This window comes from uncultured Clostridium sp., from assembly GCF_910588715.1.
GTDB lineage: Bacteria > Bacillota > Clostridia > Clostridiales > Clostridiaceae > Clostridium.
In genome coordinates, this window is the sequence record NZ_CAJURG010000001.1 from 694,787 (window position 1) to 810,129 (window position 115,343).

At 26.1% G+C, this 115,343-nt stretch carries 120 protein-coding genes, 1 pseudogene and 2 riboswitches (2 of these 123 running past the window's edge); of the genes and pseudogenes, 25 read left to right on the plus strand and 96 right to left on the minus strand.

Annotated elements, in window-relative coordinates; genetic code table 11:
* On the minus strand, positions 1–5 hold the start of the coding sequence (gene nifJ / locus QZ321_RS03425; RefSeq protein WP_291749568.1) for a pyruvate:ferredoxin (flavodoxin) oxidoreductase. The gene continues 3,535 nt to the left of window position 1, outside the view; the window shows 5 of its 3,540 coding nt (coding positions 1–5); the start codon lies at positions 3–5; its stop codon lies beyond the left edge, outside the window.
* A gap of 435 nt (positions 6–440) precedes the next feature.
* Between nifJ (QZ321_RS03425) and QZ321_RS03430 the strand changes: the two genes are divergently transcribed.
* Positions 441–1,652 (plus strand): FprA family A-type flavoprotein, encoded by a 1,212-nt coding sequence (locus QZ321_RS03430; protein WP_291749571.1) that lies wholly within the window; start codon positions 441–443, stop codon positions 1,650–1,652.
* 38 nt (positions 1,653–1,690) lie between these two features.
* On the opposite strand, the gene QZ321_RS03435 is transcribed toward QZ321_RS03430, so the two are convergent.
* The 4 genes from QZ321_RS03435 to QZ321_RS03450 form a co-directional block, all read right to left on the minus strand.
* Positions 1,691–3,295, minus strand: a complete 1,605-nt coding sequence (locus tag QZ321_RS03435; protein ID WP_291749574.1) for an AarF/ABC1/UbiB kinase family protein — start codon at positions 3,293–3,295, stop codon at positions 1,691–1,693.
* Positions 3,296–3,316: 21 nt separating this feature from the next.
* Complete coding sequence (locus tag QZ321_RS03440; protein WP_291749577.1) at positions 3,317–3,604, minus strand: hypothetical protein; 288 nt, start codon at positions 3,602–3,604, stop codon at positions 3,317–3,319.
* Positions 3,605–3,778: 174 nt separating this feature from the next.
* Positions 3,779–4,417 carry a hypothetical protein gene (locus QZ321_RS03445; protein ID WP_291749580.1) on the minus strand — a complete coding sequence of 213 codons (639 nt, stop codon included), beginning with the start codon at positions 4,415–4,417 and terminating at the stop codon, positions 3,779–3,781.
* Positions 4,418–4,564: 147 nt separating this feature from the next.
* On the minus strand, positions 4,565–5,761 hold the full coding sequence (locus QZ321_RS03450; protein ID WP_291749583.1) for a DHHA1 domain-containing protein: 1,197 nt from the start codon (positions 5,759–5,761) through the stop codon (positions 4,565–4,567).
* A 258-nt stretch (positions 5,762–6,019) separates the two neighbouring features.
* Here QZ321_RS03450 and QZ321_RS03455 point away from each other — a divergent pair, with 258 nt between their 5' ends.
* Both QZ321_RS03455 and QZ321_RS03460 read left to right on the plus strand, forming a co-directional pair.
* Complete coding sequence (locus QZ321_RS03455; RefSeq protein ID WP_291749586.1) at positions 6,020–7,171, plus strand: 3D domain-containing protein; 1,152 nt, start codon at positions 6,020–6,022, stop codon at positions 7,169–7,171.
* Positions 7,172–7,333: 162 nt separating this feature from the next.
* Positions 7,334–7,900, plus strand: a complete 567-nt coding sequence (locus QZ321_RS03460) for an NUDIX hydrolase (protein ID WP_291749589.1) — start codon at positions 7,334–7,336, stop codon at positions 7,898–7,900.
* Between the two features lie 26 nt (positions 7,901–7,926).
* Here the strand turns inward: QZ321_RS03460 and nifJ (QZ321_RS03465) are convergent, their stop codons facing one another.
* Together nifJ (QZ321_RS03465) and QZ321_RS03470 are read right to left on the minus strand one after the other, a co-directional pair.
* Positions 7,927–11,445, minus strand: coding sequence for a pyruvate:ferredoxin (flavodoxin) oxidoreductase (gene nifJ, locus QZ321_RS03465; protein WP_291749592.1), 3,519 nt, complete (start codon positions 11,443–11,445; stop codon positions 7,927–7,929).
* 182 nt (positions 11,446–11,627) lie between these two features.
* Entirely contained in the window at positions 11,628–12,176 is a 549-nt protein-coding gene (locus tag QZ321_RS03470; protein WP_291749596.1) for an isochorismatase family cysteine hydrolase, read from the minus strand.
* Between the two features lie 216 nt (positions 12,177–12,392).
* Here QZ321_RS03470 and QZ321_RS03475 point away from each other — a divergent pair, with 216 nt between their 5' ends.
* Positions 12,393–13,232, plus strand: a complete 840-nt coding sequence (locus QZ321_RS03475; RefSeq protein WP_291749599.1) for an undecaprenyl-diphosphate phosphatase — start codon at positions 12,393–12,395, stop codon at positions 13,230–13,232.
* Between the two features lie 120 nt (positions 13,233–13,352).
* Here QZ321_RS03475 and QZ321_RS03480 read toward each other — a convergent pair whose 3' ends face one another.
* The 20 genes from QZ321_RS03480 to QZ321_RS03575 all read right to left on the minus strand — a co-directional run bounded on the left by QZ321_RS03480 (position 13,353) and on the right by QZ321_RS03575 (position 31,521).
* Positions 13,353–15,002: a HAMP domain-containing sensor histidine kinase gene (locus tag QZ321_RS03480; protein ID WP_291749602.1), complete on the minus strand. Its 1,650-nt coding sequence runs from the start codon at positions 15,000–15,002 to the stop codon at positions 13,353–13,355.
* Positions 15,003–15,284: 282 nt separating this feature from the next.
* Positions 15,285–15,545, minus strand: coding sequence for a metal-sensing transcriptional repressor (locus QZ321_RS03485; protein WP_291741126.1), 261 nt, complete (start codon positions 15,543–15,545; stop codon positions 15,285–15,287).
* A 205-nt stretch (positions 15,546–15,750) separates the two neighbouring features.
* Positions 15,751–16,701, minus strand: a complete 951-nt coding sequence (locus tag QZ321_RS03490; protein WP_291749605.1) for a TDT family transporter — start codon at positions 16,699–16,701, stop codon at positions 15,751–15,753.
* 249 nt (positions 16,702–16,950) lie between these two features.
* A complete protein-coding gene (locus tag QZ321_RS03495) occupies positions 16,951–17,409 on the minus strand; it encodes an MOSC domain-containing protein (protein WP_291741130.1) in 459 nt (152 codons plus the stop codon).
* Positions 17,410–17,413: 4 nt separating this feature from the next.
* Entirely contained in the window at positions 17,414–18,385 is a 972-nt protein-coding gene (gene moaA / locus QZ321_RS03500) for a GTP 3',8-cyclase MoaA (protein ID WP_291749608.1), read from the minus strand.
* A 17-nt stretch (positions 18,386–18,402) separates the two neighbouring features.
* The gene (gene moaC / locus QZ321_RS03505; protein WP_291749611.1) at positions 18,403–18,879 is read right to left on the minus strand and encodes a cyclic pyranopterin monophosphate synthase MoaC; all 477 of its coding nucleotides are present in this window, start codon (positions 18,877–18,879) and stop codon (positions 18,403–18,405) included.
* 20 nt (positions 18,880–18,899) lie between these two features.
* On the minus strand, positions 18,900–19,916 hold the full coding sequence (locus tag QZ321_RS03510; RefSeq protein ID WP_291749613.1) for a molybdopterin-binding protein: 1,017 nt from the start codon (positions 19,914–19,916) through the stop codon (positions 18,900–18,902).
* Between the two features lie 20 nt (positions 19,917–19,936).
* Positions 19,937–20,428 (minus strand): MogA/MoaB family molybdenum cofactor biosynthesis protein, encoded by a 492-nt coding sequence (locus QZ321_RS03515; protein ID WP_291741139.1) that lies wholly within the window; start codon positions 20,426–20,428, stop codon positions 19,937–19,939.
* Entirely contained in the window at positions 20,428–21,003 is a 576-nt protein-coding gene (locus QZ321_RS03520) for a molybdenum cofactor guanylyltransferase (RefSeq protein ID WP_291749616.1), read from the minus strand. The genes QZ321_RS03515 and QZ321_RS03520 overlap by 1 nt, the downstream gene beginning before the upstream one ends.
* A 12-nt stretch (positions 21,004–21,015) precedes the next feature.
* A complete protein-coding gene (locus tag QZ321_RS03525) occupies positions 21,016–22,221 on the minus strand; it encodes a molybdopterin molybdotransferase MoeA (protein WP_291749619.1) in 1,206 nt (401 codons plus the stop codon).
* A gap of 123 nt (positions 22,222–22,344) precedes the next feature.
* A riboswitch (molybdenum cofactor riboswitch) is annotated at positions 22,345–22,480 on the minus strand.
* Complete coding sequence (gene mobB / locus QZ321_RS03530) at positions 22,475–22,984, minus strand: molybdopterin-guanine dinucleotide biosynthesis protein B (protein WP_291741142.1); 510 nt, start codon at positions 22,982–22,984, stop codon at positions 22,475–22,477. (Overlaps the previous riboswitch by 6 nt.)
* A gap of 134 nt (positions 22,985–23,118) precedes the next feature.
* Complete coding sequence (locus QZ321_RS03535; RefSeq protein WP_291749623.1) at positions 23,119–24,345, minus strand: FAD-dependent oxidoreductase; 1,227 nt, start codon at positions 24,343–24,345, stop codon at positions 23,119–23,121.
* Positions 24,345–24,752 carry a 4Fe-4S dicluster domain-containing protein gene (locus tag QZ321_RS03540; protein WP_291749627.1) on the minus strand — a complete coding sequence of 136 codons (408 nt, stop codon included), beginning with the start codon at positions 24,750–24,752 and terminating at the stop codon, positions 24,345–24,347. The genes QZ321_RS03535 and QZ321_RS03540 overlap by 1 nt, the downstream gene beginning before the upstream one ends.
* 13 nt (positions 24,753–24,765) lie before the next feature.
* Positions 24,766–26,853: a molybdopterin oxidoreductase family protein gene (locus QZ321_RS03545; protein WP_294196221.1), complete on the minus strand. Its 2,088-nt coding sequence runs from the start codon at positions 26,851–26,853 to the stop codon at positions 24,766–24,768.
* Positions 26,854–27,056: 203 nt separating this feature from the next.
* A complete protein-coding gene (locus QZ321_RS03550) occupies positions 27,057–27,923 on the minus strand; it encodes an SDR family oxidoreductase (RefSeq protein WP_294196224.1) in 867 nt (288 codons plus the stop codon).
* A 192-nt stretch (positions 27,924–28,115) separates the two neighbouring features.
* Complete coding sequence (locus QZ321_RS03555; RefSeq protein WP_291746584.1) at positions 28,116–28,802, minus strand: hypothetical protein; 687 nt, start codon at positions 28,800–28,802, stop codon at positions 28,116–28,118.
* Positions 28,803–28,910: 108 nt separating this feature from the next.
* On the minus strand, positions 28,911–29,093 hold the full coding sequence (locus QZ321_RS03560; protein WP_291746586.1) for a bacterioferritin-associated ferredoxin: 183 nt from the start codon (positions 29,091–29,093) through the stop codon (positions 28,911–28,913).
* Positions 29,094–29,194: 101 nt separating this feature from the next.
* Entirely contained in the window at positions 29,195–30,034 is an 840-nt protein-coding gene (gene nudC / locus QZ321_RS03565; RefSeq protein ID WP_291746588.1) for an NAD(+) diphosphatase, read from the minus strand.
* A gap of 304 nt (positions 30,035–30,338) precedes the next feature.
* A complete protein-coding gene (locus QZ321_RS03570; protein ID WP_291746591.1) occupies positions 30,339–30,905 on the minus strand; it encodes a zinc dependent phospholipase C family protein in 567 nt (188 codons plus the stop codon).
* Between the two features lie 478 nt (positions 30,906–31,383).
* Positions 31,384–31,521: a hypothetical protein gene (locus tag QZ321_RS03575; RefSeq protein WP_291746594.1), complete on the minus strand. Its 138-nt coding sequence runs from the start codon at positions 31,519–31,521 to the stop codon at positions 31,384–31,386.
* Positions 31,522–31,673: 152 nt separating this feature from the next.
* On the opposite strand from QZ321_RS03575, the gene QZ321_RS03580 reads away from it, so the two are divergent.
* Positions 31,674–33,053 (plus strand): GntP family permease, encoded by a 1,380-nt coding sequence (locus QZ321_RS03580; protein WP_291746597.1) that lies wholly within the window; start codon positions 31,674–31,676, stop codon positions 33,051–33,053.
* A 149-nt stretch (positions 33,054–33,202) separates the two neighbouring features.
* On the opposite strand, the gene QZ321_RS03585 is transcribed toward QZ321_RS03580, so the two are convergent.
* The 6 genes from QZ321_RS03585 to QZ321_RS03610 all read right to left on the minus strand — a co-directional run bounded on the left by QZ321_RS03585 (position 33,203) and on the right by QZ321_RS03610 (position 40,885).
* Positions 33,203–33,958 carry an ABC transporter ATP-binding protein gene (locus QZ321_RS03585; RefSeq protein ID WP_291746599.1) on the minus strand — a complete coding sequence of 252 codons (756 nt, stop codon included), beginning with the start codon at positions 33,956–33,958 and terminating at the stop codon, positions 33,203–33,205.
* Between the two features lie 10 nt (positions 33,959–33,968).
* Positions 33,969–35,000, minus strand: coding sequence for an iron ABC transporter permease (locus QZ321_RS03590; protein WP_291746602.1), 1,032 nt, complete (start codon positions 34,998–35,000; stop codon positions 33,969–33,971).
* Positions 34,981–35,910 carry an ABC transporter substrate-binding protein gene (locus QZ321_RS03595; protein ID WP_291746604.1) on the minus strand — a complete coding sequence of 310 codons (930 nt, stop codon included), beginning with the start codon at positions 35,908–35,910 and terminating at the stop codon, positions 34,981–34,983. The genes QZ321_RS03590 and QZ321_RS03595 overlap by 20 nt, the downstream gene beginning before the upstream one ends.
* A gap of 321 nt (positions 35,911–36,231) precedes the next feature.
* A riboswitch (cobalamin riboswitch) is annotated at positions 36,232–36,413 on the minus strand.
* Between the two features lie 178 nt (positions 36,414–36,591).
* Positions 36,592–37,938: an MATE family efflux transporter gene (locus tag QZ321_RS03600; RefSeq protein ID WP_291746606.1), complete on the minus strand. Its 1,347-nt coding sequence runs from the start codon at positions 37,936–37,938 to the stop codon at positions 36,592–36,594.
* Positions 37,939–38,072: 134 nt separating this feature from the next.
* Complete coding sequence (locus QZ321_RS03605; RefSeq protein WP_291746609.1) at positions 38,073–39,524, minus strand: PLP-dependent aminotransferase family protein; 1,452 nt, start codon at positions 39,522–39,524, stop codon at positions 38,073–38,075.
* Positions 39,525–39,547: 23 nt separating this feature from the next.
* Positions 39,548–40,885, minus strand: a complete 1,338-nt coding sequence (locus QZ321_RS03610; protein ID WP_291746612.1) for an MATE family efflux transporter — start codon at positions 40,883–40,885, stop codon at positions 39,548–39,550.
* Positions 40,886–41,066: 181 nt separating this feature from the next.
* Between QZ321_RS03610 and QZ321_RS03615 the strand changes: the two genes are divergently transcribed.
* Positions 41,067–41,804 (plus strand): FAD-binding oxidoreductase, encoded by a 738-nt coding sequence (locus QZ321_RS03615; RefSeq protein ID WP_291746615.1) that lies wholly within the window; start codon positions 41,067–41,069, stop codon positions 41,802–41,804.
* Positions 41,805–41,966: 162 nt separating this feature from the next.
* Here QZ321_RS03615 and QZ321_RS03620 read toward each other — a convergent pair whose 3' ends face one another.
* Positions 41,967–42,119: a hypothetical protein gene (locus QZ321_RS03620; RefSeq protein ID WP_291746618.1), complete on the minus strand. Its 153-nt coding sequence runs from the start codon at positions 42,117–42,119 to the stop codon at positions 41,967–41,969.
* Between the two features lie 362 nt (positions 42,120–42,481).
* Between QZ321_RS03620 and QZ321_RS03625 the strand changes: the two genes are divergently transcribed.
* A complete protein-coding gene (locus QZ321_RS03625; protein WP_291746621.1) occupies positions 42,482–43,396 on the plus strand; it encodes an ATP-binding cassette domain-containing protein in 915 nt (304 codons plus the stop codon).
* The gene (locus QZ321_RS03630; protein WP_291746624.1) at positions 43,396–44,649 is read left to right on the plus strand and encodes an ABC transporter permease; all 1,254 of its coding nucleotides are present in this window, start codon (positions 43,396–43,398) and stop codon (positions 44,647–44,649) included. Before QZ321_RS03625 ends, QZ321_RS03630 begins: the two co-directional genes overlap by 1 nt.
* 50 nt (positions 44,650–44,699) lie before the next feature.
* Here the strand turns inward: QZ321_RS03630 and QZ321_RS03635 are convergent, their stop codons facing one another.
* The 4 genes from QZ321_RS03635 to QZ321_RS03650 all read right to left on the minus strand — a co-directional run bounded on the left by QZ321_RS03635 (position 44,700) and on the right by QZ321_RS03650 (position 48,598).
* Positions 44,700–45,479 carry an endonuclease/exonuclease/phosphatase family protein gene (locus tag QZ321_RS03635; RefSeq protein ID WP_291746627.1) on the minus strand — a complete coding sequence of 260 codons (780 nt, stop codon included), beginning with the start codon at positions 45,477–45,479 and terminating at the stop codon, positions 44,700–44,702.
* 167 nt (positions 45,480–45,646) lie between these two features.
* Complete coding sequence (locus tag QZ321_RS03640; protein WP_133015847.1) at positions 45,647–45,802, minus strand: zinc-ribbon domain-containing protein; 156 nt, start codon at positions 45,800–45,802, stop codon at positions 45,647–45,649.
* 143 nt (positions 45,803–45,945) lie between these two features.
* Positions 45,946–47,109, minus strand: a complete 1,164-nt coding sequence (locus tag QZ321_RS03645) for an AI-2E family transporter (protein ID WP_291746629.1) — start codon at positions 47,107–47,109, stop codon at positions 45,946–45,948.
* Positions 47,110–47,284: 175 nt separating this feature from the next.
* On the minus strand, positions 47,285–48,598 hold the full coding sequence (locus tag QZ321_RS03650; RefSeq protein ID WP_291746631.1) for an amino acid permease: 1,314 nt from the start codon (positions 48,596–48,598) through the stop codon (positions 47,285–47,287).
* A gap of 208 nt (positions 48,599–48,806) precedes the next feature.
* On the opposite strand from QZ321_RS03650, the gene QZ321_RS03655 reads away from it, so the two are divergent.
* Positions 48,807–50,312, plus strand: a complete 1,506-nt coding sequence (locus QZ321_RS03655; RefSeq protein WP_291746633.1) for a hypothetical protein — start codon at positions 48,807–48,809, stop codon at positions 50,310–50,312.
* A 95-nt stretch (positions 50,313–50,407) separates the two neighbouring features.
* On the opposite strand, the gene QZ321_RS03660 is transcribed toward QZ321_RS03655, so the two are convergent.
* From QZ321_RS03660 to QZ321_RS03690, 7 genes are all read right to left on the minus strand, one after another.
* Entirely contained in the window at positions 50,408–51,283 is an 876-nt protein-coding gene (locus QZ321_RS03660; RefSeq protein WP_291746635.1) for a radical SAM/SPASM domain-containing protein, read from the minus strand.
* 52 nt (positions 51,284–51,335) lie between these two features.
* Positions 51,336–51,866, minus strand: a complete 531-nt coding sequence (locus QZ321_RS03665) for a thioredoxin family protein (RefSeq protein WP_291746638.1) — start codon at positions 51,864–51,866, stop codon at positions 51,336–51,338.
* Between the two features lie 175 nt (positions 51,867–52,041).
* Positions 52,042–53,316, minus strand: coding sequence for a hypothetical protein (locus QZ321_RS03670; protein ID WP_291741015.1), 1,275 nt, complete (start codon positions 53,314–53,316; stop codon positions 52,042–52,044).
* A gap of 188 nt (positions 53,317–53,504) precedes the next feature.
* A complete protein-coding gene (locus QZ321_RS03675; protein ID WP_291741013.1) occupies positions 53,505–54,128 on the minus strand; it encodes a cyclase family protein in 624 nt (207 codons plus the stop codon).
* Positions 54,129–54,265: 137 nt separating this feature from the next.
* The gene (locus tag QZ321_RS03680) at positions 54,266–54,706 is read right to left on the minus strand and encodes a deoxyuridine 5'-triphosphate nucleotidohydrolase (RefSeq protein WP_291741012.1); all 441 of its coding nucleotides are present in this window, start codon (positions 54,704–54,706) and stop codon (positions 54,266–54,268) included.
* Positions 54,707–54,834: 128 nt separating this feature from the next.
* Positions 54,835–55,536 carry a prealbumin-like fold domain-containing protein gene (locus QZ321_RS03685; RefSeq protein WP_291746641.1) on the minus strand — a complete coding sequence of 234 codons (702 nt, stop codon included), beginning with the start codon at positions 55,534–55,536 and terminating at the stop codon, positions 54,835–54,837.
* Between the two features lie 125 nt (positions 55,537–55,661).
* On the minus strand, positions 55,662–56,963 hold the full coding sequence (locus QZ321_RS03690) for a solute carrier family 23 protein (RefSeq protein ID WP_291746644.1): 1,302 nt from the start codon (positions 56,961–56,963) through the stop codon (positions 55,662–55,664).
* Positions 56,964–57,281: 318 nt separating this feature from the next.
* Here QZ321_RS03690 and QZ321_RS03695 point away from each other — a divergent pair, with 318 nt between their 5' ends.
* The gene (locus QZ321_RS03695; protein WP_291741005.1) at positions 57,282–58,001 is read left to right on the plus strand and encodes a polysaccharide deacetylase family protein; all 720 of its coding nucleotides are present in this window, start codon (positions 57,282–57,284) and stop codon (positions 57,999–58,001) included.
* 234 nt (positions 58,002–58,235) lie between these two features.
* Here the strand turns inward: QZ321_RS03695 and QZ321_RS03700 are convergent, their stop codons facing one another.
* From QZ321_RS03700 to QZ321_RS03720, 5 genes are all read right to left on the minus strand, one after another.
* On the minus strand, positions 58,236–58,424 hold the full coding sequence (locus QZ321_RS03700) for a DUF4250 domain-containing protein (protein ID WP_291741003.1): 189 nt from the start codon (positions 58,422–58,424) through the stop codon (positions 58,236–58,238).
* Between the two features lie 323 nt (positions 58,425–58,747).
* Positions 58,748–59,620, minus strand: a complete 873-nt coding sequence (locus QZ321_RS03705) for an ATP-binding protein (protein WP_291741000.1) — start codon at positions 59,618–59,620, stop codon at positions 58,748–58,750.
* Between the two features lie 211 nt (positions 59,621–59,831).
* Positions 59,832–60,587 (minus strand): hypothetical protein, encoded by a 756-nt coding sequence (locus tag QZ321_RS03710; protein ID WP_291746647.1) that lies wholly within the window; start codon positions 60,585–60,587, stop codon positions 59,832–59,834.
* 31 nt (positions 60,588–60,618) lie between these two features.
* A complete protein-coding gene (hisJ, locus tag QZ321_RS03715; RefSeq protein ID WP_363323295.1) occupies positions 60,619–61,413 on the minus strand; it encodes a histidinol-phosphatase HisJ in 795 nt (264 codons plus the stop codon).
* Between the two features lie 14 nt (positions 61,414–61,427).
* Entirely contained in the window at positions 61,428–62,021 is a 594-nt protein-coding gene (locus QZ321_RS03720) for a BRCT domain-containing protein (protein ID WP_291746650.1), read from the minus strand.
* 183 nt (positions 62,022–62,204) lie between these two features.
* Here QZ321_RS03720 and QZ321_RS03725 point away from each other — a divergent pair, with 183 nt between their 5' ends.
* Positions 62,205–63,332: a hypothetical protein gene (locus tag QZ321_RS03725; RefSeq protein ID WP_291746652.1), complete on the plus strand. Its 1,128-nt coding sequence runs from the start codon at positions 62,205–62,207 to the stop codon at positions 63,330–63,332.
* Between the two features lie 59 nt (positions 63,333–63,391).
* On the opposite strand, the gene QZ321_RS03730 is transcribed toward QZ321_RS03725, so the two are convergent.
* The 4 genes from QZ321_RS03730 to gltS all read right to left on the minus strand — a co-directional run bounded on the left by QZ321_RS03730 (position 63,392) and on the right by gltS (position 68,140).
* The gene (locus QZ321_RS03730; RefSeq protein ID WP_291746654.1) at positions 63,392–64,777 is read right to left on the minus strand and encodes an FAD-binding protein; all 1,386 of its coding nucleotides are present in this window, start codon (positions 64,775–64,777) and stop codon (positions 63,392–63,394) included.
* Between the two features lie 184 nt (positions 64,778–64,961).
* A complete protein-coding gene (locus QZ321_RS03735; RefSeq protein ID WP_291746656.1) occupies positions 64,962–65,465 on the minus strand; it encodes a DNA topology modulation protein in 504 nt (167 codons plus the stop codon).
* 87 nt (positions 65,466–65,552) lie between these two features.
* Positions 65,553–66,767, minus strand: coding sequence for a peptidase T (gene pepT, locus QZ321_RS03740; protein WP_291746658.1), 1,215 nt, complete (start codon positions 66,765–66,767; stop codon positions 65,553–65,555).
* A 176-nt stretch (positions 66,768–66,943) separates the two neighbouring features.
* Positions 66,944–68,140, minus strand: a complete 1,197-nt coding sequence (gene gltS, locus QZ321_RS03745) for a sodium/glutamate symporter (RefSeq protein ID WP_291744126.1) — start codon at positions 68,138–68,140, stop codon at positions 66,944–66,946.
* 181 nt (positions 68,141–68,321) lie between these two features.
* Here gltS and QZ321_RS03750 point away from each other — a divergent pair, with 181 nt between their 5' ends.
* The 4 genes from QZ321_RS03750 (at position 68,322) to QZ321_RS03765 (ending at position 69,667) form a co-directional block, all read left to right on the plus strand.
* The gene (locus tag QZ321_RS03750) at positions 68,322–68,474 is read left to right on the plus strand and encodes a hypothetical protein (RefSeq protein WP_291744124.1); all 153 of its coding nucleotides are present in this window, start codon (positions 68,322–68,324) and stop codon (positions 68,472–68,474) included.
* A 75-nt stretch (positions 68,475–68,549) separates the two neighbouring features.
* Positions 68,550–68,825 (plus strand): spore coat associated protein CotJA, encoded by a 276-nt coding sequence (locus QZ321_RS03755; RefSeq protein ID WP_291744122.1) that lies wholly within the window; start codon positions 68,550–68,552, stop codon positions 68,823–68,825.
* On the plus strand, positions 68,822–69,085 hold the full coding sequence (locus QZ321_RS03760) for a spore coat protein CotJB (protein ID WP_291746660.1): 264 nt from the start codon (positions 68,822–68,824) through the stop codon (positions 69,083–69,085). Before QZ321_RS03755 ends, QZ321_RS03760 begins: the two co-directional genes overlap by 4 nt.
* A gap of 3 nt (positions 69,086–69,088) precedes the next feature.
* Positions 69,089–69,667: a manganese catalase family protein gene (locus QZ321_RS03765; protein ID WP_291744119.1), complete on the plus strand. Its 579-nt coding sequence runs from the start codon at positions 69,089–69,091 to the stop codon at positions 69,665–69,667.
* 152 nt (positions 69,668–69,819) lie between these two features.
* On the opposite strand, the gene QZ321_RS03770 is transcribed toward QZ321_RS03765, so the two are convergent.
* The gene (locus tag QZ321_RS03770; protein ID WP_291743632.1) at positions 69,820–70,605 is read right to left on the minus strand and encodes an HAD family hydrolase; all 786 of its coding nucleotides are present in this window, start codon (positions 70,603–70,605) and stop codon (positions 69,820–69,822) included.
* A gap of 22 nt (positions 70,606–70,627) precedes the next feature.
* Positions 70,628–71,395 (minus strand): DeoR/GlpR family DNA-binding transcription regulator, encoded by a 768-nt coding sequence (locus QZ321_RS03775; protein ID WP_291743638.1) that lies wholly within the window; start codon positions 71,393–71,395, stop codon positions 70,628–70,630.
* Between the two features lie 301 nt (positions 71,396–71,696).
* Between QZ321_RS03775 and QZ321_RS03780 the strand changes: the two genes are divergently transcribed.
* From QZ321_RS03780 to QZ321_RS03790, 3 genes are read left to right on the plus strand one after another with little or no spacing between them, the layout of a single operon-like run.
* The gene (locus QZ321_RS03780; RefSeq protein WP_291746662.1) at positions 71,697–72,041 is read left to right on the plus strand and encodes a helix-turn-helix transcriptional regulator; all 345 of its coding nucleotides are present in this window, start codon (positions 71,697–71,699) and stop codon (positions 72,039–72,041) included.
* Positions 72,029–73,324, plus strand: coding sequence for an FtsW/RodA/SpoVE family cell cycle protein (locus tag QZ321_RS03785; RefSeq protein WP_291746664.1), 1,296 nt, complete (start codon positions 72,029–72,031; stop codon positions 73,322–73,324). Before QZ321_RS03780 ends, QZ321_RS03785 begins: the two co-directional genes overlap by 13 nt.
* Before the next feature lie 41 nt (positions 73,325–73,365).
* The gene (locus QZ321_RS03790; protein WP_291746667.1) at positions 73,366–74,022 is read left to right on the plus strand and encodes a VanZ family protein; all 657 of its coding nucleotides are present in this window, start codon (positions 73,366–73,368) and stop codon (positions 74,020–74,022) included.
* 144 nt (positions 74,023–74,166) lie between these two features.
* Here QZ321_RS03790 and QZ321_RS03795 read toward each other — a convergent pair whose 3' ends face one another.
* The 3 genes from QZ321_RS03795 to QZ321_RS03805 form a co-directional block, all read right to left on the minus strand.
* Positions 74,167–74,499, minus strand: a complete 333-nt coding sequence (locus QZ321_RS03795; protein ID WP_291746668.1) for a DUF3784 domain-containing protein — start codon at positions 74,497–74,499, stop codon at positions 74,167–74,169.
* Between the two features lie 48 nt (positions 74,500–74,547).
* Complete coding sequence (locus tag QZ321_RS03800) at positions 74,548–75,012, minus strand: DUF1648 domain-containing protein (RefSeq protein ID WP_291743643.1); 465 nt, start codon at positions 75,010–75,012, stop codon at positions 74,548–74,550.
* Between the two features lie 66 nt (positions 75,013–75,078).
* The gene (locus tag QZ321_RS03805; protein WP_291746670.1) at positions 75,079–75,525 is read right to left on the minus strand and encodes a GNAT family N-acetyltransferase; all 447 of its coding nucleotides are present in this window, start codon (positions 75,523–75,525) and stop codon (positions 75,079–75,081) included.
* A gap of 653 nt (positions 75,526–76,178) precedes the next feature.
* Here QZ321_RS03805 and QZ321_RS03810 point away from each other — a divergent pair.
* Both QZ321_RS03810 and QZ321_RS03815 read left to right on the plus strand, forming a co-directional pair.
* Positions 76,179–76,346 (plus strand): hypothetical protein, encoded by a 168-nt coding sequence (locus QZ321_RS03810; protein ID WP_291746673.1) that lies wholly within the window; start codon positions 76,179–76,181, stop codon positions 76,344–76,346.
* A gap of 32 nt (positions 76,347–76,378) precedes the next feature.
* Positions 76,379–76,585 carry a hypothetical protein gene (locus QZ321_RS03815; protein WP_291746676.1) on the plus strand — a complete coding sequence of 69 codons (207 nt, stop codon included), beginning with the start codon at positions 76,379–76,381 and terminating at the stop codon, positions 76,583–76,585.
* Between the two features lie 260 nt (positions 76,586–76,845).
* Here QZ321_RS03815 and QZ321_RS03820 read toward each other — a convergent pair whose 3' ends face one another.
* Positions 76,846–77,376, minus strand: coding sequence for an N-acetyltransferase (locus QZ321_RS03820; RefSeq protein ID WP_294196243.1), 531 nt, complete (start codon positions 77,374–77,376; stop codon positions 76,846–76,848).
* A gap of 392 nt (positions 77,377–77,768) precedes the next feature.
* Here QZ321_RS03820 and QZ321_RS03825 point away from each other — a divergent pair, with 392 nt between their 5' ends.
* Entirely contained in the window at positions 77,769–78,179 is a 411-nt protein-coding gene (locus tag QZ321_RS03825) for a GH36 C-terminal domain-containing protein (RefSeq protein WP_291746682.1), read from the plus strand.
* Positions 78,180–78,271: 92 nt separating this feature from the next.
* Here QZ321_RS03825 and QZ321_RS03830 read toward each other — a convergent pair whose 3' ends face one another.
* Positions 78,272–78,724 (minus strand): DMT family transporter, encoded by a 453-nt coding sequence (locus QZ321_RS03830; RefSeq protein WP_291746684.1) that lies wholly within the window; start codon positions 78,722–78,724, stop codon positions 78,272–78,274.
* A 16-nt stretch (positions 78,725–78,740) separates the two neighbouring features.
* Positions 78,741–79,163: a DMT family transporter gene (locus QZ321_RS03835; protein WP_291746686.1), complete on the minus strand. Its 423-nt coding sequence runs from the start codon at positions 79,161–79,163 to the stop codon at positions 78,741–78,743.
* A 285-nt stretch (positions 79,164–79,448) separates the two neighbouring features.
* Here QZ321_RS03835 and QZ321_RS03840 point away from each other — a divergent pair, with 285 nt between their 5' ends.
* A complete protein-coding gene (locus QZ321_RS03840; protein ID WP_291746689.1) occupies positions 79,449–80,861 on the plus strand; it encodes an MDR family MFS transporter in 1,413 nt (470 codons plus the stop codon).
* 132 nt (positions 80,862–80,993) lie between these two features.
* On the opposite strand, the gene QZ321_RS03845 is transcribed toward QZ321_RS03840, so the two are convergent.
* Together QZ321_RS03845 and QZ321_RS03850 are read right to left on the minus strand one after the other, a co-directional pair.
* The gene (locus tag QZ321_RS03845; protein ID WP_291746691.1) at positions 80,994–81,407 is read right to left on the minus strand and encodes a TM2 domain-containing protein; all 414 of its coding nucleotides are present in this window, start codon (positions 81,405–81,407) and stop codon (positions 80,994–80,996) included.
* A 106-nt stretch (positions 81,408–81,513) separates the two neighbouring features.
* Positions 81,514–82,530 (minus strand): D-alanyl-D-alanine carboxypeptidase family protein, encoded by a 1,017-nt coding sequence (locus tag QZ321_RS03850; protein WP_291746693.1) that lies wholly within the window; start codon positions 82,528–82,530, stop codon positions 81,514–81,516.
* Between the two features lie 187 nt (positions 82,531–82,717).
* Between QZ321_RS03850 and QZ321_RS03855 the strand changes: the two genes are divergently transcribed.
* Positions 82,718–83,554 carry a patatin family protein gene (locus tag QZ321_RS03855; protein ID WP_291742359.1) on the plus strand — a complete coding sequence of 279 codons (837 nt, stop codon included), beginning with the start codon at positions 82,718–82,720 and terminating at the stop codon, positions 83,552–83,554.
* Between the two features lie 128 nt (positions 83,555–83,682).
* Here the strand turns inward: QZ321_RS03855 and QZ321_RS03860 are convergent, their stop codons facing one another.
* The 8 genes from QZ321_RS03860 to QZ321_RS03895 all read right to left on the minus strand — a co-directional run bounded on the left by QZ321_RS03860 (position 83,683) and on the right by QZ321_RS03895 (position 91,852).
* Positions 83,683–84,246 carry a DUF6512 family protein gene (locus QZ321_RS03860; protein ID WP_291746696.1) on the minus strand — a complete coding sequence of 188 codons (564 nt, stop codon included), beginning with the start codon at positions 84,244–84,246 and terminating at the stop codon, positions 83,683–83,685.
* A gap of 237 nt (positions 84,247–84,483) precedes the next feature.
* Positions 84,484–84,729: a hypothetical protein gene (locus QZ321_RS03865; RefSeq protein WP_291742353.1), complete on the minus strand. Its 246-nt coding sequence runs from the start codon at positions 84,727–84,729 to the stop codon at positions 84,484–84,486.
* Between the two features lie 135 nt (positions 84,730–84,864).
* Positions 84,865–85,947, minus strand: a complete 1,083-nt coding sequence (gene ugpC, locus QZ321_RS03870) for a sn-glycerol-3-phosphate ABC transporter ATP-binding protein UgpC (protein WP_291746700.1) — start codon at positions 85,945–85,947, stop codon at positions 84,865–84,867.
* A gap of 17 nt (positions 85,948–85,964) precedes the next feature.
* Positions 85,965–86,861, minus strand: coding sequence for a sugar ABC transporter permease (locus tag QZ321_RS03875; protein WP_291742346.1), 897 nt, complete (start codon positions 86,859–86,861; stop codon positions 85,965–85,967).
* Positions 86,862–86,866: 5 nt separating this feature from the next.
* Complete coding sequence (locus tag QZ321_RS03880; RefSeq protein ID WP_291746704.1) at positions 86,867–88,954, minus strand: ABC transporter permease subunit; 2,088 nt, start codon at positions 88,952–88,954, stop codon at positions 86,867–86,869.
* 40 nt (positions 88,955–88,994) lie between these two features.
* Positions 88,995–89,456: a hypothetical protein gene (locus tag QZ321_RS03885; protein WP_291742341.1), complete on the minus strand. Its 462-nt coding sequence runs from the start codon at positions 89,454–89,456 to the stop codon at positions 88,995–88,997.
* Between the two features lie 97 nt (positions 89,457–89,553).
* Positions 89,554–90,858, minus strand: coding sequence for a hypothetical protein (locus QZ321_RS03890; protein ID WP_291746707.1), 1,305 nt, complete (start codon positions 90,856–90,858; stop codon positions 89,554–89,556).
* Between the two features lie 670 nt (positions 90,859–91,528).
* Complete coding sequence (locus QZ321_RS03895; protein ID WP_291746710.1) at positions 91,529–91,852, minus strand: hypothetical protein; 324 nt, start codon at positions 91,850–91,852, stop codon at positions 91,529–91,531.
* A 181-nt stretch (positions 91,853–92,033) separates the two neighbouring features.
* Between QZ321_RS03895 and QZ321_RS03900 the strand changes: the two genes are divergently transcribed.
* Positions 92,034–92,300, plus strand: a complete 267-nt coding sequence (locus QZ321_RS03900; RefSeq protein ID WP_291746713.1) for a hypothetical protein — start codon at positions 92,034–92,036, stop codon at positions 92,298–92,300.
* A 47-nt stretch (positions 92,301–92,347) separates the two neighbouring features.
* Here the strand turns inward: QZ321_RS03900 and QZ321_RS03905 are convergent, their stop codons facing one another.
* The 7 genes from QZ321_RS03905 to QZ321_RS03935 form a co-directional block, all read right to left on the minus strand.
* Positions 92,348–92,851 (minus strand): FUSC family protein, encoded by a 504-nt coding sequence (locus QZ321_RS03905; RefSeq protein ID WP_291746716.1) that lies wholly within the window; start codon positions 92,849–92,851, stop codon positions 92,348–92,350.
* Positions 92,852–92,883: 32 nt separating this feature from the next.
* Positions 92,884–93,504: a superoxide dismutase gene (locus QZ321_RS03910; RefSeq protein ID WP_291746717.1), complete on the minus strand. Its 621-nt coding sequence runs from the start codon at positions 93,502–93,504 to the stop codon at positions 92,884–92,886.
* Positions 93,505–93,609: 105 nt separating this feature from the next.
* Positions 93,610–94,206, minus strand: coding sequence for a zinc-ribbon domain containing protein (locus tag QZ321_RS03915; protein WP_291746720.1), 597 nt, complete (start codon positions 94,204–94,206; stop codon positions 93,610–93,612).
* Positions 94,207–94,374: 168 nt separating this feature from the next.
* Complete coding sequence (abc-f, locus tag QZ321_RS03920; protein ID WP_291746723.1) at positions 94,375–95,931, minus strand: ribosomal protection-like ABC-F family protein; 1,557 nt, start codon at positions 95,929–95,931, stop codon at positions 94,375–94,377.
* Positions 95,932–96,034: 103 nt separating this feature from the next.
* Positions 96,035–96,592, minus strand: coding sequence for a DUF3867 domain-containing protein (locus tag QZ321_RS03925; protein ID WP_291740672.1), 558 nt, complete (start codon positions 96,590–96,592; stop codon positions 96,035–96,037).
* Between the two features lie 120 nt (positions 96,593–96,712).
* On the minus strand, positions 96,713–97,765 hold the full coding sequence (locus QZ321_RS03930) for a spermidine/putrescine ABC transporter substrate-binding protein (RefSeq protein ID WP_291746727.1): 1,053 nt from the start codon (positions 97,763–97,765) through the stop codon (positions 96,713–96,715).
* Positions 97,766–97,938: 173 nt separating this feature from the next.
* Positions 97,939–98,316 carry a RidA family protein gene (locus QZ321_RS03935; protein WP_291746730.1) on the minus strand — a complete coding sequence of 126 codons (378 nt, stop codon included), beginning with the start codon at positions 98,314–98,316 and terminating at the stop codon, positions 97,939–97,941.
* A gap of 201 nt (positions 98,317–98,517) precedes the next feature.
* Here QZ321_RS03935 and QZ321_RS03940 point away from each other — a divergent pair, with 201 nt between their 5' ends.
* The gene (locus QZ321_RS03940; protein ID WP_291746733.1) at positions 98,518–99,543 is read left to right on the plus strand and encodes a branched-chain amino acid aminotransferase; all 1,026 of its coding nucleotides are present in this window, start codon (positions 98,518–98,520) and stop codon (positions 99,541–99,543) included.
* 60 nt (positions 99,544–99,603) lie between these two features.
* Here QZ321_RS03940 and QZ321_RS03945 read toward each other — a convergent pair whose 3' ends face one another.
* The 17 genes and pseudogenes from QZ321_RS03945 to yidA all read right to left on the minus strand — a co-directional run.
* Complete coding sequence (locus QZ321_RS03945) at positions 99,604–99,777, minus strand: (2Fe-2S)-binding protein (RefSeq protein WP_291740667.1); 174 nt, start codon at positions 99,775–99,777, stop codon at positions 99,604–99,606.
* A gap of 36 nt (positions 99,778–99,813) precedes the next feature.
* Positions 99,814–99,999 (minus strand): ferredoxin, encoded by a 186-nt coding sequence (locus QZ321_RS03950; RefSeq protein ID WP_291740666.1) that lies wholly within the window; start codon positions 99,997–99,999, stop codon positions 99,814–99,816.
* A 229-nt stretch (positions 100,000–100,228) separates the two neighbouring features.
* Entirely contained in the window at positions 100,229–101,014 is a 786-nt protein-coding gene (locus QZ321_RS03955; protein ID WP_291740664.1) for a formate/nitrite transporter family protein, read from the minus strand.
* Positions 101,015–101,219: 205 nt separating this feature from the next.
* Complete coding sequence (locus QZ321_RS03960; RefSeq protein ID WP_291746736.1) at positions 101,220–102,002, minus strand: sirohydrochlorin cobaltochelatase; 783 nt, start codon at positions 102,000–102,002, stop codon at positions 101,220–101,222.
* A 30-nt stretch (positions 102,003–102,032) separates the two neighbouring features.
* Positions 102,033–103,307 carry a glutamate-1-semialdehyde 2,1-aminomutase gene (gene hemL / locus QZ321_RS03965; protein WP_291746737.1) on the minus strand — a complete coding sequence of 425 codons (1,275 nt, stop codon included), beginning with the start codon at positions 103,305–103,307 and terminating at the stop codon, positions 102,033–102,035.
* 3 nt (positions 103,308–103,310) lie between these two features.
* A complete protein-coding gene (hemB, locus tag QZ321_RS03970) occupies positions 103,311–104,279 on the minus strand; it encodes a porphobilinogen synthase (protein ID WP_291746739.1) in 969 nt (322 codons plus the stop codon).
* The gene (gene cobA / locus QZ321_RS03975) at positions 104,272–105,753 is read right to left on the minus strand and encodes a uroporphyrinogen-III C-methyltransferase (protein WP_291746741.1); all 1,482 of its coding nucleotides are present in this window, start codon (positions 105,751–105,753) and stop codon (positions 104,272–104,274) included. Before cobA ends, hemB begins: the two co-directional genes overlap by 8 nt.
* A 41-nt stretch (positions 105,754–105,794) precedes the next feature.
* Positions 105,795–106,667, minus strand: coding sequence for a hydroxymethylbilane synthase (gene hemC / locus QZ321_RS03980; RefSeq protein WP_291740655.1), 873 nt, complete (start codon positions 106,665–106,667; stop codon positions 105,795–105,797).
* A complete protein-coding gene (locus tag QZ321_RS03985; RefSeq protein ID WP_291740653.1) occupies positions 106,658–107,353 on the minus strand; it encodes an NAD(P)-dependent oxidoreductase in 696 nt (231 codons plus the stop codon). The genes hemC and QZ321_RS03985 overlap by 10 nt, the downstream gene beginning before the upstream one ends.
* Positions 107,314–108,516 (minus strand): glutamyl-tRNA reductase, encoded by a 1,203-nt coding sequence (gene hemA / locus QZ321_RS03990; protein ID WP_291740651.1) that lies wholly within the window; start codon positions 108,514–108,516, stop codon positions 107,314–107,316. Before hemA ends, QZ321_RS03985 begins: the two co-directional genes overlap by 40 nt.
* A gap of 190 nt (positions 108,517–108,706) precedes the next feature.
* Positions 108,707–109,474, minus strand: coding sequence for a hypothetical protein (locus QZ321_RS03995; protein ID WP_291740650.1), 768 nt, complete (start codon positions 109,472–109,474; stop codon positions 108,707–108,709).
* A 153-nt stretch (positions 109,475–109,627) separates the two neighbouring features.
* Positions 109,628–110,125, minus strand: a complete 498-nt coding sequence (gene nrdG, locus QZ321_RS04000; protein ID WP_291740649.1) for an anaerobic ribonucleoside-triphosphate reductase activating protein — start codon at positions 110,123–110,125, stop codon at positions 109,628–109,630.
* A gap of 106 nt (positions 110,126–110,231) precedes the next feature.
* Positions 110,232–111,191, minus strand: a pseudogene (nrdD, locus tag QZ321_RS04005) (anaerobic ribonucleoside-triphosphate reductase); the annotation flags it as partial.
* Between the two features lie 143 nt (positions 111,192–111,334).
* Positions 111,335–112,156, minus strand: coding sequence for a GIY-YIG nuclease family protein (locus QZ321_RS04010; RefSeq protein ID WP_291746745.1), 822 nt, complete (start codon positions 112,154–112,156; stop codon positions 111,335–111,337).
* A 166-nt stretch (positions 112,157–112,322) separates the two neighbouring features.
* Complete coding sequence (gene nrdD / locus QZ321_RS04015) at positions 112,323–113,498, minus strand: anaerobic ribonucleoside-triphosphate reductase (RefSeq protein ID WP_347282917.1); 1,176 nt, start codon at positions 113,496–113,498, stop codon at positions 112,323–112,325.
* Positions 113,499–113,923: 425 nt separating this feature from the next.
* Positions 113,924–114,838, minus strand: a complete 915-nt coding sequence (gene metA / locus QZ321_RS04020) for a homoserine O-succinyltransferase (protein WP_291746749.1) — start codon at positions 114,836–114,838, stop codon at positions 113,924–113,926.
* A 111-nt stretch (positions 114,839–114,949) separates the two neighbouring features.
* Positions 114,950–115,343, minus strand: the 3' portion of a protein-coding gene (gene yidA, locus QZ321_RS04025; RefSeq protein WP_291746751.1) for a sugar-phosphatase. It continues 413 nt past the right edge of the window; the window shows 394 of its 807 coding nt (coding positions 414–807); its start codon lies beyond the right edge, outside the window — the gene reads right to left on this strand; it ends in the stop codon at positions 114,950–114,952.

The window sequence follows — 115,343 nt, forward strand, 5'->3', positions numbered from 1 at the left end:
GCCATGATAATATACCTTCTTTCATTTTCTTAAGTTTTTTAAATAATTATTATTATTTAATAATTATTATACTTATTTTTAAGATTTTTTCTAGTCTTTTTCTTAGAAAGGCTATTATTATAATTTTATAAAATTTAATTTTGTAATCTTTTGTCACTTTTCAGTATAATAATATAAGGTAAATTCTTCAATAGAAAATACTATATTTTTATATTTATTTTTTCTATGGTTATTAAAAGATTATTCAATGATTATCTTTAATTTAACACTCAATATATGTTAAAATATACTAAATTAATTTAAAAAATTTTAAAATCTCCATTCTTCTTTTACTCTAATTTATTGACAATAATTATTGTTAGACTATAATTATTATATAAGGTTAAAACTAGAAATTGTAAATTGAAAGATTAAAGTATGATATAAAGGAGATTATTTACATGGCTAACACATTCAAAATAACTGAAAACTTATTTTGGGTAGGCGCTCTTGACCCAAACTTAAGAATTTTTGACATAATAATGGAAACTAAATTTGGTACATCTTATAATTCTTATTTATTAAAAGGTTCTCAAGGTATCGCTTTATTTGAAACTGTAAAAGAAAAATTCTTTGATGACCACTTAGAAAAAATTCGTTTAATAACAAATTTAGAAGATATAAACTACATTGTTGTTAATCATACTGAACCAGATCATGCAGGATCTGTAGAAAAATTATTAGAGTATGCACCAAATGCAACTGTTGTTGGTTCTTCCCTTGCTATTAAATATTTAAGTGAAATTATTAACAAACCATTTAATAGTAAAGTTGTAAAAGATGGTGAAACTTTATCTTTAGGAGATAAAACTTTAAAGTTTATTAGTGCTCCACAACTTCACTGGCCTGATACTATGTATTCATATGTAGTTGAAGATGAAACATTAATAACTTGTGACTCTTTTGGAGCTCATTACTGTGATGATCGTATCTTAAAAAGCTCTATAGAAGAAGATAAAGAAGATGATTATGTTGAAGCTTATAATTATTACTTTAGAATGATTATGGGACCATTTAAGCCATTTATGCTAAAAGCAATGGATAAAATTAAAGACTTAAAGCTAAATTATATTTGTCCTGGACATGGTTTAGTTTTAGATAAATCAAACATTGAAAAATTTATGAATTTATATAGAGAATGGTGTCAACCAACAAAAAGAGAAAAGCAAAGTATAGTTATTCCTTATGTAACTGCTTATGGATATACAGAAACTATTGCTCAAGCCATAAAAAATGGAATAGAATCAGCTAATTTTGATGTAGATATATTAATGTACGATTTAGTAACTGCTGACATGAATGAAGTTTTAAAAGAAATTAATGAATGTAGTGGATTATTAATTGGTTCTCCTACTTTACTTGCTGATACTTTACCTCAAATTTGGACTATTTTATCTTCCTTAAATCCTGTAATCCACAGAGGCTTACCTGCAAGTTGCTTTGGTTCATATGGATGGAGTGGAGAAGCTCTTAAAAATATAACTGAAAGATATAAGCAATTAAAATTAAATGTTGTTTCTGAACCATTAGGAATAATATTTAAAGCTAGCGAAGAAAATTTAGAAACTGCTTTTAACTTTGGTTTAGATTTTGCAAAAAAGGTTTTAAAATAGACAAAAAGGAAAATGTTTATTATAAACATTTTCCTTTTTTATTTTAAACTTCCTGATCTAATTATTGAAATAAGAAGCCATAATCCTAAAATTGCAGAAACAAAATATCCTCCCATTCCAATAACTGATATACCATACACTTTAGGCTCTGGATTTTTATTAATTATCAAAGATGATGCAACAACCATCCCTGCTATAACTAATGCAAAAGATAATCTATTAATCATTTTATTTAATACGTCTATATAGTCTTTTTTGTCCTCTAATGAAATATTTAATTTTCCCCTACCTTTAATAAATGTATCTGATAAAGTTACAATCTTTGATGGTACATTTAAAGTATCTCTTGTAACTTTATATCCCTTTAATAAATAATCATTTATATCAAATTGTGATAAAAAGTAATCTTTATAATATTCTTTAACATAAGGAATAACTAAATTTATAAGATTTAATTCTGGAGAAAGTTCTGTAACTAATCCCTCAATAATTACCATAGTTCTTACAAGCATTGTAAAATCACTTGCTAATCTTAAATTATTTCTTTTAGCAATAGCTGATATTTCTTGAAATAAAATTGAAATTTTTATATTCTTTAATGATGTAGTATAATAATTTCTAAAAATATATTCTATGTCTTTATATAATATTTCTCTATCAACCCTTCCACTCTTTATTCCTATACTCATAACAAAATCAGTTAATTTATCTATATCTTCATTTGCAAGAGATGTAATAGCATTATTTAATTCTTGTTGCTTTTCTTTTGATAGCTCTCCTACTATTCCAAAATCAATAAAACATATTTGTCCATCTCTTATTAATATATTACCTGGATGAGGATCGCCGTGAAAAAATCCATCTTTTAATACTTGTTTAAAATAAGAAATTGTTAATTTTTTTGCTATATCATCCTTATTATATCCAAACCTTTCAATAGATTCCTTATCGTTAATTTTAAATCCATCTATATTTTCTAATGTTAAAACTTTCTTTCCTGTATATTTTTTTATTACGTAAGGGGCATATATACATTTTATATTTTCATTTAAACGCTTAAATTTTTTTATATTTTCAGCTTCAAAATTAAAATTTAATTCTTTTTCAGTGGCTAATTTAATTTCAATCAAAATTTCTTTAGGATTTACTATTGAATCTTTAAATATTTTACTTAGCCTTTCACTTAAATTTAGTAATATATCAAAATCCATCTCCATTTTTTCTTTAATATTAGGTCTTTGAATTTTTATTACCACATCTTCCCCACTCTTTAAAATTCCCCTATAAGCTTGTGCTATAGAAGCTGAAGCTATTGGAGTTTTATCTATAAATAAAAACTCATCTTCTATTTTTTTTGAAAATTCTTTATAAAACACTTCAGCCATTTTTTCAAAATCTTCTGCTGGAACATTATCTTGTAATTTTGATAATTCTGCTATGTATTCTTCATTAACTAGTTCTGGTCTTGTACTTAATATTTGTCCAATTTTAATAAATGTTGGTCCTAATTCCTCAAATGCTTTTCTAAGATTTGCAGGGGAATTTTTTATCTTATCTTCTTTTTTACCTAAAAGATATCCTAGACCATAATTAGTAAATACCTTTAGTATTTCTTTAAATCTATTAACAGAATTCCCCTCCATAATTTACCTCCAATAAATTTCTTACTTTTCTTCTTCCTTATTTAATAATTTTTCTAATTTATAAACTTTAGCTTTCAAAACTTCATACTCATCTCTTAAAACATAATTATTGCCTTCTATTTTATTATTTTCACTTTCCTTTGTTTTTTCTTTAAAGGTTCTTTTTAACTCTTCGCCTAATTCCTTACCTTCATCTATTGTTATTTTTCCCTTTTTCACAAGCTCCTCAACTACTTCTGCTGCTTTTTCATAGGTGCTAGCTACAGCTCCTACTCCAAATAATAAAACTTTTTTTATTTCATCCATCATTTTCACCCTCCAAACTTAACTTAAATTACTATTTATTATATAATTATGTAATTAACCTTAAAATATATTCTTATATGTAATTATCATTTTTAATAATAAGTATAAATAATTAACTTATATTTTTATAAAAAAAACAGCAATTAAAAAATAATTGCTGTTTTACTTAATACTATATTAAATTCTATAGCCCATAGCTCTTAATGCACGTTTATAACCTGCTCTATATGCAGCTTTTATTGCATCTCTTGCACCTTTATTATAACCTTCATTATATCCGTCTTTTTTACCTTTTAAATAATATTTTTTATTTTCTCTATATCTATCTCTTTCTTCTGATGTACTACTTTCACTATTAATACTACTGCTTTCATCTGAACTACTTTGTTCTTCTTGATTATAATAACTATATCCGTATCCATCTTCAAAACAATAATATTTATAATTATAATTTGAGTTTTCTTCTGAAGCTTTGCAAATATCTAAACTTGAAGATTCTTGTTCACATTCACAATCAACTTCTATTTTCTCTTCTTCTTTTGAAGAATTAATTTCTTCATTGCCTAAGTTTTCTTCTAATATATTATAACTTTCACTAGATGTAGATTCACTTTCTACTTCTTTACTTTCATATGATTCACTTTTATCCTCTTCTACTTTTAAGCCTGTTTCTGATAAGAAATAATCTTCTTCATCACTCCACATATAATTTTCTTTTAGAACTTCATTTTCTTCTTCTATTTTTTGAAAACTTTCTTGGCTTTCATTTTTTGATAAGTCTTCTACATTATCATTTTCAAAAAATCTTCTGTCCATAATTATATCTCCTATGAATATTTTTTATAATTCATTATATGAAACATAAAAGTAATTGCTATCATTTTAATTAAGGATTTGACTTATTGATTCTTAAGCTATTATAAAAAATTATATTATCTATTTACTAAAAACTTAATATAAGTTTTATATTGTACTTATTTTACGTAAAGCATAATCCATAGCCCCTTGAAGATTACTTGAGTTTTTTCCTCCACCTTGAGCCATAAACTTACTTCCTCCACCTCTACCATCAATTAAGGTTATTGTATCTTTTAATAAATCATTCATTGATATAGTATTAATATTTTTAGATGAAGCAAATATTAAATTTACCTTATCTTCAAACTTTATTGCAAAAAGCACAACCATATCTTCATTTAACGTAATTTTTTCTGCAATTTTAGATATATGTTTTACATCTCCACCATCATATATTTTGGTTACTACATATAAATTACCAATTGATTTTGCCTCTTTTATCATATCTTTAATTTGATATTCACCAATTTCAGATTTAATTTGTCTGTTCTCATCGGCTAAATTTTTTAAATCATTTGAAAGTTTACTTATTGAATTTATTGCATCATCTTCACCACAATTTAAAAATCTACAAACTTTATTTCTAAATTCATCTTTTTTAAAATAATCATTTATTGCTCTTTTTCCTGCTAAATATTCAATTCTTGTAGCTCCCTTATGCTTTTCCCATCTTTTAATTTTTATAGCCTGAATATCAAGTGTTCTACTAGGATGTACTCCACAACATGCATTAATATCTAAATCACCTATTTTTACTATTCTTATTTGTTCATTTGTATTAGGTAAATCTCTTCTTATCTTTATTTTTTTTAATTCTTTTTTAGTTGGAGTTAAAAATTCAACCGTTATATTCTCTTCAATTATTTCATTTGCAAATCTTTCAGCTTTTCTAATAGATTCTTCATCTAAATATCCTTGAATATCTACAGTACTAATTTCCTTTCCTACATGAACACTAACCGTATTTGCATTAAATAATGTAAAAAAGCATCCTGATAAAACATGTTGTCCTAAATGTTGCTGCATTCCATCTAATCTTCTGTTCCAATCAATTTTACAATTTACTCTATGTATCTTTATTGGCTTTGTTTCTGTTACATGATATATTTGCCCATTTTCTTCGATAACATTAATTACCTTATGATTATCTATATATCCTAAATCACAATGCTGTCCTCCTCCACCTGGAAAGAAAGCTGTTTTATCTAAGCTAACATAATATAATTCATCTCTTTCTAATATATTTGTTATTTCAGCTATAAACTCTTTTAAATATTGATCTTCATAATATAATTTTTCCACTATCCTACCTCCAAAAAAAATTTCATATTTTTAAAATTTTGTACTTATTTTATTTCTCTTCAAAATATTTGAATTTAAATACTATTTTTCCCAAAATATTTATGTTATAATATATTTATATTTACAATATATTCTTTTAAATTATTATAATATCTCATAACTTACATTAATATGCAAGAAATTTGACATATAAAAATATATATAGTATATATATTAGCACATTATACTTTTTAATTTTATCATGGGGGAGGAATATTTTTGTTTAAGAAAACTATATCTTGTGCATTAGCAACTACAATATTTTTATCTTCTTTAACTATTGTTCCATATGCTACCACACCACAAGATACAATAAACGAAAACTTATCAAAATATAAACAACTTGATAGTGAAATATTAGAATTAGACTCTAAAATAGAAAAATTAAATACTGAAATAGCTAATATCAATTCTAAGCTTAATGAAAATAAAGAAGCTATTGCTTCTATTGAAACTCAAATTCAATCTACTGAAGCTAAATTAGAACAAACAAAGCTTGAAATTGAAGAAGCGCAAGAAACATTAGATGGCAGAGTAAGAAATATGTATAAAACTAACATATCTTCAAATATGATAGTTAGTATTTTAACATCAACTAGTATAACTGATTTATTTTCTAGAATTGATGCTATATCAAAAATAATTTCTACTGATAAAAAAATTCTTGCTGATATAAATGAAAAAAAAGATTCATTAAATAAAGATATGGAAACTTTAAACACTAAAAATAATGAATTAAAAATATTACACACAACTATAGAAAATGATTTAAAAGTGGTAGAAGAAAAGAAGCAAGAACAAGAAGACTATTCTGATAAACTAAATGCAGAAAAAGCAGCTGTATTTTCAGTTATAGAGGAAAACGAAAAGATTTTAATTTCTAATCCTTTATCAATTGCAAATTCATCAACTGCTTCAGCATCTGAGCTTCAAAATGCTATTGATACATTGAATTCTTATATTCCATTGTTAAATAGTTCAAAAGTTATTAATATGGCTAAAGATGCGATTAACAATGCTAAAGCAAGAATATCTCAGCTTAATGCTCCTTCAATTCCAACAACTGGTGCTACAGTAGGAAATGCAATAAAAACATTACAAATGGAATCTACAGCCTACTATGGTCATGGTATTACTGCTTCTGGATTAAAACCAGTTAGAAATCCTAATGGGGTTAGTACTATAGCTGTTGACCCTAAAGTAATTCCACTTGGTACAAAGGTTTATGTATCTGGTTATGGAGTTGCAATAGCTGCTGATACTGGTGGTGCTATTAAAGGTAATATCATTGATGTATTCTTAAATAGCTATGCAGAATGTGTATCTTGGGGAAGAAGACAAGTTACCGTACAAATATTAGAATATCCTTGATTATTCACAAATCATAGATAAACCTTAAAATAGGACAAGATATAATTCATTCTTGTCCTATTTTTTTAATTAATATTTTATATAATACAATAATATAATTCACTTTTTTATTATTTGTGTTATTATAATTATTATATTTCACTTTTAGAGAGGTTTAAAATTATGAATTGGATTAATTCTATTGAAAAGTATGTTCCATATAATAAACAAGAAGCTAAAGATAAAGCTTTAATTTTAGAATGTATAAATAAATTTGATAACTTATTAACTAGAGAAAATACAATAGCACATATAACTAGTTCAGGATATATTGTTAATAAAGATAGAACAAAAGTATTAATGATTTACCATAATATATATCAAACTTGGGCTTGGACTGGTGGTCATGCTGATGGCGACTCTGACTTACTTCATGTGGCAATTAAAGAAGCTAAAGAGGAAACTGGGCTCAAAACAGTTTATCCTATAACAAATGAAATTTTAGGATTAGATGTTTTAAACGTTAATGGTCATATAAAAAATAATCAATATGTATCTTCTCATTTACATTTATCTGTAGCATATCTCTTAGAAGCAAATGAAGATGATGAGTTAATTGTCAATGAAGAAGAAACTAGTGGTGTTAAATGGATACCAATTAATGAACTTCATATTCATTGCACTGAACCTTACATAGTAAAAAATGTTTATCATAAATTTAATAAAAAAATTAAAGAGCTTAGTTTATAAAACTAGCTCTTTAACTTTTTATACTTTTACTTATCTTGTGCTAACTTTTTATAATTTTCTAATCTTTCTTTAGCATCTTTTTCTGTTTTATCAAATAATTCTTCTGCTAATTCTGGGAATACCTTAGCTAAAGCTGCATATCTTACTTCTCCCATTAGGAAATCCTTAAAGTTTGCTTTTGGTTCTTTAGAATCTAAAGTAAATGGATTCTTTTCTCCCTTAAGAGTTGGGTTATATCTATAAAGATTCCAATATCCACAATCTACAGCTTTCTTTTGTTCATCTGGTGTATTGCTCATACCGTTTTTAATTCCATGGCTAATACATGGTGCATAAGCAATTATTAATGATGGTCCATTATAATTTTCAGCTTCTGTAATGGCTTTTATAGTTTGATTTTTATCTGCTCCTAAAGATACTTGAGCTACATATACATAACCATAGCTCATTGCCATCATACCTAAATCTTTCTTCTTAGTTCTCTTACCTGATGCTGCAAATTTTGCAATTGCTGCAGTTGGAGTTGATTTAGATGCTTGACCTCCAGTATTAGAGTAAATTTCTGTGTCAAATACAAGGACATTTACATCTTCATTACTAGCAAGAACATGATCTAATCCACCATATCCAATATCATATGCCCAACCATCTCCACCAAATATCCATTGTGATCTCTTTATGAAGAATTCCTTATCCTTTAAAATTTCTTTTGCAATTTCATCATTACATTCATTTAATGCAGCTTCTAATTTATCTGCTCTTTCTCTTGAACCTTCTCCAACATCTTTATTATTTAACCAATCTTGCATTGCTTCTTTTGCACTACCACATAAATTTTCATCTAATGCCTTTTTAATGTTTGAAGCAATTCTTTCTCTTATTGTTTTAACTCCCATGAACATTCCTAGTCCATATTCTGCATTATCTTCAAATAATGAGTTAGCCCATGCTGGACCATGCCCATTTTGATTTTTTGTATATGCAGTTGCAGCACCTGAAGATGCCCAGATAGAAGAACATCCTGTTGCATTAGCAATTACCATTCTATCTCCAAATAATTGAGTAACTAATTTTGCATATGGAGTTTCTCCACATCCTGCACAAGCTCCTGAGAACTCTAAAAGTGGTTGTTCAAATTGACTACCTTTAACAGTATTTTTATTCATAGGATTCTTTTTATTCTTAATACTTTCTACTGAGTAATTCCATGCTTCTATTTGATCATGTTGTGAATCAGCTGGCTTCATTATTAAAGCCTTTCCTGGTGCAGGACATACTTCTGCACAATTTGAACATCCTGTACAATCTAATGGAGTTACACCAATTGTATAGAAATAAGGTTTTTCACTCTTAACACCATTTGCTTTTAATTTTTTAAAACTTGCTGGAGCATTACTTGCCTCTTCTTCTGTTGATAAGAAAGGTCTTATACTTGCATGTGGACATACATATGAACATTGATTACATTGTATACAATTTTCTGGTATCCATTCTGGGACATTAACTGCAATTCCCCTCTTTTCATATGCTGTAGTACCATGCATAAATGTTCCATCTTCAATATTATTATTTACAAAAGCTGAAACTGGTAAATTATTTCCTTGAAGTTTATTTATAGGAATACATATATCTCTAACAAAATCAGGAACAGGCATCTTTTCTTCAACCTTATCATCCTTTGCATCTTTCCAGCTATCTGGAACATTTATTTTAACAACTGATTCAAGCCCTTTATCAATTGCAGCATAGTTCATATTTACAACTTTTTCACCTTTTTTACCATAAGATGTTACTACTGCATCTTTTAAATACTTAATAGCTTCATCAACAGGAATTATATTAGCAAGTTTAAAGAATGCTGCTTGCATTATCATATTAATTCTTCCACCAAGACCTATTTCTTGTGCTATTTTAACTGCATTAATTGTGTAGAAATTAATATTCTTCTCAGCTATGTATCTCTTCATTTCAGCTGGTAATCTATCATTTAATTCTTCTTCATTCCAAATAGTATTTAATACAAATACTCCATTTTCTCTTAATCCCTCAAGAACCTTATATGAATACACATAAGATTGATTATGACATGCTACAAAATCAGCTTTATCTATTTCATAATGTGACTTTATAGGATTTTTTCCAAATCTTAAATGTGAAATAGTTATACCACCTGATTTTTTTGAATCGTATGCAAAATATCCTTGAGCATACATATTAGTATGGTCACCTATTATTTTTATAGCATTTTTATTTGCACCAACTGTACCATCAGATCCAAGTCCCCAGAATTTACATGCTGTTGTTCCTTCTATAGCTACATCTACTTCTTTGATAGGCTTTAATGATAAATTTGTTACATCATCTTCTATTCCAATAGTAAATGTATTCTTAGGATTTTCACTATTTAAATTATCATATATTGCTGCTATATCAGCAGGATATGGGTCCTTAGAACCTAAACCATATCTACCACCAATTACTTTAGGTGGATTATCCATTTCATTAACTGCTCTTAATACATCTAAATATAATGGTTCTCCAATTGAACCTGGTTCTTTAGTTCTATCTAATACAGCAATCTTTTTAGCAGAGTTTGGTATAGCATTTAATAATCTTTCTATACTAAATGGTCTATATAATCTAACTTTAACTAAACCAACCTTTTCTCCCTTATTTCTTAAGTAATCTATAGTTTCTTCTATAACTTCATTTACAGATCCCATAGATATTATAATTCTATCAGCTTCTGGATCTCCATAATAATCAAAACAATGATATTCTCTTCCTGTTAATTCAGTAATTTTATTCATATATTCTTCAACAACAGTAGGAATATCATCATAATATTTATTTAAAGATTCGCATAATTGGAAATAAACATCAGGATTTTGAGCTGTTCCTCTAGTAACTGGATGATTTGGATTTAATGAATTATTTCTAAAACTCTCAAGAGCATCATAATCCATAAGTTTTCCTAATTCATCATATTCTAAAACTTCTACTTTTTGAATTTCATGAGATACTCTAAATCCATCAAAGAAATTAACAAAAGGCATTTTCGCCTTAATAGCTGATAAGTGTGCTACAGGTGATAAATCCATAACCTCTTGTACTGACCCTTCTGCTAACATTGCACATCCTGTTGCTCTTGCTGCCATAACATCTTGATGATCACCAAAAATACTTAAAGAAGATGTTGCTAATGCTCTTGCTGCAACATGAATAACTGCTGGTAATCTTTCTCCAACCATCTTATACATATTAGGTATCATTAATAGTAATCCTTGTGAAGCTGTATATGTAGTTCCTAATGCACCACTTTGCAATATTCCATGAAGTGCTCCCGCTGCCCCTGCTTCTGATTGCATCTCTACAACTTTTACAGTTTGATTAAATATATTTTTCTTTCCTTGAGCAACCCATTCATCTACATGCTCTGCCATAGGAGATGAAGGTGTTATTGGGAAAATTGCACTTACTTCTGTAAAGGCATATGATATATAAGCAGCTGCGGTATTTCCGTCCATTGTCTTCATTTTTCTCATGTCTTTTCCTCTCTTTCATTAATCATTTTAATCCTATTATGTCCTACATAAATTTTTCATTCTTTAATAGTATTTAAAAAATAAAAAATATTATGTATTTTTAATAAAAGAGTTTTTCCTTATAAATAAGCCATAAGTTAAAATTTCTATAACAAAAAAGAATGCAATTTATGCATTCTTTTTTAACTTATTCTATTTTTCACCTTAACTTGTAATGATTCAATTACATCTAAAGTCTTTTCATGTAAGCCTTCATCAAAGCTTGCACATAAACTTGCATCTACCGAAATTTCTGCATTTATATATTGTGATTGGAATGTAACTACATTACTTAACACACATATGTTAGTTACAACCCCTACTATTTCAATATATCCTATATCTTCTCCTATTTTTTCCACTATATTAATCATATCTTTTGGAGAAATTCCAAAAGAGTGTTTATTTATATGAGTAATATTTTTATTATCTTTAAACTCTTGTAATTTTCCATATAAATCATGACCTTTAGTATTAATTATACAATGAGATACAGGTAAGTTTTTTCCTTCTCTTGTATTTAAATACTCTTCAGTATGAGTATCGTATGTAAAAATCACATTATCTCCAGCATTTAAGTATTCCTTAACTTTATTATATATACCTTCTTCTAATTGCTCTGCCTTTTTAAATCCTAAAGCTCCATTAACAAAATCATTTTGATAATCAATTACTACTAATAACTTCTTCATGTCCTCTTCCCCACTTAATTTATAAAATATATATTATAATTTTACTCTATAATTTTACTTATGTATATACAGTATTAAACTTTTATACATAATTATTAGAATTTCTACCCAAATTTATTAAAATTTTATTATAATTTACTATTTTTCCTTTAATAAATTATTATTATTATATATAATAGAAAAGTAATTAAATTTAGTTATAATGGAGGTAATTAGATGGAGTTTTTAGAAATTATAAAAGCCATAATTCTTGGTATAGTTGAGGGTATTACAGAATGGCTTCCTATTAGTAGTACTGGGCATATGATCTTAGTAGATGAATTCTTAAAATTAAATGTTTCTGAAGAATTTATGGAAATGTTTTTAGTAGTTATACAGCTTGGTGCTATCTTTGCAGTTATTTTATTATATTGGAAGAAAATCTTTCCTTTTAAATTTGATAACGGAATTAAAATAGAAAAAGATACATTAATAATGTGGGTTAAAATAGTAGTTGCTTGTATTCCTGCTGCTATTGTAGGACTTTTATTTGATGATCAGCTTAATGCATTATTCTATAATCCTACAACAGTTGCCATAATGCTTATTATATTTGGTATTTTATTTATAATAATAGAAAACTACAATAAAGGTAAAAACCCTAAAATTAATAGTTTAGCAGAAATAACTTATACAGTAGCAATTATGATTGGTCTTTTCCAACTTATCGCAGCAGTTTTCCCTGGAACTTCTCGTTCTGGTGCAACTATAGTTGGAGCTTTACTAATTGGTGTGTCTAGAACTGTAGCAGCAGAATTTACTTTCTTCCTTGCAATTCCTGTTATGTTTGGAGCTAGTGCTTTAAAGCTTGTTAAATTTGGAATACAAACTGGATTTGTAATGACAGGAAACGAATTAGCAATATTATTAGTAGGTAGTATTGTTGCATTTATAGTATCAATACTTGCTATTAAATTCTTAATGTCTTATATCAAAAATAATGACTTTAAGGTTTTTGGTTGGTATAGAATAATATTAGGTATAATTGTACTTTTATATTTCTATGTTATATTATAATTTTAAAGTAAACTTATATAAAATAAATTTTTATATAGTATATTAATAAAATTTATATATAATTAAAAGGAGCTATATAATATTTTTAATATTATATAGCTCCTTTTTTATAAAACTTATTTAATATAATTCATAAATATCAGAAAACTCTATATGTATTTTTTGAACTAATGGTTTATTATCTGCATCCATTACCTTATTATCATTTTCTTCTTCGTTTTCAATTCTGACATTAGGTAACTTAACAACAAATTCACTACCTTTTTCTACATTACTTTCTAGGTATACTTGTCCATCATATAACTCAACTAAAGATTTAACTAAAGCTAATCCTATACCGCTACCCTCTTTTTTTCTATTAAAAGATTTGTCTTCTTGTACAAATCTTTTAAATATTTCTTCTTGAACATCTTTTGATATTCCTACTCCATCATCCTTAACTCTTATAGTAACATAATTATCATCAGCATCCATTAAAACACATATATTACCATCATTATTAGTAAACTTAACAGCATTTGAAATTAAATTTAAAATAACTCTTTCTATACTTTCTGGATCACATCTTATTTCTAATTCTTCTATAAATGTATCGAATAATACATTTATATTTTTAGATTCTACATATGGAACAATTGATAATGTTATGTCTTCAACTAAATCAACAATTTCATAATTAACAAAATTTAAATTCATATATCCAGAATCTATTTTTGTAATATCAACTAAATTATTTACAAGTCTTAATAACCTATAACAATTTTGCTTTATTGTATTATCATATTTATTATAAGAATTCCATAAAGATTTTTCTCCTTCCTCTTTATTTATATCTAATAATTGAACACAAGAATAAATTATATTAATTGGAGTTTTTATTTCATGAGATAAATTTGCAAAAAATTGTCCTTTTGCTTTTTCAACTTCTTTTATTTCTTTATATTTTATTTTTAACTTCTGAAAATCATTTATTTGTCTATTTAACCTAATACTTTCTTCAATCCTTCTTATAATTTCAATATATAATCCAGTAAGTAATATAAGATACGCAATAAAAGTTAGTACCTTATTATATTCAACAATATTATTGTTATAATTATTATATATAGAATAATAAAAAACTCTTCTAATACTAAATATACTAATGGTTGAAATAAAAATTGTATATATAAACTCTTTTTTTCTTATGCATCTTATAGCTAATAAAAATAATAATACTGTATAATACACTAATATATTTATTTGAAATACATTCCAAATAAATGGATTTTTTCTATGAAAGAATTCATTTAGTCCTAATTTTACCTCTATATATATAATGATAATATTAAGTAGTAATGCTATAATTACTGAAAGCTTTTTATTTTCAGTAATTCTTTTTACAGATTTACCATCATTAAAAATTGCAATAGTTAATAAAAATATTCTAAAAATGAATGGAAAGTTTATTAAACATTGTGATAGTTCTAAATTTACTCCAATATAATTTACATAAATATACTCAATAAAAATACTTATATATGATAGAGTTAATATGAAAAATTCGTTATTTCTATACATATAATAATATAATAAGCAACACGGAATTGCTATAATACCTATAACAATATTAATTGAATTTAAATCTTTAAGAATTGGCAGAGAATTTATTTTATTAATATCAATTACTCTTATAGCTATAAGTGAAAATAATAAAAACACTATAGTACCCATAAGCATATAACCAATATACTTTTTGCTTCTCTCTTCATAAATTGTAGTTTTATTCATTTTTCAACTCCTTACTTCATTTTTATTTATTTTTCAACTTTCTCACTATTGATTTTAACATAAATTTCATAACTTTATCCACAAATTTTAAAATCTAATTTAATTTCTGCTATAAAATCCAATTTTAGTAACGCAATAATTTTATAACAATTTTATAAAAATAAAAAAATTAAGAATACATTTTATTAAATTTAATAAAGTGTATTCTTAAATTTAGAACTAAGTCTCCTAAAGATAAAGAATTTCTAGGAAGATATCTTTCAATATATATTTTTAAAATAACTATTTTGAGATCTTTTCAAATAAATTTATAATTTCATTTATTTTTTCATCTCCATTGCTATTTAAAATAGCATCTTTTACACAGTGATCTAAATGTCCTCTTAATATTTCTATATTAGATTTTTTTAATAATGATTGAACTGCAATTATTTGATTAGAAATATCAATGCAATACCTTCCATCTTCAATCATTTTAATTATTCCTTCAATTTGTCCCTTTGCTATTTTAAGACTTTGAATTGCTTTTTTTCTTTCTTCCATAAATTCCTCCAAAATCATTACCTCAAAACGGTAACATGGTTTTATTATAAAAAATTTATTTTATAAGTCAATATATTATTATTGTTTGTTACTTTTATTTTTATATAATCTTTCAATTTTAAATTTAACTTTTATATAAAAATAATTATTTATATAAAGAAAGCTTCTAGTTTTAAGATAACTAGAAGCTCTTTTATTAATTATATTATTTATTTTTATAACTATCTACTAACATCATAAAGAATTTAAATAGTACAACTGATATTATACCTGTAGTAATATATAATTGTATTCCTGATATTTGCTTAACAATATTTCCAAAAGTCTCATATCCTTGACCTGTTAAATATGCAGCCATTTTAGTTGATGCTACTATTCCTATAGCCATAGGGAATGTAAGTCCTGCAAACCCTGGATGGAATATAAATGAGAAGAATTTTGGTAACTTAATTAATATAAATATTAATGCACAAATTACTGCAAAGTATAAGTAATATACTATAAACTTATTAGGTGTTTCAATAAAGTTAAGGTAACTTACTAAGCAAAGACTTGATGGTGCAAGTACAATTGCTTGAGTATGGAACATTGGATCTTTTAACTCATGTTTTGCTAATCTATAAATCATAAATGGTATTATAATTGTAAATACAGCAATTCCATAATAAACAACAATTTTCCCTATTAATGGTTCATTCATTACTCCTCCAACAACAGTTGAAACCATGATACCATTATAAGTAACAAACCAACTTGGAACAAAAGTTTGCATATTAACGCCTTTTATAACGTTTCTATATGTAAAAACTAAAATATGAATTGCATGTAAAATTAAACCTGCAAACCATAATGTCTTACCGAATATTGGACTTGCATTATAAAAATAACTACCTAAAATCATAGTTATCATTGTAAATCCTGCATAAAGAGATGCTGGTATAGTATTAGAATATTCCTTAATACAAGTTTTAGGATATACAACTATTTTAGTTATATATGCTACTAATACTAAAACTGCAACCCATGCAGTTATATGCCTTACCCATGTATAACCTAGGTTAGAATAAACAGTAGATAAAGTTAATGCCCCTACCATTGTTGGCAATACTGGAACTGGCATGTTCTGAATTTTTTGTAATAATGACTTATTATTCATAATTCCTCCTAAAAATAATGATATTAATAATAAAATAAAGTCTCTATTTATTTTGCTCATTTACACTTAGTTTAATCTATTTGTTAATTTTTTCACTTTAAAAATAACAATTTTACTAATCTTATCTTGAACAATTTAAATTATATCTATCTTTCAATATCTAGTATGTGATTTTTATCACAATATTGTTAATTTCTAAATTATTTTTATATATAAAAAAATTGAGATGTGAAAACACATCTCTTAATATTATAAACTTAATATCTTTTTATCACTTTTAACTAAAGTAACCTCGTCTTCAAGTTTTACTTTTCCACCCTTTAATACTCTTGTAAATATACCATTTTTAGGCATTATGCATTCACCAACTTGATAATAAATTGCACATTTATCATGACATTCTTTACCAATTTGAGTAACTTCTAATAAAACTTCATCACCTACTGTTAATCTTTGCCCTATTGGTAATTTATTTAATTCAAAGCCTTCAATAACTAAATTTTCTCCAAAGGCTCCAAAATCAACATTTCCACCTTTATTTCTAAAATCCTCAATTTTTTCTAAAGCTAAAAGGCTTACTTGTCTGTGCCATTTCCCTGCATGTGCATCTCCCTCTATTCCAAACTCCTCTATAAAGTTTGCTTCTGAAACTTCATTCTTAAGAGTTCCTTTATGTTTACTTGTACATATTGCTATTACTTTTCCCACTTTATTATCCTCCAATTTGATTCATAAATTTCAATTCTTTATGATCACTTTTTTCTAAAAATAAATGTTTTTCAGGCTTATCATAAATATTATCGTAAATTATGTTTTTAAGTTCTTCATCACTTATATCTTCTCTAAGTTTGCTTTTTAAATCTACTCCATAATTAAAATGTAAACATTGCTTTAAAAAGCCTTCTGGAGTTAATCTAACCCTATTACATTCCTCACAAAAACAATTACTAATTGCACTTATAAACCCAATTTTACCTTTTCCATCTTTTAGTTTTATATATGATGCAGGTCCACCACTTTTGCTTCTAATCACTTCTTCATATTCTTTATAATTTTCTGATATAATTTTTAAAACTTCCTCATTAGTAACACCTTTATAATTAACTGCAATACCTATTGGCATAAGCTCTATAAATCTAATATCTATAGGCCTTTCAAGTGTCAGTTTTACAAAGTCTAATATCTCATCTTTATTTATATCATTAACTATAACAGTATTTAATTTAACTTTTAACCCTAATTCAATAGCTTTATCTATTGCCTTTAAAACTTTTTTTAACTTTCCTACACGTGTTAGCTTATTAAATCTTTCTTCTTTTAAAGAATCTAAACTAATATTAACTCCTTTAAGTCCATTAGCTGATAATTCCTCTATCATATCTGCAAGTAAAATACCATTTGTAGTTAAATAAATTTCCTCAATTCCTTGAATAGTATTTATTTTACTTATTAATTTAACAATATTGGGTCTAACTAATGGTTCTCCACCAGTTATTCTAATCTTTTTTATGCCTAAACCCGCACTTGCTTTTATAACTTTATATATTTCATCATCAGTTAATTTTTCATCACCTTTTAAAAATGTATTGTTCTTTTCGTCCATGCAATAAATACATCTTAAATTGCAATTATCAGTTACTGATACCCTTAAATAATCTATTTCTCTACCAAACTTATCTTTCATTTTAATTAAAGGGTAATTTAAAAGTTAAACTCCCCACTCTTTCCTCCTGTTTTTTTAAGCAAATGAGTTTCTTCTATAACCATTCTCTTGTCTACAGCCTTACACATATCATAAATAGTTAATGCAGAAACCATAGCTGCTGTTAATGCTTCCATTTCAACACCTGTTTTATCAACTATTTTTACTGTAGCCGTTATTTTTATATAATTTTCTTCTCTATTTATATCAAAATCCAAATTACAACTTGTAATCATTAAAGGATGGCACATAGGAATTAAATTTGATGTTTGTTTACTAGCCATTATTCCTGCAACTCTAGCAACCCCTAATACATCCCCCTTTCCAATTTTACCAGCTTCAATAAGACATAATGTTTCTTTGCTTACTCTAATTTTAGAAACTGCTATTGCAACTCTTGCTGTTTCATTTTTTTCAGAAACATCAACCATTCTAGCATTCCCACTATTATCAAAATGTGTTAACTTATTATCCATATTTCCTCCTAAGATTTTATCTATTTACCAAATGAGCAATGTGGAAATGTACAAACATTACAATCTAAACATAATCCACCATGACCGTATTCTACTATATCTTCTATTGTTAATCTTTCATTACTTAATATTCTAGGCAATACTAAATCTAAAACTGTTCTCTTAGAATACATAGCACAACTTGGAACTCCTAATATTGGAGTATCTTTATGATAAGCTAGTAAAAACATGGCACCTGGAAGAACTGGAGAGCCATAAGTTACAAGTTCTCCTCCACATTCTTTTATAGCTGTAGGCGTTACATCATCTGGGTCTACTGACATTCCACCAGTGCATATAATCATATCTACCCCTTCTGATAAGCCCTTTTGAATTTCTTCAATTATTCTTTCCTTTTCATCAGGTAAAATTACTTGTCTTACAACTTCACTACCATAATATCCTAGTTTTTTCTTTATAACTGGTAAAAAGGCATCCTTAATTCTTCCTTTATATACTTCATTCCCTGTAGTTATTAAAAGACATTTTTTAGACTTTATCTCTGATACGCTTATTATTTTTTCCTTAATTAAATTTTCAGCATTTATAATTTTCTCTTCATCTATAATTAATGGAATAACTCTTGTTGCCCCAACCTTTTCACCCTTTTTAATAGGTGTATTATTATGTAATGTTGATACTATTATTTCTCCAACTGAATTTAATTTAAATAGGTTAGATTTATCTATTTTTAAAACTCCATCTATATCAGCAAAAAAGTCTACTTTTCCTTCCTTAATTTCATCTGAAAGTTTAATTCCATCTCCAACAACTAAATTTGATATTCTTGTTGCAGCATCATTTTCATGAAGTTGCCCTTCAACTGGTTCCCATACATATACATGCTCTTTTCCTATTGATAATAACTTTTCAATGTCTTCCTCTTTAATTATATGACCTTTTTTAAAAAGTCTTCCTTTAAACTCACCCGGAATTATTTGAGTTACATCATGAGATAATATAGTTCCTATAGCATCTTGAACTCTTATCATTTTCATCTTTAAATCTGCCTCCCTCTTTATTTTCTAGCACAATCCTTTGAAGTTCCTAATAATATATCAATTCCATGTTTAATATCGTCTAATACATAATCTAATGCTTCTTTACACGCCTTAGGACTTCCTGGCAAATTAACTATCAAAGTATCTTTTCTTATTCCTGATACAGCTCTTGAAAGCATTGCTCTTTTTGTAATTTGCATACTATACATTCTAATTGCTTCGCATATTCCTGGTGCTTCTCTTTCAATTATATCTCTTGTAGCTTCTGGAGTAATATCTCTTTTAGAAAATCCAGTTCCACCAGTGCTTAACACTAAATTAACCTTAAGTTCATCACTCATTACTTTAAATTCATTTGCAAGCATTTTTCTATCATCAGGTAATATAACTTGTTTTACAACAGTAAATCCAGCAGCTTCAACTAATTCTTTTATTATCTCTCCACTTTTATCTTCTCTTTCTCCTGCATATCCTTTATCACTACTTGTAATTATTCCAACAGTATACATTAAACATCCTCCAATTCTCTATATTCCTTTTCCGTATTTATATTAGAAAAATCCCTCTCTATAAATTTATTTTTACAGTCACCTTCAATTACTTTAAAATTTAATGATTTTATTAATAATTGAAGCTTATTATTATTTTTCCTTATTGCCTCTTCAAGCTTAGTAACAATTTTTTTAGAGTATATGCTACATAAAGGTTGCATCTTTTCATTAACCTTTGGTACTAGCACATCATATTCTTCACTAAGATTTCCTATAATATTTAATGTATCTTTGGTAATAAGTGGCATATCACAAGCAACACATAAAACCTTATCTGTACTTGAATTAATAAGTGCTGAATGTATTCCGCTTAATGGACCGTTTCCCTTATATATATCTTTAACTACTCTTACATTAAAATCCTTATATTCTTCTATATTATTTGAAACTATAATTATTTCCTTATACTCTTTACCTGCTTCAATTATATGTTCAATAAATTTTTTCTCTTTATAACTTAGTAGTGCCTTATTATTATAATTCATTCTACTACTTTTTCCACCAGCTAAAATAGCCAAAGTTTTATTTATCATAAATATATCTCCTTAAAACTTTATGATATCTACTATTTCTCCTGCCCTAAGCCCCTCACTTCCACCTTGAACCTCAATCATACAATTTGAGTTTAAATTTGAACTTAATATTCCGTTTCCACTTTTAACTTGAGTTATATATACAACTTGTTTTCCATCTTCAATTTCAGATCTTGCTCTAATAAATCTTCTATTTGGACTTTTCTTACTAAAATTATCAGACAATATTGCTTTTTCTCTTTCTATCTTAATTTCATTATAACCACACATTTTTCTTAATGAAGTTTTTACAAATAGCTCAAATGCTGTTAAAGCCGCTGTAGGGTTTCCCGATAAACTAATAACCAAAGAATTATTCACTTTGCTACAAAGCACAGCTGATCCTGGTTTAATTTTAACTTTCCAAAATAGTCTTTTTCCATCAATATTATCTATAACTTCATTTAATAAGTCCTTATCTCCAACCGAAACTCCACCAGTAGTAATTATTATATCCATATCATTAGAAAGCCTACTTATGCACTCACCAATTTGACTATCTATATCTTTTACATGAGTTGTATAATCAATATTAAATCCTAACTCTTTAATTCTAGAAATTATGCTATACTTATTACTATTAAATATTTTTCCTGGTATTAATTTTTCTCCTATATCTATAACTTCATCACCAGTACTAATTAAAGCAATTTTAGGAAGCTTATAAACTTTAACTCTTTCTATTCCTGTACTTGCAATAATTCCTATATCTGCAAAATCTAATTTTTTACCCTTACTAACTAATAATTTTCCTTTTTTTATATCTTCACCCTTAAAACAAACATTTTCATTTTCTTTTAAAGTTTTATTTAAAATGATAAAGTTATTATCAATTAAAGTAACATCCTCTTGCTTAATTACTGCGGTTGCTCCCTTTGGTATAGGCGCTCCTGTCATTATTCTAACGGCAGTTTTTGATATAACTTCACTATTACATACTTCTCCTGCAAAAACCTTATCTATTATCTTAATCTTTTCTTTAAAGTTACTATCATTTGCTATTACTGCATATCCATCCATTGCTGATTTATTAAATGGTGGATTATCAATTTTAGAATATACATCCTCTGATAATACTCTATTTATTCCATTTATTAAATCAACTTCTTCAGTTTCTAAATGCTTAACATTATCATTTAATATACTTATTGCTTCTTCTAACAATATAAATGACTTCATTTACTCACCTCTTAAATAAAAATTGACTTATTACTTCATATTTTAGGTATGAGTAATAAGCCAATTTTAAATATAAAAACCAAAACTATTGGTTTTAAATTAACTAGTAAATAATTAAATATATCTAAATCAACTTATTTTCCTTCCCAAAATGTGGAGATAATATCTTTTCAAATATTACCCTTAAATTATAAAAATTTCGGCATAAGCTCCATAGACTATATCCTTAGGACACTTAGCTCTAGAAAATATTTTATTGATAATTTTCAAATTTAAATTCTTTCTCTTTTTCAATTAAGTCTGCAAGCCTTTTATAATCTTCTTTATTAACTACTGTTAAATTATAATCTTCTATATCAATATCACTTGCAACTGCAATAATTTTTTCAATAGGAGTTATTATTTTATTGCTTACTCCACTTCTAAATACTTCTATTTTTCTTAAATTACTATTTTTATATCCCTCAACTAAAATAATATCTTTATCTAATACCATTTTAATAATATCATTAAGTTCAGTTTCTTCCTTTAATTCTTTTATCATTGCCAATCTATTTTTAGAAGAAATTATTACAGTTTCTGAACCTGCTTTTCTATGCTTATACGTATCTTTTCCCTTTTTATCTATATCAAATCCATGTACATCATGTTTTATAGTAGCTATACTATATCCCCTAAATTTTAGTTCTTTTATTAATCCTTCAAGCAAATAAGTTTTTCCAACATTAGAACTTGAACCAACTATATTAACTACCTTGGACATTAATTTCATCCCTTATATTATATTTTTAGTTTGCATTATATAGTTTTTTATTTGTTTTGTAAATAGCTATTTAAATTTAATAAGTTAGAGGAGAAAATAAATTTCTTCCTCTAACTTATTTTAATTTTAAAATCTTATTTATAACTAAACTCAAAATTCTTTTCTATATTAAAGAAATCTGCATAATCTATATCAAATAAACTTTTAGTTACCTTAGAAACATCAATATTTTCTTTTATAAGCTGAGTTAAAACTCCTGCATAAGATAAATCACCTTGAATTATAGCACCATAAATTTTTCCTTCTTTATGAATTATCTTTTTATAATTGTCTCCTTCAACTTGAGTTTCAACTATATAAGTTTCATCAGCTGGTTCTACCATACCAAGTGACATTGTAGCAATGTTAACAAAGTTCATTGTATTTTTGCTTCCAAAGAAATCAGTCATAACACTTTCTTTTCCTAGCATATTATTTGCTGCTATTATACCTTCCTTTACAGCTGTTGGCCATATTGGATTTCTACCAGTTACATCACCAGCTCCATATATATTTTCAATGTTAGTCTTTCCCTTTGCATCAATTATTAATCCAAATCTGTCACATTCAACATTACTATTTTCCATAAATGAAATGTTTGATCTAACACCTGTAGCAACTATTACTAATTCACATGGAACTTCTTCACCTGTATTTAATAATAAAGCTTTAGGATTATTATTTCCATCTAAAAGTAATTTTTCTGCTTTAACGCCTAATTTTAAAAAAACACCTTCTTCAATAAACTTCCTTTCATAAACATCTGAGGCATGTTTATCTAATTGAAGTGGAAGTATTTTATTACTCATTTCAACTAAAGATATATTTAATCCTTGTCCAAGTAATCCACTTACTGCATCTATTCCAACAAGTCCTGCACCTAAAACTACTACATTTTTAACCTTTTTAGCTTGCTCTTTTATTAATATAGCATCATCTAAATTTCTTAATCCAACCACGTTGTTTGCTTCTCTAAGTCCTGGAACTGGTGGTATAAATGCAGATGCACCACTACAAATTAATAATTTATCATAGCTTAAAGTTTCTCCATTTGATAATTCTAAAACTTGTTCTTTATCATTAAGAGATATAACCTCTAACCCCTTCATCCAAGTTATATTATTTTCTTCAAAAAACTCTTTACTTGTAAAGTTTAATGCATCAACATCTCTATGATTTGAAATATAATGATGAAGTATGCATCTTGAATATACATTTTCATCCTTTGATATTAATACTATTTCAGCATCTTTATCTAATTCTCTTAAAGTTTTAGCTCCACTTATACCAGCAGCAGAGGCTCCTATAACTACATATCTCATTACTTAGTTACCTCCTCTAATGTAATTGCTCCCATTGGACATTTAGCAACACATTGCGCAGTGCCATGCGCCTTACATGCATCACATTTCATTATTTCTTTATGTGCTCTACTATCAGCTTTTAAAACTCCGTAAGGACATGCCATTATACACATATAGCAACTAGCACAATGATCCTTATTATATTCAACTAATCCAGTTTCTTTATTTTTACTCATAGCACCTGTCATACAAGTATAAACACATTCTGGTTTATCACAATGTCTACAGAAAATAGGTGCATATTTACCTGAGCTATCGATTGTTATTCTGCTTCTTGTATCCTCTGATTCATGGGCTACAATACATGCAGTTGTACAAGTTAAACAACCTACACATTTTTCTCTATCTATTTTAATTCTTTTCATATTTAGTCACCCTCTACTTTTTAATGATATTTACTGCAACTGTTTTAAATGATGGTTCCTTTGAATATGGATCATAAACTGAAGGAGTAAGTGCATTTGTTTCAATATAATGAATTGGAGCATATAAATGATTTTTCTTAACATTATCAGATATCTTTATAGTGAAATCCTTAGTTACTCCATTTTGAGAAGCTATGCTAACTCTTTCGTTTTCAGTTATATTTAATTCCTTTGCTAACTCTGGATTCATAAATGCATAAGATACTTTAGAATAAATTCTTTCTGACTCATCAATTTCTCTTGATCTTACACTAGTATGCCATTGCCCTACTGTTCCTCTTCCTGAATTAAATATATAAGGGAATTCTTCACTTGTTTTAGTTGGATTTTCAGCTATATCTTCAAAGTGGAATTTAGCTTTTTTAGATGGAGTATAATAATTACCATCTTCATATAATCTTCTTTCGTCATCAGTTAAAGCTTCCCCAGCTCTAAATGGCCATTGAACTCCTCTTGATCCTTCCATATTTTTTCCTTCTAACATTTCATAAGTTACACCTGTTATATCACAAGGCATTCCTTTAGAACATTTCTTTAATAATTCAAAGGCAGATCTTGGAGTTTCCCATCCATTTAATAAATCTCCCATTCCAAGTTCTTTACCTATGTTATAGAAAATTTCAAAATCTGATAATTCTCCTTCTTCTTTATCAATTACAGGATTAACCTTTGATAATCTTCTTTCAGTATTAATTAATACCCCTTCTTTTTTAAGTGCAGGTACTGAAGGTAGATATAAATCACAAAGCTTAGCACTATCAGTATCTTCATATATATCTTGAACAACAAAGAAATCTAAGTTCTTAACACACTTTTCAAATTCTTCATTATTTGCCCATGAATGTCTAGGATTTGTACAAATTACCCATAATCCTTTAATTTCACCTGCAATAGCTTTTTCAATTATAGCATTATAAGGAATTGTTGGTTTTGTAGCTAAAGCACTTTCATCTACTCCTAAAGCTTCTGCTACAGCTTTTCTACGTACTGGATTATCAAAATCTCCACCGCCAAATAATCCTGCTGTATTACTAAATGCTCTTGATCCCATAGCATTACATTGACCTGTTAAAGAGTTTGCTCCTGTACCTGGTCTACCAATATTTCCTGTTATTAATGCTAAGTTAATTATAGATTGAGCTGTTCTAACTGCTTGATAACCTTGGTTAACTCCCATTGTCCACCAAAAAGATACTCTTTCTCCTGCATGAATTATTTCTGCAAGCTCTATAACTCTTTCTGCACTTATTCCAGTTTCAGCTTCAACTTTATCTAAAGTAAACTTGGAAACATGTTTTTTAAATTCTTCATATCCTTCTGTATGATTTTCTATATAATTAACATCAATATATCCTTTTTCTATTAATACATTTGCTAAAGTATACATTAATACTAAGTCAGCTTTTGGTTTAATATCTATCCATATATCTGAATTCATAGCCGTTTCTGACTTTCTTGGATCTATTGTTATTATCTTTGCATCTTTATTCTCTCTAATACGTCCCCAAAATACTGGATGAGCTATAACTGGATTTGCCCCAATTAAAATTATTGTATCTGAAAGTTCCGCATCATTTAATGTATATGGTGGAGCATCAAATCCAAAACTTTGTTTATGTGCAACTACTGATGTAGCCATACATAATCTTGTATTACCATCTCCGTTTATTCCCATATAGTTTCTACCTACATGTCCTAGTAAAGCCATATCTTCAGTTGGCATTTGTCCTGTACTAATAAAAGCAACACTTTCTTTACCGTACTTTTCTTGAATGCTTGTCATTTTTTTAGCAAATGTTTTAAATCCTTCTTCCCATGAAATTTCTTTCATTTCTCCATTTTCATCTCTTAATAAAGGATTCTTTCTTGCTTTAAACTTTGTTTGTTGCTTGTCTAAATTTAATCCCTTTATACAACAAAAACCTTTATTTACAGGATAATCAACTGTAGGTGAAACCTTAGCTATTTTACCATTTTCTACATAAAAATCTATATTACATGCTAATGCACATAAATTACATGTTGATTGAATCTTCTTCATACTACTTCCTTCTCCAATTCACAATTTTAATAAACTCTATATTCAGTATAATTTCAGATTAATTGTAACATTAAAGAGGTTCTCTAACTGTGATTATAATCACAAATTTTCAGTTTTATTGTCATTATTTTAACAATATATCTCAATCGATAAAAAATAAGCTATTAAGTTATTTATTATTAAACTTAATAGCTTATTACAATTTAACTATTTACTATTTCTCCTCCATTTATATGAATTGTTTGACCAGTAATATATGATGCTGCATCTGAAGCTAAAAATACATATGCTCCAGCACATTCAACTGGTTGACCTGCTCTTGCCATAGGTGTATTTGCTCCAAACTGTGGTATTTCTTCTGCTTTAAAACTCGATGGAATTAAAGGTGTCCATATTGGTCCTGGTGCAACTGCATTAACTCTTATTCCAGATTTATTTTTAGCCAAAGATGTTGATAATGATCTAGTTAATGTTACAATTGCACCCTTAGTCATAGAATAATCTATTAACTTTTCATTACCTGCATAAGCAGTAACTGATGCAGTATTTATTATACATCCTCCTGATTTCATATATTTTAATGCTGATCTAGTCATGTAAAAAGTTCCATAAATATTAGTTTTTACTGTTTTATCAAATTGTAAATCTGTAATTTCTTTAAAATCCTTACATTCATATTGAACAGCTGCATTATTAACTAAAATATCTATCTTTCCATATTCCTTAATAACCGATTCTATAACATCAATGCAAAACTTACTATCTGCTATATCCCCTTGAATAATAGTACATTTTCTACCAACTTCTTCAATAAGCTTTTTAGTATCCTCTGCATCTTTTAACTCATCATAATATATAATAACAATATTAGCCCCTTGATAAGCATAAGCTAAAGATACAGCTCTTCCAATCCCACTATCCCCTCCTGTTATTATTGCAACTTTATCTTTTAATAAATCGCCTTTTTTAATATAGTTTTCATCATAATAAATAGGTGCTGGGTTCATTATACTTTCAAATCCTGGATGCTTATCTTGATGTTGTGCTGGAAAACTAGTTGGAAAATTCATATTATCACTCCTAATAATAATTTATCTAATAAAATTTATTATTAGTAACTTTTACTTTTATAATACATAATAAAAAAGAGTATATACTATTGTTTTTTAATTCAATAGTATATAACTCATTTTTTAGATATAATTTTTATTCATAACCTACATAAAATTTTATTTTCAAATATCTAATTTTTAATAAAAATATTATCTTATTATATTTCCATCGGCTCCTACTAATTCGTTTTTAGTTAAGACATTTTGATAACCTTTTGTGGATTTTGTACTATTCTCCTTAAACACGCCGTATCCATTTCCTAAAATATGATATGTATTATCCCTTTGCTTTAATAAGATAAATACATATTCATCACCTACACTTAAATCATAATCATGATTAGATGTATAATCTATATAAGTGTCTAAAGCTTCTTTAGGTAACTTATCATATTCTAATTTTTTTATTGCATCTTCTGTCATAGTTTTCATAACTTCAGATATTTTAACTTGTCCACCTACTAGATATACTTTTTCTAAGTTTTCCAAACCATCTCCTACTAATACATTATTAACTGAAATATTTACTGGTGTAAAAGGATGTGGATTTGAATAGTTTTCTTCAACCTCTAAAAATAAAGCTTCTTCAATAGAATTTACTTTTGCTTTTACTACAAAAATATCATCTAAGTTTTGAAATACTCTTTTTGTATCAGCAGGGTCCACAACCCAATTTCTTTCAATAGTTACTGTTCCATAAATTTCCCTATTCTCATCATTTGAAAAAGTAAGTGAGTTATCTTCCTGAGATTTATTAATATACTTAAATTCTCTATTTGGTACAAAAGCTAACCCTAAGATAATTGAAGTAGTTATTGCTAAAAGTTTTAACTTCAATTTATTCACCCCCTATATATAATTATATTAATTAAAATTTAAAGATTCAAACAACAAAACCCATCATAGAAATAATTTCTATAATGAGTTTTTAAATTAAATACTAATCTAATCTTTCTTTAGTAATTCATCAACAGTAGCCTTAGCTTTTGATAAACATGAACCGCAACCTTTTCCACAATTAGTTACAGCTTGAACTTCATCAAATGAAGTTGCACCATTTTCTATTGCTCTTTCTATATCCTCTACTGATACATTAAAGCAATAACATATTTTTTTATCCTTATCCATATAAATTTTCTCCTTATTTATTAAAGTATTCAATAAATATTTTAATCATTTTTACTAATACTATTCAAAATAACTTAATTAACTAAAATAATAAAAATTACCTATTTTAAAACATTATTTAAAATTTCATCTATAATTTTTCTAGCAATAGTATTTTCATCTGGCAGTATAGGTAAATTATCTTTACTATACCAATCAGCATGCATAATTTCCTTTCCATCAACCTTTATTTCTCCCCCATCATATTCAGCTATAAATCCAATCATAATAGAGTTTGGATATGGCCATGGTTGACTTGAAAAATATTTAATATTTTTTACTCGTATATTTACCTCTTCTAATACTTCTCTTTTTACTGCTTCTTCTAAAGTTTCATTTACATCTACAAATCCAGCTACATTACTATGTAAGCCCTTCGGAAAATTTTTATTATTTGCTAGTAATATAGTATTTTCCCTTGTTATTCCTACTATAATTGCAGGGCAAACCTGTGGATAACCCATATATCCACATTTACTACACTTCATTGCAAACTCATATCCTACAAATTCATTTTCTCCACCACATACTCCACAAAATTTATTAGTTTTATGGAAGTGAATAATTTGAGCTGCTCTTCCACAAACACTAAAAATATCTTTATCAATAAGTGAACTTCCCTGCCTTAATGGAATAAATTTTAATTCTCCTGATACCTTAACACAAGAATTTATTTCCCCGCAAAAACAATTCACTTCGTTAAGCTTCCCTAAATGATACATTATTTCAAGTCCATCAATTAAATTATTAATTTCTTTAAAAGTTGGAATAATTACTTTTCCCATATCTTCTTTAACTAAAATCATTTTATCTTGAAATAAAAAATATAAATCTTCATCTCTATTTCCATTTAAAAATTTAGGATCAGCAATAAAATTCATATAGTTATTGTTATTAATCATAAAATAAATCACCTCTACTCGTTTAAATTTATAAACTTCTCAATTTTATTTTGTCTTAATAAAACATTACCTTATAAAATCCAAAACTTAACTTTAAAATATTTTACTTACAATCATATATAATTGTATCTTTCCCCTAATTTATACTACTTATTTTTTCTTTTAAACTATAAAATACCTAATATAAAATAAACTTATATTTAAATTATATCATTAATATTAATTATCACTTAATATTTTTATAATAAAAAATGCAGTAATAGTATTTTTTATTACTATTACTGCTTACTATAGTCTTATTTAATTAAATATAAGATTCAAATACTTTTATAAAATGTTTTTGTGTTAAATATAAAAGCTGACAAATCATCTTTGTTGTATATAATATATCATTTACAGCATCTTCTTTTAAAGATAAATACTCTTGTCTAGTTAGCTTTAATTCTTCTAAATAATCCATAGAATCATCCATATTATCTAAAACATTTTCAAAAATATATCCATTATCTCTTAAAGTTTTTTTTAACTTTACATGTAAATTAAATTCATATGCAAAATGATTTTTCATATCCTTACCATAGTATTCTTCTAAATGATACTTACAAAAACAATCTCCTATATAATGAGCTATTTTCCCTATAATAAATGAGACTTCATTAATATCTAAATCGTTATTTTCAATGTAATTTTTATATTCAAGCATTTTATCTTTAGAAACACTATATGTGTGCTTAATCTTATTTCTTCTCTTGTGTAAATCAGGCTCTACACAACCGGCTAAAAATCTTTTTTTATCTAAACCTAAATTATATCTTTCATTGCATAAATTGTAACAATATAATCCTATTGCTAAATGTGTGTTTACTAACATAAGATTTCTCCCCTCGTTAGGATCTTAAAATAATATTTAATCCGAACAATATTATTATACAACATTTTTATTAATTTTGATTGTTATTTATTAAATTCTTTATTGATTATTATGTAATATTTTATTAATTTTAACTTTTATGTAAATATTATACCAAATATGTAATTTAATTTAAAGTAATTATAATTTTTATAATCATAAAAGCTAAATTATTTTAATTTAATATCTCAATATAATTTAATTAAATATTATTTTTATAATTATTTAGTATAAATAAAGTTATCGTATAATCTTTTCAAAAATGTAAATAATACAATAGGATGTAAAACATACTGCAATATATTTTACACCAAATTACAACTTTAGTTGTTTTGACAGATAGCAAAAAAATAGTAGCATACTACAAAGTAGGTGCTACTATTTTTTATAAACATTACTACAAAACTAAATTTTAAAATTCTCACTTAATATATTAATATTATTTTTTTAAAACTAATCCCTTACTTCTTATACAAGTACACTCCCTTGCTTCCTTTGTATGTAAACATTGATACTTTATCTTTTTAGGAGCTTCTATTTCTACTGTTTTTTTATCTTTTAACTCTTCTTTTTTCATTTTTTAATCCTCCGTTATATATAAATATAAAACTCTTTACTTATTGCAATTTTATTATATAATAATTATTATTCTTTAATATTTATTATATAATATTTTAACAATTAAGTACATATAATAAATTTAGTAAATTATAGATAAGGAGAAAACTAATGATAAGTTTAATCGGATTAATACTTTCTTTATCTCTTATTATGTTTTTAGCATATAAGGGGTATTCTACTATAATCACAGCCCCTATTATAGGGCTATTAACTCTGCTCATTTCTCTTGGACTTAATAGTCATTTAATGGCTAATTACACAGAGGTTTATATGAATGGATTTGCTAACTTTGTAAAAAGTTACTTTCCTTTATTCTTAACTGGAGCTATATTTGCAAAATTAATAGATGAAGTTGGTTATGGCAAATCTATAGCATCATTTATTACAACAAAACTTGGAAAAGATAAGGCAATACTTGCAATTGTTTTATCTGGAGCACTTTTAACCTATGGAGGAGTATCTTTATTTGTAGTTGCTTTTATACTATATCCCCTAGCAAATATATTGTTTAAAGAAGCTGATATACCTAAAAGACTTATACCTGGAACTATTGCATTAGGTGCATTTACTTTTACAATGACGGCTATGCCAGGTTCACCTGAAATTCAAAATGTTATACCAATGAGTTATTTTGGAACAGATACATTTGCCGCTCCATTAATTGGATTACTAGCAAGTTTTATAATGCTTACACTTGGATTACTATGGCTTACAAAAAGAGCTAAAAAAGCTAAAATACTAGGTGAGAGCTATGGAAATCATAATGATGTAAATAAAATTGATTCTAATGAAAAATTACCTAATATAATTGAATCTATTATACCTATTTTAATAATATTTATAACAAACTTTTTACTTTCAAAATTTTATTTTCCTAATACTAATGGAAGCTATTTAAATCAATATGGTGTTACATTAGATAAAGTTTCTGGAACTTGGAGTGTAATAATAGCTATAGTTATTTCAATAATTTATATTATATTATTAAATTATAAAAAACTAAAAAATTTAAATGAATCATTAAGTGAAGGAGCAAAAAACTCTTTTCTTCCTTTATTAAATTCTAGTGCTATAGTTGGATATGGAAGTATAATTAAAGCATTGCCTATTTTTGCTTCAATACAAACTAGCATAATGAACATTTCTTCTAACCCAATTATTTCAGAAGCCATTTCTGTAAATATAATTTGTGGACTTACTGCTTCTGCTTCAGGGGGATTGGGAATAAGTTTATCTGCACTTGCTCCAACTTTCATAGAAATGAGTAAAGATTTATCTATTTCCCCAGAATTATTACATAGAATTGCTTCTTTATCATCAGGAGGATTAGATACTCTTCCTCATAATGGTGCTGTTATAACTACTTTAGCTATTTGTGGATTAACGCATAAAGAAAGCTACAAAGATATATTTGTAACCTCTGTAGCTATACCAATTTTAACAACAATAATCATAGTAATAATAACTTCATTAAAATTTGCTTTTTAATTGATAAACTTTAATGTAATAATAATTATCAAATATAAAAAGCTATACCTTTTTTATTAATTGGCATAGCTTTTATTTTTTTAATTTAAAGTTTAAATTAAAACTATGATTTAAATTAGATATTTAATGTTTATAACAATTTATATTTACTACTTCCATTTTTTTAAGGCTTCCACCATAAATTCCTTTACATCTACTCCATAAACTTCTTTTAACTTTTCTCCATTTAATACTTCTTTAGGAGTTCCTGAAATGATAACTTTTCCTTCATTCATCATTACTACTTTTTCTCCAAAAGTTTGAACTAAATTTAAATCATGTAAAACAGCAACAACAATTTTATTATTTTCTTTAGTCCATTTATTTAAATAATCTAATATTTCTATTTGACATTTTAAATCTAAATGATTTGTGGGCTCATCTAAAAGAATTACATCTGGATCTTGTGCAAAAGCTCTAGCTAAATAAACTCTTTGCAATTGCCCTCCTGATAATTCGCTTATTAATTTATCTTTAATATCACTTAACCCTACACTAGCTATACTTTTAATAATTATTTCATTATCTTTTTTATTTATCTTTGAAAATACTCCTTTTAAATGTGCATATCTCCCTAAGGCAACTGTTTCATAAACTGTATAAGGAAAATATATATTACTAGCCTGACTCATTAATGCAACATTCTTTGCTAAATCTTTTCTATTTAACTTATTTACTTCCTTAGAATCAATTTTTATATTTCCTTTATAATCTAATAAATTAGCTATTGATTTTAAAAGAGTACTCTTTCCACATCCATTAGGTCCAACTATACAAAGGTTATTTCCACGTTTAACATTAAAGCTTACACCCTTAACAATTTCTTTGTTATCATATCCACATCTAACTTCATTTATTTCTAGCATTAAATCTCTCCTATTTTGACTTTTTAAAATATATATAAGCAAAAAATGGTCCACCAATTAATGCTGTTATTGCTCCAACTGGTAATTCTGATGGTGCTATTATAGTTCTTGATATTAAATCTGTAAATATCATCATACATCCACCAAAAACTACTGACATTGGTACAACATAAGAATGCTTTGACCCAAATATTTTTCTAACAACATGTGGAGCTATTAAATCTATAAATCCTATAGTACCACTAAGAGCAACAGCACTTCCTGTAAGAATTGCTACAAATAAAAATAATCTTCTTTTAACTTTATTTGTATCTACTCCAATAGCTTTTGCTTCATCTTCTCCAAAAGTTAATACATCCATTTCTTTAAAATAAAAAGCTATACCTATAATCCCTATAATAAAAAATGGTAAACCAGCTTTTACATAACTCCATCCCTTCATAGAAAATGTTCCCATTGACCACATAGTTATACTTTGCATTTTATCTGAAAATAATGCTGAAATTGTAGTTAGTATAGCACTAAAAAACAAAGATAATACCATTCCTACTAATATTATTGTTGTATTTGATAATCCTCTATCAACCTTTTCAGCAAATTTTAATACTATTATCATAGTAATTAAACTACAAACAAATCCAACTACTGGCAATGTTAATCTACCTAAAAAAGGAATTGACGCTCCTGTTACAATAATAATTCCTACCCCTAATGATGCACCAGATGACAATCCTAATGTATAAGGTGATGCCAATTGATTTTTTAAAACTGATTGTACAATAGCTCCACTAGCTGCAAGAGAACCACCAACCATAAATGCAAGTAAAACCCTAGGTAATCTTAAATTCCATATAATAGTTACTTGTTTTGGATCAATTCCATCTATTAATGGGACACTAAAAAACTTATTAGCTAAAATAAAAAAAGTATCAAATATATTAATATTGGAACTTCCGCTAGAAGTTCCAATACATATAGCTAATAATACCAATGGAATTGATAATATTAATAATATTTTATTTTTAGAAGTCTTTATACTCATTTGGATAAACATCCTTAGCCATTTCTTTTAATGCTTTTATTATATTTTGTGATGCTCTTGAAGAAGCATTTTTATCAATTTTATATACTTTACCTTCTTTTACAGCATTTATTGTGTCCCAACCTTCTCTGCTTAATACATCTTCAACAGCATTTAATCCTGCTTCATTTTCTCCTGGAGAATTTACTAAAATAACATCTGGATTTGCATCTATAACAGCTTCTGGTGTTACTGTTATCCATGAATTTTCTTCTCCAAATATATTCTTTGCTCCAATAGTTTCTATCATTTCATTTAAGAATGTCTCATTCCCAAAAGTATAAAGAGCTGTTCCTACTCCAATTTCAAAATAAACTTTTTTCTTATCTGTTATAGTATTAGCTATATTTTTTATAGCTTCTACCTCTTCTTTCATTGAATTTACTAATTCTTTTCCTTCTATTTCTGTCCCAGTTAAGTTTGCAATAAACTCAATATCTCCATATATTCCATCAATACTGTAACTACTTGGAATATATGCAACTGGAATTCCAGCTTCTTTTATTAAAGCAAAGGGATCTTCACTTCCTGCTTTATTATGTCCTGATGCAATAACTATATCTGGATTTAAAGCTATAATAGCTTCTGCATCTGGATTAGTAAAATCTATTTTAGGTAAATTTTTCTTTATTCCCTCAACATCTTCTGAATATTTATCTACAGCAACTAATTTATCTGCTAAACCTAAAGCTACTAATATTTCAGTATTAGATGGAGCAGTAGATATTATAGTATTTACTTCCTTAGGAATACTAAATTCGTTTCCTTCTCTATCTTTCATTGTTGTAGGATTACTTGTACACCCTACAAATATCATCATAGCCATTATCAAAGTAGCAATTAATGATAAAACTTTTTTTGTGTTTTGCATTACAGTTCCTCCTAAATTTTCATATTAGAGGGGCATTAGTTTAGTTAGCAATAATATAAAATTAAAATCCTTCTATTTTTTAGAATAATCATCTAATAAATTATATCTCTAACTAAAAAAAGCGCTTCATTTGTGAGAGCGCTCTAAAATACATAATAAATTTTGATAACTTCTTATTAATATATATCTAAAATAAATATTCATAAAATAAGCTTAATATTTTATTTATCAAGCTAAATTTTCAATATTTAAAATCCCATAAATAAGGTATATTAATTTTATTATCTATTATTTGTATCTATTATCTCACCCTCAGAAGATAATATTTTTATCATAGTAGGCAGGTCTCCCGGCTTAACTTCATTCTACTTTTCATACCTTCCCGCATATTATTGCAGTGGCAAATTAAATGAATTTCGTCAGTTTTACGGTTACTGGGGTAGCTTAGGACTTTAACCTAATTCCCTATTAAGTTTATAAACACCCATTATGCTTATTAAATCCAAAATAAATTATATATTTCTATATTTTATTTGTCAATTATATTCTTTTTAGCTTAATAATAAAAAAAGAAGCTGTATCATATTAAAATTTTATAATTTAATATTACTACAACTTCCTTATATTTTTATTTATAATCTATAATAAAAGATTATTTTATATAAATATTTTTTTAATTATTTATACTTTTATTTGACCATGCTTTAATAAGCTTTTTATTCTTTTAAAATAAGTAATTCCTAGAGGAATTGCAGCTGCAAACCAAGCTACTGGATCAGCTAAACAAATACCCCAAAACTCTAAATATCTTGGTAGTGTAAATGCAACTATAGCTCTTGCTATAAGCTCATATGCTCCAGCCATCATTGGAATAAATGAATCACCAATTCCTTGAAGTGCATTTCTATATATAAAAATTAATCCTAAAGGTATAAAGAATATAGCTGATATATCAAGTACTTGTTGTGCATATTTTAATATTTCAGCATCAGGATTAGTTATAAACATCATAACAAAATATTTTCCTAAGAATATTAAAACAGCGCCAGCAACAATACTTGTAATAATTGAAATTTTAGTACATGCTTTAACTCCATCTTTTATACGCCCATATTCTCTTGCCCCAAGATTTTGTCCACAATAAGTAGCCATTGTAACACCAAAAGTAATTGCTGGTTGCATTACAAGCTGTAACGCCTTTGATGCTGCTGTATATGAAGCTATAACTGTAGAACCAAATACATTTAAAGCACCTTGAACTGTCATTATTCCTATAGCAGTTATCGAAAATTGAAGTGCCATTGGAATACCAATCTTTAAATGCTTATAGTAGTATCTTTTCTTAACCTTAAAATCTTCTTTTTTAAGTCTTAAAATAGTAAATTTTTTATAAGTATAAATTAAACAAAGTATTGCAGATACACCTTGAGAAATAATGGTCGCATATGCAGCTCCCGCAACTCCCATTTTAAAATTAATTATAAATACTAAGTCTAAAATAACATTTAAAACTGATGATATTATTAAAAAATATAATGGTGTTTTACTATCTCCTAATGCTCTTAATATACTTGCAATTAAGTTATATGCAACTGTAGTTACAAGTCCTCCATAAATAATTTTTATATATGTATAAGCATCAGCCATAATATTATCAGGAGTATTCATTAATTTTAATAATGGTTTTCCACATATTAAACTTATTAATGTAACTATAACTACTGAAATAACTGTTAAAGTTACTGCACTCGAAACAGATTTACGAAGTCCTTTTTCGTCTTTTGCACCAAACTTTTGAGATACAAGTACTGCAAATCCACTAGTTAATCCTGTTGCAAATCCATTAACTAAAAACACCATAGACCCTGTTGAACCAACTGCAGCTAAAGCATCAACACCAACAAATCTACCAACTATTATAGTATCCACCATACTATAAAATTGTTGAAATATATTTCCTATTAATAAAGGTATTGAAAATAATAATATAAGCTTAACGGGATTTCCCCTAGTCATATCATTTGTCATATCATAATTCCCCCCTAACGTTTTATTTCATCAATTACATAGAATATCATCTTTATTGTACTTTTGCAAAGTAAATTTTAATAATTAATAAACTTTTTTAAATATTTTAATTAATTCTATATAATTTACACTTTTCAATATTTTCCCTTTAATTTGTTACTCACTTTACCTATAATTTTAATCCCTCTTTCTATTTCTCCAAGTGATAATCTAGAAAGCCCTAATCTTAAACATTCATTGCAATTATCATCAATAGAAAATATATCTCCTGGTGTAAATATAACACCTTCTTTATAGCAATTGTCCAAAAGGTTCCTTGAGTCTACACCATTTATTTTAATATAAATATGAAGCCCACCTTCACCCCATATAAATGTTGGATTAATATATTTATTAATGCATTTTATAGCAAAGCTATACTTTTCTTTATATACTTTTCTTATTCTTTTTATTTGTTTATTAAAAGCTCCTGAATTTAAGTATTCATAAAGTATTCCTTGATCTAAAAATGAGGTATGAATATTTTTGCATCTTTTTACGCTTTCTAATACGTCTATAACACTTTTATCTGCAATAATCCACCCTATTCGTATTCCTGGAAATAATATCTTAGAAAAACTTCCAATATAAATAACCCCACTTCCACCATTATCAAGAGCTATCATAGGAGATACATGAGTACTATTATATAAAAGCTCCTCATTAAATCCATCTTCTATTATTGGAACATTATATTTTTTAAATAAGTTATAAACTACCTCTCTTTTTTCTCCTCTCATTACTATTCCAGTTGGATTATGATATGAAGGAATTAAATATCCAAATTTTATATTATTATTTTTTAATTTCTTTTCTAACTCATTAGTATCTATTCCTTCTTCTGTCATAGAAACACCTATTACTTCTAATCCATGAACTTTCATAATCTTAATTGCTGTATTATGAGTTGGATTTTCACAAATAATTTTATCACCTTTATTGGTATACGAATTAATAACCATTTCTAAACCTTCTGTAAAACCATTTGTAATTATAATATCCTTTCCTTTTGTATTTACTCCCTTTGTTTTCATATAATTTAATAAATATTCTATAAGTGGCTTATAGCCTTTTGCATATCCATAATTCAAAATTTTATGACCTTCAACGGATATAATATTTAAAAATGATTTTTTAAATTCCTCCATATCAAATAATTCACCATCTGGTGATATGCTTTTAAAAGATATTAAATTTTTTTCCCATGGAATTTCACTTTTTACAATATCTAATTCTTCTGAAAAAGTACCATAATCATTAACTCGTTTACTCCAAGAAACCTTCCAACCATTTTCATTTACTGATTTAATTTCTGAAACAAAAGTTCCTCTTCCTTTTATAGTATATAAAATTCCCTTTTCTTCAAGGTTCTCATATGCAGTTATTACTGAATTTCTACTTACACCAAGCAATTTTGAAAGCTCCCTTGTAGCAGGGAGCTTTGCATTTGATACCAGAAGATTACTATTAATCATACTTACTATATAATTTTCTATTTGTAAATATAAGGCTTCTTCATCATTAAAATTAATTTTAGAAAATATCATTATCTTACAACTCCTAAAATATTTTACGCTACTTTAATTTTATCAAGTCTTGCCTGTGATTTTTTCATATACTTAATAGCTATAATAACAGTTACTAACTCACTAAAAGGAACTGTTAACCATATTCCATTATCCCCTAACACGATAGGTAAAATAATTATAAAAACAACTATTAAAATTACACCTCTTAATATTGATATAATAACTGAAGTCTTTGCATCTTCTAAAGCTGTAAAATAAGCTGATGCTAAAATATTTAATCCATTAAATACAAAAGCCATAGAATATAAGTTAGTTGCCTGTATAGTAAAATAAACTAAATCTTTATCTCCTTCAGTAAACATTGAAATAAGAGGTTTACCCCCTAATATCATAAATATAGTGCTTAAAACTCCTAATATACTTATAGTTATAATTGCAATCTTTAAAATTTCCTTTATTCTATCTTTATAATTAGCTCCATAATTAAAACTAATTATAGGACTAATTCCATTACATATTCCTGAAAATACAGCAGTTACTAAAGATGCTACATAAAGAATTATAGAAAAAGCAGATACTCCAATTTCACCAATTCTAATCATTAATACAATATTAAATATGTAAGTTGAAAAAGCAATTGCAAATTGTGTTATTCCTTCTGATGAACCATTATAAAATATTCTTATTATCTTTTTAAAATCAAATTTTACCTTACAAAACTTTAATATAGAATCTCTTTTTAGGTATTGACTTAAAGAAAATAAAAATCCAACTGTAAAAGCAATTCCAGAGGCAAAGCCAGCTCCTGCTAATCCAAATCCTAATTTTACTATAAAAATATAATCTAGTACTACATTAAGACCCGAACTAATAATATCTGCTATCATAGCATGATTTGGTTTTCCCATAACCCTAAGTCCACTACTTAAATATGAGCTACCTACAAAAGTTCCTAAAAATAAACATAACGATACTAAATATTCTACAACTAAAGGTACTAATTCATCATTAGCTCCTAAAAGCTTTGCTATAGTTGGTGCAAAAATAACAGTAAATATTGATAATAATAACGTTATTATAATAAGAGTATAAAATGCCAAACTAAAAGTTTTTCTTGCAGAATTTCTATCACCCTTTCCAAGTTCTATACTTGTAATTGTTCCTCCTCCAATAGCAACCATAATCCCTATGGCCATTGCTATTCCAAAAAACGGCATTGCTATATTAACTGCTGAAAGACCTTTAGAACCTATTACATTTCCAACAAATATTCCATCTACAACTATATATATTGAAAATACTACCATAGCAATTACTGATGGTATTGAATATTTTATAAATAGTTTTCCTATATTCTCTTTTCCTAATGTTAAATCCAAAACTTTCACTTCCTTTCTAAATAATAATAAACCCTATAGTAACAATAAGGTCAATACTTTTTTTATTCAATATATAATCTTAATAATAATTAATTATTTTATAAAACAATTTAAATATATTGACTTTATTTACCATGTTATTAGATAATAATTATTATATGGTAGTTTAGGGAGGTATGTTATGAATAATAAAAATTGGAATGATTTTAAAGAGTTAGTGTTAATTGATAAAACAGAAGTTTGTCCTGACATTGTTTCATTTTATTTTAAATCAAAAGATGGCAATAAGCTTATAAAACATAAAGCTGGTCAATTCTTACCCTTCAAAATAAAAACTGATGATCCTAAATATAAAGATGTTATAAGAACTTATAGCCTTTCTATGTTTCCTAATGAAGATACTTATAGAATAAGTGTTAAAAAGATTAATGGTGGTTTAATTAGTACTTATCTTCATGAAAATCTTAACATAGGAGATTCTATTTATGCTATGGCCCCAACTGGATTATTCACTATAAATAATAAAAATAATGATATAGTTTTAATTTCAGGTGGGATTGGAATAACTCCATTATTATCTATGTTATATGAAGAATCTTCTATTAGAAATAACATTCATTTTATACAGGCAGTTCAAAACTCTAGTCTTCATCCATTCAAAAATGATATAGAAAGTATAGCTAAAATTAAAAATATTAAAAATACAGTATTTTACTCTAAACCTTTAGATGAAGATAAAAAAGGTTTAGACTATGATTATACTGGATATATAAATAAAGAATTTTTAAAAGATAACATAAATTTAAGTTCAGATTTTTATCTTTGCGGTCCACCACCATTTATGAAAGCTGTTGAAAGTAATTTAATTGAATTAGGTGTAGATAAATCTAAGATAAATTATGAACTTTTTAGTAATTAATATATTATAAATTTTATTTATTTAAAAAATGAGAATTAAAATATAAGCATTTTATATTTTAATTCTCATTTTTAATTTGGTTTGTTTAATATAGTTTTATTTTTCATATTATTTTATTAATATTTATTGACTACTCTCTACTTATGAATAAATTCCTAATAATTAATTTAAATTTGGAAAATTAAATATCTCTAAAAGCTTGCTCTTAGGTTTTTGTTCATTTCCATGTCTTAATTTTCTTTCCTCTTCTTCGCAAAAAACTACTCCATCAATTAAACCATCATTACAATCTTTTTTATCATTCTTATATATCATAACTTTCACCCTTTTCTTAAATTAAACTTTATATAATTTATTATCTTCTCTACTAATAAAAATATTTATAAATTTTTAAACACTTTTAATCTTTATTAAAAATAGTAAATATTTTTTCTATAAGGCTTGCAATTGGAATTCCTAATATATTATTTTTTCTATTCAATGTAATAATTTCTTATTCTTTAAGTAATAGCAAATCTATTTACCTTTATTTTACTGTAAAATTTATTTTTTCCAACAAATCATTGCTTTTCTATATCAAATACCCTATAATAAGTTATAAATTACTTTTTGATAATCAAATACTTAAATTATTAAAAATAATTTAATACTTTTATTCTATAAAGGGGGACACTTTTATGAAACTAGAAATAAAAGATTTAAGAAAAAGCTTTTCTGGAAATGAAGTCTTACACGGAATTTCCTTTTCTGTGGAAAGTGGAAAAGCATTAGGATTATTAGGACGAAATGGGGCAGGTAAAACAACAACTATAAGAATATTAATGGATGTTTTTAAAAGTGATTCTGGTGAAATATTACTAGATGGTAAGCCTTTTATACCTAAAAATCATCAAATTGGATATCTTCCTGAAGAAAGAGGTTTATATCCTAAGAAAAAGGTAACTGAACAAATAGTTTATCTTGCAACATTAAGAGGCATAAGTAAAAAGGAAGCTAAGGAAAATACAAAAAAATGGCTAACTAGATTAGGTGTTATTGAATATGAAAATAGAAAGCTAGATACCTTATCTAAAGGCAATCAGCAAAAGGTTCAATTAGCTCAAACTTTAGTTTGTAATCCTAATATAGTTATTTTAGATGAGCCATTTAGTGGACTTGATCCTGTTAATGCTCAAATACTTAAAGATGTAGTTAGTGAATTAATTGCTGATAATAAGCTTGTTATTTTTTCTAGCCATCAAATGAGCTATGTTGAAGAATTTTGTGAAGATATAGCAATAATAAATAAAGGAAATATTTCTTTAAGTGGTAATTTAAAAGATATAAAAAAAGAATATGGTAAAAATAGACTTATTTTAAGTTCAAATAATTATTCCTTAGATGAATTAGAAGAAATATGCAAAAATAATTTTTCAAATTTAGTTACTGTTTATGCTGTAAAAAAGGATTTTTTAATATTAGAACTTTGTGAAGATTGCACTAAAAATTCTTTTTTAAAAAGTATCATAGATTATGGAATAGATATTGAAAGTTTTTCAGTATATGAACCATCATTAACAGATATTTTTGTATTAAAGGCAGGTGATGAATAATGAAACAATTTTTTAATGTTTTAAGCTTTGAACTAAGCAATTATTTTAAAAATAAAGGTTATTTAATTACTACTATACTTATTTCAATATTATTAATAATAGGACTTTCTTTACCATCAATATTTGATATGTCTAAACTTATTCCTAAGTTATCATCAAGTAATAGTACTGAAATTACAGAGGATAAAGATAAAACTAATTATGCTTTAATGGATATTAATAATGTTATTGAAGATAAAGCTATTCTTGAAAATTCATTTCCTAACTCAAATTGGATTATAAAAAATAGTAAGGAAGAAATTGAAGAACTTATAAATTCTAATGATGCTGAAGCAGGATTTATAGTAGAAAACTTAAATAAATATTCATACTTAGTTGAAAATTATGGGCTTAATGATAACAATCAATTGCTATTTGAAAATGTATTATCTACATTAAATCAAATTGAATATGCTAAAAATAATAATTTGAATTTTTCTGAGCTTCAATCTGTTATAAATACTTCTTTTGAATCTGAAGTAACTATACTAGGAAAAGATAGTGCAAATAACTTCTTTTATGTTTATATCTTTGTTTTTGCAATGTATATGATGATACTATTATATGGTCAATTAATTGCAGTTTCAGTTACTTCTGAAAAAAGCAATAGAGCCATTGAAGTTTTAGTAACAAGTGCTAATAGCAATAGTCTTATATTTGGTAAAGTAATAGGGGCTGCCCTTGCAAGTTTTATTCAAGTTGCAATAATATTAGCTTCTGGTATGCTAAGTTATGCTTTAAACAGTAAATCTTGGAATGGCATATTAGATGGAGTATTTAAAATTCCAAGTAATATACTATTAACATTTATCATTTTTGGTAGTGTTGGATACTTATTTTATTCATTCATATTTGGAGCTTTAGGTGCATTAGTTTCAAAAACTGAAGATATTAGTTCTAGCATTGCTCCAATAACTATGATTTTTGTTATTGTATTTCTTATCAGTATGTTTGGACTTACAAATAGTGATAGCCCAATTATAAAAATTGCTTCTTTTATACCTTTTAGTTCCTCTATGACTATGCTTATAAGAGTTGCAATGAGTAATGTATCTAATTTAGAAATAATTATTTCATTTATTATACTACTATTATCTACTATATTAATATCTCTTGGTGCTGCTAAAATTTATAGATTAGGTACTTTAATGTATGGAAATCCTATTAAATTAAAAAATGCATTAAAGTGGTTTAAAAAAGAAAAAATTTCTTAATTTTATTTTAAAACTAAAAAATGATAACTAATATAGTTATCATTTTTTAGTTATCTTTTTATTCTAATATCTGCTACTAAAGGATAATGATCTGATGGATATTTTCCATCAATATTATCTTTAATAATATTAACATCAACAATTTCTAAATCTTCACTTACAAAAATATAGTCAATATGGAGGCCTTTTTCTTTACCTTTAAATTTACTCATAGTTGATTTATCATATAGTTCTTTTTTTACTTCTTGAACAGCTACAAATCTATCTGTACTATATTCACCAGAAGCAAATTTTTTAATAACCTTACTATTGGGAGTTGCATTAAAATCTCCCATTATAATCACTGGTAGCTTTTCTTCTTTATGATTCTTTTCAATAAATTGTCCTAGCTTCTTTAGTCCAAAATCCCTAGCTTGTGGTAAAAAACAATCTAAATGAGTATTATATATTCTTATCTTTTCTCCACTTTTTAATTCTACAACGGCTGTTGTACATATTCTTGGATATAATGAATACCAAAGTTGACTTCCAACCTTATCTGGATTTTTAGAAAGCCAAAATGTTTTATGATTTAATATTTTATGTTCTTCTCCAATAAATAAATTATTTCTTTCTGAAAAAAATCTTTTAGTTCTTGCACTTCCTATAATATTATAATCTTTAACACTTAACATTATATCTTCATACATCTTATTAGTTACTTCTTGAGCACCTATAATATCACACTTATATTTATCTATTATGTTATAAACTATATGTTTCCTATTATCCCATCTATTTTTAAAATCTAAAATAAAATCACTTCTTAAATTAAAAGACATTACTCTCATAAAATTTCTCCTTAAATCACTTTATACTAATTTATTATACTATTTTTTACTTAAAGTGAAACTATTAATAAAAAAATCTAGTAAATCTATAAAGATATTACTAGATTTTTTTATATTAAAAGAGCTATAGAATAAATTCTATAGCTCTTAAGAAACATACTTTATAATTATCTTCTATTATTTTGTTGTTTCTTAGCCTTTCTACAAGCTGGACATCTTGTTGGTTCATTTTCAAACCCTTTTTCCTTGTAGAATTCTTGTTCTCCTTCAGTGAAAACAAATTCACTTCCACAGTCTCTGCATGTTAATGTTTTGTCTGCCATTTAAAATTCCTCCATAATATGAAAGGTCTAAACAAAAATAACAACAAAATAATAATTATTAGTTACTGTTTGTATCCCTTCCGTGTCTTTACATTATTATAGTATAAACACTTTAGAAATTTATATACATAATTATAGTTATATTATTTATATTTTTCTGTTTCTATTGGCAGACCTTTCTTTCTTAATTTCTCTTCAATTACTTCTTTAACAATTGAATAGAATATTGCAAATAAAGGAACTCCTATTACCATACCTACAAAGCCCATAAATTTAGCTGCAACTAAAAGTGAGAATAAAATCCAAAATGCTGATATTCCAATTGAATCTCCAAGAATCTTAGGTCCAATTATATTTCCATCAATTTGTTGAATTATAATAATTATTATAACAAACCATAACGCTTGTATTGGAGATACAAATAATATTATTATTGCTGCTGGTATCCCCCCTATAAATGGACCAAAGAAAGGAATAATATTAGTAACACCAATTATTACTGAAATTAATAATATATATGGCATCTTAAATATAGTTAATATTAAAAACGTTAATATACCTATTATAAATGAATCTAAAATTTTACCACCAATAAATCTACTAAATGTCATATTGCTATGAGTTGCTAATCTTAAAATAAATTTAGCTTTTTCCTGTGAACATAATGCATAAATTATTTTTTTACCTAATGCCATAAATTTTTCTTTATCTATTAATATATAGATAGAAACTATTATACCTATTATTATGTTTAATATACTAGATGTTGCATTCATAATAAAATTTCCAATAACAGGAACCATATTACTTATCAAAGTTATCATGTGTGTTATTGCTTCACCAAATTTATCAGTAATTAAAGTTTTATATTCTGCTTGAAGATTTAAATTATTAAATAAGTCATTAGTAATCTTAGTTAAATCATTTAAATATTGAGGTATATTATTTACTAATCCAATAATACTATCTACTAATTGAGGTAATACAAATTGTATAAATAAATATGTAATTATAGTTGCAGTAACATAAGTTAAAACTAAACCTATTCCCCTCTTACCTGATTTTTTTAAATTTTTAAAAGCTTTATTAGATAATATACAATCTTCATAAAATCTTAAAATAAAGTTTAATAAATATGCTAATGATCCTCCTATAATAAATGGTTGTAATGTTTTAAGAAAACCATTTATACTTGCTTTAATTAAATTAACTTTTGAAATTCCCAAATATAAAATAATACTTGCACAAATAACTAAAAAAGCATATGTTGCTATAGTGGCGTATTTATTATTCCAATTTATTTTCATTTTTGTCCTCCATATTTAAAATATTACTTATATTTTAGCATACTTTATATCTAAAAGTTGTTAAGTTTTTTTAAAGTTAATTATTTATTAAAAATAAAGTCAATAATAATTATAGCTATATTTTAATAAATAATTTCTAGCTAAAGTTATTACTGACTTTTTAATTTAAACTATTCTATTTGTTTTTATGATGATTATATATGTATACAGGTATACCTATTAACATTAGTATAAATCCCCACATAACAGTATCTGCTCCTGAACCATATATAGTCCAAATAACATATACAAATGCTAATAATGGTAAAGCCGATTTTTTAATAAATATTTTAAAATTAAATTTCTTTTCTTCTTTAAATATAAGCATCATTTCTGCTGATACACTTAAAAGATAAACTGGAAGATATGAAAGTGTTGCAAGTATTGTTATAAATGTAAATGCATCAACCATACCCTTTTGGAAATTCATTATTAATAATATGTTTACTAAAACCGAACCAAATATTAATGCACTAACAGGTGTTCCTGTTTTTTCATTTACCTTACCAAAAAATTTAGGAAACACACCATCAACTCCAGCAGCATAAGCTACTCTAGCTGTAGATAAAAGCCATCCAATTATAGTACCTAAAATACAAATAACAACAGCAACTGTAAGTAATTTTCCTAAACCACTTCCTAAGGCATTTGTTAATATATCTGTAAGTGGAGCTGAACTTTGAGATAACTCCATATTACTCATAGCCCCCATACTTCCTATACTTATTAATAAGTATATTACCGAAGATATTATAAGTCCATAAATTGTACTTTTTCTTATATTTTTTTCTGGATTTTCTAATTCACCTGCAGCTACTGTTGCACTTTCAAGTCCTATAAATGCCCAAAGTGTTGAAGTTGCTGCTAAAGGAACTGTACTAAATCCTTTTTCACTTGGAAATAATGGTAATATATTTGCAGAATCAAAATTTAAAAATGCAACTATTATAAATAATCCAAAAAATAATATTTTAAATACTGTAACAAATGATTGAATTTTCCCTGCTTTTTTTACTCCTGATATATTTATTAAAGTAAATATCCATAAAACTGCACTTGAAAATATTATAGATACTATAGGTTTATTTAATACAGGAAATACTGCTGAAGCATAACTTGTAATAGCAACTATTATAGCCGCATTTCCTATCCATGATCCATTCCAATAAAGCCAAGCACTTAAAAATCCTGCAAAATCACCAAAGGCTTCTTTTGTGTATTGATAAGCTCCTCCTGTAGCTGGATACTTTGTACCAAGATTCGCAAATGAAATTGCAATTAATATTGATCCAATTGTTGTCAAAATCCATGCAATAATCGTTGCTCCCGGACCAGAAACCTGTGCTAAGGTTGATGGCAACATAAATACACCTGAACCAATCATATTACCACAAACAAGCATTGTTGCCATAAAAAGACTGATTTCTTTTTTTAAACTTTTGTTTTCCATATCTACTCCTCTATTCTTAACCGTATATTTAACCCAATACATTTATAATGTATTTTCGACATTTTACTACATATGTAATTTAAACAATTATTTTTATAAATGTCAACCTGATTATATTTTAAATTGTAACTGTAAATTTTATATTTTCATATAATGTATATTAAGTATAAAATAACTAACATTCTAATGATAAAGGAGAATTAATATTATGTATTCTTTTAAAAATACTACACCAACAAATGGTTTTGACTTTAATAATTTAAATAATGCACGTCAAAATAATTATGCTTGGTCAATGGAAGAACTAGATCAATATATTTATGTTGGTACTGGAAGAAATGTTCCTTACAATATATTTAAAAATATATCCCCTGAAATAATTACTCCTATTTCAATAACTCCACCTTCTGCTAATAATACTCCTGAAATTTGGAGATATAAAAAAAATGATTCTTTGCCTTGGGAAAAGGTTTATTCTGTTCCTAAATATCTTCAAATATCAGGTCTTAGATTTATAGTTTCTCACAAACCTTTTAATGGGAATAAAAATTTATATGCTGCTAGTTATGGTGGTAAATTAAAAATATTTAAATCTAGTAATGGTGTAAATTGGTTTCCTCTTTCTGATTTTATTCTTAAAGGAACTTCTTCTCGTGCAATGATAAGTCATAAAGGTAAATTATACATTGCTACCATTGATGAAAAAAACTTTATTTCAACACCTAACTTATATAGTAGTGAAGATCCTGAATTTTATCCATGGAAAAATGAAATTGATTCAACTGATCCATTATATGATAATTCTAAAAATCCAAATGGCTCTATAACTGATATGAAGGTTTTTAATAATAAAATTTATGTTGCTACAAGCAACCCTGATGGTATTCAAATATGGAGAACTAATAGTTCTACCCCTAAATTAAATGATTGGACTCTTATTGTTGATAAAGGATTTGGCGATTCTTCAAATCAATCTACTTTAAGTATGGGAACTTTTAAAAATCATCTTTATGTAAGTGCTACTAAAAAATTACCTCTAGCTTGGGTTGCTCCAATAGGATTTGATATTATAAGAATATCACCTAGCGATAAATGGAGCTTGGTCGTTGGAAGTAGACCTATAACTCCTTCAATTCCATCTAAAGGAGTAAGAAATAATAGTTTATCTGGTTTAGAGTCTGGATTTAATAATCCCTTTAATGTCTATGCTTGGCAAATAAAAGAATATCAAAATAAATTATTAATAAGCACTTTTGATGATTCTAGTAATATGGAAGTTATATTAGAATTTCTTATTACAAATAAAGCATTAATAGAAAATAAAGTTGGTTCTGTAGTAACTGATAAGCTTATTAAAGTATACCAATCAATTGTTTCTCAACTTAACTCTATAAAATATCCTTTTGGATTTGATCTTTATGAATCTAATGATGGAACTAATTTCACACCAGTATTTTTAAATGGACTTTCCAATAAATATAATTATGGTGGCAGAAATTTATTTGTAGATTCTTCTAATACTCTTTATATAGGTACTGCTAATCCATTCCAAGGTTGTGAAGTTTGGAAGGTTAAATCTAAATCTCAAGATAACTATTGCTACTCAAAAGCAAAAAATTATAGATGTTTATTATCAATAAAAAAAGAAATTAATGAAAACTTTAACTTATTAGATTATTATATGCCTATGTTATTAAACTCTGCTTTTCAATAAAAATATTAAATTTTAACTTATAAAGCACCTAATAATAAAGTGTCTATTTATTTTAGCTCACTTTAAATTTATTAGGTGCTTTTTTACTTATAATATTATTTTTTAAATCTAGTAGCATATCCACATTTTTTACATAAATCTTCAACAGCTACTCTTCTTGAAAACCCATTATATATATTAGTTGCTCTTTCATCTTCTAGTATTTCCTTTAATGGCTTTTCAAAAACATTTCCTAAAGATAAATTTCCATCACTATCTAAACAACAAGGTACAACAGTACCATCTACCAAAATTCCTATTTGATTTCTAAGACCATGACAAAAAACCTCTTCACCTAAAGAATCAATTTTTATATCTGGCCAATTAAACTTTTCTGCCATATTTAAATATACTTTTTCTTTTAGCTTAATTCTATTTGTTTCTTGTAACTTTTCTGACAATGAAAAATCAAGCTTTAAATTTTCTTCAAGAATCTTTAAAATTTCCTTGTTTAAATTATTTTCCCCCTTTAATTCGTTGCTATCCATATTCCATAGTCTTATAGCACAAATTATATCACTTTTTTCTCTAGCATTTACTATAAAATTACTAACATCTTTTAAGTATTCCTCTAATTCCACAGTTTTTTTATTTGCTTCAAAACTATGAAGAGAAATATTTACTTGTCTTAATGCCTTTGCTTTAATAAGCTTATCTCCAAATTTTTTTAACAATGTTCCATTAGTTGTTAAATTAACATGGATGCCACTTTTAAAACTTTCCTCTAAAAAATATTCTATATTTTCATTTAGCAAAGGTTCCCCCATTAAATGCAAATATATATGTTCTGTAAAAGGCTTCACTTGATTTAAAATATAATTAAACTCTTTCTTATCCATAAATTTATGTTTTCTTTTAGTTTTAGGACAAAAATTGCAACTTAAATTACATACATTAGTAATTTCTATGTACACTTTCTTAAATTTTTTCATTAATTAAAATTCTCCTTATATAAAAACATAAGAGAAATCTCCTAGTTTACTATTACTTATCTAACCTATTAAATGATATGTATTCATATTTTTTACCTGTAATAAGTTTAATCAAATCTATTTGAATTAAATCATTATATTTTCCATTTCTCATTTCATCTATTATTTCTTGAGTTTTTTCCTTTGGATTACTTATTAAAATATCTTTTACCCCTCTTGGAAATTCTACAAACTTTCTAATTACATTATTATTCTTATCCATAACCATAATAGTTGGTACTTTCTTTTCACCTGATAATATACTTAATAATTCTTCATTATCATTTTTTAATAAAATTTTAACCTCTATATTTTTATTAAATTGAGAAAGCTTTATTAAAAATGGTAATATAGTTGCAGAATCTTTACATCTAGTTGATGTTATTACTAATATCTTCACATGATTACTTAAACCTATTATATATCTTAGACCTTCTTCTAAAATTTGACCTTGGTCATATAATTCATTAATAAATATCATTTCCTCATCAGTAGCATTTTTTAAATATTCCTCATAATCCATTGGTTTAACATCTGTTAACATACGTACTCCCCTAAATAAATTTAAAATATATTCATTATAGATATTAATATTATCATACTTAATTAATTATTTCTACCTAAGCCAAACTTTAAAATATTTACAAAAATTAAAAGAGTGAAGAGAAAAAATAAGTAATACCTTCTTTTTTTCTCCTCACTATATTTTACATTTTAAATTAAATTCTTTTTCTTAATCTTTTTAACTCTTCTATTGAAGGGTATGGATTTGAATGTTGAAGTGCTTTATTTATATTTTCTATTGCTTCTTTCTTTTTGCCACATTTACATTCTGCATCAATTAAATAATATAAATATTTAGGTGTTTCCCTTGTTCTATCTATTAATTTCTTATAATACTCTTCAACCTTTTCAAAATAATTTCTATCATATTTAGATGTTTTCTCTAAGTTATCACCCTTAAAGGAATATATTTGTATACTATAAGCTTCTCCTGTTTCATGGCTCCATAATGCTATATTTACTGATTTATTTTTTCTATCTTCAAATTTTACTATGTCAATTTTAGAATAATTTATACTACTTCCTTTTAATAATCTATTAAATTTATTTTCTTTAAACTCTAATATATCTAAATGTGACCATATTGAAGCAACCTTCCACCCAATTATAATATTATTTCTTGACCTTGGATTTAATTTTTCAATTATTAAATCAGAGATATCATATCCTTCCCCTAAAATGGTATCTAAAAGATTTATTTTTCCTCCTTTTTCTCTAAATACAGATATATATTGAACTTTCTTAGATACATATCCACAAATTATTTCATCTATTCCATCACCATCAATATCTTTAATAATTAATTCATTATTCCCACCAAACTTATCAAAGCTAATAAAAGTTGCATCCTTAGGGAGCTTATCTAAAATTTTTGCCTTAATATTATTTTCTTCTATTTTATTTAAAATACTTTTATCACTAACAGTACTATATTTATCTATTACATTAATTTTATTATTTTTCAAAGATATTAAAGTATTAGTTTTATTAAAAGCCTTACTATTATTATTTTCTAAAATCTTTTCATAAACTAATAAATTTATTAATTGATTTTCTAAATCATAAATTAAGTCAACTTTAATAATGTTTGAAGAAAAATTTTCTCCGTTAAATAGCTCTATAAGTTTTCCTTTATTATACTTATAAATTATATTAACTAGATTTTCACCTGATTTATCTTTTTTTCCATAAATATAAATATCATCACTATCGCTACTTGAAAACTTTCCAATAAAAACTTTAAAGTTATATCCACTAGCTTTAATTTTGTGTTCTTCAATATTATCATTTTCATCTTTAATAGAAATAACTAAGTTTTCAACATAATTATTATTTTCATATAAATAGTCACCTTTTAAAATGACTGTTTCTCCATTACCTTCTCCATAAATATTTCCATACTGTATATCTATAATAAATTCTTTTTTCATATTTATTTTCCTTTTAATTACTCATATTATATAATATTCTTTTATCTTATAAGATGAAAATATTTATCAAAAAACTTACCCATAAAAATATGCTAAATAATCTACTAAAATATATTCTTTAGCAAATATTATGCAATAAAAATAACAGAACACAAATGTATTCTGTTATTTTTATATTTTATATTATTTTAATATCCATTATATACAGCAATTGCTCTTACTAAACTTGCTTCTGCTTCAATTTTTAATGGTTGTGCAAATATCTGTAATCCTTCATTATATAGTAGCTTATTCAAATTTGTTAAATTTTCTAAAATAAATATTTCATTTTCACATAATTTTTTATGAATTTCATATTTATCTCTGTCAGGAGAAGGCATATCCATACCTAACATCTTAATTTTCTTCTTAATTAAAAATTCCGTTAATTCATCACTAAGCACAGGATGATTAGTATAATATTCATCCTTTCCATAGAAACTGTCCCAACCAGTAAATAATAAAACTATATCATTTTCCTTTATATCTCTATAATACTCATCTTTTATCCTTATTACTTTTTCACCACGTACATCTAATAGAACTGCGTTACCTACAAATTTATCTAGTGGATATTCCGAAATGGATTTTTTATTTTTACACATATGTAAAGGTGCATCTATATGAGTCCCTATATGCATAGTTGTAGAAAATGAATATAAATTAAATCCATCCTTGTCGTAATCCTTTTCTTTATTCGAAGTTAATTTCATATCACCTGGATAAACAGGCATTTCGCTCTTTATATCATAAGATAAATCAATATACTTCATATTTCCCATATTCTCCCTTTTGTTTGTATTAATTTTCTACACCCTTTGTTTGTTTATTTTATCATATTTTACATTTAGTTACAACGTATTATTTCCCCTATATTTTTACAAAAAATTATATAATTATACTTAATAAATCATCTTTCTCCAGTACTTCCAAAGCCACCACGATCTATGTTATTAAAGAATTCTACTTCTTCAAACTCTATTTCTGGCATTACTTCCATAATTCTAAATTGTCCTATTTTATCTCCTTTTTTTATCCAAGTTCCATTTTCATCTTTTGCCTGCAAACAATATACTGGCATGTGCCACTCATCATTATCTCCTATATATGTATCATCAACAACTCCTACACCATTAGTTTGAATTATTCCCCATGTTTTAAATGTTGAGCTTCTAGGGGCTAAATGTCCTTCCCACCCTTTTGGTAATTCTAATGCAAATCCAAGAGGAATCATTGCTCTTTCATTTAAAGCCACAAATACATCTTTATTTGCATAAACATCTATCCAATTTCCTTTACTTATTTTTTTTAGCTTAACTGCTTCTTTAAAATACTTTATCTTCAGCTTCATAATGTAAAATCCTCATTTCTTTAATAAAATTATTTTATATATAAAAATCATTAATTTTAGAGTTAAAATAATATTTTTTATAAACTCTAACTCTAAAATTAATAATTACTATTTTATCACTATTTAAACTATTTTGGATATTTTTTTAATCTATTAATTACAATAATACTTTCTTCTTTTAAATCTTTACTAATAGTTACCTCATTCCATTGGATGTATGTTGGTTTTTCAAAATACCTTCTATTTACTATTTCTATAACTCTATAACTTCCTTCTGGCAAACCATCAAATACAACAATACCATTTTTATCACTTAATTTTGAACTTATCAATTTAGGTGATATACCATTTAAAGCATAAAGATTTACCTTTGCCTCTGATATAGGCTTTCCTTTTCTATCCCCTAGTCTAACCCCCACTACAATTTTTCCTTTTACACGCTTTTCTATATATTCATTACTTTCTTTTATCTTTTTACTTTCATTTCTTTTTTCTACTTTATCTTTTTTATCTTCTATTAAATTATTATTAGAATTTAAATTTTTATTATTTAAATAATTTTCAACTTCATTATCATCTATTAATGTTGCACCTTGAATTTCAATACTAAATCCATTACTTAAATTATATTTATTAGTTTCTTCTTTTTTAATTACATTATTTTTTCCTTGGTTATCTAATGCTTCTTCTTTTAAATCCTCTGCTTTCACATCAATTATAGGAATATTTTCGTTTGATAATGCTCCATTTCCTACTATTGTATCATTATCAATTGATTTATATTCTTCCTCTAAATCCTTATCAAAATCATCATCTATTCTGATACGCATAAAAACCTCCTAAAAGCATATATTTACATAATACGCAATTGGAAGTTTTTTTGTGATAAAAATATTTATTTTAAAGTAATTTCTAAATTAAAATCAAAACACTTTAAATAGCGTTATAATTACTTTTAAAATTTATTTTTTATAGTTTTATTTAATTGTGTAAATATCACATTTAAAAGAACTCCAACTAAAGCTGCCAAACTTAATCCATATATACTTACACTTTCTGTAATCTTAATTGAAATAGGTGAGCTTAAAAAATTTCCTGATAATCCAATAAATAAAATAGAAATCATCACTATCATATTAAATAAACTAAACTTAACTTTTTCTCTTTTTATAGTCTTAACTCCAACTATTGCAATCATAGAAAATAATATTAAACTTATTCCTCCCATAACTGGCTGAGGTATAGTTCTTATGATAGCACCAAATTTATCAATAAAACTAAGTATTATTGCAAATATAGCTGTTATTCTTAATATGCCTGGATTATAATTTTTAGTTATAGCAAGAACTCCAGTATTTTCTCCATAAGTAGTATTTGCTGGTCCTCCAATAAATCCTGCTGCTAAGGTAGCTAATCCATCACCTAATAATGTTCTATTTAAACCTGGGTCTTCTACAAAGTTTTGTCCAACTACTTCCCCATTAGTAGTTATATCTCCAATATGCTCCATAAATACTGCTAATACTACTGGTGCTATAATTGCTATTGCTCCTGTATCAAATTTAGGTAATGTAAAACTTGGAATTGCAATTAAACTTGCATTTTGAATTTCCAAAACAGATACTTGTCCTAATATTAAGCTTATTATATATCCAATAAATACTGAAATTAATATTGAAACTTGTGATAAAAATCCCTTACTAAATTTTTTTATTAATAATGCTATTCCTAAAGTTATTGCTGAAATTACTACACCTATTAAAGCACTTTTATTTCCTGAAATTAATTCAATTACACCTGTCATTTCTAATGCACTTGGAATTAAATTAACTCCTATTACTATAATCATAGGTCCTACAACTTGAGCTGGAAGAATTTTTTTAATATTATTTAATCCTATCTTTTTTATTATAAGAGATACTAAAACATAAATTGCTCCAACTACAATAATTCCACCTTGAGCATATCTCAAGTCCCCATATTTTTCTGATACTGCTAAAATAACTGGAATAAATGCAAATGATGAACCTAAAAATACTGGAACTTTTCCTTTAGTGCATAAATGAAAAATTAATGTTCCTATCCCTGCTGAAAATAATGCAACTGATGGATCTAACCCAGTAAGTATTGGAACTAATACAGTTGCTCCAAACATGGCAATTAAATGCTGAAGTGCTAATACTAATTTGAAAAGTGAAGCTTTAACTCCTTTTTCAGCTTCATTTTTTGATGAGATACTACCTGTAAATTGTGTCATTAAATCCACTCCTTATTTATTAATTGTAAGGAGAAACTATTAATTTTCTCCCTTTTCAGCCTCTCTGGACTGTTATTAAAGGTATAAAATAAAAAAACTTCTTACATTCGGTAATAAGTTATAATTATCCTGTAAATACTAATAATACTTAAAACTTTGAACTTACCGAAATCTCTGTTTCGACTTAAAGCTTTTTTATTATTATATGCCTATTATAAAAAAATATCAAGAAATATATTATTTTATTTTTGCACATAATATAACTAAATTATATAAATTATATTTTTAATATATTTTTATAGAAAAGAGTGATTACTTATGAAAAAATTTTTAACGCACTTACTTGCTTTTACACTTTTAACTTTATTAATTTTTCCTAATTTCACTGCTTGTTGTGAGGATGATAATAAAGAATCTTCTTCAAAAAAAGTTGTTTACTTAACTTTTGATGATGCACCTGGTGGTAAAGTAACGGAAAAAACATTAGACATATTAAAAGAAGAAAATGTCCCTGCTACATTCTTTATAATTGGAGAGCAAATTAAAGGGCAAGAAGACATAATTTTAAGAATGAAAAATGAAGGACATAGCATAGGATTGCATAGTTTTACACATGAAAGATCTAAACTATATAGTTGTACCTCTGGATTTATAAATGAAATGAAACAAGTTCAAAAAGCTTTATATGATGTTACTGGTGAAAATTATTATATTTTAAGATTTCCATTTGGAACAAATAATAGCACCTATAGATTAACTAATGAAATGGTTGATGCAGTTCACTCAAATAATTTTAAAATTTATGATTGGACTCAAGATACATTAGATGGTGCTAATCCTACATCTTCACCTGATACTATATTAAATAGAGCAATGTCAACTAAAGAAAACGTTGTTGTTTTAATGCATAATGCTCCTGCTAATAAAAATACTGCACAAGCTATAAAAGGAATTATCAAGTATTATAAAAGTCAAGGATATACTTTCGATAAAATCACTATAGATACTCCTGAAATATATCATGTATTAAAAAAATAAATTTTAAAAAATAGCTATATATTCTTTTAATATATAGCTATTTTCTAATTTAATACTTTAATCCTCTTTAGTATTTTCTTTATTTTTTTTATCATTTATTAAAGTTGCAACTAAAGCAGTTGATGCCGCAATAACAACTGCTAATTTCCCGATTTTTTTTATTTTCATCTTATTCCCTCTACTTACTCACAATATTTTTAGTATAATTATACATTACCCTAATAAATTAGTAAATTATTTAAATTGATTTAAATCACTATGATACTTATATCCAGCACTTTCTAACTTTTCTTCTATCATGTGTCTACTTATATCCATATCCTCACAATAACTGTCTAAATTAGAATAAAAGTCTCTAAGCTTCATATTAACCATGCTTACTAATATATGGCTATCCATTTTTAATAATACTTCTCTATCCATTTTTTCCTCCACATTTAAGTTTATTTTTAATAAATTTAACATAATATGCTTAATAATATTATACAATACATAAAATTAAGCTAAAATACAAAATTATGTACTTTAGCTTAATTTATAAATTTATTTTTATTTATCTTTTCCAACCTTATTTACTTCTGGAACTCTTGCAGCTATTGGTTTTTTAGGACCTTTAAAATGATCATTTTCCCAAGTTGCTCTTTGACCTTTTTTAGCCATAACTTCACCTCCACTAATACTATATATTTAGTATTAGCAAGATAGCTTGTTTTATTCTCTATAAAATAATAAGGTAAATATAATTATTATTTATTTTTAGGGGTTTCGGGATCTAAAAATGAATATTTTTCTCCATCCTTTTCCCAACCTAAAATTGAATTCATATTAACATTTGCAGCGGCCTTAAATATTGATTTGTCTACATCGTTAAAATTCTTTTTTAATTCTGCAATTAAATCTTTTATTTCATGTCTCTTATTACCTATTTTCTCTGCTGCTACCATACATGCACAATTTAATGGCCAAAGACCTGTATATCTTATAAATCTTTTAATTGCTTCCTCTTCAACATAATAAAGAGGTCTAATTAATTCTATTCCTTCAAAATTATCAGCCTTTAACTTAGGTAACATTGTTTTAAAGTTACCTGCATAAAGTACATTTAACATTGTAGTTTCTATTACATCATTATAATGATGACCAAGAGCTAATTTGTTACATCCAAGTTCTCTAGCTTTATTATATAATGAACCTCTTCTCATTCTTGCACAAAGATAGCAAGGATAATCTTTTGCTTTTTCATCAATTATTTCAAATATTTTTGATTCATATATATGTACAGGAATATTTAAATGTTCACAATTTTCTATAAGTAAATCCTTAATTTGTGGATGATATCCTGGGTCCATTGCTATAAACTCAACTTCAAAATTCACTTGACCATGTTTTTTTAATTCTTGAAATAATTTTGCCATAAGTAGTGAATCTTTACCACCAGATATTGCAACAGCTATTTTATCTCCTTCTTCAATAAGCTGATAATCCTTAACAGCTTTTATAAACTTAGACCAAATAGGCTTTCTATATCTTTTAACTATACTTCTTTCTATTTCCTCAAGAGTTTTTTTAGCTTCTTCTGGAACTATTCTTTCGCATCCATGACCTGCTATACTACTCATAATTATCACCTCGTATTTTTAATAACAAAATCAATTTTACTTAAATTATAAAATAAAAGCAACTATTTGATTGCTTCTAAATAACAAATAATGATTATATAAAGTTAGCTTTTTATACACCATTAATAAAAATTTTATAATAAAAAAAGATTTATAATATTTGATTAAAAATTTTTCAATATTATAAATCTTCCTACCCTAATATTAATTATTATCTATAACTAATTTCTGAAATTCCTGGAACATGATCAAATTCTACTTTAGAATTTTTATAAGTAAACTCTATACCATCTATCCATTCACCAGTATAATTTTTTTGTAATAAAGTTGTTATCAATGCATATTCTGTTATACTACCGCCTGCTGAACCTGCAAAATAATTATTAACCCAACTTGTTCCTTCATATTTATCAAAGGTAACGTCACCTGCATTATTTCCTACTTCATTTAAATTAAATAAAGCTATCTTCTTTCCTCCAACATTATTAATTTTAATAAATTCTATTGGTAAATTATCAAATTCTTTTGCGCTTAATTCATTTGCTAGTTTTTCTAGTTTTTCTTCTAAAGTCATATCTTCATTTAATTCAATCTTACCTAAAACTACTTGTTCATCTGTATTTACGTCTTTTGAATAAAGTAACATTTCTATACTTTTAACTATTTCTTCATTATTTACATTATTTGTAGAAGTATCTATATCATTTGTAATATTTTCTTGACCTTCTTTATTATCTTTAATTCCTTCTTTATCTCCAGATATAACTTCATTGTTATCTTTATTATTAACCTCACCACTACTTTCTACATTTCCTTGAGTATCATTAGGCTTAGTATTTTCCATCTTTTCTGATTCAACATTATTATTATCTAAAGCTGTATTTTGATCTGTACATCCTACTGCCCCTAATGCCACACAAGTTATTAAAGCTCCTGCTAATATCTTTCTAATTTTTATAATTGCCATATTGCTCCTCCAATTTATCTTAATTCTTAAACTATTTAAAATTGAAACCTACATCCTTTGCCAAATGAGAATCTGACCCATAAACCATCCTCACATTATTCCTTACTGCAATTTCGTAAAATTCACCACTAGGATATGTCTCTTTACAAAACTCTTTTCTTAGTCCTGCTGTATTATAATCAATTTCATAATTTCTTTTATTTATCTCATTAATAATTTCTTTAAATAAATCTACATTAGAATATTCAATAGGATATTTTTTATTAAATATTCTAACAAGTGTTGGATGTCCTATCCTCTTTGGTTTAAATTTTCCTAAATTGCTTTTTATTGATTTCAATAATGTATTATAATATAAATTATATATTTTTTCTACATTTCTAGTCTTTTTTAGTAAAGCATCAAAGGATTCCATATAATCAAAACAATAATACTTATCCTCATAAACTCCTATATGAGTTGATAAAATTGCATCATCTAAAAATTTACCATAAGTATCAAGCATTTTTTTAGTAAAATCTTCATAGCCTTCTAAATAATCTACTTCTAATCCTATATTTATCTTTATTTTTTCTTTATATCGTTCTTTGTAATAGCTTACTTCTTTTATATATTTTTCAATTTCATCAATATTAGGAGCAGTTGTATCTAAAAAATTTTCTTCTACTCCTTCTATTATTAAATCTTTAGGCATTGTCATATGTTCTGTAAAAGTTATTTCTTTAATTCCTTTATTAATGGCATTTTCTAAATATTCTTCAAATCCATCATTACTTCCATGTGGGCAATAATGACTATGCACATGACCATCTCTAATTTTATTCATAAATATTACCTCACTTATATATTAAAATTATTTATAATAAGTTTTCTGTTAAATTCACCTAATGTTAATATTTCTATATTTAATTCTTTTGCTGTATGTAATAATTCATCTATTTTTAAGCTTGGCTGATAAATTAATATATCTGTATTTTTATCAATATTATTTACTATACTACCGCCATTTAATTTAATATTTCTAATCAATCTTTCTTTAATTATTTCATTATTTATAAATAATATAATATTTTTTCTTAAAATATTTATCATTTCTTCTTTTTCATTTCCTAAATTTATATTTAGTGTATCATCTATTTCAATTTCATCTTTATTAACTTTTCCTTGTAATATCTCCTTAAAATCAGAAATAGTAATTATCTCACATCCTAAAACCTTTGCCTTTCTTAATTTACTTCCCGGTTTTTCACCAACAATCAAAATATCACATTTTTTAGTTACAACACTATCTACATTAGCTCCTGCTTGTCTTGCTAGACGCATTAACTCTCCTCTAGCTAAAAATCCACGTCCTGTAAACACTATATTTTTTCCGCCTAATACCTCTCTTGCTGATTGGATATTTAATTTCTTATAATCTATTTTTTCTTGCATCTATATCATTCCTCAAATAAAAATACATTTTCTTTTATCACTTACTATAAAAAATATTTAATTAATATTATAACATTATTATTTATAAAAAATACTAACATATTTAATTTAAATTAACCGTATACATATTTTGAAATTATTTAAATAACCTTAAATATAGTAAATTAGGGGGATATTACAAAAATGAATGAAAATTTAATAAATGATATTAATTCTTTAATAAATCATTTAAAAAAACATCAAGATACAAATATTAAAGCCGTAATGGGTTTTGATGGATTTGTAGATCAAATTCTTCATGTTGTAAAAACTAGAACTGATGCTAATAATTATATAAGAATGGAGACTCTTAAAGAATTTGGTGACTTTATATCTAAAGCAGCAGGCTTAAGTGCAAATATTGAATTTATTCCAATAAAAAATAAACTCGGTGGCAATGGTCCTATTATGAGTAATGCATTATCAAATTATAATCTTGATGTAACATATATAGGTGCTGTTGGAGAAGATTCTATTAATAAAGTATTTAATGAAATGAGTAAAAAATCAACAGTAATAAATATATCAAATCCCGGTCTTACAGATGCTGTTGAATTTTTAGATGGAAAACTTATGATTGGAAAACGTGAATGCTTAAAAGATGTTAATTGGAAAAGAATAAAAGAAAAGATAGGTATAAAAGAACTTACTTCACTTTTTTCTAATGCAAAATTAGTTGGATTAGAAAATTGGACAATGCTACCTTATATGACTGAAATATGGAATGGCTTAATAAATGAAGTTCTTCTAAATATAAATACTAATTTTGATAAATATATATTCTTTGATTTAGCTGATCCTGAAAACAGATTAAAAGATGATATATTAGAAGCCCTTTCTGTAATGAAGAAATTTTCTAGTAAATTTAAAGTTATTTTAGGACTTAATGAAAAAGAAGCTTTTGAAATTGGTGAAGTTTTAGATATTTCATCTAAAACAAAGAAATTATCTTTAGAGGATTTAATTAAATCTATAGCTAAAAAATTAGATATTTACTGTTTAGTTGTTCATCCTGTTAAAGAAGCATTTGCAGTATGTGATAATAAACTTTATCATACACTTGGTCCCTATGAACCCAATCCTAAATTAACTACAGGCGCTGGAGATAATTTTAATGCTGGATTTTGCTTTGGTAAGTCAATTGGACTTTCAACTCAACTTTCATTAGTTTTAGGTACTGCAACCTCTGGATATTATGTGAGAAATTCCAAAAGTCCCACTTTAGAAAACATAATAAACTTCCTTAATGATTGGAAAGAAAATTTTAATTAATAATATATAAAAATACAGTAGATTATTAATCTACTGTATTTTTATATATTATTAAACTTTTATTCTACCAAAATGTTGTACCATAATCTCTTTTCTATTCTTATATCTTGTTCAAAGTTAAAGAAATCATCTTTATCATATTTTTCTTTTACTCTCTTTAATAGCTTTGAATTTTCTCCATAATACTCCTCTTCATAATCTTCTATTTCTGCACATGGAAAATTAACAAAAGCTCCATTTGTTATAGATTTTATGTACTTTAGTTTTTCTACTAACCATTTTCTATTTATTTGTGCATACTTTGCTTCTTCCCATACTGATTGAAAACCTAATATAAATTTTGCATCTCTATGATAAAAAGCTGTGCTATCTCTTTTAACTTCTTTTATGACTCCACCTAATCCATAAAATGTAATTGCAGTATAAACTGAGCCTTCTGCTCTTTCTTTTATTAAATTTAAAAGTTTTATAATTTCTTCTCTAGTATAGTCTTTATATACAAAATTCCCTGAACTTTTATACCTTTCATATTCAGGATGACTATCTTGTATTTTTCTATTTGCTTCTAATACAGTCATATATTCTAAATTATAAGTTCCAGAACTAACAATTTCTTTTATAGGTTTTAATACATCATTAGCTAAGCTTTTATCACCATAAACTAATCCAACTATTTTTACCCCAATTCCTTTTTCACTTGAATTATAAATAGCCATTTTAAAATTAGCCCTTTTATCTAAAATCTTATACTTTTCCTGCCAAGCTTCTATAAGATTAATATTTTCCTCAAAATCAATATTATTAAAATCAATATTAATTAATGTTACCATATCTATTTTAGGTGGTAGATTAAAAGTCATAGAAGTAATTACACCAAAATTTCCTCCACCACATCCTCTTAAAGCCCAAAATAAATCCTCATTTACATCCTTATTACAAATTAATAAATTTCCATTACTATCAATCAATTCTGCTTCTACTAATCTATCACAACCTAAGCCTAAAAGCCTAGATGAATATCCCCATCCCCCACCTAAAGTAAATCCTACTACTCCAACTGTTGGGCAAGCTCCGCCAGAAAAAGGATATCCCTTTTTACCTGTTGCTTCATAAAGTTCTCTATTACAAACTCCAGCTTGAACTTTTACTGTTTCATTTTCTTCATCTATATAAATTTTATTCATTTTACTAACATCTATAACTACTATATCATTTCCTGTAGAATATCCTTCATAATGATGGCGTCCACTTCTTATTCTTATTGAAAGTGAATTAGTCTTAGCAAATATTATTGCATTTTTTATATCCTCTTCACTTTCACAATATACAATTACTAATGGATATTTTTCTATAGCTCTATTCCAAGCCTTTCTCTCTTCTTCATACTCAAAATCTTCCTTAGTGATTATTTCTCCAGTTAATCCCCTATAATCAAAGTTAATCATTATTGCACCTCACCAATATTTCTTCCTAATCCGTAAGTAGTTTTACATTATTTTTCAATATTATAAATAATCTCAATTTTTCCTCATATATTTGATAATATCATAATTCAAATCATATTTTCTATAATATTAAATATTTTAATCTAAAATAAAAGTTAATACATTTAAAATCATAAAACATATTTTATACTGATTTTTCAATAAACTGTTGAACTTCTTTTTTACTATTTAAAATCACTACATCCTTATCTTTATATTCACTTAATTTTTTTAATATTTTAGGTCTAATTTTTTTGTTATAAGTAAGTACCCACTTAAAAAATTCAAAATCAATACCTTCTGGACATCCCTCAGCCATATCTGGTCTGCTTTTACCTCTATAAATTATTCTTCGTTTCATAATTCTATAAAAACATATATGTGTTGGCATATTAATAAAAATTATTGTATCCGCTCTTTCTGCTCTTTTATCTAAAGTCCTAATAAAATTACCATCAATTATCCATTTGTCTTTATTTATTAATTCTGTAATCTTATTATCAAATTCATCCTTTGGTGTTGAAACCCAACCCTTATTCCAAAAAAATTTATCTAAATGATATACTGGTATATCTAATTTATTAGATAAATTTTTAGAAAAAGTTGACTTTCCTGCTCCTCCACACCCTATGACAATAACCCTCTTCATACAATTCACACTCCCTTATAAATTTTAACATAAAAATAAGCAGAGCAATTAAATACTCTGCTTAAATTAATGATTTAATATAAAATTTTATTCTGCATATTTCTTTAATATTTCAATTATTATATTTGTAGCAATTTCCATACCCTCAACAGTAATATGTTCATATTCTCCATGGAATGCATAGCCACCAGTTCCTAAGTTAGGACAAGGTAATCCCATATAACTTAAAGTAGCTCCATCAGTACCACCTCTAATTGGCTCAATAACAGGTGTAACATTTAATGTTTCCATTGCAAATTTTGCGTTATCAATTAAATGGATACAAGGCTTCACATGCTCAACCATATTTTTATATTGATCTGTAATTGTTAGTTTTACTGTTCCTTCTCCATATTTTTCATTTAATAATTTTTCAATTAATTTTAATGTTGACTTTTTAGCTTCAAGTTTACATGCATCATGATCTCTTAATATATATCCTAATACTGCATGATCAGTATTTCCTCTAAAGCTTTCTAAATAATAAAAGCCTTCATATCCTTCAGTATGTTCTGGCTTTTCACCTTGAGGTAACATTCTATCAAACTCAATTCCTACATTTGTTGCATTAATCATTGTATCTTTGGCAGAACCCGGATGAACTGATACACCATGAATTTCAACTGTTGCTGCTGAAGCATTAAAGTTTTCATAAGAAATTTCTCCTTCTACTCCACCATCCATTGTATATGCAAATTGAGCTCCAAAGTTTTTAACATCAAACTTATTAGCTCCTCTACCAATTTCCTCATCTGGAGTAAATCCGATACAAATTTTTCCATGGGGTATATTTTCATTAATTATTCTTTCACAAGCTGTCATTATTTCAGCAATACCAGCTTTATCATCTGCACCTAAAAGAGTAGTTCCATCTGTTGTAATTAAAGTTCTTCCCTTTAAATTCTTTAAATGTGGAAACTTTTCTACCGAAAGAACTGTACCATTTAAAAGAGTTAAGTCTTCTCCATTATAATTTTCTACTATTTGAGGATTTACATTTTCTCCCGGTGCTGCTGGTGCAGTATCCATATGTGCTATAAATCCAATGCTTGGTTTATCTTCATATCCCTTAGTTGCTGGAATAATCCCATAAACATAACAATTTTCATCCACTCTAACATCTTGAATACCAATTTCCTTCATTTCTTCAACTAATATATTAGCTAAATCAAATTGTCTTTCAGTTGATGGTGTAGTTTCTGAATTTGGATCAGATGTTGTATATATTTTTGCGTATTTTATTAATCTTTCATATGCTTGCATATATTTTCTCCTTTTATGTATATTTTTTATTTATAACATTTCACTAAAGTAATATTAAGTATTATTATATCCTATTTTGTCCAATTTATAAACTATTAAGCAATGTAATCATTTATAAAAAAAGATATAATGTATTAAAATTTGTATCATTATATCCTTTTCTAAAAATTATAAATTTATCTTAATATATTTACAAATAAAGTAATAACTGCTGAATTAACAAAATCTACAAAGAGAGCTCCTACAATTGGAACTACAAAATATGGTGTTGCTACAAATCCAAATTTACTTGAAAGTGCATCCATATTTGCAACAGCATTAGGTGTTGCTCCCATTCCAAATCCACAACTTGCAGATGCAAAAACTACTGCATCATAATCTTTTCCCATAACCTTAAATGTAATAAAATATGCAAAAATAAACATAAGTAAAGATTGTGCAACTAACATCACAATTAAAGGTAAAGCTAAGTCAAATAATTCCCAAAGCTTTAATCCCATTAATGCTATACATAAAAAATAAGTTAAACTAATGTTTCCTATTACTTCTATTTCTTTCTCTTCTAACTCTTGATTTCTTATATCACAAAAATTTCTTATTATAGCCGCTGCAATCATAGCTCCTATATAAGATGGAAATGTTAATTCAGTTTGTTGAATAAGTTTAGATATTATTGACCCTATCCCCATTGCAAAGAAAAGATAAGCCGAAGCTTTAATAAGTCTATGATGACAAAGAATTGCCTTATTATCTTCATGAAAATCACTAAGTGGAATAGATTGTTCCTTTGATTCTTTAGGTGTTTTGATTTTATAATTTTCTATTAGATTTTTTGCAACAAATCCACCTATAAAACTTCCCATAACTAACCCAAATGTTGCTGATGCAAAAGAAACTGTTGTTGCCCCATTAACTCCTAATTCCTCTAAAAGCGGCCCAAAAGAACCTGCTGTTCCATGACCTCCAATCATAGAAATAGATGCAGTACATAATCCTAATAAAGACTTTAAATTAAAACATTTTGCAAGTGTTGCACCTAAAATATCTTGTAATACAATTAAAAGTATAGCTATCCCTAAAAATTTAGCTACTTTTATTCCTCCACTTTTTAATATTTTAAAACTTGCTGTAAAGCCTACGCTTGCAAAAAACGTAGTCATAAATAAATCTTGTAATGTTGTATCTAATTTTATAGTTGCTAAATTTGTTAACTTCAAAAACAACATTACTAAGGCAAATAAAAGTCCCCCAATTACTGGTGCTGGTATACAATATTTAGATAAAATTTCTATCTTTTTTCTAAAATATGTTCCTAGGTAAAATACGACGGTTACAAGTGCCATTGTTTGAAAAATATCTAGTTTTAATTCCATTTATATAATCCCCCTTTTCTTTTATCTGCTATAAATTAGCATATTTCTATAATATACCATTTTAATTTTTTATGCAAACAACGTTTTTTGTAATATATAATTTTATTATTGCCGAATTTGTAATTATATTTCATAATAAATATTAAATTTAAAATTAATTATGTAAGGAGATGAAACTTTTATGTCTTCAAATAAAAATGATTCTATTAAACTAATATGTCCTGTTTGTGGTGAAGAAATGACTAAATATGAATATGGATACGATAATAATGTTCATGGTAAAGTTTATTTTAAATGTAATTACTGTGGCCATAAAGAAAGTAAAATATTATAATTTAATTTTGTCACTTTTCTCCTTTTTTCTACATAAAGTATTACCATAGAGAATTTAACGAAGGGATATACTATTATGTACTATAAAAGAATGGATGACTGTATAGACTGCAATGATTGTGTAAATAATCCATCTGAATTATCATGTAACATTGCTTGTTCTAATACAAAAAAGAACTGTTATGAATCTTATAAGGTTTTTGACCCAAAAACTTATGCAAAGGCATCTATTGTTCCACAACCTTATCAAAATTTATTTGATATAAACTCTGCATTTGCTGCTGGAACAATATTTAAGGATATTTACAGCCCTTATTGTGATGTTAAATATGCTGAGGAGGTCAAAAAATGAAGAAACATGAATATTTAGATGCAATTAGGAAATTACAATTCTTTGCAATAGACTTAAATTTATATTTAGATAATTTTCCTAACTGTAAAGATGCAATTGATGACTATAAATTAATTTCTTCTAAGCTAAGAAAGTTAATGTGGGACTATGAGCAATCCTATGGTCCATTAACTAACTTTGGTTCAGCTTATATTCAAAATCCTGATGCTTGGATCGATACTCCTTGGCCTTGGGAAAAAGAAAGTAATAGGGAGGATTAATTTATGTGGTATTACGTTAAAACTTTAGAATATCCAATAAACTTAAAATCTTGTGATTTAAATATGGCAAAACTAATAATAACACAATATGGTGGACCTGATGGAGAATTAGGAGCTGCACTTAGATATTTAAATCAAAGATATTCAATGCCAACAAACAAATCAAAAGGATTATTAACAGATATAGGAACTGAAGAAATGGGACACGTTGAAATGCTTGGAACAATGGTTTATCAAATAATGGAAAATGCATCTATAGAACAAATTAAAGCTGCTGGATTAGCTGGACACTATGCTGATCATGGTAAAGCATTATTCTATACAGATGCAACAGGTAATCCATGGACTGCAACTTATATTCAAGCAAAAGGTGATGTCATTGCTGATATACATGAAGATATGGCTGCTGAGCAAAAAGCTAGAGCAACTTATGAATGGTTAATGAACTTAACAGATGATGCAGAAATTAAAAAAATTCTAGGATTCTTAAGAGAAAGAGAAGTTGTTCACTATCAAAGATTTGGTGAAGCTTTAGTGGATATACAAGATAACGCAAAACCTAGTAAATTTAACTGTAAATAACTAAGAATTTATTTAATAAAAAATAATAATTAGGAGCTATATAATATTGAAAATCTAAAATTCAATATGAATACAGCTCCTTTTTCTTATATATAATTAATAATTTATATATAGTCAATATATAAAAAAGTTATCTTAACACATATACCTGTTTAATTGTTTAACATAGTCTTTATAGCATGAACTACTCCACTATCATCATTACTTTTTGCTCTAAATCTTGCTACCTTTTTTAAGTCATCATGAGCATTTTCCATAGCATAACTATGATATGCACTACTCATCATTTCTAAATCATTTAAATAATCTCCAAACACCATAGTTTCTTTATGATTTATATCTAATAATTCTTGAACCTCTTCTATTGCAACACCTTTATTTATTCCTTTAGCAGTTATATCAAGCCAAATTTCTCCTGATACTGCAATTTGTGCTTTATCTCTATAATCATCATAATATCTATTACTATTATTTTCTGAACCTGCAAAATCACAAATTGTAACCTTTAATATATCATCTTCTACTTTAGTTAAGTCAGATACTATTTCATATCTTGCATAATACTTTTCTGTTTGTTCAATTAATCTTTTATCAGAACTTTCTATATAAGCTGCTTTCTTTCCACAAAGTATTATATATGAATCTTTTATATTTCTACCAACTTTAATAAGCTCCCTTGCAAGATTTATATCTAAAGAATTAACTACAAGTTCTTCCCCTTTGTAAACAACAAATGTTCCATTTTCAGCTATAAACATCATCTTATCTTCTATTCCTTTAAATCTTTCTAAAAGATTATAATATTGTCTTCCACTTGCTGCTGCAAATATTATTTTCTTTTCTTGAAGTTCATCAAAAACCTCATAAAACCCTTCTTGTATTTCATTGTTTGAATTTAATAATGTTCCATCCATATCTGTTGCTATTAATTTAATCATATTTCTTAACCTCCTAAACTTCTTATTTAAATATTACTTGTACTTCTTTTTCCTTTAAAATATCTTTAATATTATCCTCTGGCTCTTTTTCAGTTACTATATAATCTATATCATCTAATGTAGCAAACTTATAGGCTCCATCTTTATACAGCTTTTCATAATTTGCTACTATATATCTTTTTTTACTGCACTTTAAAATTTCATTTTTTAAAAAAGCCTCATCATAATTAAAATTACTAATAAAATTATCCTCTATATTAATTCCGCCGGCTCCAATAAAAGCTTTTGTAATCTTAAACTTTTTTATTTCTTCTAATGCTTGGCTTCCAATAGTTCCACCTAATTTTTTATTATAATTTCCACCAATTAATATCACATCAACATTAGGTGCTCTATCAAATTCCATAGCAATTCTATTCATATTTGTTATAACTGTTAGATTCTTTTTTGTATCTCCAAGCATCATGGCAATAGTATGATTTGTAGTTGAAATATCTAAAAAAATAACATCATTATCTTCAATAATATCCAAAACTAATTTTCCTAAATATGATTTTGATTCTAAATCTACAAATACTCTAGAATTTGTTTTTTCATCATAAGAAGATTCCCTTTCTAATATTGCTCCACCATAAGTTCTCTTTATCTTTCCCTCTCTTTCTAATCTTTGTAAATCCTTACGAATCATACTTTCAGAAATATTAAATCTTTCACTTAATTCTTTTACTAATACCTTTTTTTCTTTTTTAATGATTTTTAATATTTCATCTAATCTTTCTTCAATGAACATAAATATCCCCTTTTCATGTAAACTATACTTAAATAGTTAGTTATATAACAAAACACTACTTATCACATTAAATATATAAACACTTTATTATTATTTAATACTATTTAATATCATTTATTATCACTTACTTTTATTTATATAATAAACTCTTTCCTAGTTTTTTTCAATAGATTAAAAATATTTCTATTAATTTTCATTTAATGTATAAATTTTACAAACTATCTTTACTTTCTAAAAATATAATAATATAATAATACCTAGATTTACTATGTATCGAATTACAATGTATGGTGGTGATTTTATGAAAGTTAATAAAGAATTATTAAAAGGTAGCACAACAGTACTAATTCTAAGTCTTCTTAATCGTAAAGATATGTATGGATATGAAATGATTAAAGAAATAGGCTTACGTTCTAATGGTGTATTTTCCCTTAAAGAAGGAACTCTTTACCCAATACTTCATAATTTAGAAAGTGTAAATTATATAGAATCCTATTGGGATGATTCTAAGGGTAATAGAAAAAGAAAATATTATAAAATAACAAATAACGGTAAAAAGCTTCTTCTTGAAAAAGAATCTGAATGGAAATTATTTAGTGAAACTGTTAATAGCGTTTTATGGGAGGGTAATAAATGTCTAAAATAGAAAATTGTAAAGTCAATAAATATATAAATGATGTTTGTAAGTTAATAAAAAATAAAAAGGTTCATCCAGAAATTAAAGAAGAATTATTAAGTCATATTAATGATATTATAGAAGACTATTTAGAAATAGGTCTTTCTTTAGATGATGCAACAGATAAAGCTTTAATACAAATGGGTAATTCAGAAGTTATTGGACATGATTTAAATAAAGCACATAAATCAAACTCTGATTGGATTCTTTTAATAACAACAATGGCTTTATTATCCTTTGGCTTTTTAACTACAACTTTTCTTCAGTTAAGTAATTTTAATAATAACTATATAAATTATATTGGTAAACTAATAATATTTTTAGTTATTTCAATTGGATTTTCACTATTTATATTAAAATTAGATTATAGAAATTTAAAGAAATATTCTTTTAAACTTTATCTAATTACTATTTCTTTAATTTTAATTACAATACTTTTTGCTCCATCTATAAATGGTATAAGGCATTGGTTAATAATAGGACCTAGTTCTATTGATGTATTATCACTTTCCCCTGTGTTATTAATAATTTCTCTTTGTGGAATTTTTGATAACTATAATTGGTGCAATAAAAAATCATTATTTAAGGGTGTATCTTTAGCTTTTATACCTATTATATTATTTCTATCATTAAGCTCATTATCTACAATATTTATATATTTAATTTCAGTCTTTACAATTATGTATCTATCAGGATTTAAATTAAAATATATAGTTATTATATCTGGTGGTCTATGCTTATCGTTATTATTATTTATCTGCCAAGCTTCTTATAGAATACATAGTCTTTTTGCATTTTTAAATCCTACAAAAAATATCGATACTACTGGATGGATTTATAATCAATTAAATATATTAAGAAGCTCTGCTGGATTATTTAGCTCTGGTTCTTATATTAATGATTATATGCTTCCTAATGCTAATATGGAATTTGCATTAACTTCAATAATTTATTGCTTTGGATGGATTGTTGGAATAATAGTTATTGCCTTAGTTTTATCATTTATTATAAGAATAGGATTTATTTCAAAAAATACTAAAAATAATTACGGTAAACTCTTAGTAAGTGGACTTTGTGCATTATTTGCAGTTCAATTTCTATTAAATATTTTATATAATTTTTCTTTATGTCCTGTAGTAGGCATAAATATGCCCTTTATAAGCTATGGAGGAACTCAATTAATTATAAATGTAATTTCTATTTCTATAATTAATAACGTTTATAAATTTAGAAATGTATCTTCTAATTTTTAATAAAACTATATAAAAAAATAATTAAAAAGGAAAATAAAAATATGGTAGGAATTTCATTTATATTTGCAAATATATTATTTACAATAGTTTGGATAATTTATAGAATTATATCTTGTATAAAAAATAAACCAATAAATAAAATAAGAGAAATATTTATAAATTTATTCTTTATTTATTTTTTAATATTAGTTAATTTAACGATGTTCAAATATGGTAACCTAATGTTAGATTTTAATATTAAATTTTATATTAATTATATTCCACTAGTAGAGACAATAAATATGTTTAGAAATGACTTTTTAGATATAAATATTGCTCTTCATAATGTTATAGGAAATATATTATTATTTATACCTTTAGGATTTGGCATTCCATTATTTTTTAATAAAAAAAATAAATTAAGTAAGATTATTTTATATGGATTTACTGCGTCATTAACAATAGAACTAATTCAACTTTTTACACCTTACAACACTACTGATATAGATGATGTTATATTTAATACTCTTGGAGCTGTCTTAGGATTTATAATTTTTAATATTATTTATAAAATATTTAAAAATACTAAACTTGGAATGTTTATTAAAAATTTGAGTAGTTCTTTTAATGGAAACCTAATTTTAGAAGCTTCTAAACCTATTGGAACAATGATTTTACTATTTTTAATTATATCTTTAATATTTTTATATTTAAGTTAAATACTTTAATTTTACTTCCCAATAATATAAAGGGATGTCCGAATAAACATCCCTTTCCTTATTATAAATATATATTTTATATTTTCTTAAAATAAACATTTAATACTCATATTTTCTGATCTCTATTTTTCTAACTCCAAATAATTATATCTTTTTATATTTTTTAAATGCTTTTTCTGAATCAATATGAACCTCTTTAAAAAAAGTAATTATCCAAATAATAATCGCTATCAAAGCGCAGAACTTATTATAAAATGAAAAAATTCCTCCGAAAAATAAAATAATAAACCACATAAAAAATGAATTTCTCATATCTATAATCATTTTCTTTTTGTCATATTTCTCTTGTTCTTCTTTAGAAATTGTATTAAATCCACTAATAAATATGGTAGCTTTTTCTTTTAGTAAAGTAAAACTAATCGCTATTACTCCAAAGAAAAATGAAATAACTAAACTTACTATTGTAAATATCCCCATAATCCTCTTCTCCACTTATAATAATAAATCTATTTAATTAAACCACAACTATTTTACTTTAAATAACTTCCAAATCCAATAAAACAAATTACCAAATAATATAATTAAAAATGCAGGTATAAACCATATAGATAGCTTAAAAAATATTACTGATTGAATTATAATATAAGTAAATACACAAACTATTATAAACTTTATTGTACTTACAAGATGTAATAAAATAAGATAAACTTGTTCTTTATTTTCTTCTGTAACTGTAACTCCAGTATTCCAAACCTGTGGAAACTTTTCAATTGTTGTAATAAAAGCATACATACTCCAAGCAATAATGGGTAAAATAATAATTTCTGCTTTTGTTCCCCATCTATCAATATTTCCTGAAAAATCATAGTGCATAGGTATTTTTTCTGGTATTTTAGACCAAACTGTTATAAGAAATATAGTCGTACTAACTAAAACCACTATACACATTACATTTAAAATAATATCAAGTTTCCCCTTCTTAATTTGCATTATAATCCCCCTAAATATTAATACAAAAACTAATTATTATCCTTCTAAAAATATTATACTACCCTACTAATTAAACTTCCTTTTTAAATAAATCATATCTATTAATTGCTTTCCACATTCATAAATTGGATTATCATAATTTTCTATAAAGAAGTTTTTAATCCTATGAGATTTCTTAAATCCACATTTCTCATAAAATGGTACTGTTAAAGGACTATCCCCTGTCCCTACATAAATAATATCGCAATCACCTTTAAAATATTCACAAATATATTCTATAAGCTTCTTTCCATATCCTTGACCATGAAAATTTTCATAAATAGCAATATTTTTTATTTCATAAGCTCTATCCTCTTCTTTAGTTACTATGCAAACTCCCTTTAAATCATTATCATATATAGCAAACATTATTCCTCTTTCAATATATTTATCAATCATATTTTCTTGTTCATCTGCTAATAACAACAAATCTAAAAAGTCTTTTTTATTTTTCTTAATTATTTCTATTTTCATTTTCTTACATCCAATCACTAAATTTATAGTAAAATAAATATTAAAATTTCTTAATCATCTATAACCATTTACAATAAATAAATTATTTTATTTATTTCTCACTATAAAATACTTCAGCTTATTTGTCTCTATATACATAACATCAAAATTAATCCAACACAACCATATAAATTAAAATATTATAATTTATTTCAGTATATTGAAATTAAAGTAAAAAAAGCTTATAATAAAATCGAAAAGTGGTTAAAATATGAATAAATTTAAAAAATTTGTAATTATTCTATTAATGACTTTATGTACAAGCTTAACATTGCAAAATAACACTACATCTGCAATAACAAAATAGGTAATGAATCTACTCAAGAATTAATAAAGCTATTTCCTAGTTTTAAAGATAGGATTCTTAAAGATACTACTGGAAAGCTAGTCGATAGTAATGAAGTATATGTTAAATTAACAGAAAAGGAAACTAGCAGGTCTTTATCTGAATATAATCTTTATAACTTAAGTAATGATTATGAAATAGAATATTATACAAAAGAGGAATTTCAAAATGAATATAATCCCGCAACTACATTTGGAATAGGAAGTTTAGAAAAAGATAAAGGTGGTAATGGAGTATTAGCTACCTCTAGATTCAACCTCATAACGTTATGGAAGCTTTTCCTGATTTAAAAAAATATCATAATTTTATGATTCAAACAGGTGTATCATATAATAGTAGTACTGTAAATAAAGGATGGATAACTGGAAGTTATCTTCATAAACAATTATCCCTTGGAGGCATTGGAATGGGTGCTAATGGGTTGACTTATGCATAAAATAAAAAGTAATATGTAGGAGATTTTATACTATGACATGGCAAGTTATACAATCAATTATATTAGGTACAGTTGTTACATTTGGTTCATTATTTGTGTTAACTCTCGGAGGTGAAGGCAAAGATGCTCTAGCCATATTTGGTACAATTATAATTACATCTACAATTATTTTCTGTACATATAGAATTATTGATGAGATACAAAAATTAAAAGAAGAAGTTTTAAAGTCAAAAAAATAAATATTAAACTATAGTTTAATAAGGGGTACTTAAACTATAGTTTAATATTAAAATTTTATAATTTTTATTTACTAATAAGAAATTTATATTAAGATTTTTATAAGATATTATTAGTAATGCAAAACCTAATAAAATTCTTAAATGGAAATTATATAAAACTAGATAAATAAAGTAACAAGCACATTATATAATTATTAAGGCTAAATATTTAAGATAAATATTTAGCCTTAATTTTATAAAATCCTTTTATTAATATTATATTATTCCAAAAATTCTTTACCGTAAATTACAGTTCCAGTAACATCATTTAACGCTTTACCATAAAGTTCCAAAGCCATAAAAGCTATATCTGGTACATCAAATGGTGCTTTAATTCCAAAATTACTTGCTGGTTTAAATCCAAAACGTGGATAATATTTATCATGTCCAAGAACAATTACTGATTTAAATCCAGCTTTTTTTGCAATCCTTAAACCTTCCATTACTAAGCTACTTCCTATCCCCTTATTTTGATATTCTGGTAAAATAGAAACAGGTGCCAATGCAAGTGATTCATATTTATTTTTTCCATTATCTATTTGTAATTTTGTAAACATTATATGCCCTATAATTTTTTCATTAACTTCTGCCACTAATGAAAGCTCTGGTATAAAAACATTACTTTTTCTTAATTTAGAAACTAAAAAATGCTCTTTATGGTCAGTATGTTCTGCATTTTTAAATGATTTTTCAACTACAGCTTCTGTTTTTTTATAATCACTTTCTTTTTCTTGTCTTATATTTATATTCATTATTAAATTTCTCCCTTATATCTCTTATAAATCAAATTAAATAAATATAATTATTAATTCATATCATAATATAATTACTCATTAATAATTATACTTATTTTACCATAAAATATTAAACTTAAACAAATTTTAAATATTGTATACTTTAAATTCAACTTCTTTTATTTGTTTCATTTTCCCAATATTTTTTAATGTCTTACTAATCATATTACTTATTAAAATATTAACTTTTTAGCTTAAAATCTATATTATTTTTATAAAATATATACATTTATTATTAAAACCCTTGATTATATTGTAAAAATAATATATTATATAAGTAAACGTTAACAGATTTTTATGATATCTGATTGATATATCGATTTAAATAAATAAAAAGGGGAAATATTTAAATGGAATTTAATATAATGAAAAATAATAATTTTGATATGATATATATTAATATTAATGAAGGAGCAGGAGAAAAAAATTTTTTTATAAGAAATTCAGGAAACGGTACCAAAAATATTTTAAAAAATGATGAGAAGTATTATAAAATAAACAATTTTTCTAATAATCTAGAATGTTTACAAACTGTATCAAAGGATAAATCTAAAGTAATACTTACATTTAATAGATTATCATTAGAAAATACTTCTTTATTAAAAAGACTAAAGTTAAAAGGATTAAATGAGGATGCTAATTATATAAATGAAGAAACTAATGAAGTTTTTTCTGGAGGAGCTTTAATGTATTTAGGTATACATCTAAATAAACTTTTTGCTAATCACTCTGATAATATAATTCATCTAAAAATGATATAGACTTAAATTATAAAAAACCACATGTATATTTATACATGTGGTTTTTTATTTTATATTTGTTAAAACATAAATATTATAAGTATTTTAATTTTTTATTGAACTGCTATATTATTTTCTTTTTCATCTATCTTAGAATTATAAAAAATTCCTAATACAACTATTATAGCACCTAAAAGCTTTTTTAAAGAAAACTCTCCTATAATAATTGTATCTATAATAATTGCACATATCATTTGTCCTGAAAACATTAATAATGTACTGTATACTACAGGTATCTTTGGAATTACTATATTAGATATGTATACTACTATAACTCCCATTATTCCACCTAAGAAAATATATAATGGCATTTTACTTAAATCTATAATTGAGGGAGCCGATGCACTTCCCATTCCAATTAAAATAAATACTCCTCCTATAAGCCCACCTATATAATGAATTATTGTACTTTGAATCAATCCTATTTTCTTTCCAAGTGCTGAGCTAACTATCATTGATAAAGTAGTTAATACTCCACCTAATATAGCTAATAAAATCATTAACATTTTAAAGATTCCCCCTTTATCCTATCGTCATAATAACTAATCCAACTAAAACTATAAAAAGTCCAACTAACTTTTTAGGATTAAATTCATATTTAGTCAACCCAAATAATCCAAAATGATCTACTAAAGATGAAAATACTAATTGTCCAAATACAGCTAATGCTGTTGTTAATGCAACACCTATACTACCTATTGTAATCACATTAACTAATGTAAGCATAACTCCAAAAATTCCACCTAAAAACAAATAAAATGGTATAGCTTCCTTTATTATTATCTTTTCTTTCTTAATCATAGCAATTATAAGTATAGCAATAAGTCCTACTGCATGAATAATCACTAAAGAATATGTACTGCCAACATAGCCTTCTAATCCACTATTAAAGGATATCATAATTGAAATAAGTGCACCTATTAATAATGCTAAAATATTATACATTTTAAATTCCTCCTCTTAAGTTTCTAGAAACATATTATCAAATAGATACAAAAATAAAATAGGACATTTGTCCTATTTATACGAAATATAATAATAAAAAAAATTTTTTATAAATTAACTTTCTAATCTATAACAGATAAATATTTATTTTTAAAAATAAAATTTAGATATAAATTTTAAATATAGCTTTAATATTATTTTTATAATTGAAGTCATATTTTATTTAGTATAATATACTATTACTTTTGGAAAAATAATTATAAATATAATTTTTGAGGTGATTTTATGAATCAATCATCAACTAAAGATAAACATTATAATATTTTTATTATTTCAGGGGTATTTCTTTTAGGAGCTTTCATTTGTTTTTTAAATAGTACATTTATGAATGTAGCTTTGTCTGATATAATGAAAGACTTAAATATAAGTGTATCTACAGTTCAATGGCTAAGTACAGGCTATATGCTTGCAACTGGTATTATTATTCCATTTACTGCTTTTCTTATAGATAAATTTAAAAACAGGACTCTTTTTTTTGTTTCTATTGGCTTATTTACAATTGGAACAATAATTGGTTCCTTTGCAACTAGTTTTCCAATGCTTTTAACAGCAAGACTTATTCAAGGTCTAGCTAGTGGAATGATAGTTCCTCTAATGCAAACAGTTTTTATGATTATTTTCCCAATAGAAAAAAGAGGTTTTGCTATGGGAATAGTCGGTATAGTTCTTGCTTTTGCTCCAGCTATAGGTCCTACCTTATCTGGTTGGATAATAAGTATGTACCCTTGGAGGCATTTATTTTATGTAACTCTTCCTTTTGCAATTTTAGATTTAATATTAGGATTCTTTTTATTAAAAAATGTAACTGAAAATAAACCTGTAAACTTTGATATTATTTCCTTTATTGGTTCTACTATTGGATTTGGTGGATTGCTTTTTGGATTTAGTAATGCTGGAAATTATAGTTGGACTAACATAAAGGTATATTTACCATTAATTATAGGTATAATTTTTCTTATGATTTTTGTTTGGAGACAACTAACTATGGAAACTCCTATGCTTAATTTATCTGTTTTTAAAAGCAAAGTTTTCACATTTTCTACTATAATTGCAATGATAGCTTATGCAGGATTAATATCATCTGAATTAATCCTTCCTATGTATCTTGAAGATGTTAGAGGTTCTTCAGCTTTTGATACTGGATTAATCTTAATGCCTGGTGCAATTGTAATGGGAGTTATGAATCCTATTACAGGAAAACTTTTTGATAAATTTGGAGCTAGATACCTTGCATTAACTGGTTTAACAATATTAACTTTAGGTACATTTGGACTTTCATTTTTATCAATTTCAACACCAATAGTTTATGTAGTTTCTATATATGCTGTGAGAATGCTTGGAATATCAATGATCCTTATGCCATTATCAACCTCTGCATTAAATTCTTTACATAAAAACTTGTATGCTCATGGTAATGCTGCTAATAATACTTTAAGACAAATAGCAGGTTCTATTGGTACTTCTTTAATTGTAACATTAATGAGTAAATCTACTCTTTCATCTGGATATACAGATCCAATTAAAGCTAAAATATATGGTATGAATGTTTCATTCATTTGTACAGCTTCATTAACATTAATAGGACTTATAATAGCTTTCTTTATAATAAAAAAGAAAGAAGTTATAGTTAAAGACTAAAAAAAATACGGTTTTATAAACCGTATTTTTTAATTAATAATATAAAATCTTTTCTTTAAATCTATCCTTAAGTATAAATAATATTTAACTTTATAAAATCTTTAAAAATAAAATATTTAATTTTTAAAATTTTTACTCTAATGTATTTCCCTTAGAATCTCTCATCTTTCCAGAAAATATAAATACAGCTTCTATTAATGCCCATATTTCAACAATAGCCCATGTTTTTCCACCTGTAAAATAACCTAATATCCATAACATTAATTGTAATACCCCAATTTTAAAATATCCTAGATAAAATCTATGTATACCCATACCCCCTAAGAAAAGTGCCATCAATCCTGCTAGTAGTTTACTTTTTATATTTAAGTTAACAATATTATTATTTAAATTTGCTCCACAAAATTCACATAATTCAATGTTACAATTCTTTACCCTTGACCCACATTTATAGCAATAATTTTTTCCTATTCCTTTCCTTGTACCACAGCTTGTACATTTTATATCTTCATTAGTTATAAGTTGTCCGCACTCTCTACAATACATGATATTCCCCTTTCTTAAATTATGGTTATTAAATTTATATGCTAAATTTTTATACCATAAAATTAAAAATTTCACTTAATAATATAAAAATTATATTTACCTTAAATTAATATTCACCATAATATTCTTCTAACGTAATTCCCTTTTCATAAAGCTCAGTTGCAAGCTCTACCCCTAAATATCTAATATGCCATGGTTCATATTTATATTCAGTTATATCCTCTTTCCCTTCTAAATATCTTATAATAAAACCATATTTATGTGCATTTTCTTTCACCCATATTCCTTCTTTACTTTGACCAAACTTCACATAAAGTCTTGAACCATATTCAGCTAAAGTTATATCCATAGCTAAACCTAATTGATGCTCACTAGCCCCTGGTGGCGCTGAATATCCACTATATGGATTATATATACTTTTTTGAGTACTATATGATCTATATCCAGATGTAGCATAAAGGTATAATCCCTCTTCTTCAGCAGCATTAAATAAATTCTCCAATGCCCTAGCTGCTTTTTCTCTCATATATAAGCTACTTTTACTATTCATTGCCCTAACATTTGGTAAAACTAAATCTTTTGGTTTATAACTAGATGGTAAAGTTCTCTTTTGATTTACACAAACAGTTAAACTATTTTCATCAAAAATCCCTTCTCCTATTATCTTATCTTGAGGCTCTTTTAATCTTATTTCTTCTTTTAAAACTCTAGAAACTTCTTTCCCATCTTCATAAGTTACTGTATAAATTTTTTTATTTTCTCCTTTAGCTCCTTCTGAAATAACTCTTTGTTCACCTACAGCTACTTTATAATCCTTTACTATTTTTTCATTAAAATCAATTTCTTCAATTACTTCTTCCTCATTTTTACTGACCCTATTAATTACTATATTTTGATTATTTTTAAGTTTAGAATCTATACTATAATTTATTTTATCCTCTTCATTTAAAGTTATATTTAACTCATCAATTACATCCTTTATACTGCTAGATTTGCTTTTATGTTCTATAATATTTCCATCAACTTGTACTATTATGTTTTTAGATCTATTAGCTATTAATAAATACATAAAAATACTTATAAAAACTGCTAATATAATATTTGTTATTAATCTTTTTTTCATTCTTACCTCATCTAATATACATTACTACATTTCTCCAAATTTACTTGTTTATTATAATACATTTTATACAAATTTATAATGTTTTTTCAAAAAAATATTATTTTTTCTTCTATGAATTAGAATATTTGTAATAAAAAATTTTTTGTCTTATAATTACTAAATAATAACTTTTAAAAGGAGGTAACTTATGCCAAGTTTAATTTTAGAAGGGGGAACCTTTAGATCGATTTTTAGTGCAGGAGTATTAGATGCATTACTTGATAATGATATAACTTTTCCTTATTGCATAGGTGTTTCCGCTGGAATAACTAATGGGGTATCATATATATCAAAACAAAAAGGACGTAATTTAGAAGTTTTAACTAAATATAGAAATGATAAAAGATATTTAGGTTATGGAAACTATATTAAATGTAAAAGTCTATTTGGATTAGATTTTGTTTTTGATGAAATACCTAATAAATTAGTACCCTTTGATATGGAAACTTATAAAAAATATACAGGTAAATTCTTAATTGGAGTTACTAATGCCAAAACAGGTAAAACTGAATATTTAGATGGAAAAGGACTTGATAATAAAGCTACATTTCTTAGAGCAACTTGTGCACTTCCAATATTTTTTCCTGTTATAAAAATAGACAATAATGAATATTATGATGGTGGTCTTTGTGATCCAATTCCAATAAGAAAATCTATTTCTGATGGAAATAAAAAACACTTAATAGTTCTTACCCAACCTAAAGGTTACAAAAAAGAATTAAGTAAAAAAAATATTATTGTATCTAAATTATTAAATCGTAAATATCCTAATTTAAAAACACCTCTTTTAACTAGACATCAATCCTATAATGAAACAGTAAAGCTTTGTGAAGAACTTGAAAATCAAGGAAAAGCAATAATTTTAAGACCAGAATATAAACTAGAGAGCTTTGAAAAAGATATTGATAAACTACAAACAAATTATAATCATGGATATAATTTAGCCACTAAACATATAAACGAAATTAAATCACTATTTAAATAAATTATATATTTAAAAATAGTTTAATAAAAAAACTCTCTTATATAATCTACAACTAAAATTTATATAAAAAAGTAAGCTATATAATATTGAATAAAATTTTTTCAATATTATATAGCTTCTTAAGCAATTTAAATTCCATATAATCCACTAACTGAATCTTTAAATAATGGAATATGTGGAGGATAAAAAGTAAACATCACAGTACAAATTATTATTGCAATTATTATTAAAATTCCTATTATAAATTTCGTATTTGTTATTTTAATATTTTTATACAAATGTAATGCTAAGCTTTGTCCTAATATTAATGCTAAAAGCAATGATATTATATCTAATATAAATAATGAAATTCCTAACCCACCTGTATAAGTATAATAAAATGCACTTATAATAACTGGAATGCTTAATGCTGAAATAGATGCACAAAAAATCCATTTCTTTAAATCTATATTTACTTTTTTCTTGAGTATGTAATAACTAATAATCCACCAAATAATAATTGGAATAGTTGCTAATTTAAAATGCTCTTCTATACTTTCATTTACTGGCATTATAGCTCCAATAATTTTTATTTTCCCGCTTATCTCATATAAAAAATGAATTGGTACGGCAATTATAAATAAAATTGGTATAGAAAATATAATATTCCTTTTTATTTTACTATAATCACTTATAAATAAATTCTTAAGCATGATATACTCCTCTAAAAATCTTTATATATTATAATATATAATTCTCTATTATTTGTTAAAAAAATTTAAATAAACTTAAAATTTATAGTTATTATAGTTAGAGTATAATTTTCTATAAAAAAGCTATATAATATTGAAGATTGTTAACTCAATAATTATATAGCTCAATTTTATTATATATAATCTTTATTAATATGCTACATGAAAAATTATTTTTTACAGCTTAATTATATATTATTATAATATTTTTCTTATTTTATCAATATTATATTCTTTAATAAGTTTTTGTTTATCTTCTGAATAAACTATTACACTAACTTTTCCTTCTCTATATTTTAAATATCTTGCTTTATCTTTACTTCCAATTATATTTACAGATTTTCCACGTTTTAACTCCTTAATATTATTTGAATTACAATACTCACATACATTTTCAGAAGTAAATATACGTTGACAATCTAAACAATAATTTAATTTTCTCATAACTCTCCCTTTTCTTCTATCATAAAAATCAATTTACACTAAAATTTATATGTACAACCTTTAATTTATATAACTACTAATTTAACTCATAAAAAAATTAGAGCTATATAAATAGCTCTAATTTAAAAATTAATATTAATTTATTCTTAATTCAGTTTCTGCATCAAAGAAATGTAACGCATTTAAATCAAATCCAAACTTATGCTTTTCTCCAGTTTCATATGAATGATATCCTGGAACTGTAATAACAAGTTCTTTTCCACTATTTAATTTAACATATAAAGTCTTTTCTTTACCTAAAACTTCTATTACATCAATTTTACATTCAAATGCAGCCTGTTCAGGTTCTCCAACAAATCTTTCTGAACGAATTCCTAAATAAACATCTTTACCATTATAACTAGCTAATGCTTTTAAATCCGTTTCTGATGGAACTACTGATATTAAACCATCTTCAGATACAAATTTCTTTCCATCCATTTTACCTTTAATCATGTTTATTGTAGGTGATCCAATGAATTTAGCAACAAACATGTTTTGTGGCTTTTCATAGAATTCAATTGGTTTACCAACTTGTTGAATTTTACCATCATTCATAAGAACAATCTTAGTTGCCATTGTCATAGCTTCTACTTGGTCATGTGTTACATAAATAGATGTAGTTCCAAGAGCTTTATGAATTCTAACTAATTCAACTCTCATATGCTCTCTTAACTTAGCATCTAAGTTAGAAAGAGGTTCATCCATTAAGAAAACACTTGGCTTTCTAACTATAGCTCTTCCTAATGCAACTCTTTGTCTTTGTCCCCCAGATATATCTGATGGTTTAGAATATAAATACTTTTCTATTTGAAGTAATTTAGCTGCTTCAGTAACACGTTCATTAATAACATTTTTTCTTTCTTTTCTCATTGATAATGAAAATGCCATGTTATCATAAACTGTCATGTGTGGATATAGAGCATAGCTTTGGAAAACCATAGCTATATCTCTATCCTTAGAAGCAAGTTTATTAACTCTCTTTTCACCAAATATTAAATCACCTTCAGTAATTGAGTTAAGACCTGCAATCATACGTAATAATGTAGTTTTACCACATCCAGATGGTCCTAAAATTACACAAAAGTCCTTATCTTCAATTTCTAAATTTATATGTCTTAAAGTAAAATCTTCTCTATTTTCGTATTTTTTCCCTATATTATTTAATGTTACCTTCATATCTACTATCTCCTATTCTATCCTTTTGTAGCCCCGTTTGAAAGACCTGATACTAATTGTTTTTGTAATACAACGAATAATATTACTATCGGTATTGCAGTTAAAAGTGCTCCTGCTGTAAAGGCTGGTTGGTTAATTGTACGCTCATCTGTTATAAGAGTTTGTAAACCAGCAGCTAATGTATAATCAGCTGATGAATTTAATAATACCTTTGGTAATAAATAGTCACCAAATGGTCCTATGAATGACCATAAACCTATTATTGCAAGCATTGGTCTTGCAATTGGCATAATTATAAGTCTGTATATCTTCATGCTAGAGCAACCATCAATTTTAGCTGCATCATCTAGCTCTGTAGATATTGAATCTAAATATCCCTTTAATATGATAGTGTTACCTGCTATACCTCCACCTGCATATATAAGAATAAGCATCATTTGTCTTGTAAAGCCTGGCATTATATCTGATGCAATAGAATACATTGTGAAGTATGCTGTAATTCCAACGAATGTTGGGATTGTTTGTATAAGCATAACTGTCATAAGAGATGCTTTTTTCCCTTTAAATCTATATCTTGAATAAGCATATCCAGTAAATGAAACCATTAAAATTACTAATACTGCTGTACTAATACTTACAAATAAAGTATTTGCCATCCATTTTAAATAAAGAGTATCTTCAAATAATGTTCTAAAGTGCTTTAATGAGAAAATAAATTCTCCACCAATTATAAGTCTATTTGCTTGTGCTCCATTAAATGATGATATTATAATTTGTGATATTGGCACTACTATAATCACTGCCCATAATATTAAGAAAGCATATGATATAGCTAGAGCTATTTTCCCTCCTACAGTAAGAGGTTGTTTATCAGAAAGATATAAATCATTCTTTTTCTTTTTAAATATACTCATCAATCTTACCCCCTCTTAAATGCATCTGTATTTCTATATCCTATATATGCAATTATCATAAGAACTACTGAAATAATAACTGTGATAGTTGCACCTATAGCTTGATATTGACTATTCATTGTTAATTTAAATATATAAGATATTAAAAGGTCTGATGAACCTGCTAAGTTACCATATTTACTTGGGTCAAAAGGTCCCCCGTTATTAAATAACGCTATGATACTATAGTTATTAAAGTTAAATGTATATTGACCAACTAAAAGTGGTGCTGTTTGGAATAACACTAGTGGTACTGTTATTTTACTTAACTTCTTAAAGCTTGTAGCTCCATCTATATCAGCAGCTTCATATAATTCTGCATTTATTGATTGAAGTACACCTGTAGATAATAAGAAAATATATGCACTACCAAGCCAAGCTTGAATACAAATTAATACTACTCTTATTACAAAAGGATCATTTTTTATTGAGAAATTTTCTCCTAAAACTTCTCTTAATGAATTAATTACTGTTCCACCATCTGCAAATAAAATACTAAAGAATAATATCGAAATAAATGCTGGAACTGCCCAAGGTAAAAGATAAATTGATCTAAATAATAATTTACCTTTAACTCTATCATTGTTAAGAACGATTGCTAAAATAAATCCTAAAGCTATTGCTAAACTTGTAGCACCTATAGTCCAAACTATAGTCCATCCAAGTATTCTCCAGAATATTGCACCTACCATACCTTGTCCTAAGAATATCATTTTATAATTCTTTAATGCTTCCCATCCAAATTTAGCTTGTGTATCTGGTCCCATTCCTGTAAATGATAAAAGTACAGTTGTTACAACAGGAATACACACTATAAATATAGTAATTATAGCAGCTGGTGATAAAACTAAATAAGGGAATCCATCTTCAAAAACAAATTGTTTAGTTTCTACCCAACTTCTATGTCTAGTACCCTTTATAGTATCTTTTTCTACTTTATTTGCATCTTTAAAGCATATAATCATTAAGAATATTCCAATTAATAATAAGAATATTGCTAATATACCTTCAATCATGAATATGATAGATCTATCTAATCTACCTCCACCTGCAGCTAAAGTAATAAGCCCTGCGATACCATCACCTTTATAGTTACCATATCCTAATGAATAAGGGATAGCAATCAAATATATATATATTGTTGCAAAGAACATAATTATCGATTTTATATATTGTTTATTAATTACTTGAGCAAGACCTGGAATTAAGAATGTAACCCAAGATACCCAAGGCATAGTTTTTTCAGTTTCAATTGGATAAACTCTTCTTAAATCTGCAACATTGATATTTACAGTATTAATTTTTTGTTTAACCGTTTTTGAAAGCTCATACTTCTTATTTTTTATAATTTCTTCGTTGTATGTTTTTTCACATTCAAACGATTTTACTAACACAATTTCTTTATATTTTCTTTTTAATTGTTTTATTGTGTTATCTTTTGCTTGTCCAGAAATTAAACCTTCTTTACATTTTGATTTAACTTCCTTAATTCTTTCTTGTAATTTCTTACTTTCTGCTTCCTTAAAGCCTTTAAATTCTTCATTAAACTTTTCATTTTTTACATTATCTAACTTTGAAAGTTTATTTTCCGCTTCTTTTAAATCCTTTGTACATTCTTTTGCAAACTCAATTACTGCTGGTATTTGAGCTATTTCTAACTTACTTTGTTCATAAATTAATTCTGCATCATAAGTTAATTTTACGTAATTTTGATAAAACTTAACCAAATCTTTAGCTTTAAATAATCTTACCTGTAAATTTTGTACACTCTTAGGTAAGCTTGTGTCCACCTTAGATTTATAATCATTTGTTTTATTTTTGATCTCTGCTAAAAATTCTTTTTCTTTTTTCTTATATTCTTCTAATTTTTTATTATAAGCATGATCTTTTTTATTTTTAACTAATTCATTTAATTTACTTTTTAATTCTTCTTTTTCTTTACCATTTGCAGCTTCAATTTTTTCTTGTAAAACCGAAACTTCATAAAGGTATAAATTTTTTCTATCATACTCACGATTAATGTTATCATATAAATACTTATTAATTTTTTTCAAAACCCCATTACCTCCTTTTATACCCTCTGAATAACTTTAATTATATACTTCTAATATTACTTAAACACTTCCATAAGTAAATCATTGTTAAAGCTAAAGCTAAATAACCAATTCCACTCCCAATAAATAGTATTGAATAAAACTTTTCTGTTAAAATTGTTAATGCAAATGCTCCTACTAATACTACACTCCAAATCATTACAAATAATTTATTTACCCTAAGTCGTGTAAAAGTAAAATAACTATGAATTAAAACTGCTATCGGAGTTATTACCCTAACAAAGAATGTTGCAATACATATATTTAAATATGTTGAATATAATTGGTTTGTTGTTTGAGTTAATAAATCTTCACCTAAATTCCCATTGGATAACCACATATTAAATAAACTTGTATCCTTTGCTTTAATTAACATCTCTAATGATGTAAACATAATAGTTACTGCACATATTGCTGCAATTGTATAAAATGTTCCCTTTGGCATTTCTATACTATCTCTCATGTGGCCCTCCCTCAAAATTTATATTTGCTTTTGTATTTTAATCTCATTAAAAGGGGAATTTAATTCCCCCTTTTAAAATTTAGATTTTTTCAATCTCTTAGTTGAAGTTAGCCATCATACCCTTGAATGAAGCTTTAACTTCATTGTATGCTGCTTCTGCATTTGCAGGGTTCTTAGCTGACCATGATAATAAAGCATTTTGCCAAGTTTCCCAAACTTGTCCATATTCACTGAATAAAGGTCTGTTTATAGAAACTTCATATCCTTCATAAGTTGCTTCTATAACCTTTAATTGTAATTCATCAATTCCTGTATAGTTTTCAAGTGTAGCATTTTCTAATACTTTACCAGTTGCTTCAAATAATTCTTTTGCATTATTTGGATTTACTATTTCTTTAATGAAAGCTTGTGCAACTTCCATTTGAGCTTCGTTTTCTTCACATCTTGCATTTATACCAAGACCCCATCCACCTTTCCAGTGTTTTAATGGTTGTCCATTAAATGTGATTTGGCTTAATGGAATAATTTCCATATTTTCAGAACTTCCTACTAATTCTTTAACAGAAGTTGTTGCCCAAGGTCCATCGATTTTTACAACATCGCTTCCACCAGTTTTGAATTGTTCATCAATATATCCACCAGCTGCATCCTTGTCCCATAAAGATGTATTATTTTCTTTATGACCTTTCCAGTAGTTATATAGACCTTCAAATAATGATTTTTGAGCATCTGTTAATTCAGACCATTCTTTAGTTGCATCAGTTGTTAACTCTTTAGTTAATAATTCAAATTCTGCTGAGTTAGTAAATGCAACTCCAAACCAAGCATCATGAACTGTTGTTAATATTTGATTATAAGCTAAATCTGTAAATTCTATAGTTTTAGTTGTGTCTATGTTTGCAGCCTTAGCATTTTCAACATTTACGTATCCAACTAATGTTTCTATGTTATAAGGGAAAGCTAAGTATTCTCCATCAATTGCAAAGTTTCCACCTAAACCATTATCAAAGTTAGCAAATCCTCCAACTTCTTCTGCCATTTCCTTAGCAGGCATAGAAGCTAAAACGTGGTTTTTTGCTAATCCATATAATCTATCTGCTGGTAAAGCAAATACGTCTGCAATATCTGAGTTAGTTGGGTCTGTTTGATCTAAAACGTCTAAATGATCAAATGCCCCTGTTTCAATTAATTCAATTGTTGCATTTGGATATTTTTCAACTACTGTTTCTTTAACCTTTTCATAGTAAGGCATCCATTCTTTTTCAGCTTGAACCTTTAAAGTTACTTTTTCCCCAGCTGCTGATCCTGTTCCAACATTGTCTTTGTTCTTATCACTTGATCCACAAGCTACAAAGTTTATTGAAGTAGCTGCTACAAGTAATGTAACTAATAGTTTTTTCATAATATTCTCCTCCACCTTTTAAAAAATCTATTTATTTAAAGTTAATTAAATTTAACTTAAATACACCTTTACCATAAGAAACCGATTCCAAATGTTAATAAAATAAATAGTTTCTTTTATCACTATTTTTATTTGTAAATAATCGAAACATACTTAAAATTCTATGTAATTGATTTCATTAAATTTTACTAAAAATTATCTCTATTTTTATCAACTACGTTTATCAATTCTTCAATAACCATTTTGGGTATCGTTTCCATTTTTTCATTAACAAAAATTATAAAATTATTACCTGTTATTTTTTTGAATATTTTATGTTTTTTTCTTTGTTTATGTTTACATTGTAATAAATTTTACAAAACTAGTCAATAATATTCCTAAATTTTCTTTAATTAAATTTTATCTTTATATTGTTATGTTAAATATATCCTTTTATTAAAAAAATTTTAATTAATTTCCTCTAATAAAACATTTTTATTTGTATATATAATAATGTACATTATTGATTTAATTGTCTGTAAAATTGAATATATATTACCGAAATTTTATATTTTATTAATTTAACCTTAATGTAATAATACTTATATTTTAATATAAAAAAGATAGGACTTTTAAAAATTCCCATCTTTTTCTATAATAATTTATTTTTAATTAGCTATAATTTATTATTTTAAATATATTTAAATTTACATTCGGAAAAATCAAAATAATCTCTATATTCAAATCTACATATGTCCTCAAAATTATCTTCATTCCAGAAGTTATTTCCTATTATATTATTAGAGTTAACTAATTCATTTATTTCATTATAATCTATTGTATTTTTATTATACTTTAAGCAAGATTTTAAACATTTTAATATATCTGATTTTTCCCCTTTCTTTTCTAAACTTTTAGAATCTGTATTTACTATTAAATCTTTTACTCTAAACTCATTATTTTTAGAACCTATTTTTTCCTTAATTACTAAAAGTGTCATAACCTTTATTTTCATTAAACCCACTTCCTTTCTTGTATCCCTTTACATATTTAATATATATTCATTTTATTTTTAAATAGTACAAATATTTTTTAATTTTGAAATGGTAATAAAAACAACGTATTTTTATTTTAAATTAACATAAAACAAATATATAAAATACTTTTTTATATTATTATTTTATAGGAGGAAAGAAATGAAAAAATATAAAAGCCATAAAATTGAAGAAGTAATTAAAAGAAATGATGATGATCTTAACTTACATGAAATAAAAGCTAAAACCGGTGCGGGAAATGGATATAAAAATATTACTACAAACTTAGAAGCTGGCGAAGAAATATGTGACTGTAAAAGATCACATAAAAGCCATAAAATTAAACATATTATAAACAAACATGACGGTAACTTAAACTTACATCAAATAAAAGCTAAAACTGGTGCTGGTAGTGGATATAAACACTAATTTTATTTAAAAAATAATAGACTACTTTTTATTTATAAAGTAGTCTATTATTTTTTAAAAGGAATCTTAATAATATTTATTCCAAGTGCTATAACTATTCCTATCATTGTATCTAATACTCTATTAAAAACAAAAAAATATGGATTTTTATCACTAAGGTGATTTACAACTATACTCAAGAAAACTACACATGAAAAATATGTTGATTTTTTCTTATTTATTAATACTGTCGTATATATAACTGGTATTAATAATATAGATATTGATAAATATCTAATAAAATCATTTTTAAAAGGTAAGAAATAATATTCTAGTAATATGGTTATTAACCCATAAAATGCTCCTATCATTGTTCCTAATGTTCTTTGAATTGCATTTGCCTTTATATTGCTAGAATATGGCTGCATACACCATAAAACTGATAATGCAGTATAAAAAGGAGTTCCTTCCTTTCCTCTAATTAAATAAATAATAAATCCTAACAGGACTCCAACTGATGATTTAATAATATTTATATCTGTTTTTGGAATCTCTGTTAATTTAATTTTCATTGATATCACCTATGTTTATATAAATCTTAGTTTTATTTATGACATTCTTTTATATAATTTTCTTCAACCTTTGACCAATCTAATAAATTCCAAATGTTTTTTATATAGTTAACTCTTAAATTTTTATATTTTAAATAATATGCATGTTCCCATACATCAATTGCAAGTATAGGTTTCATTTTGAAAATTAATGGTGAATCTTGATTAGATGTTGAAAGTACTTCTAATTCTCCTCTTTCATTAACTACAAGCCATGAATATCCTGAACCAAACTGATCTAATGCTCTCTTTGATAATTCATCTTTTAATTTATCTAAATCTCCATATTTTTTGTTAATTTCTTTTAATAATTTACCACTTGGATGTTTTTTGGGCTTCTTTGACAGAATTGAGAAGTATAAGTTATGATTAGCTACTCCCCCTCCTTGATTAATGACCTCTTTTCTTATTTCTTTAGGTATTTTTTCAACATTAAAAAGTATTTCTTCTAATGTTTTTCCTTCTGTAAATTTTTCATAACCTTCTAGTGCTTTATTTAATTTATCTACATATCCTTGTAAATGTTTTGTATAGTGTATACATACCGTTTCCGTATCTATATACGGTTCTAAATCCTTATATTTATATTGTAATGTCCATTTATCATATATCATATAAACCCCTCCCCTTATTTTACTAATATTTTATTTAATATATTTATATTCATAAATATATTAAATAAAAAAAGAGTTAGCATAAATACTAACTCTTATTATATATTATTGTCTATTATAATAGTTTATTCCATCACTTGGCTTAAAATATGTTCTAATATATCCATCTTTAGATACAAATACTATTTCATTTTTGCTTTCATTATAGTATATACTATCTCCATCTTCCGCTTCTGTTTTATGCTTTGATGAAGGTGAATTTATAACTTCATTTGCACCTTTTAAGTATTCCTCTTTATTTTTATAGTTAAATTCATTTCCGTGCTTTTTAAAGTGATCTTCCCACATTGTTTCATTACGGAATTGAAGAGAAACAGTAGCTTTTTCACTTCCAAAATTTTTCTCTATATCTTGCCAATTAATATCTATATTAAATAATTTACCTAAAAGTAAAACTACAAGTACTAATCCGGCAGCTATAATACTTTTAAATGTTTTTTTCTTATTATCATTTTTATAACTTGTAGTAGTATTTTCACTTTTAATATTATTTGTACTACATTCTTTATTATTGTTTTTATTTTCTTTCCTGCACTCACTACATCTCTTTGGTAATTCTAAGTTTTTTTCATTAAAGAATTTAATTTCTGAATCTGATAATGTAAATTCTTTTCCACATTGTTTACAATTTCTTTTAATCACACTTTTCCTCCAATTATTTTTTAAGCAATAAAATTTTAGCTTTATTATATATTTAATATGTTAACATAAATTTTAAAAAACGTCTTTATTTAAAGTACAAAAAAAGCCTTAGTTATTCATAACTAAGACCTTTTTTATTCAATATCACTAATGTCTAGTTGTGGCTTACTATACTACCTTAGTAGTCCACTCCTCACAGTTCCAAATATCTGTTACAACATCTTTATAAAACTCCGGTTCGTGACATACAAGTAATATACTTCCCTTATATTCTTTTAAAGCTCTCTTAAGCTCCTCTTTTGCTTCAACATCTAAGTGGTTAGTAGGCTCGTCTAATATTAAAATATTAGTTTCTTCATTGATTAGCTTACATAATCTAACCTTTGCTTGTTCTCCACCACTTAATACACATACCTTACTTTCAATATGCTTAGTTGTTAAACCACACTTAGCAAGAGCTGATCTTACTTCATATTGAGTTTTAGAAGGGAATTTTTCCCAAACCTCTTCAATACAAGTATTATAATTAGCATCCTTTATTTCTTGTTCAAAATAACCAATTTGTTGATATTCACCCAAATTAGCTTCTCCACTTAATGAAGGAATTAATCCCATTAAGCTTTTAAGAAGAGTAGTTTTACCAAGTCCATTAGCTCCAACTAAAGCAATCTTTTGTCCTCTTTCCATATAAAGATTAAGAGGCTTAGTTAAGGCTTCATTATATCCAATTACTAAATCTTTAGTTTCAAAAATAACCTTACCTGAAGTTCTTCCCTTTAAGAAATTAAACTCTGGCTTTGGTTTTTCTGCTGCAAGTTCAATCATTTCCATCTTATCAAGCTTCTTTTGTCTAGCTTTTGCCATACCACTAGTTGCAACTCTAGCTTTATTTCTTGCAACGAAATCCTTAAGTTGCGCAACTTCTTGCTGTTGTCTTTCGTAGGCTGCTTCTAATTGTGCCTTATTAGCTTCATAAATTCTTTGGAATTCATAATAATCTCCAACATATCTAGTAAGCTTTTTATTTTCAACATGATAAATTAAATTAATAACCGAATTTAAAAACGGAATATCATGTGAAATTAATATAAATGCGTTTTCATAAGATTGCAGGAATCTTTTTAACCATTCAATATGAGCTTCATCTAAGTAGTTTGTAGGCTCGTCTAATAAAAGAATATCAGGATTTTCAAGTAAAAGCTTACCTAATAAAACTTTTGTTCTTTGACCACCACTAAGTTCAGTAACATCTCTATCAAGACCTACATCTAAAAGTCCTAACCCCTTAGCAACTTCTTCAGCCTTAGCATCTATAACATAAAATCCATTATTGTCTAACATATCTTGAATAACTGCTGTTCTTTCTAGAGCTTTATTCATTTCATCTTCGTCCATTTCGCCCATTCTTCCATAAAGCTCATTCATTTCAGTTTCCATGTCAAATAAATATTTAAATGCACTTCTAAGTACATCCCTTATAGTTAAGCCCTTTTCAAGTTCAGCATGTTGATCCATATATCCAACTCTAACTCTATTGCTCCAAATAACTTTTCCTTCATCTGGCATTAACTTACTTGTTATTATATTCATAAATGTAGATTTACCTTCACCATTAGCTCCAATTAAACCTACATGTTCTCCCTTAAGTAATCTAAATGATACATCTTCAAATATTGCTCTATCACCAAATCCATGGCTTATATTTTTAACTGTTAAAACGCTCATTATTATCCTCCGTTAGTAAAAAAATAAGGAGTGATTTGATTCATCACACCTTATTTATTATACATTAATTTAAATCAAAATAAATAGAAATTTGTTTCTATTTTTAGTAATCATACTCTTTAGAATTTTCACAAATTGAAATCTTAAGTAAATCATTATCTACAGTCTTTTTATATGAACATAAAAACTCATTTAACTCATTATCTGTCAAATCAATTAATCCTTCACTTTTTAAAATAACATTATGGGCATCTAATAAAATTGTAAGATTATTTTTATCATTCTTTATACTATATTCTGTAGCCCCTTTAACCTTAAGTCTACTTTTATATTTTTCTTGAAAGCTTAAAGTTCTACGTGTTCTTTCATAATCTGCTGGATTAGTTGATATATTTTCTAACCCTAAAGATTTTAATTGCTCTTCAAATCCTGACGCATCTATTCCGTATCTTTCCATAAGCTTTGTTTGCATTTTTAAGAATTTATCTGGAGAAAGATTATTTTTCTCCATATATTCTCCTAATTCTCTAGAAAATTCAGCCATATTAATCTTACCTTCGGCCATTTTATAGTATAAAGAATAAATATATGATTCAAAATGATCTACATCTTTATCATTAACTCTATTTTTAAGCTCATTAAAGTCAATTATTTTATCCATATTCTCTCCTCCTAAGCTCATACCTTTTATAAGTATTATATACCAAAACATTTAAATTTTCTACAAAACTAAAATTATAAATTCTTAACTCTATAACAACTTAATTTTATATAAATATATTTATCCCTTTACCTTCATCCAAACATCATCATACATTTTAAGTTCATCTTGAGTTAAATACTTATAACCTTCACATTTATCCATTATTTCTTTTGGAATGTAAGCTCCCTTATTGTTTTTAACATTATCAGGTTGCTTAAGCATAGCTTCTTTATTTGGTGTAGTATATCCTATTTCTTCTGCTATTTTATATGCATTATCTGTATCACATAAGAAATTAATAAATGTTTCTGCTGCTTCCTTATTTTCAGTTCCTTTAGGTATTACTAAAGAATCTATCCAGAAGTTTGCTCCTTCTTTTGGGACAACATATTCTAAATAATCATACTCATCAGCTAAATTAAGTCCTTCTCCTGACCATATCATAGCTATAGCCCTCTCCCCTGATATCATTAAATCCTTAACATTATCAGCACCATAAATAGTTCCTAATTCTTTTTGTTTTATCAATGCTTCTTCTGCTTCTTTAAGTTGTTCTGGGTCTGTACTATTTAAAGGATATCCTAACATTTTAAGAGCCATTCCTATAGCATCCCTTTGTGAATCTAAAACAAATATTTCATCTCTATATTCTGGGTTCCACATATCCTTCCAACTATCTACATTTTCTTTTATTATATCTTTGTTATATACGATTCCTATTGTTCCATTCATATATGGAAGTGAATAAATATTTCCCTCATCAAATGGTCTGTCTAAATTATCTTCTGAAAGCTTAATCCAATTAGGTATAGCATCCTTATCTAATTTTTCTAACCTATCTTCTGCTATAAGCCTTTCAACCATATAATCCCCAGGTACAGCTACATCATATTGTGTTTTTCCTGAAATAAGTTCTTGATACATAGCTTCATTGTCATCAACAAAGATTTCATTTACACCTATATTATATTTTTCTTGAAATTCATCTATAAGTCCTTCGGCTATATTTTCTCCCCAATTTAAAAAGTTAATAGTAACATCATACTTTTTCTTATTACAAGCTACAAATGAATTTGCAACGAATAAAACACTTAAAACTACTGCTATAAATTTAAATTTTCTTTTTTTCATAACTTATACTTCCTTTCTAAAATACTATAATAAATATTCTTATATAGACAATAAATATACTATAAAAATATTTTTTCCCAATAATGCTATTTTACAAATATATAATTTACTATATTTAAAAAAAATAAAAAAGACCTTTAGGTCTTTTTATTAATAATTATTATTTTTTAATATTATTTAGTTGCTATAGCTTCTATTTCTATAACTGCATCTTTAGGTAATTTTGCTACTTGAACACAACTTCTTGCTGGTTTATTTTCAGCAAAATATTCTCCATAAACTTCATTTACTATATCAAAATCATTTAAATCTTTTAAAAAGATACTTGTCTTAACTACATTTTCTAAAGATGTTCCTGCTTCCTCTAATATTGCCTTAACATTTTCCATTGATTGTTTAGTTGCAAGTCTTATATCACTCTCCATAACCCCTGTATGTGGATCGATTGGAATTTGCCCAGATGTATAAACAAAATCACCTACTATAATTCCTTGTGAATATGGACCTATTGCTTTTGGAGCATTATCTGTATAAATAATTTCCTTTTTCAATTCTTTTCCTCCTTATCATATATTAATATATGTATTTATTATACATCTAGATTAATATATATCAACTATACCTTATTAAAACTTTTAACTTTAATCTGATTCTTAAATTATTTTTTGGTATAAATTTCAATATTTTTTATTTAAGATTTTCATTATTAGTGGTAAAATAAATAATTAAGAAAATAAAATGGGGGTATTTAAATGACTAATAAAGTAAATATTGATTGGAACAACTTAGGTTTTGAGTATATCAAAACTGATTTTCGTTATATTTCAACTTGGAAAGATGGTAAATGGGATGAGGGGCATTTAACTGAAGATAATATACTTCATATAAGTGAAGCTTCTTGCGCTCTTCATTATGGTCAACAATGCTTTGAAGGGTTAAAAGCCTATAGAACTAAAAATGGTGATATTCAGCTTTTTAGACCTGATAGAAATGCAGCAAGACTTAATGATAGTCTTAATAAATTACTTATGCCTGAAATTCCTGAAGAAAAATTTATAGATGCTTGCATGCAAGTTGTTAAAGCAAATAAAGATTATGTTCCTCCATATGGAACAGGTGCTACTTTGTACTTAAGACCCTTTGTTATTGGGGTTGGTGATAATATAGGTGTTAAACCTGCACCAGAATATATATTTTGTGTATTTTGCCTACCTGTTGGAGCATACTTTAAAGGTGGTATGACACCCTGTAACTTTATGATTGCAGATTATGACAGAGCTGCTCCTCATGGAACTGGCGGACAAAAGGTTGGTGGTAATTATGCCTCTTCAATGCATCCACATAAAATAGCTGCTGATAGGGGATTTGCAGATTGCATATATTTAGATCCTGCTACTAGAACATATATTGAGGAAGTTGGGGCTGCTAATTTCTTTGGAATTACAAAAAATAATGAATTTGTTACTCCTAAATCACCATCAGTATTACCAAGCATAACTAAATACTCATTAATTGAAATTGCAGAAAAGTATTTAGACATGCCTGTATATGAAAGAAAGGTACCAATAAGCTCCCTTGATGAATTTAAAGAAGCTGGTGCTTGTGGTACTGCAGCAGTTATTACACCAATTGGAGGAATTGAATATAAAGATAAACTTCACGTATTTTATAGTGAAACTGAAGTTGGCCCAATTACTAAAGAACTTTATAGAATTCTTTGTGGAATTCAATTTGGAGATGTTGAAGCTCCAGAAGGTTGGATTTTTAAAGTTGAATAATTAATATTAATAAAATAAGGTAGAGTATCTTCTTTTACACTCTACCTTAATAATTAAAAATTATTTATTCTTTTCAATTAATAATTCAATATTACATTTACATCTTCCGCCACGGCATCCACCAGCACCTGCACCAGTTTCTTCCTTAACTTCTTCAAAAGACGTTGCTCCATTTTTTATTGCTTCAACAATTTGTTCTTCTGATATTCCTCTACATAAACATACCTTTGACATAAAATCAATCTCCTTTTTCTTTAATAATAAAATTAATTACTCTTCTATTGAAATAGCTTGTACCGGACAACCATCACAAGCTTCTCTTGCACCATCTTCAAATTCAGCTGCAACATCTTCAACTGCAACTGCAACACCAGTATCAAGTGAGAATATATCTGGACATACTCCTTCACATAATCCACAGCTTATACATACATTTTCATCAACAAATGCTTTCATTTTATTTCTCCTCTCTTTAAAATGGAATTTTCTTCTCATATTTATTATGTTCTAATACTCATTATTTGTCAATATTTATTTCTTACTATTTTAATCTACTTTAAATTTAAAAATAAAAAAGCTATTAATATTGAGTTTTTCAACTCAATATTAATAGCTTTCTTATTATTATATATAATTTTTATTTATAGGCTATATAAAATTTTTTTCATATAACACTTCTCATATATTAAGCCGTTTTCTTCTCTTTAGTTATGAAGTAGTATGGTAAACCAACAAATAATACTCCACCAACAAAGTTTCCTAATGAAACCCAAAGTAAGTTATGAGCCATTCCCATAATGCTAACATCAGCTCCATGTGGTAACAATAATCCCATAGTAAGGAATCCCATATTAGCAACACTATGCTCAAATCCAGCTGTTATAAATGTAAACAAGCACCACCAAATCATTAATATTTTAGCAGTTTCTTCTTTTAGTTTATATGCCATCCAAGTTGCAAGACAAACTAAAACATTACATAATAAACCTCTTAAAAATAATTCCATTCCTGGAGTATTCATTTTTGTAGCAACATTATTTACAATAAATTCTCCAATGTATTCACTTTTACCATTTGCAAGACCAGCTTGTATATATAAAAATGCTCCAACAACTCCACCAATTAAATTTCCTATCCAAACTACAACCCAAATCTTAACTGCATCTAACCAAGTTACTTTTTTTTCTAAAGCTCCTATAGTCATTATCATTGCATTACTTGTAAATAAATCTCCACCACACATAAAAACTAAGCTTAAAGCAACTCCAAAACATGCTCCCATTAATATTTTGTAAGTTCCTACTTCTGCATGATGCATTATTCCGCCAATAGAATAAATTAACATAATTCCTAAGCTTACAAAAAAGCTTCCTAAAAATGCAGATGTTAAATATTTAGCAATACTTCTATTAAGTAAACCAATTTTAACTTCTGCAGAGTGAGTTAAATTATCAATTTCTCTCTTGTACATATTTACACCTCTACCTAATAATAATTAATCTTTGTATTTTTTATCACAATTATATATGATACAACTTTTTTCTTAACTTTTCAAACAAAAACTTCCATTACTTAAAATTTAATCAAACTATCAATAATAAAGGTTTACTTTTATAATAAATAAAGAGATTCTAAAAAGAATCTCTTTATTTATTAATTAATTTATTTATTATTAACTATTTTAAAATAACTTCATTAATATTGCTTATATACAATTTTCTAATTTTTTCATATTGAAGTAGGGAATTTTCGTTAATAGTTGCATTAATATTTTTTTCTTTTAACATTTCTATCCAAGATTTATCTCCAATAGATATATCTGATACAACATGCTTTCCTGGAATTATAAATAGTGGCTTTATTATTAAATTATTAACTTTATCTTTTATTAACATTTCAATAGTATTATCTATTGTTTTTTCACCTTCTAATGTTGCCATATAAACTTTTTTATGAGTAATTTCCCTAACAGACTCCTCTATCAAATCATATAGTTTGTTAGAACTAGTTTTTGAGCCATGACCTACTAATAAAATATTATCATCAGATATGTTTTCTGAAATTATACTTCCAACTTCATAAACTTCTTTACTTAAATTATCACCTTCATCATTAAACAATGCTTTACTAATTATTAGTTTTTCCATTGAATATTTATATTCATTGACAATTTCTTCAATTTGTCTTTTATCTCTTCCACTCATTATGTGTAATGGCTGTATTATTACTTCTTCATATCCTTGATTAACTAAATTAAAAAGTACTTTATTTAAATGTAATACTATATAGTTATGTCTTTCTTTTAAAAGTTCAATAATTTTATTAGATGTAAAAGCCTTAAATATTGTATACTCTTTTCCAAAATAATTATTTAAATCTTTTTCTAAAAGTCCTATGCTTTTTTTAATTCCTTCTAAATTTGTACTACCAAAAGCCACTAAAACTATTGCCTTACTCATAAAATATCCCCCTTTATATTAGTTAATAATTTAAACTTTTAATGTTCTAAATGCTTCTAGGAACTTATCAATATGCTCCTCTGTATGAACAGCACTTAAAAACATTGATTCAAATTGAGATTGTGGTATATTAAATCCGCTGTTTAACATATGCAAGAAATACTTTTTAAACATTTCTAAATCACAGCTTTTTGCGTCGTCATAGCTTCTTACTGGATTTCTATCAGTAAAGAATACTGTCATCATTCCCCCAACTCTATTTACTGTTAATTTTATACCCTTTTCTCTTGCTATTTCTTCGATTCCTCTTTGAAGTTTATCACCTATTTTATTTATATGATTATATATCTCTTGATTTTCCTTAAGTATATTAAGTGTTGATATTCCAGCTGCCATAACAACAGGATTACCAGACATAGTTCCAGCTTGATATACACCTCCAAGTGGTGATAATTTTTTCATTATGTCACGTCTTCCACCATATACTCCACAAGGAAGACCTCCACCTATTATTTTAGCGTATGTAATTAAATCTGGCTTTACATTAAATAAGCTTTGAGCTCCTTTATACGCAACTCTAAATCCACTCATAACTTCATCAAATATTAATAATGATCCATACTCATCACATAATACTCTTAAAGTTTCCATGAATTGATCTTCTGCCTTTACAACTCCCATATTACCAGCTACGGGCTCAATTATAACTGCTGCAATATCATCTCCATAGGCCTCAAATAGTCCTCTTACTTGTTCCATATCATTATAAATACCAACTAAAGTATTTTTTATACTATCATTAGGTATTCCTAAACATCCAGCTATTCCTTCAGTTAATACTCCAGAACCTGCTTCAACTAAAAAGCCATCAAAATGCCCATGATAACATCCTGCAAATTTTATAATTTTATTTTTTCCAGTATATCCCCTAGCAAGCTTTATTGCACTCATAGTAGCTTCTGTACCTGAGTTAACAAACCTAACCATTTCAACGTTATCCATTTCTTCACATAAGAATCTACTCATTTGAAGTTCTAATTCTGTTGGAGCTCCAAAGGCTATTGCACTTTCAGAAATTTCTTTTATTGCTTTTACTACTTCTTCATTGCAATGTCCTAATAACATTGGTCCCCATGCTAAAACGAAATCTATATATTCTTTTCCATCTTCATCTTTTATTATTACGCCTTTTCCTGACTTCATAACTGGAGGGTCTATTCCCATATCTCTATAAGCTCTTACTGGAGAATTAACTCCACCAGGCATATATTTTTTTGATTCTTCAAAAATTTCTTTACTAGACATTTATTAATCCTCCTTAAGCCACTTTGCTGCTTCTAGGGCATAGTAAGTTATTATCATCTTAGCTCCTGCTCTTTTCATAGATAAAAGCATTTCTAAAGCTACTAGTTTTTCATTTATAAGCCCTGCTTCTCCTGCATTTTTTACCATAGCATATTCACCACTAACATTATAAACACATATAGGTGCATTTATTTTATCTCTAGCTTCTTTTACTATATCAAGATAAGACATTGCAGGTTTAACCATTATTATATCTGCACCTTCATTTAAATCAGCTTCTATTTCCGCCATTGCTTCTCTAGAATTTGCTGGGTCCATTTGATAGCCCTTTCTATCTCCAAAACTTGGAGCAGAACCTGCTGCTTCTCTAAATGGTCCATAAAATGCTGATGAATATTTAGCTGCATAACTCATAATAGGTAAATTTTCATATCCATTTTCATCTAAAACATTTCTTATGTATGATATTCTACCATCCATCATATCTGAAGGGGCAACCATGTCAGCTCCAGCTTTAGCATGTGATAATGCTATTTTTCCTAAATATACTAAAGTTTTATCATTATTTACATTATCTTTATTTAATATTCCACAATGTCCATGGTCTGTATATTCACACATACAAACATCAGTAATTATATATAAGTCATTGCTTAATTCTCTTAATTTTCTTATAGCCTTTTGAACTATTCCATTTTCATTATAAGCTTCACTTCCTACACAATCTTTATGGTCAGGAATTCCAAACAATATTACAGATTTAACCTTAGCTTCATTTAGTTCATTAACTAATTCTCCTAATCTATCAATAGACCAATGATAATTTCCCTTTAAAGAACTAATTTCCCTTTTTATATTATTTCCTTCAACTACAAATACAGGATAAATAAAATCATCTACACTTAAAGAATTTTCTCTTACTAAACTTCTTATTGCAGAATTTACTCTTAATCTTCTACCTCTTCTAAACAATATCTTCCGCCTCCTTAAAATCTATTATTTCCTTAAGGAATCCTTCCTCTGAATGTTTCTTGCACATAAAGCACTTCATATCCTTTTCTCTTATTGCTTTTGCTGTTTGAGGACCTATTGCAATAAGCTTCTTTTTACTTATAGCTTCTATGCCTAACATATCAATCATATTTATTACTGTGCTTGGACTTGTAAATAATACATAATCAACTTCATCAAATACTCTTTTATTTTTTAATGTACCGCACACGGTGTCATATGTATGAACTCTATCTACTTCTAACCCTAATTTGCTTATTTCATCAATTAAATAATTTCTACTACTTGATGAGCATGGAATTAACACCTTTTCTCCTTTAACTAAATGCGGTGCTAAAACTTTAAATAATCCTTCCCCAACAAACTCTCTTGCCATTACAAATGGTACTATTCCTCTTTTAATTAATGCTTTCTTGGTAGCCTTACCAATTACAGAAAATTTAGCTTTTAAATTTCTAACATCATAATTTTCTTCTATTAAATAATCGAAGAAATTATTTACACCATTTACTGATGTTAAAAGAATATGATCATAAGTAGAAAGTTTTTCTAAATAAGGTTTTAAATTTTCTTTAGTTGGATTAATTTTTATTGAATTTATTTCTGTTACTTCTGCACCTAACTCCTTTAAAGAACTTCTTAAACTAGAGCTTTGTTCTCTTGATCTAGTTATACATATATTAGTTCCAAATAAAGGTTTCTCTTCATACCAAGATAACTTTTCATTTAAATTTACCACTTCACCAACAACAATTATACAAGGTGATTTTAAATTTGCTTTTCTTGCCTCTTCAGAAATATTTTCTAATCTTCCAATTACTTTTCTTTGCTTAGACGAAGTACCTCTCATTACAACTGCTGCTGGTGTTGTTTTTTCTTTTCCATTGTTAATTAGGTTACTTACTATTCTTTCTATATTTTCAAGACCCATCATAAAAACAAGAGTACCATTTTCCTTTGCTAATGCTTCCCAATTTATTTTCTCACTTGCACTTGTCATACCAGTTACAATATGAAAGCTTTGTGCTATAGCCCTTTGAGTTATTGGAATCCCTGCATAATTTAAAACAGATATTGGTGATGTTACCCCTGGTATTACTTCAAAGTTTAAATTTTCTTCAACAAGTGATAATACCTCTTCTCCACCTCTTCCAAAAACGTAAGGGTCTCCACCTTTTACTCTTCCAACTATATGTCCTTCTTTAACAAGTTTAACTAACATTTCGTTTATTTCATCTTGTGTTTTATAATGAGCTCCTGGCTCCTTTCCACAATAATAAATTAAACAATCTTCATTTAAATAATTTAAAATATTATTAGAAACTAATCTATCATAAAGTACTGCTGTACACTTTTCTAATACTCGAACCGCCTTAATAGTTAATAAATCTTCATCACCTGGCCCAGTTCCTATTATATAAGCTTTTCCCTTCATAATTAATGCCTACCTTCTTCTTTATTTTATGTATTTTAAATTTACGCTCTTAATATTTTGTGAGCTAATTTTTTCCCAAGTTCAATATGTTCATCTTTATTTCCTAAAATATCTTTTTTAATTATTTTTCCATTAACTTCATAAATTCCTATTATATACATATCATTTCCTTGAAGTTTTGCATATGCTCCAATTAAACTATGGCATCCACCATTTAGCTCTCTCATAAAACTTCTTTCAGCTTCTACGGCTATCCTTACATTCTTATCATCTAAACTCCTAAAATAACTATTATATTGACTATTCCTTAAACACTCTATCCCTAATGCTCCTTGAGATACAGCAGGGACAAATATTTCTGGATTTAAATAATCACTAATTATGTCTTCCATTCCTAGCCTTTTTAAACCTGCAGCTGCTAGTATTATTCCATCCATACCTTCATTTTTCATTTTTTCAATTCTAGTTCCAACATTTCCTCTTATAGGAACAATATTAATATCATCTCTTAAAGCTTTTAATTGAGCTGATCTTCTTATACTACTTGTTCCAATTATTGCACCTTTTCTTAATTCACTTAACTTTTCTCCATTTTGACATACAAGCACATCTCTTACATCTTCTCTCTCTGGCATTGCTACTAATTCAAAATCTTCTCCCATTTCATAAGGAACATCTTTCATTGAATGTACAGCAGCATGTGCTTTTCCATCTAATAAAGCTAATTCTATATCTTTTGTAAATAATCCTTTTCCCCCTATCTTATCTAGTGTTACATCTAACCTTTTATCCCCTTCTGTTACTACTAATAACTTTTTACTTTCCATATCAACCTTATCTTTTAATAGCTTCATAACAGTATCTGTTTGAGTTTGGGCTAATAAACTTTTTCTAGTTGCTAAAATTAATTCCATATGTACTCCTCTTCCTTCCCTAAGGATTTTATCTTAATAACTATATCTTCATCATAAAATAATTTAAATACTTCAAAAATCTTACCTTTATCATAAAAAAACTTACAATCACTACTGTTTATAAACTTTAATAAATCATCCTTAATTTCTTTATCTAAAATTAATGAATTTCTTATTTTTCCTGTCAATCTTATATATTCATCAAACTCTTGTAAAGATTTAGTGATAGATTCTGCAACCATTACTGAGCCTCTAGGATTACCAACCTTAGTATTTACAGCTACAGTAATAAATTTGCTTTCCCTTGTAACTGGTACTACCCCCATACCTTCTTTAAATTTTGATGAATTTATATAAATTTTATGTAGTTTTTTGCAATCTTTTTTAATATTATTTACTACTATACTATCATCAATAGCAATTATTATTAAATGCTTATCTAATAAAAACTCTCTATTATATTTTCCTTTTATTAGTTTTACTTTATCCTTATCAAATTTATAAAAATCCTCTAAAAAATCTAATGCTAAAACTTCTATATTACTTCCCTTATTATAAAAGTTTATTACTTTAATTAATGCACCTCTTCCTGCCCCTATTACTCCAATTTTAAGCTTTTCTCCAAAAAGAGTTATTGGTGCATAACTTAATTCTCCATGAAGATTTGCTTTAAGATATTTAGGCATTCCTCTTCACGCCCTTCTAACTTTTCTTTCTTTAATAATTTTATAGCTCTATTTATATAATAATCCGATGTGCTTTTTATCAATGTTTTAGCTAAATCAATATCCTTTTTATCCTTGCATTTATGTTCAAAAGATTTAACTCTACTTTTTACAACATTATTTCCTGTATTCTTCATTTCATGTATATAATATGTAACTTCTCTAATATTTAACCAATCTTTATAATCATTTAAATATTTATCAATCAAAAATTTATATTCGTTCATTTTTTCATCTCTTAATTTTTTATTATGTACATCTAATTTACTTATGGTATCTATATCAAATAAAGTTACTCTTTTATTTTTATATAAAGATTTATCAACGTCTCTTGGTAATGCTAAATCAATTATCATTAGCTCTTTTCCAAATTTATTTATATAATCATCTTTTATAATAATATGAGGAGCTGATGTGCAACTTATAATTGCATCTACATCATTAATAAATTTTCTATATTCATTAAAATCTAAAATGCTAACTCTTTCATCTTTTAAATTTTGTACTTTATCTTTATTTCTTACAACAATAAATATTCTTTCAAATTTACTTCCAAGGGCATATTTTACCACTAAACTGCCTATAGTTCCATATCCTATTACCATAATACTCTTTGCATCAAAGTATTCAGCTTCATTTACTGCAATAGATGATGAGGATACTGGTATTTCATATAATTTACTTTCTGTTCTAAACTTTTTTCCACAGCTTATTGCTTCTTCAAACAATCTTAAAAGTTTTGTATGTATAGCATTATGCTCTAAACTTAACTCATATGCTTGTTTTACCTGACCTAATATTTGGTCTTCTCCTAATATCTTAGAGTGGAATCCACAAGCCACTTCTAATAAATGCTTAGCTACATTTATACCTTCAAGATGAAAAGTATACTCTAAAAGTGAGGTATCCCAATCTAACAATTCAAATATATTTTTTATTTCCTTTTCAATTCCTAAGCATCCTGAAATATAAATTTCTGTTCTATTACATGTGCTTATTATTACTACTTCTTCATATAACTTATTTAATTCCCTTAATGCTTTTGATTGCTTACTTAATGAAATTGCTAACTTTTCTCTTATGTTTATATCAACATTTTTTCTTACTCCTATAAGACCTAACACTTAATCACCACTTTTCTAATATACAACTTTATATTTTTGTAAATTACCTTCATAAAAAAATTAAGGAAGTATCCTCCCTTAACTTTTTTATTATAATACTAAATAAAGTTTTAATCATTACTTTTGTATAATTAAAGTTTTAAATGATTAATATAATTTTATTTAATTACGTATTTTTTATATAATTTTATTAAGATTTAACGTTTTTTCTTTTTTTAATGTAATAAAAAATAGGTGTTAATATTATCAAAATAATTATTGCTAAATAAATTAATATATTTTTTAAATTAGGTGCTTTAAATCCTATAATTATACTATTACTTTCATTTAAATCATTTACTGTATAAGAATAATTTATAGTTTTATTATTAATTATCTCATCAGCATTTGTATCTATTATTTTAATAGGCATAGATATTGATACATCAATTGGGATATCTCCAATTAAAACACCTATGTTTTTGTTTACTAAACTTCCAAAATCTAACCCTAAATTATTATTTATATTACTATTTATATAATCACTAATAATATCTATTGCACTTTCATTAAGTTTAAGTGTTATTTTATATTTATCAAGAAAAATTCCATTTTCTTTATCTTCAATTATACTAAAATAATCACTACTTAAATTTGATATTTCATCTATTTTTACTTTATTAGTAGATACATTTACTTCCTCTATGTTAAAATTTCCTTCTTTTGATTTAATTATTTCTCCAAAATCTACTTTATCAGAAATACCATCTTCAACTTTATTAATTATTTTTGACATTAAATCATTGTTTACTAATTTACCTATAACATCATCATAATAAACTTTTATTTTTGTGTCACTAGTTCCGTTAATATTAATTGAAGTGTCTGTACTTACTTTTATATCACCACACCCAATTAATATTAATGATGTAGTAATTATTAATATTAAAATCAATATATATTTTTTTATTCTCCTCATATCTTCTACCCTTTCCTTATAAAATACAATATATTAATAGTATAATTAATTTTATGATTTTTAACATAATTTATAATATCTCGATAAATAAAAAAATTACAATACTAAAAGATTCCTTATTATTTTTAGCATTGTAATTAATTTTATTTATTTTTATAATATTTCTACTATATTATCTTGTTCTAAGGACTTTTTTACATCTATTACTCTTTGATTCGATGAACCCCTATATTTAAGCATTATATCTCTTTTATCTATTTCAAATTTTCCATCTATTAAGACATCTACTTCTTTTAATAAATTTAATCTTTTAGGATTACTAATTATCTCTTCAAATTTATATCCTGACCAAACCCAAATAGGTTTATTTGTTTCAATCTTTATTCTTTTTAAAAGATTTAATAATGTATCATCCATTATTTGTTGCATAGGTTCTCCACCTAATATATTTACTCCTTTTATTTGTCTTGACTTAGTTAATTCAATAAACATATCTTCGACTTCTTTAGTAAATTCATTCCCATAATTAAAATCTTGTTGCTCTTTATTGAAACACCCATCACAATTATGTGTACATCCACTTACAAAAAGCGTTGTTCGTATTCCTGGGCCATTTGTTACATCTAGTTTTCTAATTTTAGCATATTTCATTAAAAACACCTCACATTTAATTAATAAAGCTCTAATCTTATTTTTAATGCTTCCAAAATTATTATATAAAAAAATGAGAGGTAAAACTCTCATTTTTTTATATATTCTACAAGTGAAGAACTCTATCTCCAATTTCAGCAGTTCTTCCTTTATTCCAATATGAACTTCCTATATATCCACAAGTTCTTCTCATAACTTGTAATTCACTTTCATCATCATTTCCACATGATGGACAATGCCATGTTAAACTTTCTTTATCTAATTCCATTTCTCCATTAAATCCACATTTATAACAAACATCAGATTTTGTATTAATTTCAGCATATTGAATATTATGATATATAAAGTTTATTATATCTTCAATTGCTTCAACATTTTTATTCATATCTGGCACTTCAATATAAGAAATACATCCTCCTAATGATATACCATGGAATTGAGATTCAAACTTTAATTTACTAAATGCATCTATTTCTTCACAAACATGAACATGATATGAATTTGTATAATATAACCTATCAGTTACATTCTTTATTTCTCCAAATCTTGCTTTATCTATTTTGCAGAATCTATAAATTAAACTTTCTGCTGGAGTTCCATAAAGACCAAATCCAAGTCCTGTTTCCTTTTTCCATTCATCACACTTATTCTTCATATGATTCATTACTTCTAAAGCAAACTTCTCTCCTTCTTTAGAAGTATGAGTTACTCCTAACATAGCCTGAACCATTTCTGCTATGCCAACATAGCCAAGTGAAAGAGTTGAATATCCATCTTTTAATAACTTATCTATTTTTTCACCTTTTTTAAGTCTTGCTATAGCTCCATGTTGCCAATGTATTGGGCTTGAATCTGAAGTTACTCCAAGTAACATTTTATGTCTAGTTAATAAAGCATCTTTACAAAGTTCTAGCCTTTGATCAAGCATTTCCCAGAACATCTCCATATCTTTATCAGCTATTATAGCTATTTGTGGTAAATTTAAACTAACAACGCCTTGATTAAATCTTCCATACCACTTATAATTTCCTTCTGCATCCTTCCAAGGACTTAAGTGTGATCTACACATTCTACTCCAATATTTCTATTAGTTTGGACTATCTCTTCGCTCCAGTTCACCAGACCTTCATCACGCCTTGCACTTCCATTGGTGCTAATCTCCAATGTACTCTACTCCCTTACATTATCTCAATGTGGTTTCGATAGTCTCTACACGTTTTCTGTAATAAATTCATCATAATACAATGCTCTCTTATTTTCTAGAGGCTTAAATCTTTCAAGATTTTTTCTATTTTTACATTTCTTTTTATTTTTAATCCATAGCTCCAAAAATGTTCTTCCAACATTGTATTTTATAGCCATTCCCCTATAATATTCAGATTTATTTTTAAATCGTTCTATTATATTTCCATATTCATCAACAATAACAACTTCTCTATAATAATCATCTCCTAAATGAGATTTTTTTAGATTTTCAATATGAGATTTGCTTTTAGGTACCCCTTTAAGTGATTCACTTGTTTTTCTACATTCATCTTCACTTCTAGTTCCCCCCTTTAATTTCTTGCTTATATTGCTTTTTTGCTCTTCTGTTAAATGCTTTCCATACATTCCATTTCTTTCACCCTTTAATCCACCATTAATTCTCATTGGATTTTTATCCCCAATCTTGCTATTACTTATCTTCTTACTAATAAGCTCTTTATTAGGATGATTAGATAATGTATCTCCTCCACATTTACCTATACTATTCTTAGTATTATATCCTTTCTTAACAGAATCATAAAAGCATATCCAATAATATTCACGCTCATCTAATTCTTTTTGATTTGACACTTCCTCCAATAATTCTATATAGAAATTATCCCTTCCATACTTTCTAATAGCCCTATAAAATTTAGTATCATGTTCGTCTTTTTGGTATCCCATATGTCTATTAAATCTTTGTGTTAATGTTTCAATAGTTTGGCCTATATATACTTTATTATTAATTTTACAAGTTATTTTATAAATTTTAAAGCTTCTTTTCATAATCTACCATATTTATCTTTCTTAAAATATAGTAAGACTTCTTATTACAGAACTTCGCACGATATTACCATATCATTACTGACTTAGGTTTCATCGTTAGCCAGCTTTATACTGACACCCCTTTTGCCTGGGTTCACAAGGTTTTACATGAGCCGTAGTCTTACACTTAATTACTATAACCCATTGGTGGGAAAGTATTCCCTTCATAGTTTTGTCTCATTATCTTTGCACTTTGATAATCTGGTACTAATCTCTTAGCTGTACATTTTGCTGCAAGTTTAGTTATATAATCATATCTTCCACCTTCAAGACAATTATGCTCATCAAGAACATATATTAATTTTGGGAATGCTTCTCCTATTTCTTGACCCTTATAATTTTTCATTCCCTCAAGTCTTTGTCTTATCATTTCTTCACAAATCATAGCCATTTCTTCTTCATATTTATGGCCTTCTTCTATTTCTAAATAAATTGTACTAAATGGAGCTTGACCGTTAGTTGTTTGTAATGTAGATAATTGATATCTTATAGTTTGAACGCCATCTTTAAGTTCCTTCATCTTCATATCTTTAGCTAATTTAGTAGCAAGACTTTCATCATTAAGCATTTCCATATAATGTTTAAATGCCTTATCTTCTGTTGCTTTTAAATATTTAGCTAAATGTTTAATAGTAATACTTTGTCCACCATATTGATTAGAAGAAACCTGAGCAATTATTTGTGTTGCTACTGTACATGCTGTCCCAAAACTTTTAGGTTCCTCAACTAATTTTTCATTTATTACTGTTCCATTAGTAAACATATCCTCTAAATTTATTAAGCAGCAATTAAACATAGGTGATATAGTATAATCCATATCATGCCAATGAATTGCCCCTTCATCATGAGCTTGAACTATATGAGCCGGAATAAGCTTTCTTCTAGCAATATCCTTAGACACTTCCCCTGCAATTAAATCTCTTTGTGTTGCAGATACTACAGGATTTTTATTTGAATTTTCTTTCATTACATCTTCATTTTTCTTACTTAAAAGCTCTAATATACTATCGTCAGTAGTATTTGTATTTCTCTTAAACTCTTGTACAGCTCTGTAACCTTCATATGCTCTTGCAGTTTCAGCTTGCCCATAATGAACTAATCTATCATAAACATAACTTTCTATTTTATAAATAGTTGCTATTTCATCTTGCTTTCCAAAATATTTTTCAGCATCATTTGCGATTAATCTTGCAATATCAGCTAAAAATATTCCACTTCCATTTTTCATAGATTTAGTTATAGCTTCTCTTATTTTGCTTTTGTCAAATTCTACTGTACTTCCGTCTCTTTTAATTACTTTCAATTAATACCACTCCTAAACTTCAGTATATTTTACATAATCCACCTTGTGAAAAATTTATAAAAAAATAGTGCTTATATTAATACTATTTCCTTTAAACACACAACATATTGTACTATTTTTTTATTTTAAACACAACATATAGTTCATGGTGTTTTAAAGGAATTTACTATATCTTTCTTAAAAGCACTTTAATTTTCTTTATATTTTATTAACTTTCCTAAATTATCCTTATTTTTATATATTTTAATCTACAATATTTCTCATTATAATACATTAAATTATAAAAAACATGTCTTGAAATTTTATAAAATATATGCTTTTTTAATTTTAGTTTCTTTTACTTTATAGAAATTTTTTCACTAAAAAAGATTATTAAATTGACTTTTTTAACTTATGATTATGAATCAATTTAATAATCTTTTTAATTATAATTCTTCTAAATTATATGGAGTATTTTGATATACACAATAATTAATCCAATTACTAAAAACTACACTTGCACTTCCTCTCCACGTTACCATAGGTTCTAAGTTTGGATTATCATTTGGAAAGTAATTTTTAGGAATTTCTATATTTAATCCCTTAGTAGCATCTCTAAAATATTCATCACTTAAAGTATTTCTTTCATATTCTAAATGTCCTAATATAAAAATTTGTCTTCTGTTTTTATTAGCAACAATAAATACTCCAGCCTCTTCTGATTCTGATAATATATCTAATTCATCAATTTTTTCTATATCTCTTCTTCTTACCTCGGTATGTCTAGAATGAGGTGCATAAAAAGTATCATCTAATCCTCTTGTAAGATCTGCATTTTTATCATTTATAAAATGTTTAAATACCCCAAACATCTTTTTTTCTAACTGATATTTTGGAATTCCATAATGATAATTCAATCCTGCCTGAGCTCCCCAACAAATATGAAGAGTTGAATACACATTGCTTTTACTCCATTCCATTATTTCCTTTAATTCATTCCAATACATAACATCTTCAAATTCTAATTGTTCAACTGGTGCCCCTGTTATTACTAATCCATCAAATTTTTCATTTTTTATATCGTTAAAATAACTATAAAACTTTCTCATATGCTCAAGAGGTGTATTTTTAGATTTATACGTTTCTGTTTGCAAAAGCTTAATTTCAACTTGAATAGGTGTATTAGACAAATATCTAAGCAACTGATTTTCTGCCTGAATTTTTTTAGGCATTAAATTTAATATTGCTATTTTTAATGGTCTTATATCTTGATTTATTGCCCTTTCACTATTCATTACAAAAATATTTTCATCAGATAAAACCTTAAATGCAGGTAAATCAATTGGAATTTTTATGGGCATAGCCTCCCCCTCCTTAAAATAACACTAAAACATATTTATTCTAAAAGTATAATATTTATTATTAATATAAAAAAAGCCTGCTATAAGCAGACTTTAAAAAATATTAATTATTTAATTAAGTACAAATTTTTCTATAGCTTTTGCAACACCATCATTTTCATTTGAATCAGTAATATAATTTGCAGCTTCTTTAACTTCTTCAAATGCATTTTCCATTGCAACACCCATACCAGCATAAACTATCATATCAAGGTCATTTCCTGCATCCCCAAAAGTCATTATTTCTTCTTGCTTTATATTTAAATGTTTTGCTAATAATTCAACACCAGTTCCCTTATTTACGGCTTTATTTAAAAACTCTAAAAAGTATGGTGCACTTCTAACAACAGTATATTTATCATAAACTTCCTTTGGTAAATTATCTATTGCCTTTTGTAATACATCTGGTTCATCAATCATCATAACTTTAATTATAGAATGATCATCTTCTATATTTGAATAATCG

Excerpts from the sequence above, each read along its gene's own strand:
- QZ321_RS03795 (WP_291746668.1), bottom strand. The coding sequence starts at position 74,499 with ATGGGGATATTTACAATAGTAAGTTTAGTTATTTCATTTTTCTTTGGA.
- QZ321_RS03750 (WP_291744124.1), top strand. The coding sequence starts at position 68,322 with ATGTCTTCAAATAAAAATGATTCTATTAAACTAATATGTCCTGTTTGT.
- QZ321_RS03480 (WP_291749602.1), bottom strand. The coding sequence starts at position 15,002 with ATGAATAAAACTACAATTTATGAAGAGAGAAGCAAAAAGTATATTGGT.
- QZ321_RS03955 (WP_291740664.1), bottom strand. The coding sequence starts at position 101,014 with ATGTACAAGAGAGAAATTGATAATTTAACTCACTCTGCAGAAGTTAAA.
- QZ321_RS03660 (WP_291746635.1), bottom strand. The coding sequence starts at position 51,283 with ATGAAAAAATTTAAGAAAGTGTACATAGAAATTACTAATGTATGTAAT.
- QZ321_RS03430 (WP_291749571.1), top strand. The coding sequence starts at position 441 with ATGGCTAACACATTCAAAATAACTGAAAACTTATTTTGGGTAGGCGCT.
- metA (WP_291746749.1), bottom strand. The coding sequence starts at position 114,838 with ATGCCCATAAAAATTCCAATTGATTTACCTGCATTTAAGGTTTTATCT.
- cobA (WP_291746741.1), bottom strand. The coding sequence starts at position 105,753 with ATGAAGGGAAAAGCTTATATAATAGGAACTGGGCCAGGTGATGAAGAT.
- QZ321_RS03815 (WP_291746676.1), top strand. The coding sequence starts at position 76,379 with ATGACATGGCAAGTTATACAATCAATTATATTAGGTACAGTTGTTACA.
- QZ321_RS03830 (WP_291746684.1), bottom strand. The coding sequence starts at position 78,724 with ATGTTAATGATTTTATTAGCTATATTAGGTGGAGTATTAACTACTTTA.
- QZ321_RS03680 (WP_291741012.1), bottom strand. The coding sequence starts at position 54,706 with ATGAAGCTGAAGATAAAGTATTTTAAAGAAGCAGTTAAGCTAAAAAAA.
- QZ321_RS03850 (WP_291746693.1), bottom strand. The coding sequence starts at position 82,530 with ATGAAAAAAAGATTAATAACAAATATTATATTAGCAGTTTTTATAAGT.
- QZ321_RS03755 (WP_291744122.1), top strand. The coding sequence starts at position 68,550 with ATGTACTATAAAAGAATGGATGACTGTATAGACTGCAATGATTGTGTA.
- QZ321_RS03995 (WP_291740650.1), bottom strand. The coding sequence starts at position 109,474 with ATGAGGAGAATAAAAAAATATATATTGATTTTAATATTAATAATTACT.
- QZ321_RS03665 (WP_291746638.1), bottom strand. The coding sequence starts at position 51,866 with ATGTTAACAGATGTTAAACCAATGGATTATGAGGAATATTTAAAAAAT.
- QZ321_RS03710 (WP_291746647.1), bottom strand. The coding sequence starts at position 60,587 with ATGGCAATTATAAAAATTAGAAAGATATTAGCAGGAGCTTTAATAACT.
- QZ321_RS03950 (WP_291740666.1), bottom strand. The coding sequence starts at position 99,999 with ATGAAAGCATTTGTTGATGAAAATGTATGTATAAGCTGTGGATTATGT.
- QZ321_RS03600 (WP_291746606.1), bottom strand. The coding sequence starts at position 37,938 with ATGACAAATGATATGACTAGGGGAAATCCCGTTAAGCTTATATTATTA.
- QZ321_RS03705 (WP_291741000.1), bottom strand. The coding sequence starts at position 59,620 with ATGAGTAGTATAGCAGGTCATGGATGCGAAAGAATAGTTCCAGAAGAA.
- QZ321_RS03895 (WP_291746710.1), bottom strand. The coding sequence starts at position 91,852 with ATGAAAATAAAGGTTATGACACTTTTAGTAATTAAGGAAAAAATAGGT.
- QZ321_RS03435 (WP_291749574.1), bottom strand. The coding sequence starts at position 3,295 with ATGGAGGGGAATTCTGTTAATAGATTTAAAGAAATACTAAAGGTATTT.
- QZ321_RS03645 (WP_291746629.1), bottom strand. The coding sequence starts at position 47,109 with ATGAAAATAAATTGGAATAATAAATACGCCACTATAGCAACATATGCT.
- QZ321_RS03790 (WP_291746667.1), top strand. The coding sequence starts at position 73,366 with ATGGTAGGAATTTCATTTATATTTGCAAATATATTATTTACAATAGTT.
- QZ321_RS03835 (WP_291746686.1), bottom strand. The coding sequence starts at position 79,163 with ATGTATAATATTTTAGCATTATTAATAGGTGCACTTATTTCAATTATG.
- QZ321_RS03540 (WP_291749627.1), bottom strand. The coding sequence starts at position 24,752 with ATGAAAAGAATTAAAATAGATAGAGAAAAATGTGTAGGTTGTTTAACT.
- nifJ (WP_291749592.1), bottom strand. The coding sequence starts at position 11,445 with ATGAGAAAAATGAAGACAATGGACGGAAATACCGCAGCTGCTTATATA.
- QZ321_RS03785 (WP_291746664.1), top strand. The coding sequence starts at position 72,029 with ATGTCTAAAATAGAAAATTGTAAAGTCAATAAATATATAAATGATGTT.
- nudC (WP_291746588.1), bottom strand. The coding sequence starts at position 30,034 with ATGATTAATAACAATAACTATATGAATTTTATTGCTGATCCTAAATTT.
- QZ321_RS03840 (WP_291746689.1), top strand. The coding sequence starts at position 79,449 with ATGAATCAATCATCAACTAAAGATAAACATTATAATATTTTTATTATT.
- QZ321_RS03655 (WP_291746633.1), top strand. The coding sequence starts at position 48,807 with ATGTATTCTTTTAAAAATACTACACCAACAAATGGTTTTGACTTTAAT.
- QZ321_RS03905 (WP_291746716.1), bottom strand. The coding sequence starts at position 92,851 with ATGAAAATTAAATTAACAGAGATTCCAAAAACAGATATAAATATTATT.
- QZ321_RS03730 (WP_291746654.1), bottom strand. The coding sequence starts at position 64,777 with ATGATTAACTTTGATTATAGGGGATTAACTGGAGAAATAATCACTAAG.
- hemC (WP_291740655.1), bottom strand. The coding sequence starts at position 106,667 with ATGGAATTAATTTTAGCAACTAGAAAAAGTTTATTAGCCCAAACTCAA.
- QZ321_RS03760 (WP_291746660.1), top strand. The coding sequence starts at position 68,822 with ATGAAGAAACATGAATATTTAGATGCAATTAGGAAATTACAATTCTTT.
- hisJ (WP_363323295.1), bottom strand. The coding sequence starts at position 61,413 with ATGAATAAAATTAGAGATGGTCATGTGCATAGTCATTATTGCCCACAT.
- QZ321_RS03930 (WP_291746727.1), bottom strand. The coding sequence starts at position 97,765 with ATGAAAAAAAGAAAATTTAAATTTATAGCAGTAGTTTTAAGTGTTTTA.
- QZ321_RS03515 (WP_291741139.1), bottom strand. The coding sequence starts at position 20,428 with ATGTATACTGTTGGAATAATTACAAGTAGTGATAAAGGATATGCAGGA.
- QZ321_RS03560 (WP_291746586.1), bottom strand. The coding sequence starts at position 29,093 with ATGGATAAGGATAAAAAAATATGTTATTGCTTTAATGTATCAGTAGAG.
- QZ321_RS03460 (WP_291749589.1), top strand. The coding sequence starts at position 7,334 with ATGAATTGGATTAATTCTATTGAAAAGTATGTTCCATATAATAAACAA.
- QZ321_RS03910 (WP_291746717.1), bottom strand. The coding sequence starts at position 93,504 with ATGATATATGATAAATGGACATTACAATATAAATATAAGGATTTAGAA.
- QZ321_RS03615 (WP_291746615.1), top strand. The coding sequence starts at position 41,067 with ATGAATAATAAAAATTGGAATGATTTTAAAGAGTTAGTGTTAATTGAT.
- QZ321_RS03865 (WP_291742353.1), bottom strand. The coding sequence starts at position 84,729 with ATGAGAAAATTAAATTATTGTTTAGATTGTCAACGTATATTTACTTCT.
- QZ321_RS03810 (WP_291746673.1), top strand. The coding sequence starts at position 76,179 with ATGGAAGCTTTTCCTGATTTAAAAAAATATCATAATTTTATGATTCAA.
- QZ321_RS03525 (WP_291749619.1), bottom strand. The coding sequence starts at position 22,221 with ATGAAGTCATTTATATTGTTAGAAGAAGCAATAAGTATATTAAATGAT.
- QZ321_RS03900 (WP_291746713.1), top strand. The coding sequence starts at position 92,034 with ATGAAAAAATATAAAAGCCATAAAATTGAAGAAGTAATTAAAAGAAAT.
- QZ321_RS03595 (WP_291746604.1), bottom strand. The coding sequence starts at position 35,910 with ATGCAAAACACAAAAAAAGTTTTATCATTAATTGCTACTTTGATAATG.
- QZ321_RS03545 (WP_294196221.1), bottom strand. The coding sequence starts at position 26,853 with ATGAAGAAGATTCAATCAACATGTAATTTATGTGCATTAGCATGTAAT.
- QZ321_RS03675 (WP_291741013.1), bottom strand. The coding sequence starts at position 54,128 with ATGAAGTATATTGATTTATCTTATGATATAAAGAGCGAAATGCCTGTT.
- QZ321_RS03510 (WP_291749613.1), bottom strand. The coding sequence starts at position 19,916 with ATGAAAATGATAAGAGTTCAAGATGCTATAGGAACTATATTATCTCAT.
- QZ321_RS03940 (WP_291746733.1), top strand. The coding sequence starts at position 98,518 with ATGACTAATAAAGTAAATATTGATTGGAACAACTTAGGTTTTGAGTAT.
- QZ321_RS03580 (WP_291746597.1), top strand. The coding sequence starts at position 31,674 with ATGATAAGTTTAATCGGATTAATACTTTCTTTATCTCTTATTATGTTT.
- QZ321_RS03845 (WP_291746691.1), bottom strand. The coding sequence starts at position 81,407 with ATGTATTGTAGAGAGTGCGGACAACTTATAACTAATGAAGATATAAAA.
- QZ321_RS03825 (WP_291746682.1), top strand. The coding sequence starts at position 77,769 with ATGGAATTTAATATAATGAAAAATAATAATTTTGATATGATATATATT.
- QZ321_RS03695 (WP_291741005.1), top strand. The coding sequence starts at position 57,282 with ATGAAAAAATTTTTAACGCACTTACTTGCTTTTACACTTTTAACTTTA.
- QZ321_RS03550 (WP_294196224.1), bottom strand. The coding sequence starts at position 27,923 with ATGAATTTTCCAACTAGTTTTCCAGCACAACATCAAGATAAGCATCCA.
- QZ321_RS03650 (WP_291746631.1), bottom strand. The coding sequence starts at position 48,598 with ATGGAAAACAAAAGTTTAAAAAAAGAAATCAGTCTTTTTATGGCAACA.
- QZ321_RS03475 (WP_291749599.1), top strand. The coding sequence starts at position 12,393 with ATGGAGTTTTTAGAAATTATAAAAGCCATAATTCTTGGTATAGTTGAG.
- QZ321_RS03685 (WP_291746641.1), bottom strand. The coding sequence starts at position 55,536 with ATGCGTATCAGAATAGATGATGATTTTGATAAGGATTTAGAGGAAGAA.
- moaA (WP_291749608.1), bottom strand. The coding sequence starts at position 18,385 with ATGAAAGATAAGTTTGGTAGAGAAATAGATTATTTAAGGGTATCAGTA.
- mobB (WP_291741142.1), bottom strand. The coding sequence starts at position 22,984 with ATGTCCAAGGTAGTTAATATAGTTGGTTCAAGTTCTAATGTTGGAAAA.
- QZ321_RS03820 (WP_294196243.1), bottom strand. The coding sequence starts at position 77,376 with ATGAATATAAATATAAGACAAGAAAAAGAAAGTGATTATAAAAAAACA.
- QZ321_RS03630 (WP_291746624.1), top strand. The coding sequence starts at position 43,396 with ATGAAACAATTTTTTAATGTTTTAAGCTTTGAACTAAGCAATTATTTT.
- moaC (WP_291749611.1), bottom strand. The coding sequence starts at position 18,879 with ATGGATAATAAGTTAACACATTTTGATAATAGTGGGAATGCTAGAATG.
- QZ321_RS03925 (WP_291740672.1), bottom strand. The coding sequence starts at position 96,592 with ATGGATAAAATAATTGACTTTAATGAGCTTAAAAATAGAGTTAATGAT.
- QZ321_RS03570 (WP_291746591.1), bottom strand. The coding sequence starts at position 30,905 with ATGTTAGTAAACACACATTTAGCAATAGGATTATATTGTTACAATTTA.
- QZ321_RS03585 (WP_291746599.1), bottom strand. The coding sequence starts at position 33,958 with ATGCTAGAAATAAATGAAGTTAGATGTGGATATGATAACAAAGAAATT.
- QZ321_RS03590 (WP_291746602.1), bottom strand. The coding sequence starts at position 35,000 with ATGAGTATAAAGACTTCTAAAAATAAAATATTATTAATATTATCAATT.
- QZ321_RS03775 (WP_291743638.1), bottom strand. The coding sequence starts at position 71,395 with ATGTTCATTGAAGAAAGATTAGATGAAATATTAAAAATCATTAAAAAA.
- pepT (WP_291746658.1), bottom strand. The coding sequence starts at position 66,767 with ATGCAAGCATATGAAAGATTAATAAAATACGCAAAAATATATACAACA.
- QZ321_RS03700 (WP_291741003.1), bottom strand. The coding sequence starts at position 58,424 with ATGGATAGAGAAGTATTATTAAAAATGGATAGCCATATATTAGTAAGC.
- QZ321_RS03765 (WP_291744119.1), top strand. The coding sequence starts at position 69,089 with ATGTGGTATTACGTTAAAACTTTAGAATATCCAATAAACTTAAAATCT.
- QZ321_RS03470 (WP_291749596.1), bottom strand. The coding sequence starts at position 12,176 with ATGAAGAAGTTATTAGTAGTAATTGATTATCAAAATGATTTTGTTAAT.
- QZ321_RS03885 (WP_291742341.1), bottom strand. The coding sequence starts at position 89,456 with ATGAGAGATAGTATAGAAATGCCAAAGGGAACATTTTATACAATTGCA.
- QZ321_RS03890 (WP_291746707.1), bottom strand. The coding sequence starts at position 90,858 with ATGAAAAAACTATTAGTTACATTACTTGTAGCAGCTACTTCAATAAAC.
- ugpC (WP_291746700.1), bottom strand. The coding sequence starts at position 85,947 with ATGAAGGTAACATTAAATAATATAGGGAAAAAATACGAAAATAGAGAA.
- QZ321_RS03800 (WP_291743643.1), bottom strand. The coding sequence starts at position 75,012 with ATGCAAATTAAGAAGGGGAAACTTGATATTATTTTAAATGTAATGTGT.
- QZ321_RS03945 (WP_291740667.1), bottom strand. The coding sequence starts at position 99,777 with ATGTCAAAGGTATGTTTATGTAGAGGAATATCAGAAGAACAAATTGTT.
- abc-f (WP_291746723.1), bottom strand. The coding sequence starts at position 95,931 with ATGAGCGTTTTAACAGTTAAAAATATAAGCCATGGATTTGGTGATAGA.
- QZ321_RS03735 (WP_291746656.1), bottom strand. The coding sequence starts at position 65,465 with ATGAAGAGGGTTATTGTCATAGGGTGTGGAGGAGCAGGAAAGTCAACT.
- QZ321_RS03720 (WP_291746650.1), bottom strand. The coding sequence starts at position 62,021 with ATGCAAGAAAAAATAGATTATAAGAAATTAAATATCCAATCAGCAAGA.
- QZ321_RS03805 (WP_291746670.1), bottom strand. The coding sequence starts at position 75,525 with ATGAAAATAGAAATAATTAAGAAAAATAAAAAAGACTTTTTAGATTTG.
- QZ321_RS03620 (WP_291746618.1), bottom strand. The coding sequence starts at position 42,119 with ATGATATATAAGAATGATAAAAAAGATTGTAATGATGGTTTAATTGAT.
- QZ321_RS03770 (WP_291743632.1), bottom strand. The coding sequence starts at position 70,605 with ATGATTAAATTAATAGCAACAGATATGGATGGAACATTATTAAATTCA.
- QZ321_RS03875 (WP_291742346.1), bottom strand. The coding sequence starts at position 86,861 with ATGAGTATATTTAAAAAGAAAAAGAATGATTTATATCTTTCTGATAAA.
- QZ321_RS03605 (WP_291746609.1), bottom strand. The coding sequence starts at position 39,524 with ATGATATTTTCTAAAATTAATTTTAATGATGAAGAAGCCTTATATTTA.
- QZ321_RS03690 (WP_291746644.1), bottom strand. The coding sequence starts at position 56,963 with ATGACACAATTTACAGGTAGTATCTCATCAAAAAATGAAGCTGAAAAA.
- QZ321_RS03625 (WP_291746621.1), top strand. The coding sequence starts at position 42,482 with ATGAAACTAGAAATAAAAGATTTAAGAAAAAGCTTTTCTGGAAATGAA.
- QZ321_RS03960 (WP_291746736.1), bottom strand. The coding sequence starts at position 102,002 with ATGAGTAAGGCAATAGTTTTAGTGGCTTTTGGTAGTACAAATTTAGAA.
- QZ321_RS03860 (WP_291746696.1), bottom strand. The coding sequence starts at position 84,246 with ATGCTTAAGAATTTATTTATAAGTGATTATAGTAAAATAAAAAGGAAT.
- QZ321_RS03670 (WP_291741015.1), bottom strand. The coding sequence starts at position 53,316 with ATGAAAAAAGAATTTATTATAGATATACAGTATGGAAATATTTATGGA.
- QZ321_RS03635 (WP_291746627.1), bottom strand. The coding sequence starts at position 45,479 with ATGAGAGTAATGTCTTTTAATTTAAGAAGTGATTTTATTTTAGATTTT.
- QZ321_RS03485 (WP_291741126.1), bottom strand. The coding sequence starts at position 15,545 with ATGGAAGAAAGAAAAAAAGCAATTCAAAGTCTTAAAATAGCAAAGGGA.
- QZ321_RS03520 (WP_291749616.1), bottom strand. The coding sequence starts at position 21,003 with ATGATAAATAAAACTTTGGCTATTTTAGCTGGTGGAAAAAGTAGTAGA.
- QZ321_RS03490 (WP_291749605.1), bottom strand. The coding sequence starts at position 16,701 with ATGAATAATAAGTCATTATTACAAAAAATTCAGAACATGCCAGTTCCA.
- QZ321_RS03535 (WP_291749623.1), bottom strand. The coding sequence starts at position 24,345 with ATGAGATATGTAGTTATAGGAGCCTCTGCTGCTGGTATAAGTGGAGCT.
- QZ321_RS03725 (WP_291746652.1), top strand. The coding sequence starts at position 62,205 with ATGAATGAAAATTTAATAAATGATATTAATTCTTTAATAAATCATTTA.
- QZ321_RS03445 (WP_291749580.1), bottom strand. The coding sequence starts at position 4,417 with ATGGACAGAAGATTTTTTGAAAATGATAATGTAGAAGACTTATCAAAA.
- QZ321_RS03780 (WP_291746662.1), top strand. The coding sequence starts at position 71,697 with ATGAAAGTTAATAAAGAATTATTAAAAGGTAGCACAACAGTACTAATT.
- QZ321_RS03985 (WP_291740653.1), bottom strand. The coding sequence starts at position 107,353 with ATGCCTAAATATCTTAAAGCAAATCTTCATGGAGAATTAAGTTATGCA.
- hemL (WP_291746737.1), bottom strand. The coding sequence starts at position 103,307 with ATGTCTAGTAAAGAAATTTTTGAAGAATCAAAAAAATATATGCCTGGT.
- QZ321_RS03440 (WP_291749577.1), bottom strand. The coding sequence starts at position 3,604 with ATGATGGATGAAATAAAAAAAGTTTTATTATTTGGAGTAGGAGCTGTA.
- gltS (WP_291744126.1), bottom strand. The coding sequence starts at position 68,140 with ATGGAATTAAAACTAGATATTTTTCAAACAATGGCACTTGTAACCGTC.
- QZ321_RS04010 (WP_291746745.1), bottom strand. The coding sequence starts at position 112,156 with ATGAAAAGAAGCTTTAAAATTTATAAAATAACTTGTAAAATTAATAAT.
- QZ321_RS03640 (WP_133015847.1), bottom strand. The coding sequence starts at position 45,802 with ATGGCAGACAAAACATTAACATGCAGAGACTGTGGAAGTGAATTTGTT.
- QZ321_RS03855 (WP_291742359.1), top strand. The coding sequence starts at position 82,718 with ATGCCAAGTTTAATTTTAGAAGGGGGAACCTTTAGATCGATTTTTAGT.
- QZ321_RS03575 (WP_291746594.1), bottom strand. The coding sequence starts at position 31,521 with ATGAAAAAAGAAGAGTTAAAAGATAAAAAAACAGTAGAAATAGAAGCT.
- nrdG (WP_291740649.1), bottom strand. The coding sequence starts at position 110,125 with ATGAAATATGCTAAAATTAGAAAACTAGATGTAACAAATGGCCCAGGA.